This window comes from Halorhabdus tiamatea SARL4B, assembly GCF_000470655.1.
Classification (GTDB): domain Archaea; phylum Halobacteriota; class Halobacteria; order Halobacteriales; family Haloarculaceae; genus Halorhabdus; species Halorhabdus tiamatea.
This window is the reverse complement of the sequence record NC_021913.1, coordinates 230,687-330,369: the sequence shown is the minus strand read 5'-3', so window position 1 is coordinate 330,369 and position 99,683 is coordinate 230,687. Positions and strand designations below refer to the sequence as shown.

At 58.1% G+C, this 99,683-nt stretch carries 81 protein-coding genes and 7 pseudogenes (1 of these 88 cut by a window edge); 57 read left to right on the top strand and 31 right to left on the bottom strand.

Annotated elements, in window-relative coordinates; genetic code table 11:
* Window positions 1-115: 115 nt before the first annotated feature.
* From HTIA_RS15370 to HTIA_RS15335, 8 genes are all read left to right on the top strand, one after another.
* A complete protein-coding gene (locus HTIA_RS15370) occupies window positions 116-883 on the top strand; it encodes a BrxA family protein (RefSeq protein ID WP_202959033.1) in 768 nt (255 codons plus the stop codon).
* On the top strand, window positions 880-4,560 hold the full coding sequence (locus tag HTIA_RS15365) for a hypothetical protein (RefSeq protein WP_008528535.1): 3,681 nt from the start codon (window positions 880-882) through the stop codon (window positions 4,558-4,560). Before HTIA_RS15370 ends, HTIA_RS15365 begins: the two co-directional genes overlap by 4 nt.
* Window positions 4,557-5,138 carry a BREX protein BrxB domain-containing protein gene (locus HTIA_RS15360; protein WP_008528536.1) on the top strand — a complete coding sequence of 194 codons (582 nt, stop codon included), beginning with the start codon at window positions 4,557-4,559 and terminating at the stop codon, window positions 5,136-5,138. The genes HTIA_RS15365 and HTIA_RS15360 overlap by 4 nt, the downstream gene beginning before the upstream one ends.
* A complete protein-coding gene (locus HTIA_RS15355; protein ID WP_008528537.1) occupies window positions 5,135-8,974 on the top strand; it encodes a hypothetical protein in 3,840 nt (1,279 codons plus the stop codon). The genes HTIA_RS15360 and HTIA_RS15355 overlap by 4 nt, the downstream gene beginning before the upstream one ends.
* A 39-nt stretch (window positions 8,975-9,013) precedes the next feature.
* Window positions 9,014-10,189 carry a hypothetical protein gene (locus HTIA_RS15350; protein ID WP_008528538.1) on the top strand — a complete coding sequence of 392 codons (1,176 nt, stop codon included), beginning with the start codon at window positions 9,014-9,016 and terminating at the stop codon, window positions 10,187-10,189.
* Between the two features lie 130 nt (window positions 10,190-10,319).
* Entirely contained in the window at window positions 10,320-11,240 is a 921-nt protein-coding gene (locus tag HTIA_RS15345) for a MarR family transcriptional regulator (protein WP_021029583.1), read from the top strand.
* Window positions 11,237-12,049, top strand: a complete 813-nt coding sequence (locus tag HTIA_RS15340) for a DUF6036 family nucleotidyltransferase (RefSeq protein WP_008528540.1) — start codon at window positions 11,237-11,239, stop codon at window positions 12,047-12,049. Before HTIA_RS15345 ends, HTIA_RS15340 begins: the two co-directional genes overlap by 4 nt.
* A 143-nt stretch (window positions 12,050-12,192) precedes the next feature.
* Window positions 12,193-13,563: a hypothetical protein gene (locus HTIA_RS15335; RefSeq protein ID WP_008528541.1), complete on the top strand. Its 1,371-nt coding sequence runs from the start codon at window positions 12,193-12,195 to the stop codon at window positions 13,561-13,563.
* Window positions 13,564-13,611: 48 nt separating this feature from the next.
* Here HTIA_RS15335 and HTIA_RS15330 read toward each other — a convergent pair whose 3' ends face one another.
* Window positions 13,612-13,863: a hypothetical protein gene (locus HTIA_RS15330; protein ID WP_008528542.1), complete on the bottom strand. Its 252-nt coding sequence runs from the start codon at window positions 13,861-13,863 to the stop codon at window positions 13,612-13,614.
* A gap of 150 nt (window positions 13,864-14,013) precedes the next feature.
* Here HTIA_RS15330 and HTIA_RS15325 point away from each other — a divergent pair.
* The 8 genes and pseudogenes from HTIA_RS15325 to HTIA_RS15285 form a co-directional block, all read left to right on the top strand.
* Window positions 14,014-14,646 (top strand): annotated as a pseudogene (locus tag HTIA_RS15325) (BREX-5 system adenine-specific DNA-methyltransferase PglX); the annotation flags it as partial.
* Between the two features lie 191 nt (window positions 14,647-14,837).
* Complete coding sequence (tnpC, locus tag HTIA_RS15320; RefSeq protein ID WP_008528744.1) at window positions 14,838-16,202, top strand: IS66 family transposase; 1,365 nt, start codon at window positions 14,838-14,840, stop codon at window positions 16,200-16,202.
* Window positions 16,203-16,211: 9 nt separating this feature from the next.
* Window positions 16,212-19,907: pseudogene (gene pglX, locus HTIA_RS16145) on the top strand (BREX-5 system adenine-specific DNA-methyltransferase PglX); the annotation flags it as partial.
* Between the two features lie 109 nt (window positions 19,908-20,016).
* Window positions 20,017-20,223, top strand: coding sequence for a hypothetical protein (locus HTIA_RS15305; RefSeq protein WP_008528058.1), 207 nt, complete (start codon window positions 20,017-20,019; stop codon window positions 20,221-20,223).
* The gene (locus HTIA_RS15300; protein ID WP_021029737.1) at window positions 20,213-22,681 is read left to right on the top strand and encodes an AAA family ATPase; all 2,469 of its coding nucleotides are present in this window, start codon (window positions 20,213-20,215) and stop codon (window positions 22,679-22,681) included. The genes HTIA_RS15305 and HTIA_RS15300 overlap by 11 nt, the downstream gene beginning before the upstream one ends.
* A gap of 2 nt (window positions 22,682-22,683) precedes the next feature.
* A complete protein-coding gene (gene pglZ / locus HTIA_RS15295) occupies window positions 22,684-24,879 on the top strand; it encodes a BREX-5 system phosphatase PglZ (RefSeq protein ID WP_020931557.1) in 2,196 nt (731 codons plus the stop codon).
* A 21-nt stretch (window positions 24,880-24,900) separates the two neighbouring features.
* A complete protein-coding gene (locus HTIA_RS15290; RefSeq protein ID WP_008528055.1) occupies window positions 24,901-26,178 on the top strand; it encodes a hypothetical protein in 1,278 nt (425 codons plus the stop codon).
* Window positions 26,179-26,233: 55 nt separating this feature from the next.
* Window positions 26,234-29,152 (top strand): helicase-related protein, encoded by a 2,919-nt coding sequence (locus HTIA_RS15285; protein ID WP_021029738.1) that lies wholly within the window; start codon window positions 26,234-26,236, stop codon window positions 29,150-29,152.
* Window positions 29,153-29,173: 21 nt separating this feature from the next.
* Here the strand turns inward: HTIA_RS15285 and HTIA_RS15280 are convergent, their stop codons facing one another.
* Both HTIA_RS15280 and HTIA_RS15275 read right to left on the bottom strand, forming a co-directional pair.
* The gene (locus HTIA_RS15280; RefSeq protein ID WP_020931556.1) at window positions 29,174-32,056 is read right to left on the bottom strand and encodes a UvrD-helicase domain-containing protein; all 2,883 of its coding nucleotides are present in this window, start codon (window positions 32,054-32,056) and stop codon (window positions 29,174-29,176) included.
* Window positions 32,049-34,631, bottom strand: coding sequence for a PD-(D/E)XK nuclease family protein (locus HTIA_RS15275; protein ID WP_044951451.1), 2,583 nt, complete (start codon window positions 34,629-34,631; stop codon window positions 32,049-32,051). The genes HTIA_RS15280 and HTIA_RS15275 overlap by 8 nt, the downstream gene beginning before the upstream one ends.
* Before the next feature lie 212 nt (window positions 34,632-34,843).
* Here HTIA_RS15275 and HTIA_RS15270 point away from each other — a divergent pair, with 212 nt between their 5' ends.
* Window positions 34,844-35,836 carry an IS5-like element ISHti7 family transposase gene (locus HTIA_RS15270; RefSeq protein WP_021029740.1) on the top strand — a complete coding sequence of 331 codons (993 nt, stop codon included), beginning with the start codon at window positions 34,844-34,846 and terminating at the stop codon, window positions 35,834-35,836.
* A 49-nt stretch (window positions 35,837-35,885) separates the two neighbouring features.
* On the opposite strand, the gene HTIA_RS15540 is transcribed toward HTIA_RS15270, so the two are convergent.
* The gene (locus HTIA_RS15540; protein WP_021029741.1) at window positions 35,886-36,671 is read right to left on the bottom strand and encodes an ArsR/SmtB family transcription factor; all 786 of its coding nucleotides are present in this window, start codon (window positions 36,669-36,671) and stop codon (window positions 35,886-35,888) included.
* 221 nt (window positions 36,672-36,892) lie between these two features.
* Here HTIA_RS15540 and HTIA_RS15260 point away from each other — a divergent pair, with 221 nt between their 5' ends.
* On the top strand, window positions 36,893-37,387 hold the full coding sequence (locus HTIA_RS15260; RefSeq protein WP_008528049.1) for a hypothetical protein: 495 nt from the start codon (window positions 36,893-36,895) through the stop codon (window positions 37,385-37,387).
* 194 nt (window positions 37,388-37,581) lie between these two features.
* Here HTIA_RS15260 and HTIA_RS15255 read toward each other — a convergent pair whose 3' ends face one another.
* The 5 genes and pseudogenes from HTIA_RS15255 to HTIA_RS15235 form a co-directional block, all read right to left on the bottom strand.
* Complete coding sequence (locus HTIA_RS15255; RefSeq protein WP_008528048.1) at window positions 37,582-39,192, bottom strand: hypothetical protein; 1,611 nt, start codon at window positions 39,190-39,192, stop codon at window positions 37,582-37,584.
* Window positions 39,189-39,965 carry an ABC transporter ATP-binding protein gene (locus HTIA_RS15250; protein WP_008528047.1) on the bottom strand — a complete coding sequence of 259 codons (777 nt, stop codon included), beginning with the start codon at window positions 39,963-39,965 and terminating at the stop codon, window positions 39,189-39,191. Before HTIA_RS15250 ends, HTIA_RS15255 begins: the two co-directional genes overlap by 4 nt.
* A gap of 91 nt (window positions 39,966-40,056) precedes the next feature.
* A pseudogene (locus HTIA_RS15245) lies at window positions 40,057-40,413 on the bottom strand (IS4 family transposase); the annotation flags it as partial.
* 8 nt (window positions 40,414-40,421) lie between these two features.
* Window positions 40,422-41,785, bottom strand: a pseudogene (gene tnpC / locus HTIA_RS15240) (IS66 family transposase).
* 213 nt (window positions 41,786-41,998) lie between these two features.
* A pseudogene (locus tag HTIA_RS15235) lies at window positions 41,999-43,000 on the bottom strand (IS4 family transposase); the annotation flags it as partial.
* A 205-nt stretch (window positions 43,001-43,205) separates the two neighbouring features.
* Between HTIA_RS15235 and HTIA_RS15230 the strand changes: the two are divergent.
* A complete protein-coding gene (locus HTIA_RS15230) occupies window positions 43,206-43,652 on the top strand; it encodes a hypothetical protein (protein WP_044951387.1) in 447 nt (148 codons plus the stop codon).
* 93 nt (window positions 43,653-43,745) lie between these two features.
* Here HTIA_RS15230 and HTIA_RS15225 read toward each other — a convergent pair whose 3' ends face one another.
* Window positions 43,746-44,039, bottom strand: coding sequence for a hypothetical protein (locus HTIA_RS15225; RefSeq protein WP_008523594.1), 294 nt, complete (start codon window positions 44,037-44,039; stop codon window positions 43,746-43,748).
* 236 nt (window positions 44,040-44,275) lie between these two features.
* Between HTIA_RS15225 and HTIA_RS15220 the strand changes: the two genes are divergently transcribed.
* A complete protein-coding gene (locus HTIA_RS15220) occupies window positions 44,276-45,325 on the top strand; it encodes a hypothetical protein (RefSeq protein WP_008523595.1) in 1,050 nt (349 codons plus the stop codon).
* Window positions 45,326-45,760: 435 nt separating this feature from the next.
* Here the strand turns inward: HTIA_RS15220 and HTIA_RS15215 are convergent, their stop codons facing one another.
* The 4 genes from HTIA_RS15215 to HTIA_RS15200 form a co-directional block, all read right to left on the bottom strand.
* A complete protein-coding gene (locus HTIA_RS15215) occupies window positions 45,761-46,111 on the bottom strand; it encodes a hypothetical protein (RefSeq protein ID WP_008523596.1) in 351 nt (116 codons plus the stop codon).
* Window positions 46,112-46,319: 208 nt separating this feature from the next.
* Complete coding sequence (locus HTIA_RS15210; RefSeq protein WP_275040311.1) at window positions 46,320-46,631, bottom strand: DUF5518 domain-containing protein; 312 nt, start codon at window positions 46,629-46,631, stop codon at window positions 46,320-46,322.
* Between the two features lie 213 nt (window positions 46,632-46,844).
* Window positions 46,845-47,672 carry a DUF6159 family protein gene (locus HTIA_RS15205; RefSeq protein ID WP_008523598.1) on the bottom strand — a complete coding sequence of 276 codons (828 nt, stop codon included), beginning with the start codon at window positions 47,670-47,672 and terminating at the stop codon, window positions 46,845-46,847.
* A gap of 70 nt (window positions 47,673-47,742) precedes the next feature.
* The gene (locus tag HTIA_RS15200) at window positions 47,743-48,150 is read right to left on the bottom strand and encodes a hypothetical protein (RefSeq protein ID WP_020931549.1); all 408 of its coding nucleotides are present in this window, start codon (window positions 48,148-48,150) and stop codon (window positions 47,743-47,745) included.
* 176 nt (window positions 48,151-48,326) lie between these two features.
* Between HTIA_RS15200 and HTIA_RS15195 the strand changes: the two genes are divergently transcribed.
* Both HTIA_RS15195 and HTIA_RS15190 read left to right on the top strand, forming a co-directional pair.
* On the top strand, window positions 48,327-48,593 hold the full coding sequence (locus HTIA_RS15195) for a hypothetical protein (protein WP_008523601.1): 267 nt from the start codon (window positions 48,327-48,329) through the stop codon (window positions 48,591-48,593).
* Between the two features lie 254 nt (window positions 48,594-48,847).
* Window positions 48,848-49,210, top strand: coding sequence for a hypothetical protein (locus HTIA_RS15190; protein ID WP_008523603.1), 363 nt, complete (start codon window positions 48,848-48,850; stop codon window positions 49,208-49,210).
* Window positions 49,211-49,377: 167 nt separating this feature from the next.
* Here HTIA_RS15190 and HTIA_RS15185 read toward each other — a convergent pair whose 3' ends face one another.
* Window positions 49,378-49,815, bottom strand: a complete 438-nt coding sequence (locus HTIA_RS15185; RefSeq protein WP_008523605.1) for a hypothetical protein — start codon at window positions 49,813-49,815, stop codon at window positions 49,378-49,380.
* A 495-nt stretch (window positions 49,816-50,310) separates the two neighbouring features.
* On the opposite strand from HTIA_RS15185, the gene HTIA_RS15180 reads away from it, so the two are divergent.
* Window positions 50,311-50,883: a hypothetical protein gene (locus HTIA_RS15180; protein ID WP_008523606.1), complete on the top strand. Its 573-nt coding sequence runs from the start codon at window positions 50,311-50,313 to the stop codon at window positions 50,881-50,883.
* A 120-nt stretch (window positions 50,884-51,003) separates the two neighbouring features.
* On the opposite strand, the gene HTIA_RS15175 is transcribed toward HTIA_RS15180, so the two are convergent.
* Entirely contained in the window at window positions 51,004-51,261 is a 258-nt protein-coding gene (locus HTIA_RS15175; RefSeq protein ID WP_008523607.1) for a hypothetical protein, read from the bottom strand.
* A gap of 170 nt (window positions 51,262-51,431) precedes the next feature.
* Between HTIA_RS15175 and HTIA_RS15170 the strand changes: the two genes are divergently transcribed.
* Window positions 51,432-52,169, top strand: a complete 738-nt coding sequence (locus tag HTIA_RS15170) for a hypothetical protein (protein ID WP_148291004.1) — start codon at window positions 51,432-51,434, stop codon at window positions 52,167-52,169.
* A 9-nt stretch (window positions 52,170-52,178) separates the two neighbouring features.
* On the opposite strand, the gene HTIA_RS15165 is transcribed toward HTIA_RS15170, so the two are convergent.
* The gene (locus HTIA_RS15165; RefSeq protein ID WP_008523609.1) at window positions 52,179-52,817 is read right to left on the bottom strand and encodes a hypothetical protein; all 639 of its coding nucleotides are present in this window, start codon (window positions 52,815-52,817) and stop codon (window positions 52,179-52,181) included.
* 435 nt (window positions 52,818-53,252) lie between these two features.
* Between HTIA_RS15165 and HTIA_RS15160 the strand changes: the two genes are divergently transcribed.
* Entirely contained in the window at window positions 53,253-53,645 is a 393-nt protein-coding gene (locus tag HTIA_RS15160; RefSeq protein ID WP_008523610.1) for a SpoIIAA family protein, read from the top strand.
* A gap of 129 nt (window positions 53,646-53,774) precedes the next feature.
* Here HTIA_RS15160 and HTIA_RS15155 read toward each other — a convergent pair whose 3' ends face one another.
* Window positions 53,775-53,975, bottom strand: coding sequence for a ribbon-helix-helix protein, CopG family (locus HTIA_RS15155; RefSeq protein WP_008523611.1), 201 nt, complete (start codon window positions 53,973-53,975; stop codon window positions 53,775-53,777).
* 182 nt (window positions 53,976-54,157) lie between these two features.
* Between HTIA_RS15155 and HTIA_RS15150 the strand changes: the two are divergent.
* Window positions 54,158-54,442: pseudogene (locus HTIA_RS15150) on the top strand (ParA family protein); the annotation flags it as partial.
* A 219-nt stretch (window positions 54,443-54,661) separates the two neighbouring features.
* On the opposite strand, the gene HTIA_RS15145 reads toward HTIA_RS15150, so the two are convergent.
* The 6 genes and pseudogenes from HTIA_RS15145 to dpsA form a co-directional block, all read right to left on the bottom strand.
* Entirely contained in the window at window positions 54,662-55,477 is an 816-nt protein-coding gene (locus HTIA_RS15145) for an IS5 family transposase (RefSeq protein ID WP_079980354.1), read from the bottom strand.
* 100 nt (window positions 55,478-55,577) lie between these two features.
* Window positions 55,578-55,907 (bottom strand): hypothetical protein, encoded by a 330-nt coding sequence (locus tag HTIA_RS16930; RefSeq protein WP_008528037.1) that lies wholly within the window; start codon window positions 55,905-55,907, stop codon window positions 55,578-55,580.
* Between the two features lie 66 nt (window positions 55,908-55,973).
* Window positions 55,974-56,096, bottom strand: a complete 123-nt coding sequence (locus HTIA_RS17325) for a hypothetical protein (protein WP_277910628.1) — start codon at window positions 56,094-56,096, stop codon at window positions 55,974-55,976.
* Window positions 56,097-56,230: 134 nt separating this feature from the next.
* On the bottom strand, window positions 56,231-57,115 hold the full coding sequence (locus HTIA_RS15135; RefSeq protein ID WP_044951444.1) for an IS1595-like element ISHti15 family transposase: 885 nt from the start codon (window positions 57,113-57,115) through the stop codon (window positions 56,231-56,233).
* A gap of 68 nt (window positions 57,116-57,183) precedes the next feature.
* Window positions 57,184-58,038, bottom strand: coding sequence for a Trk system potassium transporter TrkA (gene trkA / locus HTIA_RS15130; protein WP_242401929.1), 855 nt, complete (start codon window positions 58,036-58,038; stop codon window positions 57,184-57,186).
* A 106-nt stretch (window positions 58,039-58,144) separates the two neighbouring features.
* Window positions 58,145-58,690 (bottom strand): annotated as a pseudogene (gene dpsA, locus HTIA_RS15125) (DNA starvation/stationary phase protection protein DpsA).
* Between the two features lie 481 nt (window positions 58,691-59,171).
* On the opposite strand from dpsA, the gene HTIA_RS15120 reads away from it, so the two are divergent.
* Window positions 59,172-59,972: an IclR family transcriptional regulator gene (locus tag HTIA_RS15120; RefSeq protein WP_044951385.1), complete on the top strand. Its 801-nt coding sequence runs from the start codon at window positions 59,172-59,174 to the stop codon at window positions 59,970-59,972.
* Between the two features lie 28 nt (window positions 59,973-60,000).
* Here HTIA_RS15120 and HTIA_RS16140 read toward each other — a convergent pair whose 3' ends face one another.
* A complete protein-coding gene (locus tag HTIA_RS16140; RefSeq protein ID WP_079980353.1) occupies window positions 60,001-60,477 on the bottom strand; it encodes a pyruvoyl-dependent arginine decarboxylase in 477 nt (158 codons plus the stop codon).
* A gap of 428 nt (window positions 60,478-60,905) precedes the next feature.
* On the opposite strand from HTIA_RS16140, the gene HTIA_RS15115 reads away from it, so the two are divergent.
* A complete protein-coding gene (locus tag HTIA_RS15115) occupies window positions 60,906-61,757 on the top strand; it encodes a sulfite exporter TauE/SafE family protein (RefSeq protein WP_079980352.1) in 852 nt (283 codons plus the stop codon).
* Window position 61,758: 1 nt separating this feature from the next.
* A complete protein-coding gene (locus tag HTIA_RS15110; RefSeq protein WP_020931539.1) occupies window positions 61,759-64,194 on the top strand; it encodes a heavy metal translocating P-type ATPase in 2,436 nt (811 codons plus the stop codon).
* A gap of 90 nt (window positions 64,195-64,284) precedes the next feature.
* Here the strand turns inward: HTIA_RS15110 and HTIA_RS15105 are convergent, their stop codons facing one another.
* Window positions 64,285-65,259 carry a deoxyhypusine synthase gene (locus tag HTIA_RS15105; protein WP_020931538.1) on the bottom strand — a complete coding sequence of 325 codons (975 nt, stop codon included), beginning with the start codon at window positions 65,257-65,259 and terminating at the stop codon, window positions 64,285-64,287.
* A 99-nt stretch (window positions 65,260-65,358) separates the two neighbouring features.
* Here HTIA_RS15105 and HTIA_RS15100 point away from each other — a divergent pair, with 99 nt between their 5' ends.
* Entirely contained in the window at window positions 65,359-66,504 is a 1,146-nt protein-coding gene (locus HTIA_RS15100) for an ISH3 family transposase (RefSeq protein WP_044951360.1), read from the top strand.
* Here the strand turns inward: HTIA_RS15100 and HTIA_RS16135 are convergent.
* Window positions 66,478-66,654: a hypothetical protein gene (locus HTIA_RS16135; protein WP_242401928.1), complete on the bottom strand. Its 177-nt coding sequence runs from the start codon at window positions 66,652-66,654 to the stop codon at window positions 66,478-66,480. The genes HTIA_RS15100 and HTIA_RS16135 overlap by 27 nt on opposite strands.
* 161 nt (window positions 66,655-66,815) lie before the next feature.
* Here HTIA_RS16135 and HTIA_RS15095 point away from each other — a divergent pair, with 161 nt between their 5' ends.
* Window positions 66,816-68,087 carry a phage NrS-1 polymerase family protein gene (locus HTIA_RS15095; RefSeq protein WP_008525991.1) on the top strand — a complete coding sequence of 424 codons (1,272 nt, stop codon included), beginning with the start codon at window positions 66,816-66,818 and terminating at the stop codon, window positions 68,085-68,087.
* 190 nt (window positions 68,088-68,277) lie between these two features.
* Here the strand turns inward: HTIA_RS15095 and HTIA_RS15090 are convergent, their stop codons facing one another.
* Complete coding sequence (locus tag HTIA_RS15090) at window positions 68,278-68,511, bottom strand: hypothetical protein (RefSeq protein WP_008525994.1); 234 nt, start codon at window positions 68,509-68,511, stop codon at window positions 68,278-68,280.
* Between the two features lie 86 nt (window positions 68,512-68,597).
* Window positions 68,598-70,316 carry an MBL fold metallo-hydrolase gene (locus HTIA_RS15085; RefSeq protein ID WP_008525996.1) on the bottom strand — a complete coding sequence of 573 codons (1,719 nt, stop codon included), beginning with the start codon at window positions 70,314-70,316 and terminating at the stop codon, window positions 68,598-68,600.
* 200 nt (window positions 70,317-70,516) lie between these two features.
* Between HTIA_RS15085 and HTIA_RS15080 the strand changes: the two genes are divergently transcribed.
* From HTIA_RS15080 to HTIA_RS15065, 4 genes are read left to right on the top strand one after another with little or no spacing between them, the layout of a single operon-like run.
* The gene (locus HTIA_RS15080; protein ID WP_008525998.1) at window positions 70,517-70,804 is read left to right on the top strand and encodes a hypothetical protein; all 288 of its coding nucleotides are present in this window, start codon (window positions 70,517-70,519) and stop codon (window positions 70,802-70,804) included.
* Window positions 70,804-71,148 carry a DUF7558 family protein gene (locus tag HTIA_RS15075; protein ID WP_008525999.1) on the top strand — a complete coding sequence of 115 codons (345 nt, stop codon included), beginning with the start codon at window positions 70,804-70,806 and terminating at the stop codon, window positions 71,146-71,148. Before HTIA_RS15080 ends, HTIA_RS15075 begins: the two co-directional genes overlap by 1 nt.
* Window positions 71,149-71,198: 50 nt before the next feature.
* On the top strand, window positions 71,199-71,792 hold the full coding sequence (locus HTIA_RS15070) for a DUF7437 domain-containing protein (RefSeq protein ID WP_008526001.1): 594 nt from the start codon (window positions 71,199-71,201) through the stop codon (window positions 71,790-71,792).
* Window positions 71,789-72,298, top strand: coding sequence for a hypothetical protein (locus tag HTIA_RS15065; protein ID WP_008526003.1), 510 nt, complete (start codon window positions 71,789-71,791; stop codon window positions 72,296-72,298). Before HTIA_RS15070 ends, HTIA_RS15065 begins: the two co-directional genes overlap by 4 nt.
* Before the next feature lie 2 nt (window positions 72,299-72,300).
* On the opposite strand, the gene HTIA_RS15060 is transcribed toward HTIA_RS15065, so the two are convergent.
* On the bottom strand, window positions 72,301-72,561 hold the full coding sequence (locus tag HTIA_RS15060) for a winged helix-turn-helix domain-containing protein (RefSeq protein WP_008526012.1): 261 nt from the start codon (window positions 72,559-72,561) through the stop codon (window positions 72,301-72,303).
* A 121-nt stretch (window positions 72,562-72,682) separates the two neighbouring features.
* Here HTIA_RS15060 and HTIA_RS15055 point away from each other — a divergent pair, with 121 nt between their 5' ends.
* The 14 genes from HTIA_RS15055 (at window position 72,683) to HTIA_RS14990 (ending at window position 92,628) form a co-directional block, all read left to right on the top strand.
* Window positions 72,683-72,943, top strand: coding sequence for a HalOD1 output domain-containing protein (locus HTIA_RS15055; protein WP_008526014.1), 261 nt, complete (start codon window positions 72,683-72,685; stop codon window positions 72,941-72,943).
* Window positions 72,944-73,527: 584 nt separating this feature from the next.
* Window positions 73,528-74,394, top strand: a complete 867-nt coding sequence (locus tag HTIA_RS15050) for a DNA-binding protein (RefSeq protein ID WP_008526016.1) — start codon at window positions 73,528-73,530, stop codon at window positions 74,392-74,394.
* A 199-nt stretch (window positions 74,395-74,593) separates the two neighbouring features.
* Window positions 74,594-75,223, top strand: a complete 630-nt coding sequence (locus HTIA_RS15045) for a hypothetical protein (RefSeq protein WP_008526017.1) — start codon at window positions 74,594-74,596, stop codon at window positions 75,221-75,223.
* Between the two features lie 572 nt (window positions 75,224-75,795).
* Window positions 75,796-78,282 (top strand): DrmE family protein, encoded by a 2,487-nt coding sequence (locus HTIA_RS15040; RefSeq protein WP_020931531.1) that lies wholly within the window; start codon window positions 75,796-75,798, stop codon window positions 78,280-78,282.
* 188 nt (window positions 78,283-78,470) lie between these two features.
* Entirely contained in the window at window positions 78,471-79,472 is a 1,002-nt protein-coding gene (locus HTIA_RS15035; RefSeq protein ID WP_008526020.1) for a hypothetical protein, read from the top strand.
* A gap of 50 nt (window positions 79,473-79,522) precedes the next feature.
* The gene (locus HTIA_RS15030) at window positions 79,523-80,131 is read left to right on the top strand and encodes a hypothetical protein (RefSeq protein ID WP_148291003.1); all 609 of its coding nucleotides are present in this window, start codon (window positions 79,523-79,525) and stop codon (window positions 80,129-80,131) included.
* A 1,250-nt stretch (window positions 80,132-81,381) separates the two neighbouring features.
* The gene (locus tag HTIA_RS15025) at window positions 81,382-84,153 is read left to right on the top strand and encodes a helicase-related protein (protein ID WP_242401927.1); all 2,772 of its coding nucleotides are present in this window, start codon (window positions 81,382-81,384) and stop codon (window positions 84,151-84,153) included.
* An 827-nt stretch (window positions 84,154-84,980) separates the two neighbouring features.
* Window positions 84,981-86,168 carry a DUF1998 domain-containing protein gene (locus tag HTIA_RS16115; protein ID WP_008526023.1) on the top strand — a complete coding sequence of 396 codons (1,188 nt, stop codon included), beginning with the start codon at window positions 84,981-84,983 and terminating at the stop codon, window positions 86,166-86,168.
* A 4-nt stretch (window positions 86,169-86,172) separates the two neighbouring features.
* On the top strand, window positions 86,173-87,093 hold the full coding sequence (locus HTIA_RS15015) for a phospholipase D family protein (RefSeq protein ID WP_008526024.1): 921 nt from the start codon (window positions 86,173-86,175) through the stop codon (window positions 87,091-87,093).
* A gap of 114 nt (window positions 87,094-87,207) precedes the next feature.
* Window positions 87,208-88,350: a DNA cytosine methyltransferase gene (locus HTIA_RS15010; protein WP_008526026.1), complete on the top strand. Its 1,143-nt coding sequence runs from the start codon at window positions 87,208-87,210 to the stop codon at window positions 88,348-88,350.
* Window positions 88,351-88,506: 156 nt separating this feature from the next.
* Window positions 88,507-89,433, top strand: a complete 927-nt coding sequence (locus HTIA_RS15005; RefSeq protein WP_020931527.1) for a transcription initiation factor IIB — start codon at window positions 88,507-88,509, stop codon at window positions 89,431-89,433.
* Between the two features lie 94 nt (window positions 89,434-89,527).
* Window positions 89,528-90,424: a biosurfactant protein 1 gene (locus tag HTIA_RS15000; protein WP_008526030.1), complete on the top strand. Its 897-nt coding sequence runs from the start codon at window positions 89,528-89,530 to the stop codon at window positions 90,422-90,424.
* Between the two features lie 112 nt (window positions 90,425-90,536).
* Window positions 90,537-90,725, top strand: coding sequence for a hypothetical protein (locus HTIA_RS14995; protein ID WP_008526032.1), 189 nt, complete (start codon window positions 90,537-90,539; stop codon window positions 90,723-90,725).
* 94 nt (window positions 90,726-90,819) lie between these two features.
* Complete coding sequence (locus HTIA_RS14990; protein ID WP_008526034.1) at window positions 90,820-92,628, top strand: zinc ribbon domain-containing protein; 1,809 nt, start codon at window positions 90,820-90,822, stop codon at window positions 92,626-92,628.
* Window positions 92,629-92,786: 158 nt separating this feature from the next.
* On the opposite strand, the gene HTIA_RS14985 is transcribed toward HTIA_RS14990, so the two are convergent.
* Window positions 92,787-94,169, bottom strand: coding sequence for a hypothetical protein (locus HTIA_RS14985; protein WP_020931526.1), 1,383 nt, complete (start codon window positions 94,167-94,169; stop codon window positions 92,787-92,789).
* A gap of 149 nt (window positions 94,170-94,318) precedes the next feature.
* On the opposite strand from HTIA_RS14985, the gene HTIA_RS14980 reads away from it, so the two are divergent.
* The 8 genes from HTIA_RS14980 to HTIA_RS14945 form a co-directional block, all read left to right on the top strand.
* Complete coding sequence (locus HTIA_RS14980) at window positions 94,319-94,981, top strand: DUF6735 family protein (RefSeq protein ID WP_008526037.1); 663 nt, start codon at window positions 94,319-94,321, stop codon at window positions 94,979-94,981.
* A 37-nt stretch (window positions 94,982-95,018) separates the two neighbouring features.
* A complete protein-coding gene (locus HTIA_RS14975; RefSeq protein WP_006183450.1) occupies window positions 95,019-95,303 on the top strand; it encodes a hypothetical protein in 285 nt (94 codons plus the stop codon).
* Window positions 95,304-95,364: 61 nt separating this feature from the next.
* Window positions 95,365-96,114 carry a helix-turn-helix domain-containing protein gene (locus tag HTIA_RS14970; RefSeq protein WP_008526038.1) on the top strand — a complete coding sequence of 250 codons (750 nt, stop codon included), beginning with the start codon at window positions 95,365-95,367 and terminating at the stop codon, window positions 96,112-96,114.
* A 60-nt stretch (window positions 96,115-96,174) separates the two neighbouring features.
* The gene (locus tag HTIA_RS14965) at window positions 96,175-98,547 is read left to right on the top strand and encodes a heavy metal translocating P-type ATPase (protein ID WP_021029480.1); all 2,373 of its coding nucleotides are present in this window, start codon (window positions 96,175-96,177) and stop codon (window positions 98,545-98,547) included.
* Between the two features lie 121 nt (window positions 98,548-98,668).
* The gene (locus tag HTIA_RS14960) at window positions 98,669-99,091 is read left to right on the top strand and encodes a hypothetical protein (RefSeq protein WP_008526040.1); all 423 of its coding nucleotides are present in this window, start codon (window positions 98,669-98,671) and stop codon (window positions 99,089-99,091) included.
* A gap of 108 nt (window positions 99,092-99,199) precedes the next feature.
* Complete coding sequence (locus HTIA_RS14955) at window positions 99,200-99,403, top strand: hypothetical protein (RefSeq protein WP_044951437.1); 204 nt, start codon at window positions 99,200-99,202, stop codon at window positions 99,401-99,403.
* A complete protein-coding gene (locus tag HTIA_RS14950; RefSeq protein ID WP_008526043.1) occupies window positions 99,393-99,590 on the top strand; it encodes a hypothetical protein in 198 nt (65 codons plus the stop codon). Before HTIA_RS14955 ends, HTIA_RS14950 begins: the two co-directional genes overlap by 11 nt.
* Window positions 99,587-99,683: the start of an RNA-guided endonuclease InsQ/TnpB family protein gene (locus tag HTIA_RS14945; RefSeq protein WP_008526046.1), read on the top strand. 1,166 nt of this gene lie beyond the right edge of the window; the window shows 97 of its 1,263 coding nt (coding positions 1-97); it begins with the start codon at window positions 99,587-99,589; its stop codon lies off the right edge, out of view. Before HTIA_RS14950 ends, HTIA_RS14945 begins: the two co-directional genes overlap by 4 nt.

Sequence of the window (99,683 nt, the reverse complement as noted above, 5' to 3'; positions counted from 1 at the left end):
TCCATATCAACTAAGTGGTGTGGATGGTTCAAGATGATATATGACTCTCCGCACCGACGGGAGGGGAACTTCCCTACCGTCGCTCGACTCAACATTTTCTCATGACGAGGTGTCGATGGCACTCACTAGATGCGGGCTTCTCGTGGATAGGGCGGAGACGCTCGCTCGGCTGTACGCCCAACATCGGGACTGGACGGTCGTCGAACAGAAATGGATCGAAGAACGCTTCGACGAGCGCAGTACGCGTGGAAGTTCGAAGGGAATCTACCGCGCTCTCAGTTCTCGATTCAAGACCACTGGTAGCGAACTTCCGTCTATCGTCCAACTACCCTCCGTCCTTAACCAGTGTGAGACGGTGCGCGACAAAGCCCAGGTACTGTACTTCTACTTGCTGGAGGACGACCCTCTCGTGACATACACCGTTCACCGGTACGTCGAACGACTTCAGGAGTCCGGTGTCGAAGGATTGGATTTCGAGCAGGAGACCGTTGAGCGCCTCCTGAACGAATTCCATTACGACGATGGAAGCGAGTTCGACTATGCGGAATCGACGACGCGTCGATGGGGAGAAGGACTTCGTTCGGTAATGCGAGAGATCGGTGTTCTCGACACACAGCAGGCCCTTCAAGGAAACATCCCCAACCTCGGAACGACGCCACTACTCGTTGCGTCAGGTTTCTCGTGGGAGATTCACGGGGATGACTGGCTCTCCCAGCCGACTGGCTGGCACTACCTCTTCCAATCGGAACAGTATTGGGACTCCTTGGCCGAACGAGTGAGCGACGATCCGAACTGGGAAGCGAGCGGAATTCACGGTGAACTGAGAATCCAGCCGGTGGATGATACATACGACTGGGCCGAACCATGGGAGGGCGAAGTGTGACTGACGAGAGCTGGTTCGTTGCCGATGTCGGGAGCGATTTCGAGGAGTCCGTCCGCATCGACCGTGAGGATGACGGTCGCGATCACCGACTGGAATCGATTGATACCTACCACGTGACGGAAGAGTCCGAGGACTTCATGTCCGACTTCTTCTCGCGCCTGCTTGGCCGCTCCGAGGATATGCGGTCGGGCGCGAACTACTGGCTCTACGGGTACTATGGGAGCGGGAAGAGCCACCTCCTCAGCGTGCTTCGCGGCCTGCTGGATAGCGAATGGCTTCGAGAGCGCGAGGATGTCTGGGCGCAACTAACCGACGGTCGTGGGCTGGACACACTCGAGGCCACGTGGTCATCGATCCACGATGAGTATGAGGTCATCCCGATCTCGGTGAACCTCCTGAAGCATCAGGGCCAGAAGAAACTGAGCTTCAGCGAGATCGTCCTACGCAGTGCTCACACGTCGGAACGGCTCACCGGTGCCGATGGGGGGCTCTCGTCGCAACTCGACGTCGCGTTCTTCGAGGACTGGTACCGGACGACCGACGCGTGGGATGACCGGACGACCAACACCCAAACAGCACTTCGGAGTACGGTTAACAGCCCTGAGAAGTACGACTGGGAGGACGTTCAGCAGTACAACGCTCTCGCGGACGCCGTTCTTCCCACGCTCTTCGAGCAGGAGACCGGTACGGTGGATGGTCTAGACGACCTGATGCCGTCGGATCTCGACCCACAAGCGATGGTTGAGCGTCTCGAACAGTTGCGGAGCGATCGCGAAGAGGAACTCGGCCGCCCAGTCAAGCTCGTACTGCTGCTCGACGAGGTCAGTCTCTTCATCGGGACGGATTTCGACCGCCTCACCGAGCTACAGACCCTCGCGGAGAGTGTCGATGAGACCGGTGACGACATCCAACTGGTGGCGACGGCACAGGCCAAAATCGAGGACGTCCAGCCGCAGTTCGCGGCTCGTGGTGCCGACTTCAGCATCGTCAAGGATCGGTTCCCGCACCGGTTTGGCCTTCCGAGTCGACACGTCGGCGAAATATCGACCCAGCGGTTGCTCAAAAAGACGGTAGACGGGAAGGAGGATACGGAACGCGTCCTCGACCGAACCAGCAACGAACCCGAGACGTTACTCGTGTACTCGGGTATCGAACAGAATACCGAACCACCGCTCGACGACATCGACCGCGAGCGCCTCGTCGAGTTCTATCCATTCCTTCCGTATCAGCCACCGCTGTTCCTTGAGATTCTCTCGAACCTCCGGCAGGAGGCACACGACCCGGCGAAGTCGATCTTCTCGGGAACCGCACGGGCGATTCTGGCTCTCGTTCACGGACTCCTCCAAGAGTGGATAGAGGCTGGCGAGGAGACCAACATCATTTCGCTGGTCGACTTTTACGACCTCATCGAACCGGAAATCGATGATATCACGCCACAGGACGTGGGAGTCATCGAGGAGATCGAGGAACAGCACGAGGCAGGCGAACTGGAGGAGATCGACGTGGATGTCGCGAAGGCCGTGTTGCTCCTCCAGCACATTCCGGATACGATTCCGATGTCTGAGCGGAACCTCGCAGTTGCCGTGTTGAGTGACCTCAACGGCCCGACTCAGTTCCAGATGGAGAACCGGGTCGAGGACTCGCTCCAGCGTCTCCGGAAGTTTATCCGGCCGACGCACGGCGAAACCGGGCCAAAGTACGCGTTCACTCATCCGGAAGAGCGGGAGATCATCGAGGCTGCCGAGCAGAACCTCGACAATCCCGACTGGCAGTCCATCATCGAAGCCGTGGACGGGTATCTCTGGGAGGACATCGTGCGCGACCTCTCCTTCCCGACATCGGCTGAGTACCCAGATACCGGCGAGCAGTATCCTGTTCGCTACGAATTCAGTATCGACGGGATCGAACTCGATACGACAGTCGACGCTGAGGACGCACTCGATGTCGAGGTCGCCGTCGAAGGGATGTCTCCCGTCGCAGCAGACACCAGCTACGACGGCGACCCGCTCGAATGGACAATCGGACAGGACGGACTCGACGATCTCCGTGATAGCCTCATCGAGTGGTGGTCGCTCAGAGATGCCGTCGGAGACCACACGCTCCCACAGTCTGTCGAGCGTGACCTCTCAGACCGCGCAGCTCGTGTCCAGAGCAAACTCGTCGAGGCGCTCAAGAGCGGGACGTTCGACGTCAAGGATCGCGGCGATCTGATCGGGGGCATGGTTTCAGGGGTCGAGGAGTATCTCGACGTCAACTACCCCGACGACTTCCACCCCGTAATGCTGCAGGTTGGCGACGAGCACCTACAGGAACTCCGGGGACTCTCCGCACAAGATCCGCTACCCACGTGGGCCCAGCAGATCGATGTTGCAACGGAAGACCCAGAAACGCACGGTGGCTCGATCCAGAACAACGTGCGCGCCTTCACCGGCCGACAGTTGAAGCAACGCGGCGGGAACCTCGCGATGGCCACGATCCTCGACGGAATCGTCAAGAAGAAGTCGATCTACGAGGACGCTCGCCCCGCGCTGTGTGCGATTATCTGGGGCCTCTGCCGGAAGGGAGACTTCCTGCCCGTCGACGAAACGGGCGACTCCCTCGAACTCGACGCCGTCATCGACCTGAACAAACTGACGACGACGCGTCTCAAGATCGCAGGGAGTGGCGGTGTGCGAGGCATTCTTCGCGAGGGAGGGTTCATCGACTCGACGGAGACTATTCCGGACGGAATCGTCAGGCTCCAGTCCGCGAACGACACACTCGCGGGTCGACTCGGTAGTCTCGTGGAAGACGTCAGGCTGGTCGCCGAGAGTGACATCCAAACGCGCGCCGTTCGCAACCTCCTCGAGTCGTTTGTGGAGACGCTCGAAGCCGAGCAGCAGAGCGCGATCGACCGACGAGAGGCCGTCAAATCATGTGACACCGACTGGGAGGATGTCGTCAAAGCAACCAACGACGCTCAGGAGTGGTACGACGACGCCGAGGAAGTGTGGAGTTTGCGCCTCCCTGCGCTCACACAAATCGACTCGCAGTTGACTCTCGCCCAGCAGTCGTACAACTGGCTGACCGAAGAGGTCGAAACAGCCAGCCAGACGCTTCGCGAGAGTATCGACGGCTACGAGGGTGAATGGTGGACACACGATGGCTGGGATCGGTTCAACGACGCTCAAACTACCTCGCCGACCCTCGAAGAGGCAATCGAGACCGCGTGGGACTCGTTCCGAGCGGAAACCGAGGTCGATGCGTTCGCCAAAGAGTTACAGGAGCATCAGTGGATCCGGTCTGCCAGCGAGTTCGGATCGAACGTTCGGCCGGCCTTCGAGAGCGAATACATCACACCGCTCCGGCGCGCCGCATCGTGGTACGAGGACGTCTCGGACGGGGTGGCGACGGTGACCGGCGGAACGACCAACACCGAGGCTGACGACTTCATTCGAGCGACGAACACACTACTCGACAGCGAACCACTCGCTGTGGTTGCTGGTAGCGACATCGGCGAATTACGAGATACGTTCGAGGAGTTACAGACACTCGTTGGGGATCAGTCCCCTACAGACATTACGGCGATCGGGATTCTCCCGTCGGATCGCGAATCACTGGACTCGGAACTGGAACGGCTCGTCGAACGCCATGACCTCAGTATCGAGCGGACTGAAACGGGGGTGATCATCCGATGACGACCAAACGTCCCTTCCACGACTTCACTGAGCGGCTCGCACAGTTTGCCGACGGACGACGCGGCATCCGAAACCCGTTCGTGATCGTCCCCGTCCAGCCGAAGTACGAGCGACGGGTCGCTGAACGGCTCACCGAGTGGGCGACGAACCCGCATCGTACCGAAGAGTTCCCGGATGACGGAACCGTCCAAGTCCTCCGGCTGGACGAGCTGTTCGTCGAAACCGACGTCTTCGAACTCGCAGTCGATCTCGGTGAGAACAGCCAGCCAGCGACTATCACCGAAACGATGCAAGACCGATTAGCCGAGGAACTCGTCGCGGTTATAGTTGAGAAAATCGACGCCCCAGCCCAGCAGCGACACGTCGTTCTCCTCACGCACCTCGGGAGTCTCTACCCGTTCACGCGTGCGTCGGAACTGCTCGACGAACTCGACCGCCGCAACGTCCAGTCTACGATCGGCATTCCGTTCCCCGGAGACATCGTCGGTGGGAAACTGAGCTTCTTCGGCGAGGAATCGCGCAACTACTACCCGGCCCACCAGATCGAAGGTCGGGTTGAGGGGGTACATCTCCAATGAGCGACACACACATTCACGATATCTTCCAGCAGTCACCGACCCGCGAACTCGAGGAAGTCCAGAAGGTCAACGCCCGAGCGCGGGCCGAAAACGACGTCCGCGAGTTCTATGAGACCGACAGCGCCCGCGACGTGCTCACCACGCTCGGGAACCTCGTCGACAAGTATCCCCACGAGGAACCGCGCTTCCTCTACATCTCTGCGACGTTCGGATCGGGGAAGACGCACCTCCTGAAGCTCATCGGGTTCGCTGCCGACACCGAATCGGAGTTCGCCGACCTCGGCGAAGAGTTGGCGAACAGATGGCCGGGCTTCCAGTCGTTCCGACAGAGCGTCGCTAACTCTCACGTCGACCGGCTGAAGCCCGTCTTCCTGAACCTCCTCAACCGGGACGCGTCACAGGAACCGCCGCTCCCCTACCTCATTTACGAGGCAATCGGCCGCGAACTTGGGTATCCCACTGACCCGAATTGGCTGCTCGAGTGGGCGTGGCAGCTCGACATGAACCACGGTAACTGCTGGGAGCGCCTACAGGAAGTCGAGTACAATGGACAGAGGTTCGAGGACGTGTACGACGAGCGGGCGTCGCTACGGAGCTGGCTCTACGACGCCGTTCCGACACTCGATGATTCACCGTTCGCATCTCGGGAGGAGGTCAAGCAATCGATCGACGACGCCATCGGAGAGATCGATCCCGACGAGTTCGACCCAGACGAACTTATCGACCGTGTCGAAGCAGCGCAAGAGTCGCTGAGCACGCCGGAGACCGAGACGGAATTGCTGATCGGGCTCGACGAGGTTGCGCTGTTCATTGGCGATGGCCGCCACCGCTACAGAGAGTTCCAAGAGACGATGGAAGCGCTGACGGAGCTGGGCGTCGGGCCCAACCCGCCAGTCATCGGGACTGGACAGTATCCGATCGAGCGTATCCACGGCGAGTTCGACGATACCGAAGTCACGGAGCAGCCGTGGTACGGCGCTCAAGAACCGCTTGAGGGAGCCGACACCGAGATAATCGTTCGGAAGCGGTGGCTGCAAAAGGACGCCGAGGGTGGACAGGCTGTTGAGTCCGCGCTCCGGGAGATGCCCGACCTGACGCTCGACGCGTACTCCGATATTGCCGGCGCCGACCCGGACGCAGTCGAGTCGTACCCGTTCCGCGAGTACGACCTCGGATTGCTCCGGACGGTGATTCAGCAACTGATGCCACGTGGACGCGTGACCGAAGAGGAGTACGTGCAGGGTCGGGCACTGCTCATCCTCGTCCGCTCGCTATTCACGCGGTTCGAGTGGGGAGACAAGCAAGTCGGAGCCCTCGTCACGTGGGACGAACTGTACGACCTGCTGGTCGAAGAGACGACCTACATCCCGCTCTGGGTGCAGGAGATGGTCGAGAACAAGCTCATCCCCTCGGCTGGCGGCGACGAAGATGCGTTCTCGGTTCGCGTTGCGAAGGCGCTGTACCTGCTAAATCAGGTGCGTTCCGAAGTGCCGTCGACGCCGGCGAACCTCGCCCGACTGATGGTCAAGTCGACTGACGAGTCGTTCGATTCCGTCCGAAGCGATGTCGAATCGGCGCTCTCCGACCTTCTCAAGGATCGGAAGGTGCTAACGGAGACGAACGACCGCGGTGACGAGGAGTACCTGCTGGTCTCCGAGGAACAGGAGGACATTCTGACACGGGCGAAGACCCGCGCACAACAGATCCCGTCGCATCGACTTTCGGCCAAGTTGGAGAACTCCCTTCGGGAGGGAAGCAACCTTCTGCTCTCTGAGGGCAGTCGACACGAGGTGGATCTCGAGGGGGAGCGCAAAGTCCCACTCCGGTTCGGCTACTCTGTTCTCGACCCTATCGAGCAAGCACCAACGCCGGAGTTTGACGCCGTGCGTGTGCGGCTGGTCGCGGGCCGCGACGAGGAGGTTAGCGATCAGGTTGATGCATGGCAGTCGACGAACGAAGGCCGTGACGGGGGCGAGCACGTCCTCGTCGCCGTCGATCTACAGGGATCGACGATCGACCGCCTGCGAGACGTGATGGGTATGCAGGAGGTGCTGTCAGAGGAAACGGAAACGTATCCGGACTTGGAGTCCGACCACCGTGATGAACAGCGGGCGCTCGAATCGGCGATTCGCGAGCAACTCGAGGAAGCGGACGTCTACGTTCGGACGGGTGGGACGAGAGGACGATACGGGGACGTGTTCGAGCAGGTAGTGGAAACGCAAGTCCAGTCCGTGTTCAGTGGGACGCGCTTCGTCCTAACCAACGGAATCACGGAAGTCGAGGACGCCAAGCAGATGGCGCAGTTCTTCCGCGGCGTCGACGATTGGCCGCTTTCGAGCGAGGACGCAGTCACACTCGGTGTGGATACCGACCGCGCGGAACTCGCCGACGGCTGGTGTCAGAAGTTCCTCGACGAGTACGGGGACACCCAGTCGCTTCGTGCCGAGGACTTGCTTACCCAGACTGTCCAGCGCGGAGGCACGTATCGCGGGACTCCGCAAGAATCGATTTCGGCCCTGCTGATCACACTTGCAACAGCAAACGAAATCGCGCTACGCCGAGATGACGAGTACATTACCGAGCCGGACGAGATCGGCCGAGCAGTCAGAAACAAAACGAACCTGACTGACGTACAGATTCGGTTTGAATCGATAGATGATGATTTCGACCGAATTCAGGGGATTGTCGAGACTTTGCTCGGCCGGGAGCCGGCTGGCACCGATGTCGATTCGTGGCTTTCCGAGTTGGCGGAGTGGGTTGACGAAAACAGTGTACTGGTGAGACAAGTCTTGCGAGGCGTCAGCAGAGAGTTCGGCAAAGACGCTTCGCTGGAGGAACTCGAGACGGCTCTTCAACCCGCGCTCGGAGGCGAACCGCTCGAAACAGAGGATCTCACCTCGGACGGAATTGAACGGCAGTCCGAGCGCTTCGCTCGGGCAAGAGGACTCTTCCGGTCGGTCGAGGATGGCGACTCTCTCTGGGAGCAGTTCAGTCAGCGAACGACGGAGATGCAACGGCTCTACCCCGGTGCGGACGTCACCGGAGGGATGCAAGCGATCGTCGGCGGGGACGAAGTGCCTGATGCCGACCGGCTCCGAGCAATGATCGACGAAGCCAACGCTCACAGACGAACCGTCGTCCGCGAGCAGTACGAACGTATCACTGGAGAATCGCCGGCGGACAAGGGGCCGGAGAGCGTGGTTTCCAGTCTCGCGACGTGGCTCTACGCTCACGATGGGAGCAGCAAGGAAACTGCCGACCGCGTCGCCGTCGAATTCGACGGTGTAACCATCGACGATCTCTATGATCTCTTCGAGACGGCGTGGAACGGTGACTCGTTCTCGGAGGAAGACCTCGTCGACTCGACGGTCGTTCAGCAAGCGAAGCGATACGAAAGGGCACGGCGACTCCTCGAAGCACCTAACGGCGAGGCATCGCTCTGGTCGCGACTTCGCGATGAGTCGAGACGACTCGAGGAAGAACGTCCGAACCATCCGGTCACGACCGACGTGAGTGAGATGCTCAGTCGGTCGCAGCCGCCGAGTGTTGAGGATGTAGAGCACCTCCTCGACGAGGCGGAGAACCCCTTCGAGGTCGACGAGCGACTCGAAGAACTCGCCAGCGAACTACAGTCCGAGTATCCCGACCACGATCTCACGCAAGAGGTCGTCGATGCAGTCGAGGGAACCAGCCCGCCGAGTGAGGAACGCGTGGGTGAATTGATCGAAGACGCCGAGCAGTTGCTCGACGGTGTTGACGAGCAGCTGCGGCGGATTCGGGAGACTATGGATGAACTTGAGGACGGTTCCGTAGTGCTGGTTGAGTCACTCGACTGAAAGGTAGACTTTATTTTGGCTGGATATGAGAATCGAGACATGCGGGAATACAAAGATAACATCTTCTATTATGAATCCGGAGAGAAGGCTGACCCATTAGAGAAGAATACCGTACACGGACTTGTCAAGACCCTCAAAGATACGGAGTCCCTAGTATCAAGACGGTTTCTTGAGTTCTGTACTGGCCGATCCTTACCAGACTCAGTCACATTCGAGTATGAAACGGAAGTACCAGCTAAGCGGGTGTCCCCTGACTCGGCAGAACAGAGCATTCTGATTGGTCTTTCAAGAACTGGTGGGGTAAGAGATGGGGGCGGCGCCGGGGATTCACCGCAAGTGGACGCCCAAATTCAAATACAGAATTCTGAGGGAGAGTCACTGTGTGACGTATTTATTGAGGCAAAGGTTCGCGGCTCTGATCTTCAGCGCCGTCAACTTGAAGAATACGTCGATGCCTTCGGTATCTCGGAGCAAGGTGAAGATGGGCAGTCGTGGGACACCATCCAGTGGTCTGATGTTTACCGCCTTTTCGAAGAGGCTCGAGAATCTGCCTCAAGTTGCGAGGTTCCTTCGCGAGACAAGTATCTACTCAGCGAATTTAACCATCGACTTCTTCAGAAGGGCATGGTGCGGGGTACGCTCGGAGTGAGCAAGACGGGTGGAGAAAATGGGGATAAGCACCGCAAACGGTTGCTCGTTGGCCCAAAAGATCCAGACTCCGACCCAGTACTAACCTTCTGGGCATTCTCTCACCGCGAAGGCCAGAACCAATCCTCGTCGATAGAGGTTCCAGAAGACTGTCTTCAGGAACTCTTCGGAGAGATGGCTCTCGAGACTCGACGGAAGGTATTCCTCGAGGGCGACTTCGAGAGACTACAGCAGTGGGTGGTCGAGACAACTGATCTCACTTTAGCCGACTTCAAAGACAGTGGAAGTACTTTCACGAAAGCTGAACGAGAGGGATACCCCGAGCCAGCTGGAATAATGCTTAGGTTCAGCAATTCAGACCTCTTCAAAATCAACTCTTACAACGTCGAGAAATCGAATGGCTGGATTTACTATCCACCAATATTGGCGCCAAAGGAGTGGGAAAGTGTGTTTGCCGAATTAGCAGGAAAACTCTCCGATAGCCAACGAGAGCGATTCATCGTGGATTTCGATTTGGATGCTCTCTGGGAGGCGTATTTACACGATTCACCTATAAGTACAAGCTAAACGAGGAACTCCATCTCGTTGTAGGGCTCTCTCGAATGGCTCTGTGATGATGATCGAGCCGCTCGACTGACCGGTCTGGTGTTGCAAAAAACCGAACTTATTTATATTCTATTCGCAAATACGCAACGTAGTGTACACTGAGGCAGAGCTTCGGGCGGTGGAAGCCCTTCAGAGTGAGTCGACGGTTTCGGGACTCGCCGAGGAACTCGACCGAAGCCACAGTTACGTGTCCGAACTCGTTGACCGGATGGAGTCGAAGGGGCTGGTTCACACCAGCCGTGAGGGAAAGCAGAGGCAGATCAATCGGTCAGACGCCCGCGCCATCGAACTGTTCGACAGTTTCGTCCAACAGTACTCCCACATTCCGTTTCCTGAACTGCTCGGCGGCGCAACGCTACGCATTCTGTACTACCTGCAGTCGCCGGCGACTGCCACCCAACTCGCGGAGCAAGTCGGTGTCCATCGAAGTACGGTACATCGGTCGCTATCCTCGCTGGAGAACCGCGGGATGATCTACAAGTCCGACGGAAAGTACACGCTCAACGATGAATTCGAGGAACTATCTACGGTAGCACGTGAGTTTGCGCACTTGCGGCACAGACATTACGTCGAAGACCACGCAGAGTCGTTCACAATCCTCTGGGAATCGCTGGACGAGTTTCTCGTCCAGACTCGCGCCGAGATCGAGGAAGACGTGTTCCACCTGACGGGGCCGGAACTGTTCCAAGCGTACGATCTCCCGTTGATGGCTCGCCAGCGTCGGTACTACCTGTACTCGGAGTCGGTCGATGACGTCTCGCCGGCGGAGCTGTGTTGCCACATGCTCGTAATCGACGACGGAACGCGCTCGCAGTCCTACTGCCTTCTCTTGATCAGCGAGACGGCAATCGATCGCGAGGAGTTGCTCGAAGTCGCCCAAAAGTACGAGGTCGCCGAGCGTGTCTCAAATTTCCTCGAGTACCTCGATACCGAGGGAGAGAGTCGGTCGGGGCGCCTCCCGCGATGGAAAGAGTTCCGTGAACTCGCCGACGAATACGGAGTGGTAGTATGAGGCGGCGCTTCGACAGCGAGTACATCGAGTCTGCACTGCGACGGGTCGGCAGGCACCTCGAAACCGAACTGACCGTCTACCTGATCGGGGGCGGTGCGATGTCTTTCCGTGGTCTCAAGGAAACGACCAAGGACATCGACCTGATCGTCACCGACGGTGACGACCTCCGAGTACTACAGGCAGTCTTGCTGGATAACGGGTACGACATCGTCAAAGAACCCGGAGAGGAGTACGACGATCTCGGAGCGCAGCGGATCCTCGAGAACGACGACGGGTGTCGTATCGACATCTTCAACCAACAGGTGATCGACAAGCTCGTCCTTTCGGAGGGGATGCGCCGGCGAAGTGAACCTTATCTCGACGCCGGGAGGCTGTCAGTCGCGCTGGTCAGTTCCGAGGACATCTTCCTGTTCAAGTCAGTCGCCGGGCGAACGGACGACATCGAGGACATGTTTTCGCTCGTGCAGACTGAACTCGATTTCGACGTTATCGAGGACGAGTTGGAACAGCAGACCGACTTGCTGGGACAGGAGTTGTTCGTCACACACGCGAACGAGGCACTACTGGAACTCGAAGAGCAGCACAATATCTCGACGCCGTTGGCCGAGCGGGTCTCCGAAATCACCGAACGCGTGTACCGGGAACTCGAAGTGTTGCAGGCCTTTGACGAGTCGATCTCGCGGTCAGAGTTGGAAGTCGCGGTTGACCTCTCTCCCGACGACGTAGACGAGGCTATCGAACACCTTGCGGAGAAGGACGTTGTCTCGGTCGAAGAAGACGTGATTGTTCGGAAGTCAACCAATCTTTGAGAGACGCAAGGGCGGGAAGAGCGCTTCCGATTGTTGGTTCCATTTTGCGAACTAGCCCACAACCGCGCCAATTGTCGTCAATACGTCTCCCCGGTAGGAGATGTACGATGACATTTATGTGCGTACTCTAATATCTGAGAGGTATGTCCAACGCCGAGGGTGAAGAGTTCCGCAAAAAGATACGCGACGCGAAACACGAATCCGTGTCCTCCGATCTTCTTGGCAAGGAGACGGGAGGGGTAATGGATGCACGGCTGAATGATGGGGCGCTTATTGTCCATCTTCGAAGCTACGAGCAGCCACACTTCATCTTCCGCGGACGGAAGAAGACGCCCGAGGTGTACGGGTCGATCTCTCCGAGTGAGTTGTCTCGATCACGACGCCACAAGGTGTTCCACGTCGTCACCGACGAGCGTTGGCTGTGTGTCGTCGGCAACTCGGAGGGTGACCAGACGCTATCGATCCCACTCGAAACCATCGAAGAGGCGAACTACAAGGAGGTTGATGGGATCAAGCCCGATATTGCCTCTCGGTTTTCAAAGTGGGAGGTTGCCCTCGAGACTGAGCTTGGGTTCGTGCAAATTCCCATCGTCGACGACATCGATGAGGAGGATTTCCACGCTCTGAGCGAGTATCTAGGATCTGAGGCAGACGTCACTATCGGCGATATTCCGGTGGATTCCGATGAAGCGGGATATACGATTGACGGGATCGAGACCTACGAACCGAGCGAAAGGACGATCGCAAACCTGCTCGACAAGGTGCCACCTGCGGCTCGTGACGAGGCCGACGAGATCGTCAGCGAAGCCGACGATGCCGCTGATCTAGTCAGAGACCTGAAGTCGCTAATCGACGAGTACGAAGACGAGAATTACTCGATCAATGACGTAGTTGCGGGCGCACAGAGTGCTGACGACCTCCGAACGCAAGTTGCATCGAAGAGCGATAAAGTCCGAACACAGGCGGAGAGAGGTCTCGAGGAGGTACAGACCACTATCAAAGAATCAGACCCAGAAGAGGTGAGCGAGTTCGCCGTTCAGACAGCGGGTGCAGCAGCACCAGTCATCAGCTATGCCAGCCGAACGAATCTCGCTCTGTTCGGGACATTACTCGCCGCGAGTGCGGTCGGCGCCCGAAAGAGCAGCGACCACCCATCGATATTCGACGAAGTCGATCCCCAACAACTCGCGGCCACCGCTAATGCGATGGCGACACGGGGCGGCGAGATTCACGAGGATGAGGGGAAGGGTAAGGCGGTTGGGGCGATCCTCGGCATGTCAAGCCAGATGGCGAAATCGATGGCGCCTGAGGAGTACGCCAAGTGGGTTACCCAAGCCGATCCGGAGGCAATTATGCAAGGTGCCGAAAAGGCGGCGCAGCTGAATACACAGAACGGCCGAGCGAACACGGCGACGACACGCCTTGCAGGCGGAAGTTTGGGCCTTTTGTATGGGTACGCAGATCAGGAAGAGATGGACGACATCGAGCTGCTGGAATCCCCAGACTCGGAATAGCTAGTCTCTCTGAATCGCATTTTACGGAAGGGACTCAGATTACAGCAGTTAGAAGCCGCTATCATCGGCCAGTTCCAGCGCCTTCATCCCCACCATAGCCATTAGCGCGATGATCGAGAAGAACCCTGCAAGCTCAAAGAGTGCCATCGGATTCTCTACGAACCACCACATCATCGGTTCGAGAAATGTGATTCCGTAGAAGTCGGCGAGTATCGTCGAAATCACGGCACCGAAGAACACAAACAGCAGTAGATACAGGAAGTATCGAATCTTCCGGGGGCCGGCAAACTCATCAACCATACATCAGCTTTGGCATTTAGGTATAAATGCTTCGTGGAGGGGTACCCCTGTCGGCTCATTTCCGAGTTCTGACCGGGGCGCAGTCCGAGAGTATATGGGCAATCTTCAAGACACCTCAATGGCTCTGCTTGTAACATCACTGAGTTTCGTATGGACGGACAATCTACCCAACCCCGCAAGGCCCAACTCGACAAGGAAGAGCGCGAGCATCTCGAAGACGTCGTCACCGAGATGCGCGACCGCGTCGAGGCGAACGTTCGCTACCAGCTTGAGGACGAGTACGACCTCGACGAGAAACCAGCCGACGACGCGTCCCTGAGCGAAGAGCAGGAAGCCCTCGTCGAAGCCATCGAACTCGAAGCCGTCGACGGCAACGAGTGGGACGAGGGGTACGAGCAGTATATCACCGGCGTCGGTTACACCATCGTCAATCGGCTCGCTGCCCTTCGGATGATGGAAGTCCGGGGATTCATCGACGACGAGGTTACGCGATTCCGCGAGGATGGGCTCACGCCGGCGGCCGATCGGCTGGTCACCGAGGAGTTCATGCTGGAAGAGGAAGCCGTCCTCGAAGCCTACCGGAACGCGTGCGACGACCTCGCCGAGGAGATCGAGATTCTCTTCGACCGCTCATCTGCCTACAGTCTGATCGATCCCGATGACGACACCTACGAAGATCTCTGTGGGATGCTCGATGAGGTTTCCGACGAGGTCTGGCGAGCAGACGACGTGCTCGGCTGGGTCTACGAGTACTACAACGGTACGTGTTTAGCCTCGGCTGATTTCGCCACTGTCTCATAGATGGCGACACGCGAGTGACACATGGTCCATCAGCAGGGATTGAGTATGCTTTCTCAGGGATGGTCTCCGAGTAGCGGAGACCATCCCGTTGGCCCTGCTGTCATCGTTCAGAGGTGGGAGCGGTGAACGAGGACGAGTTCACCAAGGACGAACTTCTCTCACGGTTTCTCCAGATGGAGGAACGGATCGACGAACTGGAGGAGAAACTTGACCAGAAAGAGGAGCGGATCGAAGAACTCGAAACACGCCTCCGGAAGTACGAGAATCCACACACTCCACCCAGTAAGCGACGGTCGGGGACCGACGGGTCCCCGACCTCGCAGGACGACGAAGACGACGATGTCCGAACTGATGGCGGCACTCCTGGCCGAAAGGATGGTCACGACCCAGAGTGGCGCTCTCCGCCCGATCCTGATGAAGAAATCGAGGTCACCTCTGACTGTTGTCCTGAGTGTGGCGAACACTTCGACGAGTCGGTGGGCGTCAGCCCCCGACTCGTCGAGGAGATCCCTGATCCACAGCCACCAGAAGTCACCCAGTACAACCGCCACCGCTACCAGTGCGACTCCTGTGGAACAGAGACCGTTGCGACTCACCCCGACTGCCCCGATGAGGGGCAGTTCGGGGTGAACGTCATCGCGCAATCAGCTCTGTCACGGTACGATCACCGCCTTCCCTACCGGAAGATCGCTGACCGCTTCGAGCAACTGCATGGACTCGAACTCTCGGGCGCATCCGCGTGGCACGCGACCGAGCGCGCTGCGCGCGCCGGTCGCTGTGAATACGAGCAGATCCGTCAAGAGATCCAAGATGCTGACGTGGTTCACATCGACGAGACAGGCATCAAACGCGACGGTGAACAAGCGTGGATCTGGACGTTTCGGACCGCCCAGCACACGTTGTACGCGGTCAGAGAGAGTCGTGGGAGTGATGTTCCCGCGGAAGTCCTCGGCGAGGACTTCGCGGGAACGGTCGTCTGTGACGGGTGGACGGCGTACCCAGCTTTCAGCAGCAACCTCCAGCGGTGTTGGGCACATATTCTTCGAGAGGCTGAAGACGCCGCCGAAAAGCAGGCAGAAGGTGAACCGATCTACCACGCTCTCAGACAGGTGTACGTCGCTCTCCAGGTGCGGCTGGAGAGCGACTTGACCGTCCGTGAACGAGCAAACCTCCAGCGGGTAGCGCGAAGAGAGCTTGAATCGCTGATTGAGCGGTCAGTACCCGACGGACCAGTGGCAACACTGCTCGGGAAGATCGAAGGAGGTCTCGACCACTGGCTCACCTTCGTCGGTGAGCCAGCGGTCTCTCCGACGAACAATGCCGCGGAGAACGCGCTTCGTGAGCCAGTGGTTCTCCGGAAAATCATCGGAACGCTCCGTAATGACCGAGGAATGTTTGTTCACGAGACGGTCTTGTCCCTGCTGGCGACGTGGCGCCAGCAGGGACGCAATCCATACGAAGAGCTTCGTCGAGTCGTCAGCAGCAATGAGATGATCTCACGCGCTCACGCTGTGCCGGCCGTCGAGACTCCGGAGTAAACACGTACCTACAACGTAAAGCTCCTCGACGATCTGCGACGGAAGGGAGACCGCGAGGGGCTGGAGCCCGACGACGTGCCGGCAGCGAACCAGTTCTACACCCCGCATTGGGTCGTGCGGATGCTCACCGACAATTCTCTCGGCAAACTCTATCTCGAAGATCGAGGGGAGCTACAGGACACCGTCAAGAGACAGGACTCGATGACGCCCGACGAGCGCAAGAACCGCCCGCTCTCGCCTGACGAATCTCCGGACATCGCGGACTTTTGCACCTATCTCGTCCCGTCTGAAGAGGAAGGGGAGCCACCGGCGTTCGACGGCCCCGAGGACATTCGCGTCATCGATCCGGCCTGTGGTAGTGGACACTTCCTGTTGTACGCGTTCGACGTGCTGGAGCGCATCTACCGGGCCGAGACCAACCTCGACCACGCAAAGATTCCTCGGGAGATCCTGCGAAACAACCTCTACGGCGTTGACCTCGATATGCGTGCCTGCCAACTCGCCGCGTTCAACCTCTATCTGAAGGGCCGAACGCGTGCCGAAGCCGAGGGCGCCAACGGATTCGACATGCCGGAGGTCGGCATCGTCTGTGCCGACGCGAAGGTGGCCGACATTGACGGCGTCGAGGAGGTATTCGACGAGGTGGCCGACGGGAAATCCGACGTGGAGGATGCCCTCAGTCGTATCCTCGATGCGTTCGAGGAAGTCCACGGTCTGGGGAGTCTGCTCGACGTTCGGGGGACACTCGGCGATCTGTTCAAGGATGAAGTCGATCAAGAGAGCGTCCAGATCACGCTGGATGACGATCCCCGCGAGGATCATACCCTTGGCCAGATTCTTCACAGTCTACGTGAGGCCGTCGACCAGCACCGTGAGGAAGACTCGTTCTTGGCACAGGACTTGCGGAGCTTCGTCCGGCTGCTGGACGTGCTGGCGCAGGACTACGATGTGGCGTTGATGAACCCACCGTATGGATCACGAAAACGAATGCCAGATCGGATTCAGGCATATGTTGAAGACAATTATCGATACTATCCAGAGTATTACATTTCGTTTGTTGAAATATGTCGAAGGTTCACTCGACGTAATGGTAGAATTGGAGTGCTGATGCCTCGGTCGTTCATGTTCAAGAAGTCATTTGAAGAGTTCCGTACTGATTTCGTCGAACGAGAAGGGTCATTTGACTTCTTAGCCGAGTTTGGCCTTGGTATTCTCGACAATGCAACAGTCCGTACCGTGGGTACCGTACTCAGAACAGGATCGCAACAGGAGGATCCCACAGGAACGTTCCTACGGTTACACGACCTGAGGGCCAGAGAGAAAGAGAATGAATTTATTTCTCTGATTTCGGGGGGCGAAAGTGAATCGACAAAGCGAGTATATAATATTAATTTATCTGAGTTTACTACAGTCCCTGGCACGCCAATTAGTTACTATATCCCCCAGCCGGTACGTCAATTGCATTTGTCAAAGAAGAAGGTTGACGCCGATACTGCGAACATTGAGGGTGAAGGGATTGCTACTATTGCGACGGGACTACAAACTGGAAACAACGATCGATTCCTTCGAAAACACTGGGAAGTCAGCGGTTTAACGGAGTACAAGCCATATGCGAAAGGGGGAAGCGATGCATGGATTGCACCAACTGTCCACGAAACGGTTGATTGGCGTGAGGACGGTGCTGTGCTTCGACGCGCCGAATGGTCGGTTCTTCGAAATGAACCGTTCTATGGTGAACCCGGTCTTACATGGACATATATAAAGGAAACGGGGCGACGATTCGGTCATCTCCCACCAGGCTGCCGCTTTGATGTTGCAGGTTCGATGGTCTTCCCAACAGAGGTCGACGCCTGGGAGCTTATGGTGGCATTAAATTCGCAGCTCTACCATGCCCTTGTCCTTTCGCTCACGCCAGAACGACAGTGGAACCAAGGAGATATCGGCCGATTACCATGGGTCGAAGAAGTCAGTGATAAAAAGTTGCGTGAGCTAGGACAAAACCAGTATCAAACAGCAATCGAAATACAACGTGATGATCCAACTAGCCCATATTATACATCACCAACTCTACTTGCGGACCATTCAGCCGATCAATTCTACGAACATTCTTTCTCGGAACAATTGCCGGTCACACAAGAGATGTCAGAACATCTCCCGAAATCTAGGTCATTAGCGGAACTTGCTGAGAAATCTGTCGAACAGATGCAAGAAGCCAGGAATGCCTTAGAAAAATATGCTCAAGAGGTTGACGATCACATGTATAGGTCGCTGGACATCGGAAAGGAGGCTCAATTCGATATCGAACGAGAAATCTCACTCCGTACGGCAGAAACCGTGAAACAGGGTAAAAAGAATCCAGTCGATATTCCTCTAAATGAACAAGTCAAAGACCTCGTCCACCACTTCGCGATGGAGGCTGTCCGCGAGGAATCGGACGGCATCATCCCGCTCGAAGGCACGGACGAACAGGCCGATTTGCTCGACCGCATCGTCGAGCGGTTCGAAGACGCCTACGGCGAGTACGCCGAAGACCGTCTCGTCGAGGTCGACGGCATCCTCGGGGCCGAATCCGCCGGCGACGAGGCGTATCCCAACCTCCGGTCGTTCATCAAGGATGACCTCTTCGCCTACCACGTCGATACGATGGAGAATACGCCCATCGTCTGGAAGCTCAGCACAGCCCGACTCCTCGCCGACGCGAAGGGCGAGGGCTTCGCGTGCTTCGTCGACTACCACCAACTCGACGCCAGCCTGTTCGACCGCTTGAGCAACGAGTACCTCGAACCGCGGAAGGCCGAACTCCGCGACCGCCGCTCGGCAGCGAACCAGCGCCGGAACGATGAGTCACTCTCCACGAGCGACCGCGCCGATGCGACCGACGAGTTCGAGTTCTGTTCGAGCGCCCTCGAACAGATCGCCGAATTCGAAGAGGTGATGCAGGAACTCGGCTCCACCAGCGAGCGGGACTTCGACGCGGACGACCGCGAACTCGTCGAGGAACTCGCACCCAAGGTCGCCGCGTTCCGCGATGAGACCGCCGAGCGTATCGACACACTTGAACAACTCCGGGAACGGAACGACGAGGAGTGGTTCCAGGATACCTTCTCCGATGGGTTCTGGAACAAGGTTGACGAGTGGCGTGAGGAGTGGCTGGACGCACTCGACGAACTCGAACACGCTTGCGAGGAGTACGCCAAGCCGAGCGACGAACCTGTCGAGGCACATCTCGCCGACCTCTTCGACTACTTCAACTGGCGGCTCAAGGGCTCGGATCACTACTCCAGTACGGGCATCCTCTTCATGACATATTACTTCGAGCGCGAGGGAGCCGAGTTGCTGAACGAAGACGGGGACCCCTTCGACAATTTGACCGAGGACGAACGAATGCTTGCCTCGCTCGCGACGGGAGTAGACGACGCTTCCATCATCAACGAGGAGTATCTCGAACAGGTTGCGGACGATGAAGATGTCGATGACGTTGACGACCTACCGCCGCTAGCGGAGTTCAAGGCGCTGGCCGAAGAGATCGACGACCGCTGTCAGACCGTCGATAAGCGGATTCCCTCTGATTGGTCGGATCGGGCGCTGTCGGAGATTACGACCGCCGGCTACCAGCCCAACCAGAAGCATGGGGTCGCGATCAATATCACACCGCTCGCGGAGCAGAGTGTCGTTCCGGATATCGTTGAGGACAAGATACTCTAACTGGGCTCAATTTGGACAAAATCGATAGCTACCTGATCTATAGTTCATTTGTGTAGTATTTTTATACGTGACAGATACTCTAATTAGGGAGGCGGTAAAGGGGCAGAGTATGTCCGAAGAAAAGGGTTCTGCCGAGTTCCAAACCGGGGATGTTGAAGAGCGAATCGCTGGGGAATTCATGCGCCGACTACAGGAATCCGACGTGGACTTTGATGTGACGGAAGTAATGGAAGCTCAACTCGAGAAAGATGATTTCGGAGGAGGCAACGAAATTACAGAATTGATCGAAGAGGAAGTTCTTGAAAATGAAGATTGAGAGGCTTACAATTTCGAATTTCAGAGGTATCAAAGGGAAGTTCGAGATCGAACCAAGCAAGGACAATATCGTTCTCGTCGGACCGAATGGATCGGGGAAGAGCTCGGTAATCGAAGCAATTGATTTCCTTTTGACTGGTACGATCCAAGATCTTTCTGGAGAAGGAACTCGATCAATTACTGAAAAGCGTCATGGGCCACACGTCGATGCGGAGCCAAATGAGGCTTGGGTAGAGTGTGGCTTTTCTCTTGATGGGAACACGGTTACTGTTCGTCGAGATTTAGATAATAGAGACAGTCCATCAATTGAAACCGAAAATGAAGACTGTTCCGATCGGTTTGAGTCAGTTGCCAGTGCTGCAGATAGAGGATTGCACCTTCTGTCTCGAGATGAAATTCTTGACTTCATCACTGCAAAGAGTGGGACTCGTTCTGAGAGATTGCGAACTCTACTGAATATCGAGAACGTCAAAGACCGGAGACTTGCTCTCGAAAATGCCTATGACAAACTCGATACTCAGGCCAGCGAGCTAGAACGTGAAGCAGAAAGCCATCGATCTAGCCTCCGAGAGACGTTGGATCTAGACTCTGATGAGAGAATTGTTGATGGGATTAATCGTTTTCGTGATGAGTTGGAGGGAGACTCACTCAACAGGATCACCGACGAGTCATTTTTGTCAGGCATTGATTCGCCTTCCAGACGTGTAGTCGCCTCTCCTCTTCTCCGGTCAGACGGACGACAACGCGTCTTGGAAATTCAGGAGTGGCTTGAAGAAGGCGTCGAGGAATTTCTCGAAGCTGACAGTGAGTTCCGGCAAAAGTGGAACGACATAGACGCAGATTCCGAAAGGATTCGTGCTCTAGAACAGCAACAGCTCATTCGCCTCGGTCGTGATGCGATTGAGCCTGAGAATGAGCGGTGTCCGCTTTGTTTGGATCCGTGGGAACCAGACGAACTTGAGGACCACCTAACCGATCGACTGGAGAAAGCAAAACAGCTCGAAGAGGCCTTAGACGATCTGGAATCAAAGAACGATGCCGCGCAGCAACACCTGACCGATGTCCGAGTAACTGCGGAGTCACTCGTTGAAATTCTGCGGGGTGTTGAACGATTCGACCAAGAACCCGTCGAGAAATTTATTACGACCATTTCTAATTGGGAGAATCAATACGACGAGGACCTCTTATCGCCGCCTCCCAAAGAGGATTTGACTGACAAGGAACGTCGAGACTTACTGACGCCGTCCGAGTTGAAAACGCTACTTGAGAATATCGTGTCTCATATCCAGAGTGGCCCTGAGCTTGACGAATTGGAGGAGACATGGCAGACTCTCAATGCAGCTGAAAGCCGGTATAATGAAATGATTGAGGTGAGCTATAGTGCGTCGAAGAGACGCCAAGTAGCTCAGGATATGAAAACAGCGCATCAAACATTTATCGATGCGCGTGACGAGATTCTGAACCAGATCTACACCGAAATAGAAAATCAGTTCGAACAGTACTACACTTCGATCCATGGCGACGAAAGTGACTTTAGCATCGGTCTGAATCCGACAGAGACTGGATTGGACGTGGAGGTGGACTTCTATCAAAAAGGTCAGTATCCACCACACGCTCTGCACAGCGAGGGTCATCAGGATAGTATGGGTATCTGTCTGTATTTGGCTCTCTGTGATTGGCTGCAGGAGCAAGAAGACCTGCCGATCATAATGCTTGATGACGTGGTGATGTCGATTGATGCGGATCACAGACGTCCGCTAGCGAAGCTGATGGGCTCAGAACTCACCGAAGAGTACCAAATGATCATAGCCACGCATGATGATCTATGGCATCGGCATCTGAGGTCATCTGGAGTTGTATACTCATCAAACGCCGTTCAGTTTTCAGGGTGGAATATTGAGGACGGACCCTTGACCTTGGAGAGACCAGAAATGGAATGGGAAACTATCGAAGCTGAATTGGAAAAGGGCAATACATCCATTGCTGCCCACCAGACAAGGCGTATGGGAGAGTGGTTTCTCCGTGAAGCTTGTGACCGTTTAGATGCAAAAGTTCCCTTCAAGTCGGATAGCCAATGGACACTGGGTGATTTCAAAAACGGGGCTGTGTCACGTTATAAAGAACTTCTAAGTAAAGCTAAGGAAGCGGAAAATTCGTGGGGGAGAGATATAGATCATCTACAGGATTTGGAAGATGAAGCGAGAGATGTCTCAACTCGAATGGATGAATATGGTGCCGCACTCAATCCAAATGTTCACTGGAATGAGACAGAATCAGAGTTTGCTCGATGTACTGCGGAAGAATTGAGGCCAGCAGTTGAAGCATATCGAGATTTCTATGAAATGTTGTGGTGCGAAGATTGCAACTCCTGTCTACGTGTTCTGGAGGAGGGAGATAGACCAGTCAGTATGCGATGTAACTGCTCAAACACGGACATCAATCTAAAGAAAGACAAGTAATCATGCAAGCTTCAAAATCTCTCCCAGAGGCCGCGAAAGATACAATTCGCCGCAAATTCGATGGAGCAGAGTCGGAAGATCCGATAGTCCTCTGGTGGGACGACGACAACTACCTCAAGGACATCATTGAGCAGGCCTGCGACGAACTCGGCGTCCCGCTAAAGACTGCCGAGAAGACACCGCTCGAACTACGCGCTGACCCAGTAGATGGCAAGCAGGTTTGGTACGTCCCCCACGTCAAAGAGCCAGCAGACAAGGAGGGCGACTACGACTGGTTCCGGGACGTCCAGCACACGGGGAGCGAGGTGGAGATGAGCATCGAAGACCTCACCGTCCACGCGTTCGAGCGCGGGCAACTCGATGCGTGGGAGCTAAAAACGGCGACGCAGGCGGACGACCCCACGAAGCGCCGCGAGATCGCGCGGATCCTCCACGACCAACTCACCGGCGGACAACTCCCGACGCTCGAACAGCTCCGCACGCAGATCGTCACCGGCGGCTACACTGATCCGGTCGCGTTCGTACTGGAGAATGGCTGGGGCGACATTGACGACAGTTCCGACACCATCGAGCAGATGCAGGACTTGCTGACCAGCGAGGGCGTCGACGCGGTCGCTAGCAAGGACGAACCCGTGGGGATCGTCGCGGCGACGCGTCGGTGGGCAGTCGCCGAGTGGCTGATCCACGCCGGCGCCGACGCCGAACGCTTCCCGAGGGAGTTCCGCGCCGAGACGGCCGGCGACCACGACCTCCCAGAGCTCAAGTCGCTGTTGAACAATACCACCTCGGCCAGCCTCCTCGCCGACCGCTACCTCGGCGAGGCAATCTGGCCCGATGTCGTCGCGGACGTCGACGACCCGTGGGAACTCGCGGACTGTATCGTCGACGCCGCGCTCGAACGTCGCCTCTGGGAGGAGTGGCACGCGTCCTTCGACGCCGGCGACTACGAGACGTGTCTCGAGCGCGCCGAGGAGCGGTACGACGCTCTGCTCGGGAGCGAGGATTTCCGTGGCTCCTACCAGGGAGCCTACGGCCCGGACAGTCCGTGGACGCGGACGTGGGAGCAGGCTGCAGAGATCGCTCGCCTCGCGCACCAGCTCGAAACGTGGGACGAGAGCGCCACCGACGACGTCGTCTCGCTGTACGCCGATCGGGACGACGGCACATGGCAGATCGACAACGCGGTGCTCAACCTCGTCGTCGCGGGAGAGCCCGAGACCGACCTCCCCGATGATCATCCCGCGACCGCCGCGCTCGACGACCTCCGAACCCAACTCCAATCGGAATACGTCGAGTACCTCGAAGACCTCGGCGACCTCGTCACCGATACCGTCGAAGCTGGCGCTCCGTTCGTCGACGAAGATCACTCCTACCAGTTCTTCACGAAGGAATCAGACGGCCTCGAAAGCGGCCAGACTATTGCGCTGTTCGTCATCGACGCCCTTCGGCTCGACCTCGCTCGCCGGCTCGCGGACGAATTGCGTGACTACGTGGCGACACTCCCGGCCGACGCCCCCGAGTTTGCCGTCGATGAAGACGTCTGGCTCGGAACGCTCCCCTCAGAGACCGAGTTCGGGAAGGCTGCACTCACGCCGGGAGAGATCCAGATGTTCGATGTCTCGCTGGTCGATGGTGAGTTACAGCCCCGCCGAAACAATCGTCGTGTGACGACAAACCGCCGCGAGTCGTTGTTGGGTGGCGACGGCTGGACGGTCACTCGCGAGGAGGAGGAAGACGGCTGGCAGTCGACGCGAGTCGCCTACTTTAAGAACGACATCGACGACATCGGTGAGAAGGAACTCAACGATCTCGAGGCGATGCTGGCGCGACGCGTCGACTCGCTTGCGGAGTTCATTGGCACGAAACTCAAACAGGGCGAGTGGGATCAGGCCTACGTGTTGACCGACCACGGGTTCGTTCTGCTCCCAGACAACGCGTCGCCGGAGAAGATCTCGCGGCCGGCGGAAGCGTCCGACTCCGGGCGCCGATGGATCGCCGGGGAGGATGTGGCCGAGGATTCGCCCGGCGTGCTACTCGACTCCAGTTCCCGACTGGGATACCTCGACGCCGATGTCAGCATCCTTGCGAGCCCACTGAAGCGGTTCAGAAAGCAGGGGCTCGGTGACGCGCGGTTCTACCACGGCGGACTTCTACCACAGGAGTTCGTGCTCGACTTCATCAGCATCACGCAGGGCTAATCTCTCACGAACTTCGCATCTATGTCATCACAGGAAATAGAAGAAGCGACCACCGCTATTCGGAGTCACATCATCGACTTTCTGACGACGCTTGACAACCAGATGGACGAGCCACGGCTCAGTGAGGTCGTCGAGGCAGACGGCACACTTCAGAGCAAGAATCTCGGCCAAACACCCGAGCGGTGTGTCGAAGATGCTCTCATCTGGCCGATTCTGGAGACGCTCGGCTACGAATATACACCAAGACCGTACTATCCCGTCGGTGACAGCGATGAGCAGCCGGACTTCCGAATCGACAATCTCTCTGAAGCGGTTATCGGAGAGAACAAATCGGTCAACAACTTCGAAACCGCGCAGGGTGACATCGAGGGGTACCTCGACTCACGCCGATACGAGTACGGGTTTTCGACTGACGGATTCCGATGGGGAATGTACGCCGTCAAAACGGATGAACGCGGTCGAGCAGATCTCGTCACCGTCGTCGAAGAGCAGAACATCGCACCAGCGGTACGACAGATTGCCCGCAATCAAGGATTGGTCAGCTACACCGAAGAGCTGCAGGAAAACGGCACCGTCGAAGGAGTGTTGGGTGACTTCTACCAGACGTTCAATCACTATGGTATCCGGCGAGCTATCGGGGGGCTGACCGAGTTTTACGACCTCTACTTGGAGGTAACTACGGGCAACGGTGAATACCAGCATCTGGATGCAGCCCTCGTTGACGCAATCGAGCACCCGACAGACGCCTCAAAGTCCGAGAAACTGGCCATCGCGGCACTACTCGTTGACCGACTTGCCTTCGTGAAACTGCTGGCAGATCGCGGTATCCTCGACCGTGTCGCTCTCCACTCCCAGTGGGGCGAGCATAATCAGGGGCTCAATCGGTTCCGGGGAAGCTTCTACTCTCAATACCTCCAGCCGTTGTTCTACGATGCGCTTTCGACTCCAAAACAGCAGCGCGACGCCGAACTTCCAGAGAGCTTCAGCGACGTACCGTACCTCGGCGGAGGATTATTCGAGTCGATACTCCCGGCCGAGCGTGCCATTGATGTCCCCGATTCGGTAATGCAGCCAGTCCTCACACAATTCATCGAGAACGAAGAACGGACGTTGGTCAACGAAGCCGCCGCGGGTTCCATTCTGGAGACGTACACCGAGGAGTTTGAGAGTCGGGAACTGGCTGGGAAGATACCGCAGTATTACGCCGACATCGTAGATGCCTACAGTGCAGAAATCGAGTACGTTGAGTCGGAGATCGAACGTACCCTACGGTCGTTCGCCGGAACGGAGGCCCGATAATGCGCGGACTGGCAATCTTGAAGACGGCGTACGGTCTTGACACAGACATCACTCGATGACAAACTCTACCCAGTTCTCTCCGGGGCAGCGGGTGATTCTCAACGGAGCGCCGGCTGAAGTCATCAAAACCCAAACGGTCGGAGAGATCGAGTATCTGAGAGCATACATCAAAGGGGAGGGCGCTAAGACGGTCTGTCTCGACGATGTCGAGATTCAACCGCATCGATCCGGGATCGAGGAACTGTCCAACCAGCGAATTGATGATCTTCATCCTAATCACGATGCGGTCTCGGCACAGTGGTTCGACCTCCACACGCAGGCGACGAAACTCAAGCTCGCCCACGAGCAGGGGCAGCTCCTGAGCATCTCGAACTCGCTTGTTCGACTGGAACCCTACCAGCTCGACGCCGTGAACTGGGTGATGCAGAAGCTTCGGCAGCGGGCGCTCATCGGCGATGATGTCGGGCTCGGGAAAACGATAGAGGCGGGACTCATCCTGAAGGAACTCGCCGCCCGGAATCGCGCCGACCGTGCCCTATTCGTCGTCCCCGCTCACCTCCAGAAGAAGTGGATACGAGATATGGATCGCTTCTTCGACGTCGATCTAACCGTCGCAGACCGGGCGTGGGTCGAAGGTGAACGTCGACGGCTTGGCGAGGAAGCCAACATCTGGAACCAAGACCAGCAACAGCTCGTCACCAGCATGGCGTTCCTGCGACAGGAAGAGTTCCGGCCTGCACTCCGGGAAGCGTTCTGGGACGTCGTCGTGGTCGACGAGGCACACAAGGCCGCAAAGCGAGGGGAATCACCGAGCAAGACGGCAAACATGGTTGATACCGTTACTGGGAATTCCGACTCGCTGCTGCTTCTCAGCGCGACGCCCCACGACGGGAAGGGCGAGGCGTTCCGCTCACTAGTCGAGTATATCGACCCGTTCCTCGTCGCCGAGAACCGGGAACTCTCACAGGAGACAGTCGACCGCGTGATGATCCGTCGCGGGAAGACCGATATCTACGACGAGGATGGTGAACGCGTCTTCCCAGACCGGAAGGTCAACTCGGTATCGGTCTCGATGACGCACGACGAGCGGCAGTTCTACCGCGCGGTCACCGACTACGTCAAAAACGTCTACAACCGCTCGGAGAAGTTAAACGAACCTGCCGTCGGGTTCGCGATGGCGCTAATGCAGAAACGGCTGGTGAGCAGTGTCGGCGCGATTCATGCGACACTCCGTCGACGACTGGACGACCTTCTCGACGAAGAGGCGGATACTGACGGCCTTTCCGAGGAAGCGCGAGCCTATCTCGACGGTGAGGATCTGGACGAGGACGACAAGCAACATGCAGAAGACGAGATTGCCGGCCTGACCGTCACTAGTACCGACGAACAGCTCCAAGAGGAGATCGATACGCTCCGCGACCTCGTCTCGCTGGCGGAAGATTTGCCGGTCGACTCCAAGGCACAGAAGGTCAGACGGTTCATCTCCCAACTCCTCGAGGAGCAGCCGGACGAGAAACTCCTGCTATTCATGGAGTACCGCGATACGCTCGACTATCTCCTCAAGTACGTGCAGGACGAGCCGTGGGCGGACGAGATTCTCGTGATTCACGGCGACGTGGACAAGGACGACCGGGCGCGGATCGAAGACGAATTCAACCACGGCCAGTCGCGGCTCCTGTTCGCGACCGACGCAGCGAGCGAGGGGATCGACCTCCAGCACAGCTGCCACATCATGGCCAACTACGAGCTTCCGTGGAACCCGAACCGCCTTGAGCAGCGGATCGGTCGTATTCATCGCTACGGACAGGAGGAGGAGGTCAAAGTCTGGAACTTCCTTTTCGACGACACCCGCGAAAGCGAGATCTTCGAGATGCTCCAGACCAAGGTCGAAGAGATTCGTTCTCAACTCGGAAACACGGCTGACGTGCTCGGCATCCTCGACGACATCGACGTGGACTCGCTCATTATGGAGTCCATCGAGAACGACGAACCGCCGAGTGCGACCAAAGAGGAACTCGAGGAGATGATCGAGGAGCGCCAGCGGACGCTCGAAGAGTGGTACGAGCGGAGCCTCGTCGATACGAGCACGTTTGATGCCGAGAGTCGCCGGCAGATCCAGGAGGTCGTCGACGAGTCAGAGGACGTCTACGGGAGCGAGGGCGACATTCGAGAGTTCTTCGAGCAGGCAGTCGAGGCCTTCGACGGCGAGTTCGAGAAGCGCGGCACCAATCTCTATCAGGCCGAATTACCCGACGACATCCGTCCACCGAACGCGGACGCGACCTTCGGGCCGTTTACCTTCGACCGCGAGTTCGCGATGGATCACGAGGACATTACGTTCGTTGCGCCCGACACGGACGTCCTCCAGCGACTCATGGCACGCGTGCTGGAGTCCGATCGGGGAGAGGTCGGCCTCAAACTCCTCCCGTTCGTCGACACGCCGGGAGTCACCTACAATTATCGCGTGGCGTTCGAGGATGGCACGGGAGAGGTAATCCGCGAGGAGACAATCCCCGTCTTCGTCGACGCCGAGCAGCGAGATGCCCAACAGGCGCTCGGCGAGCGGGTTGTTGAGGGTGAGACGGTATCTGCGAAACCAGCGGTGGATGACATCCGGACCGTAGTGGATGCCGAGGACGAACTTCGTGAAGCTGCCGACCGCTATGTGAGTGCTCGGGTGAACGAGATCAAGTCCGACCTCAGTTCAAAACGTCACGAGGAGACCGACCGGGAACTCGAGAACCTCAACGAGTACGCAAAGTCCGAACGCGAGCGCATCGAGTCCTTTATCGAGGAGTACGAACGCAAGTCCAAGGCCGGCTCGGATATGGACATCGCGATCCGGGGCCAGCGTGAACGCCTCGAAAAGCTCGAAGAACGAATCGAGGCACGTCGCCAAGAGCTGAATCGTCGGGAGCAGGTCATTTCACTGGCGCCTGAAGTTGAGAACTACTGTTTGACACTCCCACTCTGACAACCGAAATCGCACACTCACCTATCGACTGATGGGATTCTCGCCCTGATCGCTTCCATTTGATTTCCGTTCGACTTTAACCAGATCCGAGAGAGATCCCATCGAGAGTGGATAGATGGCTACAACGGTACCTTCACCAGAATAGAAGAGTCTTGGAACAATCTCTCGATCGGGATACAGCTGTCGGACGACATGATAGTAGACGCTTAGCTGTTTGCGATACTCGGTTTCGGCGTCCCGGGTACGATCGGTCTTGTAATCGACAATCTCGACACGATCGTCAGTCACGTGTAGCAAGTCGATTACGCCGGAGATCGTTACCTGTTGTTCCCCGACCGAGACTGGCAGATAGGCGTCCTCTTCGACAAGTAGCGTTCCGTCCAGTTCGTCAATGAACTCTCGCACCCGCCGTTCGTCATCACTCGCAGGCTCGATCTCCTCACCGGCGGCATACCGCTCGGCGAAGTCGTGAACTCGATTGCCGAACTCGATCCCACGGCCCTCATCGCGGTCCTCAAACACCCGGTCGTCCATCAGGGCGTGGGGTGACTGGCCCGCCGGCACGTCGGGCTCGGGGATTGACACCTGCAATCGCGTCTGTTCGGTCCGGTCGATCCCAGAGCCCTTGAGCTCCGGCTCGACGGACTCGGCCTCCAGCGGCAGGTTCTCGAACAGTGGACTCGGCTCCGCGCCCGCCGAGAACAGCAGGTGATCCTGCGCTCGCGTCATCGCGACGTAGAGCAGTCGGCGCTCCTCGTCGTAGTCACGATCCAGACAGGCCGACAGCACGCGATACCGCCAGTTGTCGTAGCGGTGGGGCCGGCCGTGGGCTGTCGAAGACAGCTTCGTCTGGCGGAGTCCAATCGGATCCTCGTAGCGGATACGGTCGTCGCCGCCACCCGATGGTGGGAAGCTGTACCGGTTGATATTCGAGACGATCACGATCGGGTGCTCGAGTCCCTTGGCCGCGTGGATCGTCTGGACAGTGATCGAGTCCCCACCAGGGTTGTCGTCGATCTCGTGAGTCGCCTCAGCGTCCAGACTCCGCTCGATGAAGCGGATCATCCCGCCGAGATTCCGCGTCGTCCCGTCCGAGACGTCCTGCAGGAGGGCGACGAGCGAACTTGCATACGCGTCGTCGTAGCCGTACCGCTCGAAGACCTGGCGGGCGATCGCCCCGATAGACTCCATTCCCGCGAGTCGATCACGGAACGCGACCATTGCGTCAGGATACGCTCGCTCCTCGAAGATCCGCTCAACCTCCGCAAGCGTGTAGCCAGCCTGTTCGAGGACGACCGCCCAGCCACGTCGCGAGTCCTCGTCAGCGAGAATTCGGAGCCACGCGAGCAACAGGATCGACTGATCGGTCTCGAAGAGCTTCACGCCGCCCTCATAGGCGACCGGGACGCCGAACTCGTCGGCCGTGGTCTGTAACTCCCGACCGAAGCGTCGCGTCCGGGTGAGAACCGCGATGTCGTCGTAGCGTGGAGTGCGAAGGTCGCCGTTCTCGTCGTTGACCGCGTAGGCGTCGTTGCCGACGATCGTCTCGATCCGATCGAGGATCGCCTTGTGTTCGCTCGCACTCGTGAACGCCGCGATCGTTGAGTGGTCCCGATCAGTCGCCGCCTCGAGCCCGTCGATGTCATCGACGGTTCGGTCGACCGACTCGCTGCCCGTCGCGGGCACCGTCAGCGCGTGCCGCGAGAGATCAAGGATTGACTGCGTCGAGCGGTAGTTCCGCCGCAGTGGGATCGTGTTCACCTCCTGGACGGGGAAGTCGACGCGTTCGTGCTCGCCGTTGAGTTCGCGTTTGTACGCCTGGAGTCGTCGTTCGAACGAGCGAATGTTCTCGACGGCGGCGTACTGGAAACCGTAGATCGACTGCTTCCAGTCGCCGACGACACAGAAGTTGTCGGTTTCGGCGAGTAAGAGTGCCAGCTTGAACTGGATCTCGCTGGTATCCTGAAACTCGTCGACCATCACCTGCTCGAAGGCGATCGACTCGCGGAGCGCGTGATCCTCACAGAGGAGGACGAACGCGAATAGCTGGAGGAAACTGAAGTTGAGGTAGTTCCGCCGGAGCGCGAACTGGATGTACTCGACGTAGATGTCGTGGACAAAGTCCTTCAGCGCCTCGCGATCCTCCACAAACGCTTTTTCGGCCCACTTCGCGTCGATCGAGGGATAGCCGTCTCGTAACTCGTCCTCGCCGGGTGCGTCCGGGAGGAAGCAGCTTTCGCGTTCGAAGCCGCTCAGGGAGTCCCGCAGGTCCGATTGCGTGGCCCCGTTCGCACCCTCGTTCGGCGCGTTCGCTTCGGCGAACAGCGTCTCGAAGGCCTCGAAATCCCCGTCCAGAGAGACCTCGCCGTCACGATACCACCCATCCACGGTCGGGAAGACGCCCTTCGCGGCAAGCTCTCTGATCAGCTCGAGCAGGGACATCGGGTCGTTGAGCACGCGGAACACAGCCTCGTGTTCGTGATGGGCGTCGACGAACTGCGAGAGGAAGGTCCGGAAGCGATCGGCTTCGATGACCTCGTTCTCGAGCAGCTGCGTCGAGCCGGTGATCTGGTCGTCGATGCCGAGATACGACGGTGCGTCGGTCCCGTATTCGAGGAGCAGGTCATGACAGAAGCTGTGGAACGTGCTGATCGGCGCGTCCCGGAGCGCAGACATGGAGTAGTCACACCGCGCGACGACGCGCTCTTTCATCTCGGTGGCGGCGTTGTTCGTGAACGTGACCAACAGTACGTCCTCTGGCTCGTACCCCTCTCGGAGCAGATTCGCATACCGGCGCGTGATGGCGAAGGTCTTGCCAGTCCCGGCGCCGGCGTCGACGACGTGAATCCCCTCGGTCGCCTCGATCAGCTCACGCTGCCGGGCGTTCGGCGTGGGTTCAGTCATCGCTAGCCTCCTCGGTCAGCAGCAGGTCGCGATGGGTCACGCGATCCATGTTGGGATCGCCGACCGGGAACGACGACTCTCGATACTCGTTGATCAGATCGATCTGCTCGTCGAGGAACGCCTCGAAGGCGTCGACATCGTCACGGTAGTAGTTCTCGCCACGCAGGTCGAGCAAAGTTTTGAGCGCGCTCTCGATTCCCGACGTGACATACTTGTACTCGCCGACTCGGTCGCGAGCGTACCTGACGAATGCATCCGCAAACTCGGTATCGAGGAGTATCTCCTTCTCGTCGACGTCGGGAAACGTGTGCGAACCGAGGAACTGGGCATACGCGTCATATCCCAACTTTTCGAGTGTTTTCCGTCGATCGTTGCTCTCCGCGACGCCCTCACAGAGTGCGTCGAACGCCGTCCGCGTGCCGGCCCACTCGTCGAACGCCACGGGATAGTAGGTCACGCGGACGAGCGCGTCCTCGACATCGGCGGATCCGGTAATGGCGTCGTCCACCAGATCGAGGAAGTGATAGAACACGAAGTTGATCGGTTCGTCGGGACGGACCTGTCGGTGGTGGGCGAGATAGAGCATGGCCTGGAAGTCCGGCTTGTCGTGGATCTCCTCGATCGATGAGCGATCCATGACCTGTGACGCGGATTTCGCTGACCCGCTCTTATAATCCAGTAGTTGCGTCGACGAGTGGATAAGATCTACCTTGCCTTTCCCGCCGAGGGCCGGATTTTCGAACCACTGCTCGGTGATCGGTGAATCGATCGGGTGATCGAAATAGTCGGCAACGAGGTTCCCGAACGGCAGCACCTCGTACTCGTCGTAGTCACGCTCGACCGGTGGGTGCTCGTCGACGAATCGCTCGATCAGTTCGAGGCCCACCTCAAACTCGGTTTCGAGGACGTCACGATCCACCTGATCGATGAACGGCCGGAGTTCGTCGAGGAAGCGGTCGACGAGTTCTGTCCGATCCGCATCAGCGACCACATCGGGATGGTTGACGTAGAACTCGGCGAAGTCGTGATAGCAATTGCCCTTCCGAAAGTAGTCCCGATCGGGTTGCTCGACGAGCTGGTCGAAGAAGTAATCGCGCGGGCAATTGACGAACGTGTTGAGACTCGACTGGCTGATCGTCTCGATCGGCTCGGGCGCTGCGTTGACGGGGTCGTGCTCGAAACCGGTTGAGCCATCTCCTCGCCGATACGTGTGCGGGATGGTCTCGAAGTCGTCGAACGCCTCGATTTCGTCGTCCAGAAGGTCGTGGAAGTATAGACACGGACGGACCGGCTCGCCGGCGCTGGTTTCCTGGACAAGATAGTACTGTTCGCGACCGTTCTGGAGGAGCAGTTGGAACTGCCGGAGGTGCTCACGGTCCTTCTGTTCGGTGTCGATCCACGGCCGATCGATGACTTGATGGGTCCAGTCGGCGTCGAGGCCGAGATAGAAGACGGCGGGCCGGTCGACATAGACCGACGTTTTCGCGTCGGCGAGCAGGACGCCGCTGTCCTCGCGGTCGATCGGCACGTCGAACGCACTGAGGTAAAACGCCAGGTCGTCGAGCCGCCGGTCCGTGACCGGCTTGTCCACCAACCCGAGCACGTCGAGTTCGGCACGAACAGCGTCCAGTGACCGGTCCGACAGATCTGCGAACTCTCCGAGCGCCTCGCCGAAGGTCCACTCGCCGACGTCCTCGCAGAAGGATTGGATCGGTTCGATTGTCCGCCCATCAAGTTCACGGAGGAGTTTCTGATCGTCCGTTACGGGGAGCTCGATTCCGAGACTGCGAGCGATCGGTTGGACATCCCCGACGCGTACTCTCGAATCTGCGTGTGCAAGCCTCAGTAATTCGAAGAACGTTCGCAGTCCCTCGTCGTCGGCGAAGCCTGGCCCGCCGTAGAAGGGAATGTCTCGCGCTTCGAGTGCCGACTCGATCAGCGCGGGGAACGGCCCGCCCCGGTCCATGACAACCGCCACGTCGTCGGCGTTCTCGCTGGTCACGTTGTCCACGATCGCCTCGACGATCGCCGTCTGGGAGGCAAAGCTGTGGAACGCCGGCAGGTCGAAGGCCTCGCTCGTGAGCGGGTCGATCGCGTCGTACTCGGCGGGCAGGATCGACCGGTCCAGCGCGCTGAACTGGGCTTCGCCGATGACGGCGACGTCGAGGCCCTTGTCGATCTGGTACTCGTCGAGATCCCGATGCGCATTCTCGACGGACGCGATGACCTCGAGTACTTCCCGTGTTTCCGGTGTATCGTAGCGGTCGAACTCGAGGATCGCCTGATGGTCACCTGTCTCTTCCCAGCAACTAAGGATCAACTCGATCAGATGGGCGGCCTGCTTCCAGGGGAGTGCCGTAGCATCGATCACTGCGAGAAAGAGTTGTCGTTGATCTTGTGGGCGGAATTCGTCAGCTGCCAGCATTTGTGGCGTTGCCGCGAACCGACCGAGTCGTGGGTGGTCCAGCCGTCGATTGAGCGCGAGACTGAGCGGCGCGTCAACCGTTAGGACGAGATCGTAATCCGCCACGGTATCGAAGAGATCATCGATAGAGCGGGCCCGTTGTAATGACACACACCGATTCATTTCCCAGGCCACAAAAATGGACACTTCTTGCTTAGTCCGACACAAGTCAATTGCCTATCTGGATCAGTCAGCTATTTCGTTTAGTTATACTCTTTGTTTATGTTAACTATCTAGATCAACTACTTGGCTTAGCTATTCAAGTTAGTTGGATGAGCGTGTCATAGAAAGCCTCCCAAGGGAGGCCGCAGGGTTTGGAAACTGTGTCCAGCAGTACCAACGCCCTGCAAGACGTAGCTTCGGTAGACGACTTTTTGAATGCAGCGGCTACCGAGACAGTACCGCTGTTCGAACACCTTGAGTTCGAGTTTCTTCTGGAGTACGACGTGTTCGCCCCCTCAAAGCGGGGGCGAACACGAGTGCATCAGCCACCAGATCTCTTCCGCGGCTTTCTCCACTGCTACTACGAAAACGTCTACGGCACACGCCCGGTGACGAGAGAGCTCAAGCACAACCTCGTCTGGTACTACTGTGGACTCGACAAACCGCCATCCAGAGACACGATTGATCGCTTTCTCACCGACCTCGAACACGTTATTGACGATATCTTTGACAGGCTTGTCAAGCAGGCCGCCGCCTGCGGCCTGCTCGACTCCACGTACTCCATCGATTCGACCCACATCGAAGCGATCCAGTACAACGACGCAGCATCGTGGAACTACGACCCAACAGCCGAGGAGTACTACTACGGCTTCGGCTGTACAATCGTCTCAACCGGCGCAAAAATCCCGATAGCAGCGGAATTCACACAAGCGAAACAAGCGGATCAGGAGACGGCGATGCGCGTCATACGTGACGCGCTCACCGTCGATACACCGATCTGGATGCTTGGAGACAGCGCCTATGATATCCTCGATTGGCACGACCACCTGCTGGCCGCAGGGGTCGTGCCAATCGCGCCGTACAATCCGCGAAACACTGACGATCCGAAAGATATCGAGTACAGGGTCGAAGACCGCATTACCGAACACAGCGAGGACGTTCAGCTGAAACAATCCATCTTGGACGAGACGTACAACAAACGGACAGGAGTCGAACGAACCAACGACGCAGTCAAGGACTGCGGCCTCGGGCACGTCCGCGCCCGAGGCCGCGTCCACGCACGAACAGAAGTGTTCCTTGCACTCTGCCTACGGCTCGCCGTTGCCATCACCAACTACGAGCGAGGAAACAACCCGGGCTGTGAGAAGCTGTGAGATGGATTCTACGACACGCTCTATGTAGTTAGCATTGACTCGTAGTGTGCTACCCGCTATCCGTTGATGAGCCGAGAGTCGGTTCGTTCACCCACAGGGAAATACCCGCGAAAAGTTGCACTACAGCCACCAGAACGAACCCATTTTTGAATCCGAACACTGCTGGCATGGAACCGGTAAAACTGACATATAACATGAACAGCGCGGAACTGACTACGGCTAGCACAGAGAGGGTGTTGAACCATTTCTTACTCTCTTTGGAGGGCATATCGAAGATGATGCTCGCAAGATAAATAAAAGACCCGCAGCGTCTCTCAACAGAATACTTGCGTCTGCCACTACCGACCGTTTGGCTCTCCTGTGACTCTTTCTCTGACACGCTTGGTGGTCCTGCTGAATAGCCGAACGTCTCGACGAACACGTACGCTGTCGCGGCGACGAGCGCAACCACTGCGCCAAAGACCCGTTTGAGAAGGTCAAGAAACCCGGATTTCCGCTCCTGGGTGCCAACAAAGACGACGACCGGTTCCTCCGCTGGTGCGTAGATGTTCATTTCTCGGCCTTTTTCGGAGTATCGCGTCCCTGCGACCCGAATGAGGCCACTGTCCTCTAGGTTGTCGAGGTGATAGGAGATGTTCTGGAGCGAGAAGTTGGTTCGGTCACTCAATTCACTCGGTGTCCCTGAATCACTGTAGATCTCCGAAAGGAGCGTGCGGGCAGTATCGGAGGAGATTGCATCGAGTACGTCGTCGAGTTGTTCATCGTCGACACCGACGACACGCGGGTCGCCGTGTTGCTCCGTGTCGACGGCGTTTGTGGAGGGAAGCAGACTCATCATTTATCTCGTTCCCATCTAATGTTAAAATGATTGGCTCTGTTGAACTCCTATTTGTTCGCCACTTTCCGATTGAAACAGCTGTCAGATAGGGCTGCGTATGTATCGGTAAGAGTTATAGATTCGTGCTCACGTAGGATCCTCACTAGAAATCAGAGACGAATGCCACGCGAAGTCGAGTAGAGGGGTACGTTATTAGGGCTCTTCGCCTTCAGGCAGGTATGACTTGGGAGCCACTAGCTGTTGCCCGGCGTCACCCCGTGCGAACGTTCGGAGCTACAGGCGGCGTCTTCGCGCTCTTGTTTATCCTCACTGAATCTGTTCAGAGTTTGCTCGCGGGTCGTGGCTTCACCCTCCCGTCCGGCTTCCTGTGGCTGTTCGTCTTCGGCGGGGTACTCGGCGGGGCACTCCTTGCGTGGCTTCTCTGGGAACGCCTCGGCGCCGAACGTTCGCCGCGTTACGGAGCCGCGGTCGGTGCGCTCGTTGGTCTCTTCGCACTTCCGGTGCCGTTCTACGTTCTTGAACTCGCCCTCGTCGTAGCCCGCGGAATTCCTTTCGAACCGCAGCCGGGAGTGTCTCCGTTGGTTCAGTTACTCACTGACTTCGCTTTGCTCCTCTTCGTCCCGCTATTCCTCGGTGTACTCGGATTGCTGCCTACATACGGGGGAACAGTCGTCATCGGGGGCCTCGTCGGCTATCTCCTCGCCCGCGAGTAGCTACTGATTTGAACATGGCCTCACGCCGCGCTCACACACCAGTTCATCTTTACTGAACCATAGGTGGGTCCTCTGTATGTGATAATTCAACCACTGCGCTTTGGAGAGTGTTCGCGTGACCGACTAGCGCCCTATATCTATCACCCCAAAAGGTACGAGAAGAGTTCTATGACATACTTCATCTCACAGCTGTTTTACTCGACGGTGAACCGCCGATACCGACGAACTGCGTACCGGTACGACCCGTACGACACACCAACGGTCACCAGCAGGTAGAGACCGACCCCGACGATGAATACGGGCGTCACGACTAGGTTTCCGCTGATCGCGAACCAGGTAACGATCAGTCCGAGGATCGTGCCACCCCCCACGACGAACAGATATCCTAGCATCACGAGCGTCGACGGCACGACTGACTCGGTACCCCAGAACTCGCGCTCCTCGTAGATAGGGTACGCCGACCCGATCCCGACCGCGAACATCGCTGCGGCGAGACACATTCCGAGGCCGACGACTGCGAACGCGACGACAGAGGTTAGTGATGTTCCGAGAAGAATCGAGCCGAGTGGGACGAGCACGGCGACCGGGAGGCCAACGGCGACACCGGCGAGCATTCGTCCTCGGATGATGGTGCGGGGGTTCGTTTCGGTGAGTAACAGCAGGGGCAGCTGGGGGCGGTCGTCGCCCAGTGGGTTCAAGCCGAAGGTCGCGCCCGCGAGGTACGTCCCGAGGCCAACGCCCATCCCCGCGATGAGGAGTCCAATGGCGTCATCCGACGACTGAACGACAGTCGTGCCAAGGGGGGCGACGAAAAAGACGGCCATCAGGAGGTGGCTCAACTCTTGTGGGTTGCGACGGCCGCGCACGAGGACGGCCCACGCGATGCGGCCCGCTTTGGTCCACGCGAACGGCTGTGGCGCGGTGAATCCGCCGGTCGACGTGCGCACCTGGTTCGACGTGCCTCGACTCGGTGGGTCCGTGAACCAGAGGGTGGCGGCCTGTTTGGTCGCGACGGCCAGTCCAACCGGTATGAGCGCGAGCAACCCACCGAGCACTGCGATCGACCACGCCGACGTCGGCTGCGCGATGGGCGTTCCGAGGAAGGCGAGCGCGACGTACTCGACTAGAGGCTCGAAGGTGAACACCGCGAGGAACCGCTGTATCGAGAGTCCCTCTTCAACGATGAGTTGTCCGAGGAACTGCGAGGCAACGACGAGCCCGATCAGCGCGAGGATTCCACCCGTTTTCAGGAGACGATGGACGCCGGGGAGCCGCCGCAGGAGCCGCAGCACGCCGAGACCACCGGCGTAGCCCCAGACGGCAGTACAGCAGATGAGCGGCAGCGCGACAAGCCCCCCTGTGACGACGAGTAAGGGTGTCCCCAATCCCAGCGCGAACGTGACAGCGAACGCCGTTGCCGGAAGGCCGAACCACAAAAGGAGTCGCCCGATTTCTGCGGTGATGAGTCCGAGGACGACTGCACGGGGATGGACTGCCGTCAAGACGAGGTCTTCGGCTTCGATGCTCCCGATCCGTTCCAGCGTTCGGAGTATCGCCAATAGGACGAGTGCGATGGGAGCGGCGGTCGCAGCAGGGCCGAAGAACGGAATCGCGCTGATTGAGCGAGCACTTCGACCGAGTACGTACGCTGCCGGAAGCACAAAGAGGAGATTCCCGCCGAAGAACAACACGGCGATCCCGAGCCCGGCGAGCCGACGCGTGTTGCCGAGGTATCCCCGGAGACTCCGAACGAACTCTGCACGGCCGATGCGGAGCCCGTGGCGAATGTCGTGTCTGAGATTCATTCTCTTTCGGAGGTTGCGACTGCGTCGGGCTCACTGGTGACGGCGAGGAAGGCGTCCTCGAGCGACCCACTCTCGCCTGTCTCTGCCCGGGCTTGTACGTCCGCAGGCGTTCCTTCGGCGACGAGTCGGCCGTCGAACAGCACGCCGACCGCGTCGGCGACGGCTTCGACGACTGGGAGGATGTGTGTCGAGAGGAAGACGGTCGTCCCAGTGTCGGCGAAGTCAGTGATGGACTCTCGGATAGTGCGTGCGGCTCGGGGATCGAGCCCCGACGTCGGTTCGTCCAGGAACAGAACGTCCGGATCGTGCAAAACACTCTGGATGAACGCGGTTTTTTGCTGCATCCCCTTCGAGTACGCGTCGATTCGTTTGTCGGCGTCGTCGGTCAGGTCGAATCGGTCGAGATACTCGGCAATTCGCTCTCGGGCGACATTCTGCGGGATATCGCGCAGATCGGCGACGTACTCAAGCTGTTCGCGGGCGCTGAACTCCTCGTAGAGCGGTGGCGTCTCGGGAAGGTAGCCGACGTGCGGGGCGAGAGAACGCCGGTCGTCGACGTCGACGCCACGGATGCGGACGCTTCCGCTGGACGGTTGTGTGAGACCGGTCAGGAGCCGCATCGTGGTCGTCTTGCCCGCGCCGTTCGGGCCGAGAAAGCCGTAGACCGTCCCCGACTCGATGGCGAGCGAGAGACTGTCGACGGCGACCTCAGAGCCGTAGGCCTTCCGGAGCTCAGTCGTCTGAATGGCGAGGTCTTCGTCGGTGGAGGGCATAGATAACGGATATCGTTTGTCAGACCAATCGCCTATGCGTTTCGGAACGAGCGAGTGAGTATGGTTTACCCCTCAGACCATCTGTTCTAGTTTAGTGGCGGTCAAAGCCGAACTCACCTCGTTCAACCTGCTCACGTAACCGATCTCTGTGTGGATTTGGATTTCGTGACGCCCACAGCAACAGCTCGTCCAAATCAGGCAGTTCGTAGCCCAGCTCGACCATGAGGTACAGCTGGATCAGATGAGCGTGGCGTTCGACGGCTAGCGAACAGCGACGGCGGGGGAGCCGCGACGCCGACGAGTCGGCGTCTGCGGCGGCTTCGGCCTCTCGCTGTCTTGCCTCAAGCGACCGTAACTCATCCACGATTACGCGACTCATCATCAACGAAATCGCCGCCATGATGATCAGCGCCTCGATGATGTAGGCGTCGGTCGTGTTGATCTCGTCGTACGTGTTTACTCCGGAGTCTCGACGGCCGGCACAGCGTGAGCCCGTGAGATCATCTCATTGCTGCTGACGACTCGACGAAGCTCTTCGTATGGATTGCGTCCCTGCTGGCGCCACGTCGCCAGCAGGGACAAGACCGTCTCGTGAACAAACATTCCTCGGTCATTACGGAGCGTTCCGATGATTTTCCGGAGAACCACTGGCTCACGAAGCGCGTTCTCCGCGGCATTGTTCGTCGGAGAGACCGCTGGCTCACCGACGAAGGTGAGCCAGTGGTCGAGACCTCCTTCGATCTTCCCGAGCAGTGTTGCCACTGGTCCGTCGGGTACTGACCGCTCAATCAGCGATTCAAGCTCTCTTCGCGCTACCCGCTGGAGGTTTGCTCGTTCACGGACGGTCAAGTCGCTCTCCAGCCGCACCTGGAGAGCGACGTACACCTGTCTGAGAGCGTGGTAGATCGGTTCACCTTCTGCCTGCTTTTCGGCGGCGTCTTCAGCCTCTCGAAGAATATGTGCCCAACACCGCTGGAGGTTGCTGCTGAAAGCTGGGTACGCCGTCCACCCGTCACAGACGACCGTTCCCGCGAAGTCCTCGCCGAGGACTTCCGCGGGAACATCACTCCCACGACTCTCTCTGACCGCGTACAACGTGTGCTGGGCGGTCCGAAACGTCCAGATCCACGCTTGTTCACCGTCGCGTTTGATGCCTGTCTCGTCGATGTGAACCACGTCAGCATCTTGGATCTCTTGACGGATCTGCTCGTATTCACAGCGACCGGCGCGCGCAGCGCGCTCGGTCGCGTGCCACGCGGATGCGCCCGAGAGTTCGAGTCCATGCAGTTGCTCGAAGCGGTCAGCGATCTTCCGGTAGGGAAGGCGGTGATCGTACCGTGACAGAGCTGATTGCGCGATGACGTTCACCCCGAACTGCCCCTCATCGGGGCAGTCGGGGTGAGTCGCAACGGTCTCTGTTCCACAGGAGTCGCACTGGTAGCGGTGGCGGTTGTACTGGGTGACTTCTGGTGGCTGTGGATCAGGGATCTCCTCGACGAGTCGGGGGCTGACGCCCACCGACTCGTCGAAGTGTTCGCCACACTCAGGACAACAGTCAGAGGTGACCTCGATTTCTTCATCAGGATCGGGCGGAGAGCGCCACTCTGGGTCGTGACCATCCTTTCGGCCAGGAGTGCCGCCATCAGTTCGGACATCGTCGTCTTCGTCGTCCTGCGAGGTCGGGGACCCGTCGGTCCCCGACCGTCGCTTACTGGGTGGAGTGTGGGATTCTCGTACTTCCGGAGGCGTGTTTCGAGTTCTTCGATCCGCTCCTCTTTCTGGTCAAGTTTCTCCTCCAGTTCGTCGATCCGTTCCTCCATCTGGAGAAACCGTGAGAGAAGTTCGTCCTTGGTGAACTCGTCCTCGTTCACCGCTCCCACCTCTGAACGATGACAGCAGGGCCAACGGGATGGTCTCCGCTACTCGGAGACCATCCCTGAGAAAGCATACTCAATCCCTGCTGATGGACCATGTTTCACTCGCGTGTCGCCATCTATGAGACGGTGGCGAAATCAGCCGAGGCTAAACACGTACATCTCGTCCAAGCCGAACCGCGACTTCAACTCCTTGAACAGCAGTTCGACCTCCCAGCGCGCCCGATAGAGCTGCGCGATATCGGGCGCGCTATAGTCGTCTTTGCCGAGATTCGTCAGATAGAGATGGTACTCTTCGGTCACCTCGTTGCGCAGGCCGACCAATCGGAACGTCCGGGTCGCGCTGGCGCCCGACCCTCGTTTGCGCTCGAACGAGAGTGTGATGCGGACATCGATCTCCTGTCGCTGCAGGTCGTCGAGGACGGCCTGCAGCGACTCTCCTTCCAGTGAGATAGTGTTCCCCCGCCACGTCCGCAGTTCTTCGACAATCTCGAAGTTCGCGTCGTCTTTGACGCGCGATACGAACCAGCCGTCGTTCTTGTCGATGCGGTCGAACAGCCAGAAGTCGTAGAAGCCCAAATCGAGGAGTATGAGGGCGTCAGCTACCCACTCTCCGGTGGGTAGCTGACTCCGTTCGTGAGTCGTCCCGTCGGTTGTGCGGAATCGTGTCGGGAGGCCAGTTGAGAGAGATTCGGTGAGGTGGAGCTTCAGTTCGGCTTGATCGTCGCCGGTTGCTGTGTAGACATCAGCGGCGTCCTGGTACAGCGAAACGATAGTTGCGTCGGCAATGAGGACGTCTCGAAATCGTTCGAGGCGTCCGTTCAAGTCGGCTCGTCCGGTATCGAGATTCTCGATGGCATCATCGAGAATCTCTCGAAGGAGTGCAACGAACCCCGGTTCGAACCAATCGTGGAACGCGGCGTAAGAGAGTTCGTCGCAGTCAGCCATCTCGACGTAGCGTTCGAGAAACGCTTGCAGAGAGCGGTCTGAACCAGCAGCGAAGCCAAACGAGAGCGTGTAAAACAGCGCAACGATGTCGAACTTCCGCTCACGTTCGACGAGATTCGTTGCGCGAGCGCGCTCGCGCAACTCATCAGATGGAAACGCTCTTTGAATTCGGTCAACAACTACCGAGTCCGGTGGAGAGTACACACTTCCCACCGGGTTCCTCAACCGGGTAGTTCCGACGATATCTAATCAGCAGACAGCGACTGGATTCTTCGCTAAACTAGAACGCATGCCCCTCAGACCAGAGGGTGTCGTAGAACACTTCACAGGTGTTGTTTGCGCAGGTTCGACGGCGAATCAGCCGTTACAGGGTTCATGCGAACCTAACACTTTTCATCAGACATCCATGTTCTCCAGTATGGCCCTCCAGACAGCACGCCAGATGTTTTCTGTTGACTCAGTTGATTTCACCGAAACGAGGATGTTCCTTCTTGGTTCTGTACAAGCGGTGTTGACTGCTATTCTATTTGGCTTGATTTTCTTCCTCGTGGCCGCAACTCGGATTGTTACTCTTGAGCCGGCTCCTGAGTCAGCCATTCTCTCGATACTACTCGGTGTTGTTCCAGCGGTAGTATTCGGGGCAGGTCTTCCGTATCTCGTTCAGCGCCGTGAGTATTTTAATCGGCTCAATAATTCAGTACCGGCCAGAGCAGTCATAACTTCAGTTACGCTTGGGACGTACGTTGGTCTCTTTTTCTACCATCCCGCAACAAGTCTAATCTATGCGGTTGTATATCTGCTGAGCCGAATTGTCATCCTTGTTGGAATCTATGGCGGCTCTCGAATCAAAGCGAGACTTGCATAGTCTGTACTGACCGATTCAGGGCTGTTGATTCCAGTCAAGAGTGGCTGAACCGACCGCACACATCACGTGCGTACTTCTCAAGACAGACTCCACTCACTCAGCCCAGATTACCTCTGGAGCCAGTATGAGGAGACCGAGAAAGACGATGAGGACACCGAGGCCAACTATTCGAAGTACGCCTGCTGAACGCTGTCGGGTCGGCGGAAGAGATTCGGCTACCCCGGTGAACGCGAACGCGATACCCAAAAAGAGCATATTGTGAGGGCCGTCGAGTACAATGCCGAAATACGCCCAGCCGAGGAGGCAAATGACGGAGAAGAGTGAGAAGAGGAGCCCCTTCCGCCGTCCATCTGGCTCACGAAACAGTATCCGGCGAACTGTGTTCACACGTACTAACAGACGTTTGACCAAGTAAATCGTTCGGCTACATCTATCAATTCACAACGTCGGTGTGCCAACCGTTCTATGACATCCTCCTCAGACCACGGTATTGGACGCGGAAGACGTCACTCTCACAACACTCATTTCCTAACCTTCGAGGAGCACGAAGCGTACCACTCCGGACAGATTGACTGTTCTCCGGGGCCTTTATGCAATCATCCCGAACAGAGATAGACGACCCGATGCAGCCCTCCAAGCCCTCCCTTCGGACGATCGCTATCTTCGGTCTCCTCGTCGTGGGTGTCGTCGGTAGCTTCGCGTTCCACGCGGCAGTCACCGACATGGATGTGACGTACACCGCGACTGCCGTCCAACCGGGCGAGGAGCCGAGCCGTGTCGCGTTCGCCTCTGGACAGATCGTAGACCTCGACGAGCGCCTCGAGGACAAATCGGCGTCGATCCGTCAGCCAGTCGAGCACGCCGCTGCGAACGGCTCGTTCGCGGGAACCGTCCCACCCGAACTCCACATCACGCTCGACGACCTCGAAACGAGATACGTCGTCTACGAGGGAGCGTACTACCGCTGGAATCTGACGGTGAGCGACGAGACGACATTCGTCAGTATCGAGATGGCACAAGTTACTGCCACGACAGTCTTGGACTCAGTCGCCACCGCCTACGACGCGGCACCACCGAAGGCGAAGTCTGCGATACAGTCGGGATCGGTGACCGACTGGAACGTTGAGCGAGGGATCTACCGGCAGGGCCAGACGTACTATGCCGTCGCGCCCCGGAGTGAGACGGCGATTGCTGGGAAAATCATCAGTGGTTTCCTCGGATACGCCCTCACGCCCGTCGGACGCGGGTACGTCGCCGTCGCACTCGGCCTGCTGGCCTACCGGTATCGGAATCCGCTCACCGACCGCCCCCTGACGGTCCAGCGGTCGCTTAGCGTCGCAGCCATGGCCGTGCCCGTTGCGTTCATCGGAACACTGGTGTTCGAGAGCGGGTCATGGTCGCGGTTCGTCACCGGCCCCATGAGTGCGCTCGTCGTCGCGTCCGGCGTGGTCGCGGGTGTCCTCGTTCATCAACGCCGCTGGCTCGCGCTCCTCGGATTCACCGGCTTCGTGGCGGCGTTGGTTGTCGGCGCGAGCGTCCTCGCCCTCGGCGTGATTGGGGGACTTCTGGGCGGCCTGGCAGTCTTCGTTGGGCTGCTCACCGGCGTGATTCCTCTCGGATATGGTATCGCGTTCGGAGCGCATCGTTCTCGGAAGACCAATGGCGACGCCTGAGCAGTGGTTACTCGGTGGTTGGCGGAGAGTTTTATCGAACCATTCAGAAGGCAGTTGCCTTCAGCGTAGAACAGACTGAACGCACTGGCAAGTGGATCTGCGAATGTAATGGCGGCTACTCGGATTCCGGAGAAGTTACCTTACTAACTCCGACGTAGAATCCCACTGCTAACACGACAGTTAGAATCAACCCTGTAACTATTGGAAAAAGACCTGTCGGGTCCGGGCTGAATATGAACGCGACGGAAAATCCGACGAACAACCCAAATAAGATAGATACTAGACCCCGAACAAGCCGGTGCATACCACCAATCTCATCGGATATTCAATAAGAGCATTGATCTGGATAATTCGCCTGCCTCCGTTACATCCCTATTCTGTAGTGAGTGGTTCTGGAGGGCTGAGATACGGATGTGCCAACCGTTCTATGACCCTCTAGGTTGTCGGCGTCCAAATCCCCCGCTGGACGGCCTGCCAGCCGTAGTTGAGTACGCCAATGAGGCCGATGACCACGAACACCGCCGGAATGAACGTGAGGTCGTCTGTGATGATTACGATCGTTCCCCAGACTGCAAACGCGGCTGCCTGCAGGAGATGATAGGCGATCGACTCTCCGAAGGGCTTCACACCGTGTAAGGCGACGGCGAAGGCCAAGAGGACAGTCGCGATAAGGGCAGCTGGAGCAGGCTGATAATAGTCCAGTCCAACAAGTGCGACGGCCACGATAGCGACGCCGATGCCGAGGCCGACCCCGAGCGGGGAGATGGATTCGATCTGGGAGGGCATACTGAGAACGTCCGCTTGTGGCTTCTAAAACCTATCCGAGGATTTCGAGCCAGCCAGGGACCAGTGCCTCTGTTGATATCACGGTCCCCAGACGTTATTTTGGTGCAATAGCCCTTAGGCAGGCCTCTGTCTTGCTCGTGGTCGAACTGGGACAGTACTATCAGGAATCCCGAATTTCGTGTTATGGCCTGTCTGTAAACGAGTTCAATCAGCTATGATTGGCCAGCCACCCGCCGACGAGACCGCCGAGAAAGCCGCCAAGCGCACCGGTGCCGATCATCATCACACCGGCGAGTGTCATAACCAAGGTCGCTACGATAGTCGACGACCACGATGTCGCAAAACTATGCCAAGTCCGAACCATCGCGGGAAATATCCAGATGTATCCCGGCAATCCGCCGAGGATTCCGGCACCGATAGCTGCCTTACTCGCATTGGCCGCGTCTCGTTTTGCGAGAAACCCAGCGATGAGCCCGCCGAAGAATACCATGTTGATGAAAAGTAGTGCCCCATTCCCGATAGCCAGTAGTCACCAATAACCAGTGGAATCGACATGAGGCCACCAAGTAGGGCGTATTTCCACGTGTGATTATTTCGGAGGACGTGGAGGGTGCCGATAGACATGATTATCTCCAGAGGATGCAACGCAAGTGAATACGTCGCATTGTTTGGTCCATCTGGCTATAGTTGGTGAGGTCGCGAGAGCACCGTCGATAGTCCGCCGCAGTCAGTGTCACGACTCGGGGAAGACACTTGCTGGGTTGCGGTCGGCAAACGGGCCGACACGGCGATCCTCGGTCGCGTACTCGTAGAGTGCGGTGCGCGCGACCATACCGAGGACCTGTGCCGTGATGATCGCCGCGACGACGCAGAGCAGGCCAAGACCCCCGACGACCCATGCAACGATCCCGTGCAGGCCGAGGTAGGCACCCCCCAAGAGGACGATACCGACGAGCGCAACCGGGAGGACGACCAGCGAAACGCCCAGCGAGGCGCTGACGCTTTCGCCCCACGTCTCCTTGAATGCGCTCCCACTCTCACGGAGAATGGTGCGCAGGTCTGCCGTGTCCTCAACGACGATGACGGGGACCACGAAGAAGGTCAGGAGGCCCCACGCGAGGTCGAAGACGAGGCGCGCAGCACTCCCAAGGAAGCCGAACTTGTCGTCGAGGATGTAGAGGATGGTTCCGAGGGTGGCGGACGTGAGCGCCCAAATCGCGACTCCACGGCGCGAGCGCCACGCCGCGCGGAGCCCGTCGTGGACGGTCGGTGTTCCGCCGTCGAAATATTGGAATGCGCAGTGGGCAACGGCGACGTTGAAGAACGCGCCGAGACTCGAGGTGAGCGCGAGGCCGACGAATATCGCAGCGTACGTGATGAGGTCATTCGTGAAAATCGATGCGACCAGACCGTAGTGGAGGGCGACACCGGCCGCGATTGCGAAGCCACTCCCGACGAGCAGGAGGCTGCACAGCGGGAGGACTGCGAGACGGGGGTTCGCCCGGAAGACGTCGAGGCTTCCGTCGACGACGTCAAGCCCCCGACTGAACTTTCCGGACATACAGAAGTTTCGTTACTGAGTCGTCATAAGTCTTCATCTACCGCTTGCTGTGGGTTTCAGACACTGGTGGTTACCGATAGATCGACAGCTCGGTTCGGTACACAACCAGATAGGCAGTCACATAGGCAGCACCCCAAACGATCGCTTGTGGCATACGGTTACTCCCGGAGATGGTCACGTCCAGTGCGAGGACACTCACCATCCCGATGATACCCCATCCGATCGCCGACGCGATCAGGACGAACGCAAAATCACCTAACCGACCGAGCGACCAGTCACCGGCAACGACAGGATACGCACCGCCGAACGCCAACACACCAACAACCAGATTAACCGTCGCAGCCGATCCCGGTGATCCGAGAACGGCGTTTCCGAGCGAGACCAAGGGGTAGAACGCAAGTACGAACCCGAACACTGCCAGCAGGAAATCGACAGTCGCTGTCACCCACGACCGTACTCCTCGCTCGGCAGTTGCCATATCTGTGTTTCGTAGTGACGCTATGAGACGTTTGTGGTCCCTCCGCAATGGATTGCAGTCGGGTGGGCACGCCGTTAGGTGAGTTTGTGGAGGAGATCGACGAACGGCGCGTCCCGACAGCTTCACTCGAGTGGCGACGAGCAATCTTTTTGTTGTCGTGAAGCGAATTGCTTCGTATGACTGCTGACACCCCTGAGACTACCGCTCAATACGAGGCGGCCTATCGAGGGGGCCGCGATGCTGTCCTGTCCATCGTTTCTGGTGCGATGTGGGCCGTTCTCGGAGCGTTCGGGGTCGGATTGCTCTGGCTGACTGCCATCGCACTCACCAACGACACCGCAACACCGCCTACATACGCCGCCGCTCTCTTCGGGGCCACACTAACCGTTCTTGCCGGAGACGAACTCTACCACCGCCTACACGGTGGCACTCCGATTTTCTAGTGAATAGCGTGCCCCGTTGGAGTCAACGTTCTAACGAAAAGACGAGGGTGTCATAGAACTCTTTCCAAGGGATTTGTTACTCTCCTAGAGTTAGTGGAAAACACGTTAGGTAGGTATGCGTACTGAAAGAGGTAAGTTAAACAATCGGCCACGTTCTATCTGTAGCAATGAATCGTCGGAGGTTCCTCGCTGGGGCGTGTGGCGGACTCATCGCCACAAGCGGGTGTCTCGGGCTTGGCAGGAGTACACCATTCGTGACAGACCGAGGCGTAGATGCTCTCGACCGTGGGTGTGGCGACAAACAGAACGAAATATCGCCCCGGTACGATGAATCCGCCGACCAGCTCCATCTCGAAGGCGTGTTATCGGGGACAACAGCGTGTGGACCGCTCGATATTACGTACGCTTACAATCAAGAATCCGACCGAGTCATCGTCGAGGTCATTCTACTGAATGACAACGAGTGTGAGTCGTGTACACGCTATTACGAATATGACGCAACAGTCTCGTTCCGGAAGACGCCCGATATTGTGGCGGTGGCCCATTCAGCACCGGAGGACGTGATGGAGATGCGGGCGTTAGTAATCGAAGAAGAGACGACCACAGCCCCTGCCTGAGTATATTCGTAACCATTCGGCATCCTGTCTTGGCGGGCTTAACCGCCCATTCGCCGCCCCCCATTTGCAGACTGTCAGTTAACCGTTTCTGCTGTAGGAAGTGTACACTCTGTACTTACCGTTCAAAACAGGTGTGTCAACCATTCTATGACACCTCAGAAAGACGGTTACGCAGCTGCGTCCGGCTTTGTTACGGTTCGGGCCGCGTACCCGAGCAAGAAGCCAAGGACACCAAGCGGAACACCAAACACGAGTCCCCACCCGACGCCGAGGAGAAGCGTGTCACCAACCGTCGGCGTGCTCGTCTGGCCAGCGCCGACAATTCTGATAAACAAGGCACTCACAGGAGCGATACAGACCAAGAGGCTCAGAACAAAACTCCGGTTCTGATACGTCTGCCACGCCGCCAGCAAAACGAGAACCGTTCCCCCACCAACGATGATCGCTTGGCCCGGCAGGAGGGAATACACCGACTGGTAGTAGCCGGCCACGTAGATGGCGAGGACGAGCGTGAAGAGGCCGAGCGCAATCGCGCTCCATCGTTTGGTCAGCCCGAGATCATCACCGAGGAGGATCGCTCTGACCGGTCTCTTCGTCTCTGACATACGTTCTCATTCAAACGGAGTTCGCATCAATCTTCTGGAAGCATTAGCCGTGGATCTCAGCCTCAGCCCCACCAATTACCAGAGGTTAGTAGCACAATCGTTCTATCAATAGTGAGCTTGAACCTTCGCTGGTTGAATTGGCAGGCAATCCTACGTACTATTCGGCAATTGGAGTCAGGACGCGTTTTTGAGTTCTCCAAGTGCGTATATGATGGCGACAGCTCCGAATAGTATACCAATCGAACCCAGGAGTTGATTTCGAGGAACGACAGTCGTCTGTGACACGACGAGCAGAGACATCAATATCACGTGGAGGGCAAGCAAGCGATCAGTACGGTCTGACATACATCAGTTCCTCATTAACTCCATATGAGCGTTTGGTAGTTCAATCGTCTGTACCGGCAGGTTCACTTGCCGCTCTGAAAAGGACACCGGGGTTGGAACTATTGCTCGTTTGCAAGACACGCTTATGATACAGAGGTGATGACATATGGTATGGATCGCAGCTGGCTCCGGCAGAGTGTCCTCCCCTTCTTACTGCTTGCGTATCCGCTCACGTTCCTGTTCTTCCAGGGCGGCCAGTTCTGTCAGCCGTTGTGCTTCGAGCCGACAGCAGTGGGCGTGACCACGTTGTTGAGTGGCCTCCTCGTGTTGATGTTGGTCGCAGGTGCCCTCGGAACGCGCTTCAGATTCAATGAGCGAGGAGACACTCACCGGATCGTCCGCTGGCTTGGATCTCCCTCACTCCTTGCTGGCGGCATACTCGTGGGGGTGTTCGTCGGGTTTGTTGGCTTCTTAGCGCTCGATACGCTTTCGCTCTACGAAGCGGTCTGGAAACCAATCGTTCTGCCCTTCAGTTTCCTGCTATTTCTCCCGGTGTGGGTGCTCTATATGGCGTCGTTCCCACTCGCCGTCCTGTTCTCAGTAGCTGGCATCGAATCGTCCCCCCTCGTGACGGTAGTATTTCGAGGCGTCGTGGTGTTCATCGGATTCCCGCTCTCCGCCGGGGTTCAGACACTGTTCGTCTCAGTAGTGGTCGAGAGACTCCAGTCTGAAGCTATCGATTAGCACGTCTGAACAAGAATGGGAGACTCGTGAGGTCTTGGGGCGCTCGGGTTCATCGCCGTCCTCGATACCTGAATCGAGTGCGGAGATTCGCTAGGTGGGGGATGGGAGTATGATTTATTCCTAGTCCCAGTGGAGGAGATAGAGAAGATAGGTGCTAGCGCCGGTGATGAGTAACCCGATAGCAGCAAAGGCGATGGCAGTAAAACCGGTTGTAGCTGGAAGGACTGCTATTTGGACGGCTTGGAGGCCAACAAGAACCGTGAACACAGCCAGTATCGTCCAGAAAATGGCCGAAAGGATGGACCATCCGCCCCTAAATACCCCATCTCTTACGGCATACCGTATTTCGGATTCAGTGAGGTCGTCTGACTCTCCCATATTGGCTCTTACGTTCACTATCCATTATCTCTTGCGCTCGTACTGAGCGATAAATTCTTCACCAGGTTCGTTCCGCCAGAACAAGTCTTGGAGAGAGAAAATCGACAGAGCCAAACCGGTGGACTTGAGCAGTTCGTGTCACGCGTATGGCCCTCGTAGGTGGTCTATCTGTGACGACGTTTTTCGGCGGTGCGATGCTCCTCATCGGCGGAATCGTACTCCTTGCGAGTGGACGGTACATCTGGCGAGCGACCGCCGTCCTCCGCGCGACAGACCGTGAGACACTCGATGACGTCTCTCCTAATGCACTCGTTCGAGTTGCCGGCACCGTCACAGCGAGCGATGACGATGTCCTTGTCGCTCCGTTCAGTGGCGTCGACTGCGTCGCATTACGCTACCAAATCGAGGAACGACGACTCTCCTTCCTCTACCTGTTCCCGTGGTACGTGACGGTTTACGAGGCGACAGCAGCCGTTCCGTTTACCGTTCGAACGGAGACTGATTCCGTGTCCGTTGATGAGCCCGTGCAGACAGTCGCACTCGAGTCTCACGTTGTGGAGACGACGCGTGCCACTGCCGAACCGACCGAACGAATTGCCACCTTCGAACGCGACCACGAGGCGATCCCGGCGTCGACGCGGTGGCAGCACCCACCCGGATTTCTCGCACCGCTTGCACGTACGCTCTCACTGGGGACGCGGCGATACAGTGAACAGCGCGCTGCAGTCGGCGCGGACATCACGGTGGTCGGCCGCGTCACGCCTGACAGATCAGGACTCGATCCGATCGTCGTCTCCGATGGCTCACCGATAGCGACGGTCGGACGAATGGCGAAAACGTCGATCGCGGGCGTCCTTATCGGGGTCGTGGGACTACTGCTTGGATACTTCCTCTTGTTCCTCACGTAGCCGGGTCGGTCAACACGCACCGCCTCCGCCGCCGGCCGCAGCTCCAGCTCCGGCACAGCTGGCGGCACTCGCGCTCGCACCGGCCGCGGCCGCCGCCCCACCGACGACGATCGCGGCGTCGTCGGTCTGGCTGTAGTCGCGGCACTCGCCCCAGGCGACGGGTGCGATTTCGTCGTCGATATCGTCGGCCGCGAGGACGGCGTCACGAAGCTGCGACAGCGAGAACTCAGGGTCCGTCGCGTACTGGTCGACGAGCGCGTCGGTGAGGAGGACGCGGCGGCACGTCTCGGCCTCGAAGAGTTCGTCGCCGTCGAAGGTGAACTGGATGTCGTAGTGCCGGATGAACACGTCGTCGAAGGGCACCTGGAGGGCACTCGCGGCTTCGCCGACGAGTTCCCAGACGAGGTCTTTGTCGGGTGTCTCGACATCCTCGCCGAGTGAGAAGCGCGCGATGGGAACGACGACCGGTTCACCGTCCGGGCCTTCGTTGACGACCGCGACGCCAGTGACGCTACAGTCCTCGACGGCGTACCCCTGTTGTTCAACGGCCGTTCGGAGCGTCTCATCAGCATTCTGTTGTCGTGATTCGAGGTCGACCTGTTCGTCCGGCGTGTCGCTGACGAGAAGGCGTTCGAGCAGGGAGGGCATCGTATCTCGGGATTTGCGTGGTGGGGTCTTTGGTGTTCGGGTGGGGGATGTCATAGTACTGTTCGCCTGGGTGTTGATTTCATAACTGTCAGAGTGGATCATCCGATCAGCAGGTGTGCGTATCTATCGGTTTCCGACAGAAATGGCACCTAATCACGGAGTTGGGAAGGAAGCTGAGACGTTACGACCTCGAAGCCAGTATTCTACCACGGCCAGCAATACGTAGCCGAGGAGGTACATCGGTGCCCACACGAATACGAAAAGAAATCCGGGCGAATCACCTTGTCCACTCCCAATCGGTGGGATATACACCAGGATATGCCAGAAAACGAGGATAGCAACCAATAGCGCCCCCGGACTGCGAGTGAGTGTGCGAACTGATTCGTCGAATACCAATGAAACTTTGACGAACCTGTTCGACTGCGTTTGCTAAGGATGTTTGAGAGACTGGACGCGACAGACGACGATCTCGTTGCGGTACGTGTCGGGAGTGGTACTGCGGACGGGTACGAGGAGTTCTACTCTCTACTCATCGAGCGAACGAAGCAACACGGGTCAATCCGAGTGTATGAAGAAGTCCCTGACTGGACAGCAACGACGTATCTCACCCATCTCCACGGGATTGTTCCAGACCTTCGATACGGACCCGAGTTCGACATCCGTTCCTATGCGTGCGTTGGAGACTCGCTCTGGGCAAAATTACTCTATCACCAATGGCGAGCCATTCGGCCAATCTGGCCAGTTGCTCCCGACCACATGCGATACTTCCACCAAGACAACCGCGACGACGCCTTGCGATGGATCCGTACCGCCTCAGACCGCCCGTAGCACTACGGTTACTATCTTTGCTGTGAGCCTGTCATAGAACTCTTCACATACTACAGTCAGTTTGATTACTATTATAATGTATTACTGATTTAGAGATGCGTGCACTAGGTGCACGGCGTTTACAAATAGTCAGAGAGTGTCTTTTCGTTTCCGAATTATGATTTCTCGAACCCGTTCAACGTGATTTGTCTCGGATTGAACGAATGCTGTGAGAATGGCTTCGACGATCTCGGAGCGGCTGACTCCGAGATCGTCACATTCAGCGACCAGTTCATCCACTTCTCGCATGGTTTCCTCGTCAACAGCGACTCCGAACTTCTTTTTCGCCATAGCTACGACAAGCTAAAAACAGCGTGCACTAAGTGTACGGCGCTTTCAATTCGTTAGAGATGACTCAGCAAACCATGAGAACTATTCTATGACAGGCTCTGGTAAAGCTACATTGTTTAGCTATACTGTATAGCTATACCGTCTGACTGAGCTTTATGGCTGAGTAGCTCAACTGGGTAACTATGCTGGCCTACACAGTGTATTCAGAAGCTGGCGGCGTGGGGAAGACGACGCTCGCCGCGAATCTCGCGAAGGCGGACGTCCGTGCTGGCAGAGACGTCCTCGTGATCGACCTCGACACGCAGGAGGCATCGTTATCGTATTTGCTCGACGTCGACGACGATCGGAACGACGAACAGGCAGACAGTCTCCTCCGGCACATGGTCGAACGTCCCCGCGGCGAGTTTACAGATCTTATCAAGTCTAGCGAGGGGATCGACATCATCCCGGCTCATAACATCCTCGAGTATGCATGCCTTGTTGAACGCAAGAAGGCGTCGGGGTGGGGTTGCTGATCTACAATTTCACGGCGCTAGAGACGGCTTTTCGACCTCAGAAGATGCAGTCGCTGTCACTCACGGCGGTTGCTGAAGGGTCACAATTATGGTACCTTGCTCCGTTGTTCCGATGACGACGGCGATGCCTCTCCCGGATACGTCCGGAGAAGGAGAGCAGGCGGCGAGCCCTTAACTCGCCGCCTGCGTTAGGTTATGGATGATGCACTTCCGAGTCAGCTCCCGGAACTGGCCGTGCCAGCTCCGGGAGCGCAGCTTCTCGCCGTCGTCTTCCTTCAACTGCGAGAAGCCGGTTTCACTCATCCAGCGCTGGTTGTAGTCCTCGTTCATTCGGGCGTTGTGGGCCTTCTGCAACGGTGTCTGTTCCCTGTGCTTGATCAGTGGTCGCGTTGACTCGGAACGACACTCCTCACGAAGTTCTCCCCACGAGTAGTTCGCGTCAGCGGACAACACACGCAGGTCTTCCGCGTTCCGGCGGAAGACCTGCATCCCGATGTGGCCGTCCCAAGCCTTCTGCGTCGTGTAGTGAACGTCCTTGATAGCTAGCGAGTTCACGTCGATCAAGATCGTCGTCTTCATCGACTGGAATGAGTAATTCGCGCGGTCGCGGTAGTGGTAGCTAGTTTGATCACGCTGGAAGCCACTCGCATCAATCGCGGCTTCACCACTCCAGCCCGCCTGCTCCGCGCTTCGGCGGAGCAGGCGGCGGAGTTCACGCATCCGGTACTCCTGTTCCCACCGGCAGAACGAGCTGTAGTTCGGTGCCTCGTCGAGGTCGAATACGGCGAGAATACCGGGCATCTCGTTGAGGTAGTCTTCAGTCTCACGGAGACTCTTCTCCAGTTCGACACGGTACAGAATCAACGCGATCTGCACCCACTCGGCGTACCCGTCCGCGCCGTCCGGCGCGGCGGGTACGTCCGGATTGTCAGCGTGCTGTTTGGCAAGATCACGACACATTCGAGCGAGCCGTCTGAGCGATGCCATATCGCCAGACGGCGTCCATTCCCCGGTTAACTTGACGGAATCTTCCTGTGAGAACGTCTGAGACTCCCGTCAATCGGCGGTAAAACAAGGCAAGTATGCATCAAAACATCTCCGGCGCCGTGAAGAAGAGGCCGCGGACTTCGGGGAGTCCTGGAATCCGAACAAACAACTGCTTCGCGTCCTCCGAGACGCCGGCGTCCACGAGCAGTACGATACGCTGATCATCGACCCACCTGCAAGCGCGGACGTCAAACTCCACAACGCGATCCACGCCACCCGTCATCTGGTAATCCCATTCGAGCCGAGCGGGAAAGGATACGAATCTGTTCAGGGACTCGATCAACTTGTCGGTGGCCTCGAAGGCGAACTCGGCATCGAGGTTGGTGTCCTGGCGGTAGTCCCGAATCGATACAAGGGCATGAACGATCAAGATCGCTTCCTCGAAGAATTACAGAGCGACGGTTGGGATATGCCAATTCGACTTCGGGAGCGGTCTTCAATGCTCGAAGGCTGTTGGGCCGAACAATGCACCGCATATCGATATATCGATGAGTACCGTGACCGCGACCGCGAACACGAACTCGATACGCTTGAGAAACTCGACGAACTCGCTAACCACATTCGGCAGACAAAGGTGGTGGAAGCATGAAACAGGGTTCGACCGACGATCCCTTCGCTGACGATGCGGAGTCCGATGACGATGAAGTAGAAGCGGATTTCCAAGAACGCTCTTGTGAAGCACATTGTTGATTTTCAGAGGGCGGCGTCGAGAGCATGTTTGAGTGCTTCGTCACCAGGTTTTCTGTAGAGTTCGCGGCGGAGCTGAAAGGCTCTCAGATACGGTGTTAGCTTGTCTTTTGACACTCCTCGATGGGGCGAGAGCCACCGTCGCGTCAGCGACGCGTGGCTCTCGCAGGTGTTGACGTGGATGTCGCCGTCAGCGTATTCGCCGTCGCCGTGGACGACGTATTTGCGGGTGAATGCGCTGTCTTCTTCGAGCGGTTCGTACGCCCGAAATCCATCCGTATAGACGGTCAGCGACTCCTGTGTGCGGTTGCCGAGCAGGAGTCGCACGGTCGATTCCTCGGCGGATTTCGCTGGCACGACGTAGCGCTCGTCCGAGCCACGATCGACCAGCGTGAACACCGGCGGTTTGTCGCCGTCGTACGATCCTCGTCCACGCGTGGATAGGCCACGCGAGCGCGACGCCTGGTCGCGCTCGCGGCCTTTGAGGCCGGCCGAGACGTACACTTCGTCGATTTCGACCGGCCCGGACAGCGTGATCGAAGGCGCGTCGAGCGCCTTGGCGAAGCGCTCGACGCGCCGTCTCACCGTTCGGTACGACAGATCGAGTTCCGCCTCGATTTGCCGAATACTCGTGTTAAACCGTAAGAACACGTAGATCGTGAAGTACCACTCTTTCAGTGAAAGCTTCGAGTGGGCGAAAATTGTGCCGGTCTTGTCGTTGAACGTCCGACCGCAATTCTTACACAGATACCGTTGATACGCCCGATAGCTGCCGTTTCTGACCGTCAGGTCAGAACGGCAGCGGGGGCACTCGACGCCATCACGCCAGCGAACCTGTTGGAGCAGGTCCGCTGCAGCCGATTCCGACACGAATCGGTTTATCGGGAACATATCGGGCACCGCTAGCGCGGTGCCCTTGCCCTCTTCGACTTTCAGCCGCAGCTCTCGCTATCAACAATCTACTTCGCAAGAGCGTTCTCACTATTTTGTTCGACTAAACGAGGGTTATATCCATGTTCTTCGAATAGCTTAGCCGTTTGAATTCCGACCTTAGTTGCTCCAGCAATAATAATATCGTCTGTCTGACTCCGTAATGACCTCGAAATCACAGAGGCGAAATTTTCCACAGCCTGGGTACTTCCGATAACTACTATGTGGTCATCCGATTGAATGACTGTCTCCCCACTTGGGATTAGCAGTTCCTCGTCGCGGAAGATCGCTGCAAACGTTAATGGATTATCACTATCTATCTCGTGCACGGCTCGTTCGATAATAGGACTATCTTGTCCAATTTCAAATGCAGCCATTCGTACAAGGCCGTTAGCAAAGGTATCCACCTCTCGAGCCGATGGAAGCCCAGAGATGCGGAAAATTGCTTCAGACGTCAGTAGGTTTGTGCATATCATATGATCAACACCGAAAGCATCTGAATGCCCATCCCACGTTTCATACAGAGTGCGATGTCTGACCCGAGCGATAGTGAAAGCATCAGAAACCAGCTTTGCGGTGGCGCAGATAACAGTATTCACCTCGTCATCATCGGTACACGCAATAACCAGGTCTGCCTGTTCGATTCTGGCCTGCTGTAGTGTTTTGATCTCACGTCCGTCTCCGTGTACAGCAAGCACATCGTGTGCATACGTAAGTTCCTCTACGATACGCTGATCACGTTCAATGATGACTACTTTGTGAAGGTCCGAAAGAGTAGCAGCAATCGCTCTCCCGACCTCACCAGCACCAATTACCGTAATCCGCATCGAATCCTTAGTTGAACTATCGTCAGCTATAGATCCGAACAAAGTTTCAGTATTCATCACTAATTTCTGAGACGATTTTGGGTTATGACCAATCTCTAACGAAGTGTCCTGAACCTACCGGTATTAGTATCTAGAAATCATCGGGTATTATGAGTTCTGTTCCTTAATTCGTCGCCGCCTCGAGGACGAGTGTGTCGTCTTCGAGGTAGTGCTCGACGTGATGGGTGTGTTCCTCGATTGTTTCCAGCTGCTCACGAAGCATCTGTGCAGTCGCGTGGTCACCGAGTCCTTCCGCGAGTTCGATGTGCTCCCGGTAGCTCTCGATGATGTCACCCATTATCTCCAGATCGTTCGAGAGCGACGTCCGGATGTCATAGACATCCTCATCCTCGGCTACGACGGTCGCGTTCTCTGCGAGTGTTGTCATACTGGCGTGCGGGACGCCGCCGAGCGCCTGGAACCGCTCTGCGAGTTCGTCGGCCGCGTTCTCGACGTTCTCGTACACTTCCTAGAGGAACACGTGAATATCTCGGAATTCCGCGCCTTCGACGTTCCAGTGGTGTTTGTGGAGCTGGTGATAGAGGACGTACGCGTCCGCGAGGTCGGTGTTCAGTGCGTCGATTATCTGTTCTGCTTTCTCCTTTTTGAGCCGGAGTGCGTTCTCTTCGATAGTGCCTGCGCTCTGTTGGGTCTTCCTCTGAGTGCTCATCTCGTCTTCTCCTACGTGCACCCCTCACTCATAGGTTATCAATTCGAAAATAATTTTTTGTGCTTGCGAAATTAGATTTCCAGGAATGGGATACCATGTCAATAGGCGCTTCGTGATGCGACATCTTGACTTCGCTCCAATACGTCTTTCACCGCCAAACATCGATCTCATATCAGGTCGGACATTTTAATGACACAGACGATATTTGCTGGATTGTTATCTTGTCTGTTCTTATCCAGCAGTAGCAACTGTCTACGGTGATTAGTCTGGATAGTTCTGTCCCATCAATCTTGACCCTTTCTGTAGTTGCTCTCCTGTCGCTGTCGAACGATTCTTGAGCTGGTCTTCCTCGAAAACGGGTGCTCTACTGATTGGTCTTCAGCAGTTACACTGATCACTCAATGGTGACAGCGCCAAAGCTAGGATATATAATAGTCCACTATACCCGAACCTTTATATTTAGACATTCGAAAGATTAGGTATGGGTGATCAGACAGCCAAAACAACTGTTCGCTCGCTTTCCATAGTAGATACCATACAGCGATTGGATGGTGCGACGTTAGATGAATTAACAACCGAACTGGCAATGGCGAGAAGTACGGTACATGTGCACCTTCGCACGCTTATCGATCATGGCTATCTGACGAAGGAGGGTGAAATGTACCACGTTGGTTTGCGGTTTCTCAACCACGGCGAATACGCGCGGTCACGGAAACAGGCATACGTTCTTGCTGAAGAGACTGTATCCAATCTTTCTGAGCAGATTGATGAAGAGGTAGAATTTGTGGTTGAAAACGACGGTCGGGGTATTCTTGTTCACGAATCATTCCATCCGGATAGCCAGTTTGACTCAAAGGATTCTCACACGTCCAAATCGATTACAGCTGCTGGTATCTACTATTATCTTCACAGTGTCGCAACTGGAAAAGCGATACTTGCTGAATACTCGAGGGATCGTGTTGAGGAGATAGTAGACCAGTGGGGGTTACAAGAACAGACTGAGAAAACAATTACCGATCAAGACTCGCTCTTTGAATCTCTGGATGCGATCAAGGAACGGGGAGTTGCGTTTGCTGACGAAGAATATGTTAATGGGTTACGAGAAGTCGGTCGGATCGTAAAAAACCCGGATGGGAGTATTCTTGGTGCGATTGCAGTTATTGGTCCGACATACCGATTCCAGAATGAACGATTCAACAATGAAATTCCAAATATTCTGGATGAATACGTCACGTCACTTGAAGACAAAATCGAAGAAGCCTATCGAAAGGAGCATTTTTAGATCACGGTGATCTCCCGTATTTAGAGCATTACATAATAGGGGAAGATCGCCCATAAATCGCCAGTACGACGGCAGTAGCGTAATTGTCAACATCAGGGTCAGCCTCAGCGACGACTTCATCCCCATCACTAAGAAATTCCCAGTCTCGATGGTCCTTCCCAGCAGTCAAACCAGTCTTGATGCGCTCACGGACAGTATTCTCTGTATCGCCTGTTGACTCGTAGAAAATACCTCGTCCGGATTTACTGCGTGCCCATCCGATCCCAGCAGCAGCTGTCTCACCGGATTTGACCGTTTTCCGACTTTGAACAACAGTCAGACGGTCGCCGACTGTTCCCAAATCGGGAGCAGTTCCGATAACCTCAAGAGCAGCATCGCTCGGAATGACTGAAGAGACACTAACTAAATTGTAATTATGAACGTTCGCAGCTGCTAGCGCTGCATCATACGATGCCTTCTCGGTTGAAGCATTTCCGATTCCCCAGACGATTCTAATTTGACCCATATAGGTTCAAATCAGACACCGAAATAAGGAGTTTCGATTCACTTGGAGCTTGCTTAGCCGCCAGAGCCAACACCTCACGCCGACAGGCTAACATCATCAGACTCAGAACAGAAAAGAACCCTTTCGCTGTTCTCGGTACACAAACCCAGTCAAGAAGGTGACTATAGCTACGGCCCCAAATCATTATATCGCCAACGGTGGTTAGTTCAGGTAGCAGAATTCTCAAAGGTGGAGACTGTGACCGCTACGGACACGACTCAGTTTGAGTCTGTGTCTGCACGTCACGTGATCGAAACAGGAAGCCTGCCCTCGTGAGAGCAGGATTCCCCGCGCCACCGTGCGCGGGGTAACATAATCTCATCAGTGACCTTCGAAGTCACGGCCCGAACCGAAACCAACTACACAGGACGGGTGGTATACTCTAATCTATGCTGGCTTTGCCAGCCGTGAGTATGATTTCGGCAGTCCTAGTACAACTGAGTGAGATCGGCATCGCGAGTGGCTATGGACTGGTGGTGTTTTTTCTGATTGGCCTCCTCGGCGGTGCACACTGTATTGGAATGTGCGGCCCGCTCGTTGCAACCTACGCCGAGCGTATGGAAACCGACGACCGCTGGTCTGGCGCACTCACTCTCTATGAAGTGCGGCAGCACGCGCTGTTCAACCTCGGCCGGACGATGAGCTACGCCCTCATCGGGGCTGTCTTCGGGGCTGCTGGCGCGCTACTCTACGGGACGATCGGGCTCGCCGGGATTCTCGGGCCAGTCCAGGGTGTCGTCGGCATCTGCATCGGCGTGGCAATCCTCGGGATGGGGATCACCCGATTGGCCGGCTACCAACAAGGAGCCGTCGAAGGTGTGATTGCCGATACTGGTATCGGATCAGTATTCGCGCGAACCTACACAGTGATCTCGACACGGATCGACCGCTGGGTCAACGGCATCGGCATCGTCGGGCTTGGCGCGCTTCATGGATTGTTGCCGTGTATGCTTCTCTATCCCGCATTCCTGTATGCGTTCGCACAGGGCTCGCCTGTATATGGTCTCCTCTCGCTCGCCGCGCTTGGGCTCGGGACGATTCCTAGCGTGTTCCTCTACGGAACGGTGATCCAGTCAGTAAGCGCCCGCCAGCGACAGGTGGTCCACTATGGACTCGGTGTGTTGTTCATTGGGCTCGGATACGTCCTATTAGCGATGGGGCTCATGCGGTTTGGCGTCGTGCTCCCGTTGCCCGATATCCCGTACTATCAACCAATCTCCGGCTCGGAGGCGGTTGCGTAACATGTCCACCTGTACACTCTGTGACCTCCCTGTCGAAGACCCAATCATCGACGTGGCCATCGACGGCGAGTTCTGCTGTCGGGGCTGTCTAGAGGTCGCACGCCTGGTTGACAACGGTGAGGACGTCGACCTCTCCATTACGGCCGTCCGTGACCGTGTCGCGGCCGAGGATTCCCAACCCGATGTCCCCGAGGGCGCCGAAACGGCCTACCTCTCGATCGACGGTATGCACTGTCAGACCTGCGAAGGATTCATCGAACTCCTTGCCGAGGAAGAGGACGGTGTTCACGAGGCGCGTGCGAGCTACGCCACTGAAATGGCGCAGGTGGTGTACGATCCTGCCCAGATCGACCGTAACGCGATCTCCGCTGCACTCAGTCGACTGGGCTATCAGGCCCACGGTCCCGACGAGGAAAACGACTCGCTGCGTTCGCGCGTCGAGTTCGGCAAATACCGTGCAGTGCTCGCGGCGGTACTGATGATGCCCGTGTTGATTCTCTACGTCCTGTTCATCTATCCGGTATACCTCGGCATCTATCCCGAGAGCTTTCTCTACGGGAGTACCGTTGATGCGATGGTGTTCGGGCCGCTCGCGGTCTGGAGCACACTCATCGTTATCGGGTTGGGATATCCGATCTTCCGTGGGGCCTATGTGAGCCTGAAAGTCGGTCGCCCGAACATGGACGTGTTGATCGCCATCGCGGTGCTCGCAGCGTACCTCTACTCGCTGGCCACCTACCTCACGGGCGGGCGCGACCCGTACTTCGACGTCGCAGTGATGGTGCTCGCGATCGTCACTATCGGCAACCATCTTGAGTCACGGGTCAAACGCGCTGCACTCGGCAATCGCGCTGACCTCACTGATTCACGCGTCGATGACGCCCGCCGGCTCGACGACGACAGCGAGGCCACCGAAACCATCGACATTGAAGCGTGTGAGCCTGGCGATCACCTGTTAGTCAAACCTGGCGAACGGGTCCCAGTCGACGGCCAGATCGTCGACGGGACTGCCGCGATCGACGAGGCACTCGTCACAGGTGAATCTCTCCCGCAACGGAAATCCGTCGGGGACACTGTACTCGGCGGGTCGATCCCCACAGACAATGCGGTTGTCGTCGAAGTTGGTCCAGAAAACACCAGCACGATGGATCGCCTCGTCGAACTCCTCTGGAACGTCAAGAGTTCTGCGACGGGTGTCCAGCATATTGTCAACCGCTTTGCGGTACTGTTCGTTCCGTTCGTACTCGGGCTTGCCGTGCTAACTGCCACTGGCTGGTTCGTCCTCGGCAACGACCCGAATACAGCTATAATGGTCGGTGTCTCTGTGTTAGTGGTCTCGTGTCCGTGCTCGCTCGGGATCGCGACCCCGCTTGCTCTCGCGGCGGCCACCCGCGATGCCACCGATAATCGCATACTCGTTCTCAACGAGACAGTGCTCGAGCGGATCGACGACTCCGCGGTCGTCGTGTTCGACAAGACTGGGACGCTCACCACGGGGGAGATGGAGCTTGTGGACGTCGCTGGCGACGATCCTGACGAAGTGCTTGCGATGGCGGCCGCCGTCGAACGCCGGTCAAGCCACCCCATCGCCGCTGCGATCGACGATGCCGCCCCGCCGACCACACGCTCTGTGTCGCGTTTCGAGAGCGCCGACCGTACCGTGTCAGCCCTCGTCGACGATACCCGCGTGGTTATCGGCCATCCAGACTCCTTTGACGCCGACGAGTGGACGATACCTGCAGAGATCGAGACAGCCGTCACGGACGCCTACGAATCGGGCAATCATCCGACAGCGATTGCCTGGGAGGGTGTCGTCCAGGGGATCGTCTCGGTCCGAGATACGCCGCGTGAGAACTGGGAACGCGTGGTTACCGATCTCACGGATGCGGACCGGGAAATCGTCGTGCTGACCGGCGACGACGAACGGATGACCGAAACATTTGCAAACCATCCAGCGATCGATCACGTATTTGCAGGCGTGCGCCCCGAGTCCAAGGAAGCGATCGTCCAGGGTCTCCGGGAGCGCGGGACGACGACAATGATCGGCGATGGAACGAACGACGCGCCCGCCCTCGCGAGCGCAGACCTCGGGATCGCGGTCTCGAGCGGCACCGATCTGGCGATCGAGGCGGCCGACGCGGTAGTACTGGACGACCGTCTCGACGCCGTTCCCGAGGTCTTCAAGCTGGCGAGTGAAACACGAGGCCGAATCAAACAGAACCTGCTCTGGGCGGCTGGCTACAACGCGATCGCGCTTCCACTGGCAATGACTGGCGTGATCACGCCGTTGATCGCCGCCGTTATGATGGCGGTCAGTAGTCTCATCGTCGTCTTCAACTCGAAGCGCCGCCTGCTCTCGGCGAACGGAGATCAGGTGGCTGCAACCGACTCTAGCGAAGGCAACGATCAACTTGGATCTCCCGCACACTCGGACTGAACGGTCGACCGCCAAGCATCAACTGTAACCACCCTACTACGCTTTCTAGCTACAGTCTGCTACAGCGCCAGTTTAATCAGCAGATCGCACTCACTCGCTGAAAGCACCCGCTACAAGCAGTGGGAAGACGAGCGTTGCTTCTGCTTCAACCTGCGTGTAATTCGTCCGCTCATCGTCTTTGATCTTTCCCCACGATACTGCCTCGTTCGGGGGCGCTCCAGAGAGTGAGCCATCCCCTTCCATACCAGTCGAGATGTAGACGACGTAATCCGCCCCGCCACGGAACAGATTTGTCATAATCGCGTGGTGTTTCGGGACGCCCCCTCCAACTGCGATCAGACCTGTCGTGTCAGCAAGCATCCCGTCCTCGATCAGCGAGTCATAATCGTCGAGGATTTCGATGCCGACCTCCGAGTCGTATCCCTGTCTGTAATAGTAGAGAAAGTTCCCAACTTCGGCGTCCGTCAGCGCCGGACAGTACACGGGAACGTCGTTGTCCGCGGCTTGCTTCAGGACCGAATCGGGATCGTCGAGTGTCTCCCCTAACTCGCGGGCAAACGCCGTCGGCGTCCGGACCTTTTCGTCGGCGAAGAACTCCTCGAAGAAGTCGTACAGGTACTCCTCCAACCAGACGTATCGGTCGGAAGGAACAAAGAGATTCCCAAGACGGTTGATTCCCTGTTCCCGGAGCGCGGCCTCGTCCGCATCCCACTCTCCCATTTTGAACGGCTTCGCCGTTTTGATAACATCTTCCGCCAGCGATCCCGCTGTCGTGATAAGCACGTCGACATACCCTTCACGAACGAGGTAGGCGACGACTTCACGCAATCCCGACGAAATGATATTCGACGTGCATGTGAGATAGATCGTGGCATCGGCGTCTTGCATTTGCTCGGCGATGCCGATGGCCTCTGCGAGTTGCGTCGCCTGAAATCCCGTCGTTGCATACGCTTCCAGCATCTCCTGAAAATCGAATTCGCCACGGAAGTCGTAGCCCTGCACGTCTGGCGTGGTCAACTCTTCATTACTTCCCGGAACAACGTGGTCGTGAGACTCCTCGTCCATACCGGCAATTAGCAGGATGCCGGTTTGAATCGTTCGAGACTGGTCGCCGATTCTCAGTCGATCACATCGGGTTAGAGGAAGTGTCTGCTTTGGGAGGATGTGCAAGAACCCGAAGCAGACAACGAGATAGAGGAAGAGCACCTGCTTAATTTTGTCGTCAACAGCCTTGACGAGGAGCTTGCGATAGATCTCGGCGAAAACGTCGAAGTCACCACGGAGAAGCTGTATGAGGTCCTCGCCGGCGCCAGCGCCGGCGGGACCTCGATCAACCACGTCTGCGAAACGACAGACGACTCACCGCACGCCAACACTGTCCGGGGACATCTCACCGATCAGTTCGACCTTGACACTGTTGAGGTAGTTGGAGACGCGCTCTTGCAGCGAGATGCACTTGAGACACTCCCAGATCGACCGGTGGAGGTCTGCGCAGACCTCCACCTCGATCCCTACTACGGTGATGAGGACGAAACCGAGGCTCTGTACTCGTCGCAGGCCAAACGCGGAACAACGACGTTTCACGCGTATGCGACGCTCTACGCGCGGGTACGTAACAAGCGGTACACACTAGCGGTTCGCCAGCTCGTCGCTGGCGAAACCACCAGCGATGTCCTCGCTGAGTTTCTCGAACTCCTCGACGGCCTTGACCTCGGTGTCAAGGCCGTCTACCTCGATCGCGGATTCTACAACAGTACCTGCCTCGGACTGCTGTACGCGCACAACTACGCCTACGTCATGCCGATTGTCAAATGGGGTGAGACGATTCAAAACGAACTCAGCAGGGGCTGGAGCCGCGAGATCGAACACGATCTCGCTGGCGAGGTGACCTTTCCCGTGTTCATCGACTGCGTCTACCAGCAGGGACGATACGACGAACACGGGGTGGCGCGTCACGGCTACGCCGCTGACGCGCCGTTTATCGACACGCCGCGGGATGCCCGAGAGCATTACAGCAAGCGCTTCGGCATCGAGTCGAGTTACCGCTTAGCCAAGCAGAGCCTCGCATTCACCAGCTCTCAGGACGCTGGTCTACGGCTGGTGATGTTTGTCGTAAGCCTGCTGCTCCAGAACAGCTGGCGGTATCTCCACTGGAAGTACGTGGCGGCGCCCCGCCGCGGGGGGCGCCGCCTCTGGAACTGGTCGTTCACAGAGTTCTGTGAGATGGTGCTGCGGGCCGCCTGGACAGCGCTCGGTGTGCGCAGGGCTGTTCCAGCGAACCAGTCACTCGACGACCGGTTCTTCCGGTAGCTGTCCACCGGTCCGGAGAGCGGTCGTGAGTGGCGACACTGTCGCGTCGGCGGCAGTCCGCCGCCGACAGCGACGGTTCATCCCGAAGATTACGCTCACGAGCGCGCTTCGAAGACGCTTCACGACCAGTTCGATCTGATTCACCGCCATCAGACAAGATTACGCGGCCGCCGATGTGATCGACTGAGTATAGAACGGGATACCCCCGTTGGACAGGATAGCGAACAGCCCACCGGGTGGTTGGGTGTTTATCAACATCGTGATAGTGGGGTGGACGATGTTCAGATGGACGCTCACCGCGAGGGGGATCGATGGTGCCTGAGTCGTCGCTTGCTGTCTCGGTGCTCCCCGAGGCGTTGCGCGAACGCGAGCAGTGGGTGTGCTGGCGCGAAGAGGATCGAGATGGGAAACCGACGAAGATTCCGGTGACGCCGGGGGCTGGTGAGTTCGCGTCGTCGACGGAATCCGATACTTGGAGTGATTTCGAGACGGCACTCGAGTACACCGAGACAGAGCACGCGGACGGCGTCGGGTTCGTGTTCACCGACGACGACCCCATCGTCGGCGTCGATCTGGACGACTGTCGCGATCCGGAGACCGGCGACGTCGACGATGCTGCGCGAGACATCATCGACCGATTGGACTCCTACACGGAGGTGTCGCCGTCCGGCACCGGCTATCACGTTCTCCTCAGGGGTGAACTCCCGGAGGGTCGAAATCGGCGGGGGAGCATCGAACTGTACGATACGGCGCGGTTTTTCACCGTTACCGGCGACCACGTTAACGAGACACCGACTCACATCGCCCGCCGGCAGGACGCGCTCGCGGCGATTCACCGCGAGTACGTCCAGGACACTGGCAGCGATACGGCGTCCGAGTCCGAGCCCCGTGGCGCGACTGACGGGGAGTCAGCAACGAGCGGTGAAGTAACCGTTGACGTTGACCTCGAGGATGAGGAGGTCCTCGAGAAAGCCCGGAACGCGTCGAACGGCGAGAAGTTCGAGCGGCTCTGGGACGGGAACACGGTCGGGTACGATAGCCAGTCGGAAGCCGACATGGCGCTGTGTTGTCTGCTGGCGTTCTGGACCGGCGGCGACCGGACGCAGATGGACCAACTGTTCCGTGAGTCCGGGTTGCTTCGCGAGAAGTGGGATGAGGTTCACTACGCGGATGGATCAACGTACGGAGAGAAGACCATCGAGCGAGCAATCACGAGTACCTCGGAGTTCTACGAGCCAGATGCCGGCGACGACACCGCGGACGCCCACGACCCCGCTACCGACTCGTCGGCAGCCACTGATACCGATGACTCGGAGCGGAGTCGGGCGTATTTGGTCGAGAAGAACCGGCTGCTGACCGAGCGCGTCGACGAACTCGAGGCGACACTGGCAGAGAAGAACGAGCGGATCGACACCCTCGAAGCAGAAGTCGAGCGACTCACCGAAGCACCCACAGACCGTGACCAAGAGCCAAGTAATCCCCACGAAGCGACCACTGTCGATTCTGGTGAGGACGGTACCGAGTCCGAGACAGCGTCCGTGTGGGGCCGGGCAAAAGGGTTGTTCGGGAGTAGCTCCGAGTAACAGCGAGACTGCGACGAAGCGTACGTCTCGGCTGGCGCGAAACGACAGTCAGCTGCAAAGCGGTTCGCCCGGATGCGGGATCGACGCGCTGGACCACGAGTCGTGGATTGCACTCGTGTTCCTCACTGTCGTCGTCGCGACAATCTGGCTGTAATGGCTGGCAGCTAGGAGCAGTTATTGCCCTTCCTCGTCAGGGTCGTGGCGGAATCCGCAGTTCGTCGTCGACTTCGTACAGATAGCCCTTCAAGAGCAGTTGCTCAATGTGTTCTCGTGCGTCAGCACGTTCACTTCCCTGCTCCATGAGATGCGCAACGGCGTCCGCTCGTATGAGATGTTCGTCATCCGGCAGCGTGTCGACGTACTGCTCGAGGTGCTCGAGCGCGGCTTCCTCACTGGAGTTGATCGGCGTTCCCGAATCCCGCATTAGTTCTGCCTACGGTGGCCAGGGGTTAGGAATTCGGGTGAGCGTCGAGCGACAATCACTCTCTCAACTGGCCCTCAGAGAGACGACTATGAATCCTGGTCAGCGTGGTCGTCAGCGGCGTCAGAAGCCCGTCCGCCCGGGAAAACAACCCGTAGACGTTGCCCGTGTTCGAGATCGTCTGGTGGGTCTTCGAGGCGAAGCAGGAGCGTGCCGTCGCCCGCATCGACGACCCGAGCGTCGACACCACGGTCGGTGACGGCCGCTTCGATCCGGTCGAGACGAGCATCCATTCTCGCGAGGGCCGTCTCGATGTCCGGGTCGTCGCCTGTCGCCGCCCAGTCCTCGGCCGACCCGTCAGCCAGCGCTGAGCCTGTCGCATCTCTCCGTCCGTCGGCATCCTGCTGGGTGGTAGCTGTCTCCTGGTGCGCCTGCGCTTCGGGCTCCACCGAGAGCCGGTCCCGAAGCGCTGCCAGATCCAGTCCTTCTGACTCAAGATCGGCATCGTCGTGCCGTGTTACCGACGGCAGCGGAATATCTTCGTCCGCGAGCGCGTCGCCGAGCGTCCCGCCCATCGTGGTCGTCCCAGACTGCACCCGACGTTTCGTCGATTCGGTCACCCACGGTGGCGGCGTCCAGACCGACTCATCGAGGAGCGTGTAGCAGGCCGTGTCGTCGGTCGCCCAGACGTAACTGGCGTACTTGTCCTTGTACTGGTTCGCGGCGGCGCCCTGTTGATGCGTGATGACGACGTGGACCGGCGAGAGCGCCTCGACGACGTCGTCGATCGTCTGCGGCGTCGGGTGGTTGCTGAGCGAGAAGTGGTGGGTCGTACACGCCGCGCTCGTCACCGGATCAGTCCCGCCGTTAATGAGTTGGACGAGTGTCGCGCCGGGGTCGTCGGCGATCGTCTCGAAGAGGCGTTCGGCGCTCCCGTCGATCGGCACCTCCGGCCCGGCAATCGTCACGCCATCCGCCTCCAGGACCGCTGCTGGGTCAGCGAACTCGGCGGTCGTCTCGACGTTCGGGACGGTGTACTCGAGGCGGTCGTAGAGCTTCGCGACGTGGCCAGCAAGCGTGATGGGCAGTCGTTCGTCCCACTGGTCGGCGAGGTGGCCGAGAAGGTACGCGAGGTGCAGCCCGGTCAGGCCGCTGGCAGTCGTGAGGACGGTCGAGCCAGCCCAGACGCGTTCACAGATCGTCCCGACGGCGTCGGTGAGCGTCGCTTCGAAGTCCTCGCTGGTCGCAGCGGTCAGGACGAGGACGTCGACGTCCACAGGGAGGTCGAGATCGAAGCCGGGATAGCCGGCGGCGCGTCGGGTCGTGAAATCACCGGTGACGAGGATCGTTCGACGCTCGTCGTCGGCCGTGACCTCGAAGAGGAAGCCCGCTGCGCCCGGCGTGTGGCCGGCCGGCACGGGATGGACGCGGAGGCCGGACACGATCTGCGTCCACTCCGCGATCGGTTCCAGCTGGTCGAGCACGCGATCCGTGTTCGAGAGGTCGTAGTGGTCTGCCCCGGCGGCGAAGACGTCCTCGAGCATGATGGCCGTCTCGGTGGCGGCGTACACCGGCGCGCCGTGGGCGAGGGCGTCGCCGAGCGACTGGTAGTGATCGAGGTGGGCATGGGTGAGACAGATCGCGGCGAGATATTCGTCGGCGTCGGCGTCGAGGAGAGCGTCGGTCGAGACGTCCTGTCCAGCATCGACGAGCACGCAGACCGTCTGGTCGGCAAGCAACCCATCAATCCGCAGAACGACGGATTCGCGCCCGGCATACGGGTTCGCGTGCTGGAACTGGATCTCCATCGATATCTGTCCTATCAGCGGCCGGCACAATATATCATCGCCTCACCGGTGGAGCAAACCGCGTTGTGAGGTCACCATTGAGGTGCCCCGGACGAGTCGGCGTCCGTAGGGATCCCTCCTAGAGTCCGCTCTCTGCTTCGGGGTTTATCGGCGCCAGGAGGCGCGAGGCGCGCTCGTGACTGTGCCTCGCATGAGTTTCCATGTCTGATCCAGACGCGTTCGATGATACGACAGCTGATCACGAACGACTCGAAACCGAACTCCTCGCCCAGGATCGGGATGCAGCCCGTGGGTCGACGGCCGACATCGACGAAGAGACAGCCCGTCACCTCGTGGGCGACCTCGTCAACGAGGAAGTCGTGACACCCATTCCCGACCAGCGCGTGCTCGTCCACGAGCCGAGTGGCCAGGCATTCGATTCGATCACCCAGCTCGCGGTCTTCCATCGGGGCTGGACGGCTGCTCGAGACACCCCCGAGGAGACGTGATGCAGCAGACACTCTCCGGCTGTGCGTTCTGTGACGCCCCGCCAAGCGCCGAGCGAGGGGAGGCCCATACGTGGGGGAAAGACGAACGAGTGACCTCCCCGATCTGTATCGAGTGTGCTGTTCAGGAGCGGTCCGATCCCAAGGACCGGGATCACTTTGCCTGTGACGGCTGTGGCCTTGTCGTCGACACGCTCGCTGCGCTCACTCGGTTCCGCGTGGAACTTGGGCATCTCGAGGGGCCGCTACACCTCTGTGTCCGCTGTAGTCCTGGTGGACCAGCAACGTACTGGACGCGGAATCTCGACGACCATCTCGTCTCGACGCCCGAGTCGGAGGTGAGCTGACCCCAACACTCTTTACTGATTTGCTGTAATCTGTAATAACTGACGAAGCCATGTCACGCACCTCGAACCGGGCCGACGGCGACGTCATCCGCGACTTCCTCTCGGTCGCGGCCCTCCTCGAAGAACCAGCCCTCGCCCAGCTGTATGCGTATCTCGCTCGTGAGGGCGAGGCGACCGTCCAGGAACTGATGGACGCCCTCGACCTCGCGCAGGGCACAGCCTACAGCTACGTCAACCGGCTCGTCGACGCCGGCGTCATCGAGGCAATCAGCGAGGAACAGCCCCGGCGGTACGTTGCGCGGGAGATCGACTTAACCGTGACAACGGCCGCTAGCGACCGTGAGTACACGATCACGCCGGCGCTCATCGATGCCGTTGGCCGACGAGCAACCGACGACGACATCGATACGTACATCGACCGGCATGGAATCTCCGGGTTGGCGACGGCGCTCACCTATGCTGTCGACCGCGAACGGGGCGAGATCACCCACCGCCTGATGGCCCAGGATCTCGATATCTCGTCGCTCGCCGCCGAGATCATTCTGCAGGCACTCCGGCCCGTCGTCCTCGAGCACTACGACATCGAGGAAGCTGGATCTGGTCTCGACGAATTGGACGTCGGCGACGGCACTAGCGACGCGTGAGCCGGCTCCACATCGCTGACACCGGCCTGTTCGTCGCGATGGGACAGCCCTCGAACAGCCGGTACAAGGCTGTTCGGCGGTTCGCTCGCCGGAACGACGTCACCTTCGTTCTGCCCGAACGGGTGTACGAGGAGCTAACCGTCGACGATCCCGACGTGGAGGCGCCACCTATCGACGCCGCGATCGACGAGGGCTGGGCGACGGTTGCGGCGCCGCTCGAGTTCTCCGAACCGGTCGTCTCGCGGGTGATGGACGGGGTCCAGCGGTACATCGCGAACGCCGACGACCGCCCTGCCGACGAGGTCGAACGTGCCGACGCCGCCCTCGCCGCCCTCGCTGCCCAGCATCTCAGTGCGGGGTCGGCGGCCGAGGTGTACATTTACACGACCGATATCGCGGCCGGCGAGGGAGCCGAAACCGTGCTCGCGAGCGAGGGGGACGGTGACTCGGTGACGTTCGTGAACGGCTTCCGGTTCATCGAGGACCTGGTCGCCGGCGACAGCTGACGCTATTCGGGGTCGAGGTCACGAGCGTCGAGGTCGCCGGCGAGATACTGCTCGCCCTCTCGTGTGATGTCGTAGACACCGTTGCCGAGGTGGACGAGGAGTCCATATTCGACAAGCGTCTTGCAGCGGGCGTTGATGTGTTGCCGGGAGAACCGGACGCGGTCGCTATCAGCCATTTCCTTGGGGGTATCAGGGCCGTCCTCAGAGAGATGCTCCAGAATGCGGTCATCGGCGCGAGACATCCAGTCGGCGTCAAAGCGCATAATCGCTTCTGGTTGCGCCGACACTATCCCGAACGCGCTAAGTCAAATAGAGAAGCGTATCGCTTCTGTGGTTGACTCCTAACGTTTTAAACGTCTGTCACCCAAAGCCCCGAGTGTTCAGATGCATTCCCCTCCAGCGGACAGTTCGGGCGGACCGAATGACCTCGTCGTCGAGATCATCGAGACACTGGAGACATGCGGGCTCGAAGACGACGGCTATCAACTCCACGATTACGTGGACATCGATGCGCTCGAACAGTTGCTTGCCTCATCCGATGGGGACATCGCCGTCCAGTTTACTGTCGAAGGGATTCCACTCGAGGTCTCACCGGACAGTGTCGACGTCATCGTCGAGGATGAGTCCGGGTGCGTCAACGAATAACGACGTTAGTTGCGGAGACAGGGAGTGTTCTCGAAAGCCCTCGGCCGCTCGACGTCCCGCGACCGCCGCTGCGCGCCTCGTGCCTGCGGTGCTTGCGGGGTCGGGGGACGGTCGAGGCGACCTCGCCCTTTCTGAGTCCGCCAGGACTGTAGATGCCTCACCGAGCGACGTAGCCGGTTGAACAGGTGTGTACGTACCGGCCCGCCCCGCTCGCCGCTGCCGCCCTCCGCGTCGCTCGCGACCGACCATTCCGGGCGTGCGGGCGCTCTCCGCACCGCCCGCGCCCGTTCCGGGCTAAAGTGCATGTGCCCTCGGCGCCAGCGGGTAAGCGCGAGGGGTTGCGCGGCGTAGCTGCTCACCCCCCACGCTTACTCCGCTGGCCGCTCGCTCCGGGCGGGTCGGCGCGCGGTGCTGGTTGGGGTCACCTCATGCAGGCGCGCTCTCGCTCGCGCCCGGTAGGGCGCTCGCGAAGGCGCGAGCGAGAGCGCGCAGATGGTTCTGTCGGTCGTTGTCGTCGGAAAACCGCGATGTAGGAGCATCGCGGAGTCGGCGCGTGAGCGCCTTCGGAATCTGGTGTGATTCCAATGTCTAGTAACAACGCTAGCGGAAAGGTCGTTTCGGTCGATGAACAGGCATTCGAGAAAGCGGGCGGTCAGGCGGTCGATGAAGACGGCTTCCCGGTCGTCGACGAGACGCCGGAGTTCGAGGCCGCGGTCGAGCAGGAGACGCAGGCGAAGGTGGATGCGAACCACCCGGACGGGATCGCGGACACGAGCCAGGATCGGATTCACGGTGTCACCCTCGAACAGGAGGAGCGCATTCGGGCGCGGGAAGCCGAACTGGAGCGCATCAGTGCCCAGGCCGAGCTGGGAACGCAGGACGGTCGGGAGCAGCGCACGCGGGAGGTCGTCAGCGAGCAGTGTGGTCGTGACGAGCCAGCGCCGGCGGAGCGCACGGATCCCCGAGAGAAGCTGACGCAAGAGGAACTCGCGGAGGTCAACGAGCAAGCAATGCGAATCAGCGACGAAGTGAAGGGCGGCTGGTCGAGAGCGGTCGTCGCGAAGCAGCTGGCCGATAAGGTGCAGCGCGGTCGGGACGTCACGAAGGCGGTGCTAGAGACCCTTGAGGAGTTGAAGGCGGCGCCGGGGGCGATCGTGCCCATCGCGGACGTGCCGGACGTCCCGGTCGGTGAGGTCACGGTCGAAGGAACAATCGAGACCCTCTGGGAGCCTTCCTCCTCAAGCATCCAGCAAGTCGGGCTGATAGCGGATGATAGCGGGAAAATCAAGTTCACCTGCTGGGAGAAATCGCAGCAGACGGTGGTGCGTGAAGGTCAGACAGTGCGGTTCCGGGCAGCAGCCAAGAACTGGTACGAAGGCCGGTGCTCAATCGCGCTGACCGGGTGGTCTCGGATCGAGTTCCCGGAGCGCGGTCGGTGGTGGGAAGAGTAGCCAGCTGACGCAGCCTTCTTTTTTGTTGTGTGCCGGACCGACCCTGACCCCGCCGCCCCACCCTCCGCTCCGTGCTCGCTCCTACCGTCGCTGCGCGCGCAGCCACGACCGTGGTGTAGGGGAAAAGGTGAGTTTGTACCTCCTCTCGTCCAATGCATAGTACTGAGAGTTTATCTGCGCCGCCGATGGGCGCAGCGCGATGTCAAATAGTTCACCCGAGACCCACGATTTCGATGCGTGGTTCACTGGCTTCTTCGACGGCGAGGGCTGTATCCGTATCTCAATTGCCGAGCGAGAGCGGTACAGCACCGGCTTTGAACTTGCACCAATGCTCCGAATCACCCACGAACAGCTGACTGGAACTCTCGACGCAGAAGGCTGGATTGGCGTAAAAGTAGACCAGAACAGTGAGTATCGAGTCGATCATCGACTTCAGCCGCAGATCGAGGTCACCGAAACGTATCGTGACCACCTGATGGAGGCGCTTTGTGCGTACTGTGATGCCCACGGCGTGAACTGCCATGTGTCGAGTCTCGAGTCCAATGAGAACCGTAGCGATCAGTACATTTGGGGCGTGCAGGGTATCAGCAATACGCGGACGCTCCTGACCCCGCTCCGCGATCAGTTCATCGTCAAGCGCGAGCAGGTCGATCTCCTCCTTGACGAGATTCTGCCCCGGATGGACCAGGGCGTCCATCACGAGAAAGAAGGCTTTCTTGAGGTGATGTACTACGTCGATCGGTTCAACTCGTATAAGGGCGGCAGTCGAGGGAAATACACACTCGAGTACTTCGAGGATCTCTGGGGAATGGAACACACTCCCGAATAGCTGTATCGCACGATGGCCCCTCGAGCGGGCCAAATGGGGACACCTCTTGTTTTAGTGAGCACCGGACCACCCCAAGCCCCACCGCCCCACCCTCCGCTCCCGGCCTCCCTCCGGTCGGCCGGCAGCCACAACCGGAGTCACAGCTTTGGGAGTGGTGTCCCCAGAGACAAGACCGCTGTCGCGACGGAGTCTGTTTATTTGCCCCTGGAGGGGCGGAGGGCACACCAGAACGTGTCCCCGAACACCAATGTCCGAGGAACGTACTCTTACGGCCCGAGAGCGGCTTCGCATTCACCTCCGCGAAGCCCGCCGCACGACCGACTCGCCAATCGTGGAAGCACAGTTAGAGGCTGCGCTGGACGCCTGGAACGACCTCTCACCGACACCCCTGCGGGAGTGTCCCGTCTGTGGGAAAGTTGGACTTCCAGAGCGGATTCAACAGCACAAGTGTACTATTCAATTTCTAGAGGAGGAGAATTCAGGGATTCAGTAAGACAGTACAAGCAAGAGGTAGTGACTCTCACCTGTCGCCGCCCCTGAATTTATAATAAGCCCCTAACAATTCACAAGGAGTGCCAGCCGGTCCGCTCATCGACGCGCTGTGTGAAAGCAACGACATCTCCAATAAGCCCAGGCTACCGGAAAACCCTCGGCTGAGGGATACTCGAGTACACTGGCCTGAAACTCTAGATGTCCACGATACGTTGCTCAAGGGGGCAATCGAGCGTGAGAGCGGCGTGTGGTTATTGTCTCCTACACTCCGACACGAATACTTAGAGATACTCACGTTAAGCGCGCTGTTCAAACTCATGAGCACAGACACGGACCGGAAGCGCGTTCTCGTATTCTCGAGGGACGCGCACGTTCGTGAGCGCTACAAAGAACTCCGCCCTGGTCATCGACGACCTTGGAGCAAAGAGCGGTTTCCGCTCGCTACCATCAAACCGAATGGCGAGGTCAATCAGAAAACGACCTCCCGCGGTGACGAAGGACGTCCTCCAAGAGCCCTCTTCTCCAAGCACCTGACTCACCTTCCCGACGAGAACGTAGCGTCCGAGATCGGCTGCGTCATTTACGACGAAACCGTCACATACCGTCCAAATCGATGGGACCGGTTTCAACAGTGGCTTGACGAGAACGACATCCCTTCCGTGATCTACTGCCTCCACGATCCTCTCGGTCCAACCTTCGGTCACGTATCTGAAGACGCATCAGGGTGGGCGTGGCCTCCAGCGCTATTAGACGCTGTCGTCGACGAACCGACGGCTGTAGATGGCGGAGTAAAGACCGTCCCTGAGGTGGATCGACAGACGCGCGTAACGCGACAGCTACAGAATCACGTCGACGGTGTTAGTCGAGAGGTTCACGTCGTCGAAGAGGGCGAGGTCGCGGACGACTTAGCCGACGTGTGGTCCTCAATTGAAGAGCTCAGTGACGTTAACGACGATCTCCAGAGCGATGTCCTCGACGACGGAATTAACGACCTGAAAATGGCGTTGAACGTCATCTCCAACGTCGTTGCTTCGATGGGTAACGCCGACAGAGCATTGGGGAACCAGTGGGAGACGATCGCACCTTCGGGGTGGCTCGATCGACTCGGTCATAACTACGAGAACATCCGGGACGACGACGCAGGAGGACCAGCTCACGGTGTGTACGGCGACGCAGTCAGATCGTTGGAGGACGTTCATGACGAGTGGGAGGACTACGAACTCTCAGAGACCAAGCGCGGTCACCTCTACCGATTGTTGCACGGGGCACTCGACGCCGACGAGAGCTTGTTAGTCGTGGTTCCCAGCGACGGTGACCGCTCGGCAGTTGAACTAGATCTCGAAGCACGTGGAGGTCCCCTGTACGACGCTTTAGGAGAGGAACTAGGAGTCATTTCGACGGGAGCACTGCCGACCGCACCTCCGGCAGACCGCGTTATACTCGTGGGGCCGCCAGCATGGCGTGATCGGTGGATTCTTCGAACAAATCACGCACCAGAGGTAACTGTACTCGCCTACGAACATCAGCTTCCACTCCTCCGCTACCAGTACGACCACCTCGACGACACGCTTCGCGACGTAACTGACCGAGAATTATACCGAAAGGCAGCTGAGACGGCAAATAAGGACGAGGAGTGGGACGCCCCCGTCGTTGACGGCGTCTCGGTGAATGTGCCTATGCCCAAGGGACGGTCGGAAGGCGAAGACACCTCAGAGTGGGAGAGCTCTATCGCTGAAGGTTACGATGTAGTCGAAGAGCATGAGCCAATGTCTGTCGACGAGATCATAGATTCACTCGACACTTCCAGCGATCCGTCCGTACCTTCCAGCAGTGGATCTGAAAGTGGTGACGGCCAGTCTGGGTCGGTGAAGTGTCTTCGCCTCGTGTTCGACGACGGGAGATCGATGCCCATCAAGCGCGGATCTAGGGTACACGTCGTCGACGGCGATCGTGGGGGAACGGTGTCGAAGTACGCCAGTAAGGTTCAACCTGGAGACACCATCGTCCACGTTCGTCAGACGGAACAGCTCCGTCAACAGCTATACGACCTGATCAAGCGACGGGGCGATGACAAGGCCATCATGCGAGCGGAACGCTGGAAGATTCGGCTCGAGCAGGCGCTCGACGAGACTGGAGACGACTTCGGCGAGTTCAAAGAGCGGATGAGAGAGGCTGGAGCCGACCACGGGGACGACACGTTCCGCCGGTGGTACAACCTCGAAATCGACTACCCCAGAACGTATGATGATCTGCCCACGATCGCTGAAGCCTACGACCTGACCGTCGTGAAGGAGAACTCTGAGAAGATCTGGGAAGCAACTCAGGAAATAAAGACGACGTACATGAAGCTACTGAGAGAACTGCGGAAGCAGGCTTACCGGGTCATGGCTGGCGACGATCCTGAGCAGGTCGTTCTCTCGGAGGACTGGGACATCCGTCTGGCTGACTTCGACGTAATTGACGAGGAAGGACAGCGTATCGTCGAACCCCACACAGTGGTTGATGTACACGAGGATCAGGTGGCCCCCCATCGATTAAAGAGGATCGAATCCGTCGATTTAGGGTAGCGGCTTTGCCGACGCCCTCAGCAGTTGATGAGGCTTCCTTTTTCTGCATATCTCCGCATGTAATAGCGCGAAGGGAGTCCATAGATACTATAACACTGGCCGCTCAAGTTTACACCCAAGGTATTTGGCCGCTCAGCGAAACGTCTCTCACGGACGAATCGCTCAGCGCATAAATTGGGGTACAAACTATGGACGACATCTCTCGCGCGGAAGAAAAGCAACTCGTGGATGACCTCATCCACGGCTTGGAGGGCGCATTGTCCGAGTTAGGTATCGATTCGAAGCCGTTCAAGCAAGCAACCCACGGGGAAATCAAACTCCACAAGACGATTTTCCTCGGGGTCGATTGGTCCGGTATCCCTGTGCAGTATAGTTGGCACACATACGGGCCTGACTTGGGCAACAGCGTTCCGTCAACCGAGGGTGTACAACCTACAGCTCTGGATGAAGTCCCCCACCCGTTTACCCCCAGCGTGAGGCCTGGCGTTACCGACACTTACCCCTCACCAAAACACTACGAGGAGTTTTACTTAGATGTCGAGGTGGGGGAGTTTGAGGGCCTAGAGGAGATCCTCGAGGCAAACCTACACGATTTCCTTCATGATTTCTACGAAGAAAATGCCCCCCCACGTTTCAAACAGCTATACCTTCACAACGTCGAATTTCAGCGCTTCCTGTGGGACGATGAAGACAGCCTTAACGTGGTTTTTGTCGATGAAGACTACTGTCGGGAGTTGGGCCGTATTATTAGCGACCTTCACGGTGAGTTGTTGAAGCAGCCTATTTTTGACGAGGTTGCTGAGCCTTTCATCGCATACACCGACCTCGTTGAAGATGTCTACATGAAACTGGCCCGGAGTGACCAAAATGAATTGAACGGTGATCCGCGAACGGTTATCCGTGAATTGAGCAACTTCTACCACGACTACGCGTGGAAATACGTCGCAGAGACCATCTCACGCGAAACTCCACACGGAATAGATAAGAACGAGATCCGTCAAGGCGCAAGCGACGAGTTACAGTTCCTTGATCAGAACTACGACGAGTTCCTACGTAACTTGAAGGAATTGTGCGCTGATGCTGGCCTTGTCCCAGGACCTGGTGACTACTACCCAGATACTTCTGACTCGCCTCTCAAGGACTCCGTTAATGAGCTGGCGGACACCTACGACGAAATCAATTCACGATAGCTCAAATGCCGTCGAAGTTATTTCTTGACACGAGTGTTCTACTGAACTACGTGCAAGTCTGGCTTGAAGGGGACGACGGGAGCGTCGCCATCATTGAAGGCGCTCACGATAAGTTCGTTTCCACAACGGTGAAAGAGGAGTTAGATACGCGATGTTCTACGCGAAGGCAGATCTACATCGATCTTCGGAAATTTGTGGAACAAGAAAACGGATCTGAGGTACATCCTGTATTCAATTACGAAGTGTTAGACTTCGAAAATAGGTACCCATCTGTATCAGTCACCGAGAACGACCGAGAGCACCTTCGAGACTTACAGATGGAATTTGCCTCAATTGATGACGAGGATAAGTTCTACGAGCTTCGTAAATTCATTCGGTCAGTGCAATCAAGGAAGCGGACGGTGGATGGGGAGATCATAGTTTACAATGGTAATCACAAATCGGATTTAGTGGATGAAATCGACTCCCGAATTAACAACTATCCAGATAGCTTAGTTTTGGCTCAAGGCGCAGCTTGGTGTGACGACGAAAATGGCGATACAGTTGTTACTCTTGACTATGAGGACATGATAAACAATGAATCGGATATCAATGACGCGATCGAACTCCACTACACTCCCAGCCATCGGCTCAATATCGTTTCTCCCGATGCGGTCTGAGGCAGCCAACCTCAGAAGCTCTCAACGATACCAAAGTGGTAGATGATTCAAATATCCTTGAGTCTGCGGAATAATCCACCCTAAGATTATGTTACTTCACATCAAAGTAGACTCTCATGCCCGCTGGTCGTCGTGATATCCCACCTGAATCGGATCCACGATACGTCCGTCCTCCTGACGAAGCATATGAACTCGATGAAGATCCAACGTTTCGACAACATCAGGCGGTAAATGACGTCATCACCCGAAGGTTAGTACGTCGGTTGACTGGTCGGGGTCCGAACGAGCAAACGCACTACGGATCTAAACCGTCTCGACAATACTTTGCAGGAGTTCTCGCCTCCCAATACAAATATCGCGAGGCTCTGGCTCAGGACGAAGCGTTTCAGGACATTGCGGAAGATGTCGCCCCCTTCCGTATTGGGGTGACGTTCCGCGTTCCCACGAACATCGACGACGACGCGACCGTCGAGCTGACGCCCAGTGCCAACGTCTACTATCGTCGATTTCCAGAGGTCGACGAACAGCGTGAACGTGGGGGAGAAAGGCACCTGCACCGCACGCCGACCTACGAACGCGGAGGGCCTCAATCGTCGCGCCATCAACCAGACGTGCCACAGGAGGCAACGGACGGTGGGCGTGAACTCAGATCGGACGGTGGCGACGAGGAAAGTGCCGACGAAGAAGAAGAAGCAGTAGTCGACTTGCTTCCAGTGTACGAACGAATCGAGCTAGACTTGGTAGAACATTGCGGAGATGAGTTGGCCCTCACTGGATCTGACCTCCGTTCTCTCGCTGACGAATCACGTCCGAAAGTGGTCTCGCTGTCTTCGGCGTTCGCTGCCGCAGAGGAAACAGTTCGTGACGATCCCCTCACGTTTCGCGAATTACCCAACGACACGAGCGAACGCGAAGGTCGAGAGATCCCGGAGAGGCTTCTCGAAGACGAGTCAGCGTTTCGCGGGTGGATCGACGAAACCTACTCCAGTGACGTCGTAGATCCCCTTTGGGAGGGGGATTTGCGCGTCCAAGTGAGAGAGGAGTCCCGAGACGAAGGAGAAAATCGGTTCGTCATCGAGGCCACGCTGGTGAACACTCACGGCGCGGACTATCCTGACGCCGACGACTACGAGTACAAGATGTGGCGGGCGTTCCTCTTCGACGTGGGAATTGACGCCAGCGTCGACGGACCGGACATCACGCCGTTCCAACTCGACGAGATTCGCGACGAGTACCAGTACGACGGCCGGATGTACGCGGTGGGTGAGAACTGTGCGGCAGAACCGATATATCCTGCAGAAGAACGCAATCCGTTGGCTGATCCCGATCCGGTCGGCGTTCGGACCGTCACTCTCCCAGTCTACGAACAGTCAAAGTATCTTCCCCGAGAACCGATTCCGCTGCAGTTCGACGTGCTAGCTGACAATGCCTCGTTGTCCGAAGAAGATCTCCCCGCACACGTTCTCGAGGACCTCCCCGAGCAGGTGAACGGGACTGACGAGATCGACTTAGACGACTTACTCCTCATCCTTCAAAATGAAATGGAGAGAGCTGAAGGCCACTACCTCGACGTTGGAGATGAAGTATTATCTGACAAATCTGACGAGGCTGAGCGGCGGTTTGAGGAGGCAATATCTTCATTCAGAGATGAACGTCGACGATTCGAGCAGGGGCGTAAACTCATTCGCGACGATGACAGAGTCCGAGAGGCGTTCACGCTCCTGAATGAGACGTTCATCGAGATGGGTGACTTCCCAGGTTGGCGACTATTTCAACTAGTGTTCATCGTGATGTCGATTCCCGACATAGTGGCACAAGCTGATCCAGACCGGGAGGTGACGAATCGACTCGACACTGCAGACGTCATTTACTATCCGACTGGTGGTGGAAAAACCGAAGCGTATCTGGGGTTAGTCACGTTCACCGCGTTTCACGACAGATTGCGGGGAAAGGAGTACGGAACTACGGCTCTGACGAAGTTCCCGCTACGATTTTTGTCTCTCGAACAACTGCAGCGCGCGGCTGAGGTGCTCGGACACGCTGAATTGGTCCGTCGCGAGGACGGCCTCGAGGGCGATCCGTTCAGTGTGGGTTACTTCGTGGGCAAGGACAACGTTCCAAACAAGCTGATGGACGAGCGGCGCTACGACCGCGTCGATCGGATCCAGGAAGCGAAGGACGACCCGCCTGAAGATCAGGACCACGAGTTCCTCATCCTTTCCGAGTGCCCCTTCTGTGGGAACGAGAGCGTCGAAATAGACGGTGACCACGAACGAGCACGAGTCGATCACGTGTGCACCCACTCGGAGTGTCCGTGGGTCAAGCTACACGACGGGGAAGAACCCCTGCCCGTCTACGTCACGGACAGAGAAGTCTACCGCCACGCGCCCACGTTCGTCGTTTCGACGATCGACAAGATCTCCATTGTCGGGATGCAACGTCGATTTCGGACGCTACTCGGACATATTGAGGCGCGGTGTCCTCACCACGGATTCACCGGAGAAGAGGACTGTCTGGTAGACGACTACGACTATCCCTCGAAGCACACGTGTGACAACGAGGACCTCGTGGAGGTCGACTCAGTGGACCCACCGTCGTTAATAATTCAGGACGAACTCCACCTGCTGCGAGAAGAATTCGGATCCTTTGACTCCCATTACGAGACGTTACTGCAGACCTTGGCCGAAGAATTCGGCGACGGTTGGCAAATGAAGGTCGTCGCGGCGACTGCGACCATTAAGGGTGCTGAACGGCAGGTAGAGGCACTATATCGGCGGGAACACAATACCTTCCCCGCACAGGGCCCTCGCCTGAAGCAGTCATTCTACGCTTACGCTCACCCGCGGAAAGTCGGCCGCAACATGATCGGCGGCATCCCCCGGAACGTATCTCGGACGTTCGCCATCAACCGCATCCACGAAGAGCAAGCACGGATCGTCCAAGAGTTTCAGGAAAATCCTGCCGAGCTGGATGGGGCGATAGCTGACCGAGACCCCAACGAAGGAGAATACGATTACGACGAACTGGACTTTTCGCCCGGCGAGGACGAGAGAAAGGATGAATTGATCGACGTTCTCGACGACTATGAGGTCCAGGTCTCGTATCACTACGCGAAGGACAACACCCAGCTGATGAAGCGCTCAGTCCGGACGATGATAAACCGAAACCTGGCGACGGCCGACGGAAACTATCACACCCTTCGTCCCGTTCTCATGACGGGCGAAACTCCACTCAGCCTGGTCCGGACGTACAAGGACGAGATCGAAGCTGATCGTGAGGATCGCGAAGAGCCCATTCACGTCGTCATCGCGACGTCAATGATCTCGCACGGTATCGACATCGAGCGGTTCAATTTCATAGCGTTCCATGGCACTCCGCGCTCGACGGCTGAGTACATTCAGTCTTATTCCCGGGTCGGGCGGGAACATCCTGGGTCAGTCTACATGTCGTTCCACCCGATGCAGGTGAAAGACCAATCCCATTACCACCAATTCCATCATCACCACGAGTACGAAGACCTCCTGGTAGAGGCTACGCCGCTCGAGCGGTGGGCGAAGTACGGGATCGAGCAAACGTTCTCCGGGTTATTCTGTGCTCTATTCCTGCAGTTGTTTGACGGAGAGTACGGGGGTGAACTCTCGGAGCGTCTCTACGACTGGGAAGGCCTTCAAGAAGCAATTCATCGCGACGAGATTGACGTTGACCGGCAACGAGTCGAGAATCTCCTTGCTCGAGCGTACGACGTTCACGACGCGTCTCCGTCGGACGCAGACGCGGCGTCGATCTACTCGGAGCGGCTAGAGAAGATGTTCGATGACCTTTGGCCTGCGCTAATTGACGCTGAGCCTGACGACGATAACACGTTCCTACCCCACGTGTTTGGAACGCTAACAGACGAGAACGACGAAGCCCTCGTCGGTGCGCGAGAACCGATGACTAATCTTCGTGACATAGACGAGCAAATCCCGATCGAACCGGACACGAACACTGCCAAGGCCATCAACCTCTTCACGAACCAATGACTTCGACAGCACACCTTACGGCAAATCCAACCGTCCAGAGAGCCCTCGTTAACGAGCCTGTCCCGCCGGTGAGGTGGTAACGTATGGACGAAGAGGCCGACATGATGCGGGGCATCGCACAGGTACTGTACAATTTCGGCCCCGGAAACGTGTTCGACTACGGAGAGTATGACGTTGCGATGCGGGTGAAAGACAAGGGAGTGAAGGTGCGGCAGTTCAACGATCTGCCAGTCGCCCGAGTGACCGGGGAGATGCGTAGTCAAGCGGATCGATTCCGTAACGCGGACGAGTCTCCGTGGAACGAACTCTCTCCCGCTGACCTCGACGCTTATCGTCCACGCAAGGTCGAAGGACGGTTGTTCCCTCTGACGATGGTGTGTGATCAACCGGAGTGCCGTCGCGTAGACATCAGACAAAATCCGACTGACTACTACGCGACTGACAGCGAAGACAAGAATCCCGGTGACTGTCCTCGAGACGGATGCCAGGGCAGATTGCAACAAGTTCCATTCGTCGTCACTCACGAGTGTGGTAACGCGCTTCCTCCCGGACCAACTGACGAATGCGAAACGCACGACTACGTCGCGCCGTATTTACACAAGCCTACCCGGGACCCCGCAACGTGGAGGTTCCGCTGTGACTATTGTGGGGACGACATGGGCCCGCTAGGTGCCTTTTGCGAAGATTGTAACGAGTACGTGGGAGGACCGACGCCACCAGGTGGTGGGGGGATATACTATCCAGCCACGTTACTTCAGGTGGCCATTCCGCCAGTCGGGATGGACCGTGACGAGCTAGAACGAGAGGAGTCCTGGGCGAGGGTATTGATGGCTGCATTTACTGACGACGACGTTCCCCTCACGGAAGACAACACGATCGAGGATATGGTGACTCGCGCCGGGGAGCAAGAACAAATCGAGAACCTTCGCGAAGAGGGATACACCGAGGATGAAATCGAAAGGTACCTCCAAATGCAGGCTGACGCGGGGCGCGCCGTCGACCACTTGACGAGTGAGTACGTGACAGAGAAGACCCGAGGTGAAATCGACCCACCTGGTACCGAAGGCGACGACGAAACTCGAGAACAGCGAGCGTACTCTCTGATCGCTGACCAGCTATTCACATTCATCCGCTCAACGGAAGGGTACGAAGGAGATCCCGAACACGACGATTACGATCCGAGCACGTACCCAGAACCGCGGAAACTTTCGGATGTTCTCACCCCAGAGTTCAAAGAGAGGTACCCGCGAGCTCGAAAGTACCAGGATAAGCTGGATCGAATCAACGTGAACGAAGTGTGGGTGGTGGACAACTTCCCGCTACTTTCGGTGCTCTACGGCTATTACCGGGAACTTCCAGATCCGTCTCAGGTCGACCTGAACGCGTTCGATCATCCTTACGGTGACGAGGGGACGATTCCCGTTTTCGCCGATCGTAGTCCGTCAGAAGCGCTGATTCTCGAGGTCGACCGCAAGGCCCTCGTGGAGTGGTTAGTTGACGCCAACGTCGTCGACGAATCGGTAACGCCGGACGCTGACGCCAGCGACGAAACGTACCAGAAGTGGCTCTTGAACAACGTCGATCCCGTAGCCGTCGACAATCCATTTTCTGATGTCGATCACGAACCCACCGAATCGGCGTATCGACTCTTACACAGCATGAGCCACGCACTGGTTTCCACGGCATCTGATCAGTGTGGCCTCGCGACTGACAGCATTTCCGAGCTGATCTTACCGAACGTCCCGGCCATTATTCTGTACGCGAAGTCGACCGAACACTTCGCACTCGGTGGGATGTCGACCCTCTTCGAGACTCGAATTCACCCGTGGGTAGACCACACGATCGACTTTGCCGAACAGTGCCTGCTCGACCCCGCGTGCAGTCAGGACGACGACGGTGCTGCGTGTCACGCTTGCCTTCATCTAACGACCGTCACTTGTGAGGCGTTCAACGAGCACCTCGACCGGCGAGCGCTCGTCGGTGGACCAGCTACGCCTGCGTTTTGGAACGTGTGATAGTATGCCGGACGGGGAGGAGAACAATATGGTCGGCTTCGATGACCCACCTCGGGATTTCGCAATCGCCCAGCAACTTCCACCAAGTGTAATCGAACACCTTCGTGACGGGTTCGCTAAATTTCGGGACTCACCCCAAACCACGGTGAATCAAACTACGCTGCAGGAATACGCACCCTCGGAATACACTCTGTCGGCGCGGGCAGTAGAGGCTGTCTTTGTTGGCCTCGCGACGGACGCTGAGGCCGAGCAGATTTCGACAGGAGATCGTTACGCCGATTACACCTTTCGCGTATCTCCGCAATTGGCGGCACGCACTCTCGATCGCCAGTACGTCGCGGCGTTGGCTATCGAAGAGGTTACGGAACGCTCGCGTAAGAGTGCACCCGACGTCAGTTTAGTTGCGACCCTTCCGGACGGTGTGACTCTCAGTGAGGGTGACGCCGTTGGCGCGATTAGTGCTCGGGCCCGGGACCTAGTCCTCGGGGCCAGTGACACAGTCCGGATCGCGAATCCCTACTTCGACGCTGACCAGCGCATCGTCGACGACCTCGCAAGCTTGCCCCAACGAGGGGTCAACCTACGCGTTCTCACTCGTGAGACAGAAGATCCTGGTGACGACCTTATTGATGCGCTAAACACGTTACACGAGGGCCTTGATCGAGAAGGTCGATCGCGTCTAGAAGTTCGCGATCTATACGAAGAAACGGATTGGGGCAGGCACAAGCTCGCAACCCACGCGAAACTTGCCATCGTCGATGAAACTAGCTGTTACGTCGGCTCGGCTAACCTCACCAAGACGAATCTGAGCGCCAATTTCGAATTTGGGATCATCGTAGAGGGAGCTCCGGCCACGCGAACCGCAGCAGTTTTCGACGACGTGTTCGCAGCTGCTGACCCGGTCGAACTACCATTATTACGATAAAATGTCGGCAGCGCTTAACCCACACTCTATGGAGGTGCGACGCTCCTCGTTCGCCAACGGGGACCTTCACCTGAAGCACAAAAAATTAGACGTCGGAATTTGTATGGGTAAGTAATGAGCAGAGGTACCGTGGTTGACCTCTTTTGCGGCGCTGGTGGGGCTTCTCTCGGATTTCACCAGGCAGGGTTTGAAATAAGAGGTGCGGTTGACATCGACGAAGACGCACTCGACACGTACGAACGAAATCTCACGGACGAGGGGATAGTCGACTTTGAACCTCTGCAAGCAGATTTAGAGGAAACGACTTTCGACGAGATTCGCGACCACTTCGGCCTCGAAAAGGGAGAAGTAGACGTAATCTGTGGCTGTCCTCCATGCCAGAATTTCAGCTCACTTAGAGACACTACGCCCTGGCCAGAGGACGAACCGAAGGACGACTTACTCCGGGCATTTGTTGAACGGATTCGGGAGGAAAAGCCCGATCTCGTGTTCTTCGAGAACGTCCAAGGCATCCTCAGTTCGGGAGAGGGTGCCTATATCAAGTGGTTTCGCAATCAAATGGAGAAAGTGACGCGCGAGGAGGACACCGAAGAACAGGGCGGATACGGTGTGAACCTGAAACTCGTTAATGCCGCCAACTACGGGATTCCGCAACGGAGGAAGCGAACCATCGGCGTATGTGTGTACGGTGCGGACTCAGACGACATCGCAGTTCGGTCACCAACACACACAGAAAATCCGGATGAGGACGACGAACGAGAGCGATGGAGGTGGGTCCAAGACGCGATCGTTCGAGACGATCTGGTGAACTTGTCAAAGGGAGAAAAACAGGATGACGATCCAGCCCATCGAGCGAGGAATCATCGGCAGAAAACCATCGATCTAATGGAGGCAATCCCTGACGACGGAGGAAGTTGGATGGATCTCCGAGGAACCGAGCACGAGGATCTCATCCGAGAGTGCCATCAGAATATTGATTCAGGTGCTGGCTCAGCCTATGGGAGAATGGCGTGGAAAGAGCCAGCACCAACTCTTACGACGCGCTGCACGACCCCAAGTTGTGGCCGATTCACTCATCCCGAAGCTAACCGGAGTATAACTCCTCGTGAAGCTGCACTACTGATGACTTTTCCGAGAGAGTTCGAACTACCTGATCGAATTAGCGCGGCCGAAAGAGTCGTAGGAAATGCCGTGCCTCCGGATTTGGTGGAAGCGATGTTGTATAGTCCGACAGTCGAAGGGATGTTTCCCAGTTGATCGGATTCCATAGAGACACTCTCTAGTGCCAGCGAATCTTTGCCGTACTCTTATCTGATCTATGAGTCACTGACGTAGCTGTCGTGCAGTTTTTCTACCCCCTCAATGGGTGAGGGGCTCGCTGTACTGGCGGGTTCCCTGAACACGGTGAGAACGATGGCAACCAGAGACATCTACGAGAGCGGATTCGACGAAGACGTCCGAACGGAATCGAGTGCGAACCAGTGTCCCGAGTGCGACGGCCAGGTCACCACGAACGCGGTCGAAACGGTCTGCGAGGACTGTGGGCTGGTCATCGACGAACAGCGCATCGATCACGGGCCGGAGTGGCGGGCGTACGACGACGAGGAGTGCGAGCGAACGGGTGCTCCACTCACTGCGGCCCGCCACGATCGCGGCCTGTCGACGGAGATCGGTCGCGGCACCGACGCGAAGGGGAACGAGATCTCTGGGCAGAAGCGACGGCGACTCGCGCGGATGCGCCGTGAGCAGACCCGGGGTCGCTGGCGGTCGAAAGCAGAACGGAATCTCGCTCACGGACTGGGCGAGGTGCGTCGGTTGGCGAGTGCGCTCGAGCTCTCCGATTCGGTTCGCGACCAGGCGTGCCAGCTCTTCCGGAGCGCCCAGAACGAGGATCTGCTTCGAGGCAGATCCATCGAGGCCATCGCCGCGGCCAGCGTCTATGGAGCCTGCCGGTGCAACGGCCTCTCGCGGTTAGTGGACGACGTCAGCGAGATGGCCCGCCTCGCGGAGTCACGAGTCACGAACGCGTACAAAACGCTGAACGAAGAGCTGGGCCTCCCCGCTGAGCCCGTCTCCCCCAGCATGTTCGTGCCGCGCCTCGCCTCGGACCTCGAGTGTCCGGACGAAATCCGACAGCGGGCCCGAGCCCTCGCGGAACAGGCCGAGGAGCGCGGCGTCACGACGGGCGTCCATCCGGCCGGGTTCGCCGCGGCCTGCCTCTACAAGGCCGGTCGCGAGGAGGGGCGATGGCTGACGCAATCCGAGGCCGCGGACGTGGCGAACGCCTCGAAGGCGACTGTTCGGGCACACCGGGATACGTTGGAGGAACGGGTCGCCTGAGGCAGTCCACTGTCTCTCCGTCTGTACTGCACATCGGTCTATCCACGCTACGATTTAAACACGAAGACGAGCCATGTTCTCTGTAGACTGCTCTATGAACGGTCGTTACTCCGACTTTGAGGAACTGCGGCCGACTGGCGAGGCGTCCCACATTCCGGACACGAGGCTGGACGACGGCTGTGAGGGTGCCCCCCGGCGGCAACGCGTCGCGACGAGCTCTGGTGGCTACCCTGATGCGCCGACGGTAACCGACGGCGAGTGCCGGTCCTGTGGGGCATCAGTCCCAGACGGCCAGACGAAATGCCGGTTCTGCCTCTCTAACCATCTCGGAAGTGACGCCACTAGCACGAACGAGACAGCGTCGACGACGGTCCTCGGCATCATCCACCTGGTCGTCGAGTCGACCACGTTCTACGGCGCCGTCGCGAAGGGCGGTGCCGCGGCGAACCTCCTCTCCGCCAACGAGGCGGAGCCGGCCGTCGACGACTACACGCTCATCTACGATCTCGACGAGGCGCCGGCGCGCCAGTTGGTCGAGCAATGGCCCTCACTCCCCGACGCGGTACAGGTGTCGTCAGCGGAGGGAGAGCGGCTTCTCAGTGCCGCCCGTGACCGGACTGGGTGGCGCGGGCAGGGAGCGTCGGAGCGTCAGGAGCAGGCCCCGACGCGGCTCTACGACCAGCGTGGGGACGGCATCCGCGACGCGTCGCGTCTCGACGCGGTCCTCGACGATGCCGACGACGCGGTGTGGCTGGTTCCAGCGATGGCGCTGACCGAATCTACTGGCGAGGCTGCGGCTGACCGCCAGGTGTCGTCGGTACCGACGACGCAGGAACTCGACTGTCAAACCTGTGGACGGGCGACCGACCATCAGTTCAAGACCCACGAGTCGGTCCCGGATGAAGCGTGGACGGGGCAACCGATCTGGGAGTGCCGGGTGTGTGGCTCAGCTCGCTACGGACCCAGCAAAGCGGGTCAGGACTCGCCTTAACCAACATAGCGACACAGAAACACACCAATGTTGGTTAACGAGCAGGCCCCGTCCGACAGCTACCCGCAGCCGGAGAGGTTTCTCTGCGCCGTGAATCGGCGAGGCGCTTCAAATGGACCCACGCAACACACCCGGATATCGACTGCATCGCTCACTCACCAATCTCAAACGCATCGAGACGGCCGGACTCGACAACGCAGATCAGGAGCGGATAGAGGCAGCGAGAGCTCTCCTGCAAGACGTGAGTCTGCTCTCCCAGCCGGAAGACAGCGGGGACGCCGGAACACAGATCGAGTCCTGAGCGGCGGTATAACGATGAATCCGGATGTCTCGCTCCTGAGGCTGTTTATTGCCCCCCAGAAGGGGTGCGGGGGAGAGAACCACGAGGCCAACAAATGACCCACCTCACTGAACAATTCCATATTCCCCGAGAGTATCACGCTGCCTGTTCCCGAATCCTAGAGCTCGGGCAACGCCATCTCCGTCGATTGCTCAAGGAAGAATACTGGCGAGACAGGCACCTCGAAGCGATTCAGTCCCGCGATAGCAACGACCACACCTACGTCCGAGACGACGAGTACGAGCCGTTCGAGGACACAGACGCATACCTCTACAACCGATTCAAGCGATGTATCTACCATCGTGTTACTCGGATTCTAAAAGCTCATCGTGAGAAGTACCGTGCCTTCCAGTTCATCGTCGAAACTGTCGAGGAACGAAAAATCAGGCGGGTTGGATGGCAGCAGCTTCGAAGCCGCCTATTCGATAGTGGAGACTCACCGTACATCCAGTGGAGCAATATCGAAACCGTCGTCGAGCAGCTAAACAATCATTACGACCGGAATGGCCGATTTCCTGAAGCATACACGGACCTCGTCGACTGTCCCCAGCCCGACGACACGGTTCCCTTCGGCCCGGACAGTCGTGGAGACATCCACGAGGTCCAAGCCGCGGACGGAGAAGTCGTGGTGATGCTGAAGGCGCCGGATTCGCTATCGCCCAACTCGTATGCCGACTGGACAGAGCACGAAATACGGTTCCCAGCCCACCAACGGTTCAACGAGATGCTTGAGGCAGGGGAGCTGAAAGCGCCGACACTGCATTCCTCCGAATACGGCTATACGCTGGACGTGCCAGTGGATGTTCCCGAGACCTCCGTAGACACCACTTCCGACCGTGTTCTCGCTGTGGACCTCGGCGTGAAAAAGCAGGCAACTGCGGTTGTGTTAGACGGATCTGAAGACGGGAAAGATGAATCCCAGATCGCGCCACCCAACTTCGTCGACCACCACGCGAAGGACAAACTGTTTCGAGTGAAAGCCGACGCCGAGGGCATAGACAGCCGCCTTGCCGAACTCCGCCAACAGGGCAAGAGCCATACCGAGCAGTTCGCTCACCTCCTCAGCGAATATCGCCGGACGCGACGGAAGGAGCGACGTCTCCGCGACCAGATCCAGCACGATGTAGCAAATCAGCTGGTGTGGCTCGCGGCCGTTCACGAGTGCGAGACGATCGTCCTCGAGTCGCTAGGGCAGTTTGAGGCCGAAGAGACGGGTGGCGTGACGGCATGGAGCATCTCGACGTGGGCCCATGGGAAGTTACTTGAGCGGCTCCGGTACAAGGGTGACCTCCTCGGGCTCGACGTCGAGACGGTGAATCCCTGGGGGACATCACGCTACTGTCCGCGATGTGGCGAACGCGGCAAGACCGTGAAGGCCCCGACAGATCACACCGAGTTACGCAACGGCGGCCACTTCTACTGTCCCAGCTGTGAGTATGAGTGCGACCGAGATGTGGTCGGCGCGGTCAATGTCGGACGAAAACACCTCTCTGGGAGTCGGATGGAAACGGCGAATCCCTGTGTCTACACGGCGCGGGGAAATCACGCCAGCTTTCCATCACGCCCCACCTGCGAGCGTGTCCGTTCTGAGGCCGGCACGGAGGATTCAGAAACCGTGTCGGTGCCTGGCGTTCAGTCCGCGGCCAACAGTGAACAGGACCCGGCGAGTGGCCGTCAGACCCGATTGTCCGAGTACCGTTCTTCGTCCCTCACTACGACACGAAGCCGGGCAGAGGAAGGACTGCAACAAAATCAGAGCAGGAAGACGGGACTGCGGTGTCCCAGCGGGAGCATTACGAGGCAGTGTTTGCTCGTCAGCACGAACGATTCCCACGAGGTGCTTCCAAATCCTGCCGAAAATTAGAACGGCTACGATGACTTTGAGGTCTACGAAAGTTTAGGACCTTACGGACCACGACATCGGAATCGCGAGGGTCGAAGTTCTCCGAGACCTTCGCTAGCTCAGGACTCCGCCGGAGAGCTTCGCACACTACTTGCCCAACCTGTAAACCGCCAAATCAACTATGGACAGTCTTGCTCGATATTATTGAGTTCATTTAGTGCCTCCAGACGTTGTTTGGCCTGGCGTTGCTTCTTTTCTCGCTGGGGCTCTTCCATACGGGCATATCGGAAGGCCTCTGCCACCACGTTTTGATCCAGCCCATAGAAATCGTCTATATATAATTGAATCAATGAATCAGCTAAGTACTTGGCCACGCGTTCATGGATTTCCCAGATGTCCCCCCAGTTTGCTTCGTGGACCCATTTGTTCCGTGTGTCATAGAGCTGCTCAGTGATGGTTTTGAAAAATATTTCGTGGGCCTCACTGGCACTGACACTATATGCCCACATCGCCCGGTCAACGATTTCGCTTTTTTCACCGTGCCCAGCTAATGTGAGTTCTTCAATACACCGCCAAAATCCGAAAAATGCATTCTGACGTTCTGTCTCGAGCATTGCTCGCTGATACTCTAAAAGAGCATCTTGGAATATCCCTGCAAGTCCATCAGCGCCATAATTGAAGGACGGGATCTCCTCAAACCGCTCCGGCAGATCTCCATTAGTCCAATCCAAGTCCACAGTGCGAGGTGAACTCCTATTGGTGATGGCGACCTCTAATGGATGGTCAGTGCCAGCTGTAAGGACAGCCATCGGTTCTTGTATCCATGACCACCGTGGGTTCCCTGGCGAGGACTGGTCCCGCTCGCTCAATCGCTGAATTTCCCAACAATAGAGTGTATGATTGATCTTCGCACACAACAGATTCAGAGCAGTATTGAGCTTATTCGCTGCATAGCTACGTCCTTTCGACTGAATAGTCGTCGTCCAATAGCTATAATCTGTATCCTCACACAGCGACTCCACCGTCCCAGTTCCGAATGTGTCGGGATACCTTCTAAATTCTGAAAGCTGCTCAGACCATTCAGACTCAGAGATTGGCTGGAAGGTAATATCGAAAATCTCAATTTCTGGCGGAGAGCCAGCCCATTGTATATTCAACGGGAAATAGAAGATAGTTTCCAGTTGCTCACCCTGCCCGATTTCAGCAATGACCTGATTGACTTTTGCCTCGTACGTCGATACCAGTCCATCTTCTTCAATCGATTCCTCAACGGGATAGTGATATTCGTCCCAGTCTACCTCAGCGTCCGATTCGAATGCCAGGTCTTGGATGATGCCCATCACATCTGACATTATATCAGATGGAGCAATTCCCAAGTCATAGAGCGGGAAAGTCTCCTGTGCTAGTTTCTCGAACGCATAATTTGAACGATGGCGAGCCCACGGTGACGACGAGCGTTCGCTTGCTTCAAACGCATCAGGTGTCGAATTACGGCTGATATCGTGTTGCCAGTCAATTGCCCATTCTAGCAGCTGGTGAATTTCTTCCGACTCTAATGACATTGCCCCACTATTAGTACAGGACTATGAATAATCGCCGGGACAGAACTAACCCAGTAGGCTGTTCGAACCGGTCACAGCTGTTTGTTTTTCTTCCCCCGGGAGGGGTGCGGGGAGATCCAGTCGCGATCGCCCCGTGAGGTGATTGCTCGATGGGACACCGCGCACTCGTTGCGTACGAACGCACAGACGGACAGTACACGCTCCACTACAGCCATTGGGGCGCAGCGAACCTCAAGCTCAAGCACCGGATTTCGGCTGAAACCCCGTTCGGTGGCGACGATACCGACTCCAAGTGGGCGAAACAGCTGCTGGCAGAGCTGGCCGATGGCCTCGAGGCAGATGCGGTCGACGGCTACCTCCCCGGCGAGGATCGACCGTCGACGGTCGTCGAGCCGAAGCCCAGCGCCACCGGGCTCACCCTCGACGAGATCGTCGCTGACCACCTCGACTACCTCCACCACGAGGCGTTCTTCGTGGTGTCGACGACGTTCGAGGTGACCGCCTACCGAACGCTGTGGTTCGGGTTGCAGTACGATTCGGAGACAGTCGAACAGGGAGAGACGGTCGGGAACGGCGCGCTTGCGACGGTGCGCTGGTACGACGGCGAGCCGGTCGGCGACGGCCACCTGCAGGGGCAGTTCGCGGCCCTCAAAGACGTCGTCGGCGACATGCTCGACAAGGGCGTCTTCACACCGTCAACGGCGAGACAGTATCTGAAACGGAAGCTCGCTGAGCGGGTCGGAGACCGACAGGAGCTGCTCATTCCGACCGGAGAATCACCCTTCGAGACAGCGAGTCTCGGCAAGTCGTAACACCAATCCCTTAGTGGATATCGGGGGATGTCTAAGTATGTCAAATCAGTCTGAAGATGACGTTCGTGTTTGGCTTGTCGAACGGACGTACTCCGATGACGAGCAGAACCTGATCATCCTCACCTACGCAACACCCGATGGAGAACAGTACTATCGGAAGGAACGCGCACTCACGTCCTTCACCGACGTCCGAGACACGACAGCAGCAGTCGATGCTGAACCCGGCAATCTTGGCATGGTCGATGACCCCGACCTCCAGGAGCAATACGCGGCCGAAGCACAGCGAATGCAGGAGGTTCACGACCCGGACGACGTGATCTGATACCCGCCAGTAGACATCGCCCCAAGCCATGGGTTATGTCGTGGCAGGCCTTAGTCGGGGTATGCGCGAACTCGTCTTCGCTCTCGAATACGAGCCCGGCTGCAACAGGGTGGCGGACGCCCTCGCAGACCACCCCGACGCTCGCGTTCGTTCACTCTCGCTGCACGCCACTGCCGACCAGCTCTGGCGAGTCGACCATGCCACCGGCACTCCGGACGCACTCGACGCCATCGAGGACGCGTTTCGCAACAGCGACTACTACGCCGACTGTCTCGCCACCGAGGACTGCGGCGCAACCCAGACCACCCGTGTCCTCGACCGCACGGACGACACGCTCATCCTCTACTCCGACTGGGAGCGGACCCCTGCCTGTGCCTCAGTCCCCCACATCGCCCGCGACCACCTCGGCGACGGTGTGCTGTTCGAGACCCGTCACGAGGGCCGCCACTACACGTGGCGGCTCATTCACTCCGACGAGGGCGATGTGGCGGCGTTCTTCGATTCCCTCGGGGTTGCCGTCGGGGAGTGCGCCCAGATGGAGATGCTCCGCACCGCGGATACGACGACATCAGCTGGGGGACGCGACGGGACACCGAGCGGCCTACCGCCAGCCCAGGAGGCCGCTCTTCAGGCCGCGGTCGAACACGGCTATTACGAGTCGCCCCGCGAGGTTGACGTCGGCAAGCTCGCCGAGCATCTCGACATGCCACGGTCAACACTCACCTACCGACTCCGTCGGGCGGAAGAACATTTGGCGAAGCAACATGTCGCCGGCGAGCGGGTAGCGGAAGAGCGGCTGGCATCGCACTGAGGGCCGCAGTTGGAATATTCCAACAAAGACATATCGAACTCCCGCCCCTACCGTGACGTGATGACAGAGAATCCGGACGCAGCAGGGGGGACGAGCGGCGGCGGACAGCGACGTGAGCTGACCGCCCGCCTCGCCGTTCCCGAGATGGACTGTCCCTCTTGCGCCCAAAAGGTGGACAAGAGCCTCCAGCGTGTCGACGGCATTACTGACGCCACGCTCCAGCCGACCACCGGCACGGCCAACGTCACGTACGACCCTGATCGAACTAGCGAAGCCGACGTAGTCAAGGCGATTGAAGGCGCCGGCTACGAGGTCGTCGGGGGCTCGGACGCCGAGGGCGATGATGAGGACAACCAGGCGACCGACGGCGTCGACATCGCGCCACCATCGGAGGTCTGGACAAGTCCTCGCGCGAAGAAGACGTGGCTCGGCGCGGCGTTCGTCACGCTCGGCCTCCTCTTCGAGTTTCTCCTCACCGGACAGAACGCCACGGTGGCGAGCGTCCTCGAGTACCCGCTCCACATCGCAGATGTCCTGTTCCTCGGCGCCGTCGCCGCCAGCGGCATCCCCGTCGTCCGTAGCGGGTACTACTCCGCGAAGAACCGAAGCCTCGACATCGACCTGCTGATGGGGACGGCGATCATCGCGGCGACCGGTATCGGCTACTTCGTCGAGGCCGCCACGCTGGCCGTCCTATTCAGCATCGCCGAGCTGCTCGAGGACTACGCGATGGACAGGGCACGGGACTCCCTGCGCGAGCTGATGGAACTCTCGCCCGACGAGGCGACCGTCCTTCGCGATGGTGAGGAAGTGACCGTTCCCGCCGAGGAGGTCGACGTTGGCGAGACCGTCGTCGTCCGCCCCGGCGACAAGATTCCGCTCGACGGAACGGTCATCGACGGCGAGAGTGCAGTCGACCAGTCGCCGATCACGGGCGAGAGCGTCCCCGTCGACAAGACTGCCGGCGACGAGGTCTACGCCGGCGCGATCAACGAAGAGGGGTACCTCGAGGTAGAGGTCACCTCGACCGCTGGCGATTCGACGCTCTCGCGCATCATCGAGATGGTCCAGGGCGCACAGGCGAAGAAGACCGAGTCTGAGCAGTTCGTCGACCGCTTCTCCGGCTACTACACACCCCTCGTCGTCGTGCTGGCAATCCTGACCGCCGCAATCCCGCCGCTGGTCATCGCCGACCCCATCTCGGTCGACCTGGCCGGGTACGGGTTCACCTTCGCGAGCGACTGGCAGACCTGGTTCATCCGCGGGCTCACCCTGCTGGTAATCGCCTGCCCCTGTGCGTTCGTCATCTCCACACCCGTCTCGGTGGTGTCGGGCATCACCAGCGCCGCGAAGAACGGCGTCCTGATCAAGGGCGGCAACTACCTCGAAGCGATGGGCGAAGTCGATGCCGTCGCGCTCGACAAGACGGGGACGCTCACGAAGGGCGAACTCGCCGTCACCGATGTCGTCCCGGTCGGCGACACCACTGAGGATGATCTGCTCCGTCGCGCCGCCGGGCTGGAGCGGCGCAGTGAGCACCCCATCGCTGCGGCGATTCTCGCCCGTGCTGAGGAGGCGGGCGTGGGCGACCTGCCCGACCCGAGTGGCTTCGAGAGCCTCACCGGAAAGGGCATCCGCGGGGAGATCGACGGCAAGACGTACTATGCGGGCAAGCCCGCGCTCTTCGAGGAGCTGGGCTTCGACCTCGCTCGGGCACGCCGCGAGACGGACGGCGGCGTCGCGGCGGAAGAGGCGGCCGAGTACGACGACGGGGCATTCGCCGAGGACGCGCTCACCTCACTGGAGCGGGAGGGCAAGACGGTCGTTATCGTCGGGACGGAGTCGGAACTGCTGGGTGCAATCGCCATCGCCGACGAGGTGCGCCCGGCCTCGAAGCGGGCTGTCGAACGCCTGCACGAGCTGGGCGTCGAGCGCGTGGTGATGCTGACCGGCGACAACGAGGGCACCGCCCGCGCCATCGCCGAGCAGGTCGGTGTCGATGAGTATCGCGCCGAACTCCTGCCCGACGAGAAGGTCGACGCAGTCGAGGAGTTACAGGCGGAGTACGGGGAGGTCGCGATGGTCGGCGACGGCATCAATGACGCCCCCGCGCTCGCCACTGCGGAGGTCGGCATCGCGATGGGCGCGGCGGGCACCGACACCGCCCTCGAAACGGCTGATATTGCGTTGATGGGCGACGACATCGGGAAACTCCCGTACCTGTACGACCTGTCGCATACGGCCAACGGCGTGATCCGGCAGAACATCTGGGCGAGCCTCGGCGTGAAGCTTCTGCTCGCGTTAGGCGTGCCGCTGGGCCTGGTCAGCGTTGCGCTGGCAGTCGTTGTCGGAGATATGGGGATGAGCCTCGGCGTCACCGGGAACGCGATGCGGTTGTCACGAATCGAGCCCGACCGGTTCTCCGACACCTGATTCTGCGGCCGAAAAGGCGGGCAGGGCGCTCTTCTTTCGGGACTTACCTCCGCTACATCGAGACAAGTTGTGGTTTGTCTGGGGCAGAAAGGACTGAGCCCCACCGTTGGCTCGTGATTTGATGCCCGAGAATCCAGACAACGATCCGTTTCACGACTGCGAGTTGGATCCCGAGGCGATCCTCGGGACACACACCTTCGAAGACGCCCTGTTCACCGACGAGACGGAAACACCGGTGAACGTGCTCACTGGCGAGACACCAGCCCATTCGCAAGCCACCGTCGAGGAAGCGAAGGCGTTCGCTGCGAGTATCGACACGGACACACCACAAATCGCGCTCCCCGCATCCGTCGAGTCGCAGGTCGAAACACAGAGCAAGCCCTACACGGCGGCCGCGTTCTTCCACTTCAAGGCGACAGGCTCGCTCGAACGCCACCGCGCCTACCACGCCGCATATGACTCGGATGCGTTCACCGTCGACTTCGAAGCTGACTACGAGTCCGGAAACCTGACCATCACAGTCGATCGAACGAACGAGTCCTAAGAATCGACCGCTAGATCGGGTTTTTCGGGCGCCGGCGATGGGTGCCGGCGCAGCAGGAGCGAGCAACGACCCCCGGTGCGTCGGCGTTTCGAGGTGTTCGAGATGCACATGGTCATATACACACTGGTAGAGGCATCGACCCACGACGACGCGCTGGCCACCGGAAAGACGGTGTTCGACCGTCTGGTCGGCGCGGACCCACACGCCGGCGCCGTCTTCGATCGAATTCACCGTAACTCTCAGAGCCGGACGGCGTCGCCAACATTCAAATACGAAACCGCGGATACCCGGGAGCGCATCGATGGGCGATAACGATCTCGAAGCCGTCGAGAACGCCCGTGAGGGACTTCAGAGTCTGTTGGTCGAACACGCACAGGCAGGCGTTCCAGAGCAAGTCCTGGTCGGGCTTCTCCGTGAACAGGCCGCCGAGATCGAACAGTTCGGCTACATCCCGCGCCGGTGGGAGCAACCCGACCAGCAGAAAGTAAGCAAGCGATGAAACGGACCAATACGTTCGAGGTACGTCCCCTCTCCGAGTCGGATGAGACCCTCCTACAAGACGTCATGGACGCGACGGCGAGCTTCTGGAACG

Bases quoted from the DNA above. Each gene is read 5' to 3' on its own strand.
- HTIA_RS15050 (WP_008526016.1), top strand. From the start codon at position 73,528: ATGTCTAGTAACAACGCTAGCGGAAAGGTCGTTTCGGTCGATGAACAG.
- HTIA_RS15285 (WP_021029738.1), top strand. From the start codon at position 26,234: ATGACAAACTCTACCCAGTTCTCTCCGGGGCAGCGGGTGATTCTCAAC.
- HTIA_RS15290 (WP_008528055.1), top strand. From the start codon at position 24,901: ATGTCATCACAGGAAATAGAAGAAGCGACCACCGCTATTCGGAGTCAC.
- HTIA_RS15110 (WP_020931539.1), top strand. From the start codon at position 61,759: ATGTCCACCTGTACACTCTGTGACCTCCCTGTCGAAGACCCAATCATC.
- HTIA_RS15370 (WP_202959033.1), top strand. From the start codon at position 116: ATGGCACTCACTAGATGCGGGCTTCTCGTGGATAGGGCGGAGACGCTC.
- HTIA_RS14990 (WP_008526034.1), top strand. From the start codon at position 90,820: ATGACCCACCTCACTGAACAATTCCATATTCCCCGAGAGTATCACGCT.
- HTIA_RS15135 (WP_044951444.1), bottom strand. From the start codon at position 57,115: ATGTTCCCGATAAACCGATTCGTGTCGGAATCGGCTGCAGCGGACCTG.
- HTIA_RS15305 (WP_008528058.1), top strand. From the start codon at position 20,017: ATGTCCGAAGAAAAGGGTTCTGCCGAGTTCCAAACCGGGGATGTTGAA.
- HTIA_RS15330 (WP_008528542.1), bottom strand. From the start codon at position 13,863: ATGGTTGATGAGTTTGCCGGCCCCCGGAAGATTCGATACTTCCTGTAT.
- HTIA_RS15360 (WP_008528536.1), top strand. From the start codon at position 4,557: ATGACGACCAAACGTCCCTTCCACGACTTCACTGAGCGGCTCGCACAG.
- HTIA_RS15060 (WP_008526012.1), bottom strand. From the start codon at position 72,561: ATGCGCTTTGACGCCGACTGGATGTCTCGCGCCGATGACCGCATTCTG.
- HTIA_RS15095 (WP_008525991.1), top strand. From the start codon at position 66,816: ATGGTGCCTGAGTCGTCGCTTGCTGTCTCGGTGCTCCCCGAGGCGTTG.
- HTIA_RS15205 (WP_008523598.1), bottom strand. From the start codon at position 47,672: ATGTCCGGAAAGTTCAGTCGGGGGCTTGACGTCGTCGACGGAAGCCTC.
- HTIA_RS14980 (WP_008526037.1), top strand. From the start codon at position 94,319: ATGGGACACCGCGCACTCGTTGCGTACGAACGCACAGACGGACAGTAC.
- HTIA_RS14975 (WP_006183450.1), top strand. From the start codon at position 95,019: ATGTCAAATCAGTCTGAAGATGACGTTCGTGTTTGGCTTGTCGAACGG.
- HTIA_RS15090 (WP_008525994.1), bottom strand. From the start codon at position 68,511: ATGCGGGATTCGGGAACGCCGATCAACTCCAGTGAGGAAGCCGCGCTC.
- trkA (WP_242401929.1), bottom strand. From the start codon at position 58,038: ATGAATACTGAAACTTTGTTCGGATCTATAGCTGACGATAGTTCAACT.
- HTIA_RS14950 (WP_008526043.1), top strand. From the start codon at position 99,393: ATGGGCGATAACGATCTCGAAGCCGTCGAGAACGCCCGTGAGGGACTT.
- HTIA_RS15120 (WP_044951385.1), top strand. From the start codon at position 59,172: ATGGGTGATCAGACAGCCAAAACAACTGTTCGCTCGCTTTCCATAGTA.
- HTIA_RS15280 (WP_020931556.1), bottom strand. From the start codon at position 32,056: ATGACTGAACCCACGCCGAACGCCCGGCAGCGTGAGCTGATCGAGGCG.
- HTIA_RS15005 (WP_020931527.1), top strand. From the start codon at position 88,507: ATGGCAACCAGAGACATCTACGAGAGCGGATTCGACGAAGACGTCCGA.
- HTIA_RS15260 (WP_008528049.1), top strand. From the start codon at position 36,893: ATGACTTGGGAGCCACTAGCTGTTGCCCGGCGTCACCCCGTGCGAACG.
- HTIA_RS15105 (WP_020931538.1), bottom strand. From the start codon at position 65,259: ATGGACGAGGAGTCTCACGACCACGTTGTTCCGGGAAGTAATGAAGAG.
- HTIA_RS14985 (WP_020931526.1), bottom strand. From the start codon at position 94,169: ATGTCATTAGAGTCGGAAGAAATTCACCAGCTGCTAGAATGGGCAATT.
- HTIA_RS15000 (WP_008526030.1), top strand. From the start codon at position 89,528: ATGAACGGTCGTTACTCCGACTTTGAGGAACTGCGGCCGACTGGCGAG.
- HTIA_RS16115 (WP_008526023.1), top strand. From the start codon at position 84,981: ATGGCTGCATTTACTGACGACGACGTTCCCCTCACGGAAGACAACACG.
- tnpC (WP_008528744.1), top strand. From the start codon at position 14,838: ATGGAGGAACGGATCGACGAACTGGAGGAGAAACTTGACCAGAAAGAG.
- HTIA_RS14965 (WP_021029480.1), top strand. From the start codon at position 96,175: ATGACAGAGAATCCGGACGCAGCAGGGGGGACGAGCGGCGGCGGACAG.
- HTIA_RS15230 (WP_044951387.1), top strand. From the start codon at position 43,206: ATGGCCCTCCAGACAGCACGCCAGATGTTTTCTGTTGACTCAGTTGAT.
- HTIA_RS14955 (WP_044951437.1), top strand. From the start codon at position 99,200: ATGGTCATATACACACTGGTAGAGGCATCGACCCACGACGACGCGCTG.
- HTIA_RS15215 (WP_008523596.1), bottom strand. From the start codon at position 46,111: ATGCCCTCCCAGATCGAATCCATCTCCCCGCTCGGGGTCGGCCTCGGC.
- HTIA_RS15035 (WP_008526020.1), top strand. From the start codon at position 78,471: ATGGACGACATCTCTCGCGCGGAAGAAAAGCAACTCGTGGATGACCTC.
- HTIA_RS14995 (WP_008526032.1), top strand. From the start codon at position 90,537: ATGGACCCACGCAACACACCCGGATATCGACTGCATCGCTCACTCACC.
- HTIA_RS15540 (WP_021029741.1), bottom strand. From the start codon at position 36,671: ATGAGTCTGCTTCCCTCCACAAACGCCGTCGACACGGAGCAACACGGC.
- HTIA_RS15355 (WP_008528537.1), top strand. From the start codon at position 5,135: ATGAGCGACACACACATTCACGATATCTTCCAGCAGTCACCGACCCGC.
- HTIA_RS15180 (WP_008523606.1), top strand. From the start codon at position 50,311: ATGGATCGCAGCTGGCTCCGGCAGAGTGTCCTCCCCTTCTTACTGCTT.
- HTIA_RS15075 (WP_008525999.1), top strand. From the start codon at position 70,804: ATGCAGCAGACACTCTCCGGCTGTGCGTTCTGTGACGCCCCGCCAAGC.
- HTIA_RS15145 (WP_079980354.1), bottom strand. From the start codon at position 55,477: ATGGCATCGCTCAGACGGCTCGCTCGAATGTGTCGTGATCTTGCCAAA.
- HTIA_RS15085 (WP_008525996.1), bottom strand. From the start codon at position 70,316: ATGGAGATCCAGTTCCAGCACGCGAACCCGTATGCCGGGCGCGAATCC.
- HTIA_RS15340 (WP_008528540.1), top strand. From the start codon at position 11,237: ATGAGGCGGCGCTTCGACAGCGAGTACATCGAGTCTGCACTGCGACGG.
- HTIA_RS15350 (WP_008528538.1), top strand. From the start codon at position 9,014: ATGCGGGAATACAAAGATAACATCTTCTATTATGAATCCGGAGAGAAG.
- HTIA_RS15165 (WP_008523609.1), bottom strand. From the start codon at position 52,817: ATGCCCTCCCTGCTCGAACGCCTTCTCGTCAGCGACACGCCGGACGAA.
- HTIA_RS15025 (WP_242401927.1), top strand. From the start codon at position 81,382: ATGTACGCGGTGGGTGAGAACTGTGCGGCAGAACCGATATATCCTGCA.
- HTIA_RS15080 (WP_008525998.1), top strand. From the start codon at position 70,517: ATGTCTGATCCAGACGCGTTCGATGATACGACAGCTGATCACGAACGA.
- HTIA_RS15335 (WP_008528541.1), top strand. From the start codon at position 12,193: ATGTCCAACGCCGAGGGTGAAGAGTTCCGCAAAAAGATACGCGACGCG.
- HTIA_RS15255 (WP_008528048.1), bottom strand. From the start codon at position 39,192: ATGAATCTCAGACACGACATTCGCCACGGGCTCCGCATCGGCCGTGCA.
- pglZ (WP_020931557.1), top strand. From the start codon at position 22,684: ATGCAAGCTTCAAAATCTCTCCCAGAGGCCGCGAAAGATACAATTCGC.
- HTIA_RS16135 (WP_242401928.1), bottom strand. From the start codon at position 66,654: ATGGCGGTGAATCAGATCGAACTGGTCGTGAAGCGTCTTCGAAGCGCG.
- HTIA_RS15115 (WP_079980352.1), top strand. From the start codon at position 60,906: ATGCTGGCTTTGCCAGCCGTGAGTATGATTTCGGCAGTCCTAGTACAA.
- HTIA_RS14960 (WP_008526040.1), top strand. From the start codon at position 98,669: ATGCCCGAGAATCCAGACAACGATCCGTTTCACGACTGCGAGTTGGAT.
- HTIA_RS15220 (WP_008523595.1), top strand. From the start codon at position 44,276: ATGCAGCCCTCCAAGCCCTCCCTTCGGACGATCGCTATCTTCGGTCTC.
- HTIA_RS15055 (WP_008526014.1), top strand. From the start codon at position 72,683: ATGCATTCCCCTCCAGCGGACAGTTCGGGCGGACCGAATGACCTCGTC.
- HTIA_RS15010 (WP_008526026.1), top strand. From the start codon at position 87,208: ATGAGCAGAGGTACCGTGGTTGACCTCTTTTGCGGCGCTGGTGGGGCT.
- HTIA_RS15015 (WP_008526024.1), top strand. From the start codon at position 86,173: ATGCCGGACGGGGAGGAGAACAATATGGTCGGCTTCGATGACCCACCT.
- HTIA_RS15200 (WP_020931549.1), bottom strand. From the start codon at position 48,150: ATGGCAACTGCCGAGCGAGGAGTACGGTCGTGGGTGACAGCGACTGTC.
- HTIA_RS15250 (WP_008528047.1), bottom strand. From the start codon at position 39,965: ATGCCCTCCACCGACGAAGACCTCGCCATTCAGACGACTGAGCTCCGG.
- HTIA_RS15155 (WP_008523611.1), bottom strand. From the start codon at position 53,975: ATGGCGAAAAAGAAGTTCGGAGTCGCTGTTGACGAGGAAACCATGCGA.
- HTIA_RS15185 (WP_008523605.1), bottom strand. From the start codon at position 49,815: ATGTCAGAGACGAAGAGACCGGTCAGAGCGATCCTCCTCGGTGATGAT.
- HTIA_RS16140 (WP_079980353.1), bottom strand. From the start codon at position 60,477: ATGGGTCAAATTAGAATCGTCTGGGGAATCGGAAATGCTTCAACCGAG.
- HTIA_RS15175 (WP_008523607.1), bottom strand. From the start codon at position 51,261: ATGGGAGAGTCAGACGACCTCACTGAATCCGAAATACGGTATGCCGTA.
- HTIA_RS15045 (WP_008526017.1), top strand. From the start codon at position 74,594: ATGTCAAATAGTTCACCCGAGACCCACGATTTCGATGCGTGGTTCACT.
- HTIA_RS15300 (WP_021029737.1), top strand. From the start codon at position 20,213: ATGAAGATTGAGAGGCTTACAATTTCGAATTTCAGAGGTATCAAAGGG.
- HTIA_RS15160 (WP_008523610.1), top strand. From the start codon at position 53,253: ATGTTTGAGAGACTGGACGCGACAGACGACGATCTCGTTGCGGTACGT.
- HTIA_RS15195 (WP_008523601.1), top strand. From the start codon at position 48,327: ATGACTGCTGACACCCCTGAGACTACCGCTCAATACGAGGCGGCCTAT.
- HTIA_RS15070 (WP_008526001.1), top strand. From the start codon at position 71,199: ATGTCACGCACCTCGAACCGGGCCGACGGCGACGTCATCCGCGACTTC.
- HTIA_RS14970 (WP_008526038.1), top strand. From the start codon at position 95,365: ATGCGCGAACTCGTCTTCGCTCTCGAATACGAGCCCGGCTGCAACAGG.